Raw genomic sequence first — 113998 nt, forward strand, 5'->3', positions numbered from 1 at the left:
CGTCGAGCAGCGCTACCACCTTGGCCGGGATGCCGTCGGGCCAGCGCTTGAAGGCTTCGCGCAGGGTCAGCGTTTCCAGCCAGCTTTGGGGGGTATAGCCCGGCGGCACCGGTTCGTGCGGATATTCATACCTTAGGTCGTCGAGCTTGAACTGGATGCGGGCGAGGATATTGGCGCTTTCAACGATTGCCTGTGGGTGACCGCGGAACAGCAGCGCCATCTCCTCCGCCGATTTCAGCCGGGCCTCCGCATTGGCAACAAGGCGCCGGCCGGCCGCGGCCAACGTGCATTTTTCGCGAATGCAGGACAGTACGTCATGAAGTCGGCGCTGCTCGGCAGTGGCATAAAGCGGCGCATTGCTGGCCAGCAGCGGCGTGCCGGCGGAGGCTGCCATGCCGGCCAGCCGTGCCAGCCGACGCGCGTCGACCCCCAGCCGCAGCATGGTGGCGCCGAGCCAGACCCGCCCCGGCGCCAGCTGCGCCAGCTCGTGCAGGTGCGGCACCGGGCCTCGCGGTGGCGGCATGACGATCAGCAGCAGGTCCTCGAGATGGTCGCGCAGGTCGGCGAAATGGAGGATGCAATCGCCTTTTTCGGTGCGGCGGTTGCCCAGCGTCAGCAACCGGCACAGCCGCCCCCAGCCATAACGGGTGGTGGGATAGGCGACGATGTCGGGGGTGCCGTCGGCAAAGACCAGCCGCGCCCCGACGACCAGCTTGAACGGTATCGGGCCATGGTCCGCAACCGCATCGCGCAACGCCGCCCAGGCACGGACGACGCCGGCAACGGTGTTGCGGTCGGCTATCCCGATGCCGGCATGGCCGAGCGCGATCGCCTCCGCCACCATGTCCGACGGCGCCGAGGCGCCGCGCAGGAATGAATAGTTGGTCGCCGCTGCCAGTTCGGCAAAGCCGGTCATGCGAACAGCCCGTGGAGATACCAGCCCGGCATCGCCTTTTCAGTGCCGTAGAGCCCGTGCCGGAACAGCCAGAAGCGGCGGCCGTCACCATCCTCGACGCGGTAATAGTCGCGGGTCAGCCCGGCGCCATCGGCGCGGCGCCACCATTCGGCGGCGATGCGTTCCGGGCCTTCGTGGCGGGCGACCTCGTGCAGGCGGCGGCGCCAGCGAAACCGCCGCGGCGGACCATCCGGGACTTCGGCGATGACATCGATCGGCTGCGGCGGGTCGAACAGGTGGATCGGGCGTTCGGGTGGTTCGCCATCTGCAGGCGCTGGCCAAGGCGCGCCGCCGATATCGGCAAATGCCAGGTCGAACGCCGCCTGTTCGGGGATATGGCTGTCGCCGGGCACCAGTCGCCGCACCCGCGCACGGCCGAGCCGGGTCGCCAACCGATCGACCAGTGCGCCGATCTCGCCATCGGCTAGCGTACCGCCCTCGAGCATCAGCTGGGTATCGGCAAGGGGCGCCACCACCGGCACCTCGAGCCGTATCATGTCATAGCCGAACCCTGGATCGAGCGGATCGGCAAGCGACCCGATCCGTTCGCGCAGCAGCCGGATGAGAATCTTGGGGTCGCGTACAGGCGCCGCTGTATCGACCGCCAGTCGCGCAACATGGCCATCACTGCGGAACAGCGCGACCTCGAACCGCCGGCCGCCCTCGGCCCGCACTGCCAGTTCCATACCGGCGCGCACCGCCAGCGCCTCGATGACGGCCAGCGCCGCATCGGCCTGTGCCAGTGGTGCCGCAAAACGCTGGATTGCCGCCACCGTCGCCGCGCTGCGCCGAGGCGTGACATGAGCATCGATTTCACCCAGCAGTCGCGCCAGCAGCATCACCATGTCGGCGCCGAAGCGGGCGGCCAGTGCCGGGCGATGCTGGCGCGCCACATCGCCGATGCGTTTCAGACCGGCGCGGCGCAGCGCCAGATGCGTTGCTTCCGGCACCGCCAGCACCGTTACAGGGAGATCGTCGACATCGGACATCTGGTGCTGTGCCAGCGCCAGCGCCGCATCGGGCGTGTCGGCAATAGCCGGCAACGCCGTCAGCCCCAGCCGGACAATGCGTGTCAGCATGTCGTCGACCATTCCGGGTTCGCCACCGAAGGGGTGGGTGCAGCCGGTGATATCGATCACGATGCCCTGTGGCGGCACCGCCATTACCATCGGCGAATAGCGGTCGCAGCCGTCGGCAAGCCATTCGAGTAGCGCCAGATCTGCGGCAGGATCATCGTTGATCGCGACCAACTCAGGCAGCCGCGCGCGCGCATCGGCCAGCGCCAGCCCGGGCGCCAGCCCTTGCGCGATGGCACGGCTGTCCAGCGCTGCCAGCACCAAGCTGCCACGATCCTTGGCAATCAGCGCAAAGGGGGCCTCAGGCGGCGCGACGCCGCGCTGCCGGTACTCGCGGCGCACGCGCTCGCTCGGCAGCAACGGCAGGTGCAACGCCAGGTAGCGCCGTGCCAAAGGCTCTGCGATCACGATCCCACTCCAATCGGGTTGAAAATCCGGCGATGCCGCCACGGTGCCGCAACAGGGTCACATCGAATGCCGGCATGCCCGGCGTGTTGGCGGGCAACGCCGATGACAGTGCCGTCGCCACTTGCCAGCGGCTGCTGGCGGCCGAAGGCGGCGGGTCGCCGGTCCGCAGCAGCAATGTCGTAACCCCCGATCGCGCCGCCCCCAGCGCCAGCCGCCGCGTCGCGGTCAGATCGAGCGCTGTCGCCTTGCCCCAGGGCTCGATGATGACGGTCGCCACCGCGGCACAGGCCACCGCATCGGCGCCGGCGCGCAGCACCGCCAGCGTATCGGGTGCCTGCACCAGCAACAGCCGTGCCGGATCGAGGCCGAGATCGGCCAGCCCCAGGCCATAGGGCCGGCCGTTGATCCGGGCCTTGTCCTCGCGCAGCCAGATGACCGGGCCAGGCCGGGCGCTGCGCAGCGCCAGCAGCAGTGCAAAACCCGCAGCCGCCGGCTCATCGCCCTCTCTCGCTGCGAACACCTCGTGCAGCGCCGCCGGTGCCAGCCCACCGCCCAGCCGCGCATCGACATCGGCACAGCCGAAGCCGAAACGCAGCCCGGCGTCAGGCACAGGCTCGGCGAGCGTAGCCATCGCGACCAAGGCCGGGGCAAGAGAGGAAAAGCTGGTCATATGTTCTTGTTTCGTTCTTATTGTGGCCGCGCCTCGGCCAGAGTCAAGCTGAGGCTGCAAGCTGCTATGAAGCCAATGGAAACGGCCCGAATCGGGCCGAATGACTTTATCGGACAACCGGCGGAATTGCCGTCCAGCCGCCGCCCAACGCCTTGAAAACGGCGATCTGGCTGGTGGTCAGCGCGGCATCGCTCTCGGCGAGCTGGGCGTCGGCGACCGCAAGCGTCCGTTCGGCATCGAGCACGGCGAGGAAGTTTTCGGCACCCGCCGAATAGCGCAGGCGGACAATGCGCGCCGCCTCCCCGCTCTGGTCACGCGCGGCGCGCAGTGCCTTGTTGCGGTCGATCGTGCCGGCATAGTCGCTGAGCGCGGTTTCGGTTTCACGCAACGCTGCCAGCACGGTGCCGTCGAAGCTGGCCAGCGAGCCTTCGGCGCTGGCCTCGGCCTGGCGGATGCGGGCGCGGGCGGCAAAGATGTTGGGGAAGCTCCAGCTGATCAGCGGCCCCAGGCTGAAGCCGAAGCCCTGGTTGCTGAGCGCGGCGCCGGGGGTGACGCCCTGGCCGGTGACCGAGCCCCCAAGGCTGATCTGCGGATACAGCTCTGCAGTGGCGACGCCGATGCGCGCCGTGGCGGCAGCAAGGTTGCGGTCAGCCTCGCGGATGTCGGGCCGGCGCTTCAGCAGCGCCGCGCCGTCGCCCGCCGGCAGCGGCCGCGCCAGCAGTGGCGGTGCCACGCAGGCAGCGGCGCGCGGGTCGGCCTCGGTCGGCGGCTTGCCGGTCAGCACGGCGAGCCTGAACAATGCGCTGCGCCGGCTGGCAGCAAAGGCCGGCAGGCTGGCGCGGGTGGTTTCGAGCTGCGATCGCGCCCGTGCCGCATCGAGCGGCGAGTCGCGACCGGCGGCGACGCGGCGTTCGGTCAGGGCGAAGCTGTCGGTCTGGATCTTCAGGCTGCGTTCGGAGACGGCGAACTGGCGCGCCGCCGAACAGGCATTGGCATAGGCGCGTGCGGTCTCGGCGGCGACGCTGATCGCCACCGTGTCGCGCCGCGCCGCCTCCGCCGCAGCGTCGGCGCGTGCCGCCTGGATGCTGCGTCCCACCCGGCCGTATAGGTCGATTTCATAGCTGGCGTCGAAACCGAGCCGGTAGAATTCGCTTTCGAACGGCACCGGCCCGGCGACGGTCGCCACCGATTGCCGCGCCTCGACCGCGCTGCCACTGACGGTCGTTGTCGGCAAGCGCGCCGTGCGCGCTTCGGACAATATGGCACGGGCACGGCGCAGGTTGGCCGTTGCTACGCGCAGGTCGGTGTTGGCGGCAAAGGCCTGGGCAATCAGGTCATCGAGGACCGGATCGTCATAGAGCCGCCACCAGGCGTCGGGCGTCGCCGCACCGCTGGCGACCATCGGCGTCGCCGACTGGAAGCCTGCCACCACGGGCGTCGATGCCGGACGATAGTCGGGGCCGACCATGCAGGCCGACAGCAGCAGTGCCGCAAGCGGCGCGAATCCGGTGCGGCGCATCATTCGGCCGGCGCCGTCTGCGGCGGCAGCGTCCGGGGGGTCCGGTGGCGACTGCGCACTTTCTTGGCCTTTTCGGCGGCCCAGCTGGCGATGACATAGAACACCGGCGTGAACAGCAGGCCGAAGATCGTCACGCCGATCATGCCGAAGAACACCGCGGTGCCGAGCGCCTGGCGCATCTCGGCGCCCGGGCCGGAGGCGATGACCAGCGGCACCACGCCCAGAATGAACGCAAAGCTGGTCATCAGGATCGGCCGCAGGCGGGTGCGTGCGGCTTCCTCGGCGGCGGCATGGCGCTCGGCCCCGCGATCCTCCGCCTGCTTGGCGAATTCGACGATCAGGATGGCGTTCTTGGCTGCCAAGCCGACCAGCACCACCAGGCCGATCTGGGTCAGGATATTGTTGTCGAAGCCACGCAGGTTGACACCCAGGATGGCGGCCAGCAGGCACATCGGCACGATCATGATGACCGCCAGCGGCAGCACAAGCGATTCATATTGCGCGGCGAGCAGCAGGAACACGAAAACCACGGCAAGGACGAAAACGATGCCGGCGGTGTTGCCCTGCGTCTTCTCCTGATAGGCGAGTTCGGTCCATTCATAGGCAAAGCCCGCCGGCAGCAGCTTGTCGGCAAGCCCTTCCATGCTGCCGAGCGCCTGCCCCGACGAAAATCCGGGCAGCCGGTCGCCCTGCAGTTCGGCCGCCGGAAACAGATTGTGCCGGACGACGCGATACGGCCCGCTGATGTCCCGCAGCGTCGCCACCGATCCCAGGGGCACCATCATGCCGCTGCTCGACCGGACCTTCAGGTTGGTGATATCGGTCGGATCGTTCCGGAACGGCGCATCGGCCTGGGCAGTGACGCGGTAGGTGCGGCCGAAGAGATTGAAATCGTTGATATAGCTCGACCCGAGATAGACCTGCAGTGTGGAGAACACCGACGACGGCGATACCCCGAGCAGATCGGCCTTTTCCCGGTCGATATCGGCATAGACCCGCGGTGTCCCGGTGTTGAACAGCGTGAAAACCGAGGTCAGGCCCGGCGTCTGGTTGCCCGCCATCATCATGCCGAAGGTCGCGCCTTCGAGCGCCTGATAGCCTTTGCCGCCGCGATCCTGCACCATCATCTTGAAGCCGCCACCAGTGCCGACACCGCGGACCGGCGGCGGCGGTATGACCAGCACATTGGCGCTGGGGATGCCGCCGAGACGCTGGCGCAAGTCGTTCAGGATGGTTTCGCCGGTCTGGTTGTTCCTGGCGCGCACCGGGAACGGGTCCATCTGGATGAAGATGGTGCCGGCATTGGGGGCGTTGGAGAAGCTGGCGCCGTCGAGCCCGGCAAAGGCGACCGCCAGTTCGACGCCCTTGGTCGCAAGCGCGGTCTTGACCGCCGATTTGACGGCGGCATCGGTGCGTTCCAGCGACGATCCCGGCGGCAACTGGACAACGGCGATCAGATAGCCCTGGTCCTGCGCCGGGATGAAACCCGCCGGCGTCGCCGTGAAGCGCCACGCCGCCAGCGCCAGCAACCCGGCATAGACGACGAGGACGATCGCGATGGCCCGCACGGCCCGCGCCGTGATACGGCCGTAACGATCGGACAGCCATTCGAAACCGCGATTGAAGCGGTCGGCGAACAGTTGCGGGTAGCGGCGCCAGCCGGTGGCGACGTGATGGGGTTCATGGGGTTTCAGCAACAGCGCCGCGAGCGCCGGCGACAGCGTCAGCGAGACGATGCACGAGATCAGCGTCGCCGACGAGATGGTCAGCGCGAACTGTTTGTAGAACTGGCCCGAAATGCCGCTGATGAAGGCGGTGGGCACGAACACCGCGCACAGCGTCAGCGCGATGGCGATCAACGCACCGCCGACCTCATCCATGGTGCGATAGGCCGCCTCGCGGGGGCTATGGCCGGCCTTCAGCTCCCGTTCGACATTCTCGACGACGACGATCGCGTCGTCGACGACGATGCCGATGGCCAGGACGAGGCCGAACAGCGACAGGTTGTTGAGCGAATAACCGAAGCCCGCCATGACCGCGAAGGTGCCGATCAGCGAAACCGGGATGGCCAGCACCGGGATGATGGCGGCGCGCCAGCTTTGCAGGAAGATGAGGACGACCAGGACCACGAGCACGATGGCTTCGACCAACGTTTCCTGGACGCTTTCGATCGACGCGCGGACATATTCGGTGGGATTATACGGGATCGAATATTCCAGCCCGACCGGAAAATCCTTCCGCGCATCCTCCATCGTCGCGATGATCGCATCGGCGGTGGCGAGCGCGTTCGATCCCGGGCGCTGGGTGATGCCGATGCCGACCCCGGCAACGCCGTTGACATAGGCGTTGGTGCCGTAATCCTGGGCCCCGACCTCGACGCGGGCGATGTCATTGACCCTGACAACGCGCTGGCCATCGGCCTTGATGACGACATTGCCGAATTCCTCGGGTGTCGTCAGCCGACCCTGGGTCTGGACGTTGAGCTCGAAACCCGAGCCGCCGCGGCCGAACGGTGGCGCGCCGATGCTGCCGGCAGCAACCTGGACGTTCTGGGCGCGCAGCGCGGCGGCGATCTCGTCGGCATTCAGCCCACGCGAAGCAGCCTTTTCAGGATCGATCCAGATCCGCATGGCATAATCACGCACGCCGAAGACGTTGATGCCGCCGACGCCGTCGAGGCGTGCCAGCCGGTCCCTGAGCAGCAGCGTGGCATAGTTCGACACATAATCGGTGCCGTAGGTGCCGTTCTTGGAGCTGAGGAATACCACCAGCAGGATGTCGGGCGAGTTCTTGCGGGTGGTCACGCCCAATTGGCGGACGGTGTCGGGCAGCCGCGGTTCCGCCGAGGCGACGCGATTCTGGACAAGCACCTGGGCGTTGTCGAGGTCGGTCCCGAGCTTGAAGACGATGTTGAGCGTCATGCGGCCGTCGCCGGTCGACGACGAGGTCATGTAGATCATGTCCTCGACGCCGTTGATTTCCTGTTCCAGCGGCGCGGCGACGGTGTCGGCGAGGACTTCGGCCGAAGCGCCGGGATAGGATGCCGTTACGGAGATCGTCGGCGGCGCGATCTCGGGATATTGAGCGACCGGCAGCGACGGATAGGCGACGATCCCGATCAGCACGATCAGGATGGAGATGACGCTGGCAAAGATCGGCCGGTCGATGAAGAATCGCGAAAAGCGCATCGTTCAGCCTCGCGAGCCGGGCATCGGACGCGCGACGGACATCACTTCGCGACACTCCGGGCGTCGCTGGCCGATGTCGCCGGTGGCTCGATGATCGCCGGCGGTGTCGGGCCGGTACCGGGCGCCGGCGGCACCACCTTGCCGGGCTTGACGCTGACCTTGGTGCCGGGGCGGGCACGCTGGACCCCCTCGATGATGACCCGGTCGTCGGTCTTCAGCCCCGAACGCACGACACGCAGGCCGTCGACGAGCGGGCCGAGCTGCAGCACCCGCGGCGCGACGACGTTGTCGGGACCGACGATATAGGCGACCTTGCGCGTCTGGTCGGTGACGACGGCATCTTCAGGGATCAGCATGCCCGAATAGGCACCCGAACCGAGCAGGCGCATGTGGCCGAAGAGGCCGGGCGTCAGGAAGCCGGTGGGGTTGCGCACGACGGCGCGGCCGCGGATGGTGCCGCTGCCCAGGTCGATGGCGTTGTCGACAAAGTCCATCTTGCCGCGCCAGCGATATTCGGATTCGTCGCCCAGTCGGATTTCGACCGGATTCGGTGCCACACGCGATGACGGGCGCGTGCCGGCCTGGTTGGCGCGCTGATATTTGAGGTACACGGCCTCGGATCCGGTGAAGACGAAATGGATGGGATCGAGCGTCACCACCGTCGTCATCGGCGTCGTGCCGGCGGTGACAAAGGTGCCGACATCGACACGGCGATCCGACATGCGGCCCGAGATCGGTGCCGTGACCCGGGTGAAGTTCACGTCGAGCGCCCGGGCCTGGACCGTGGCTTCGGCCGACGCCAGCGCCGCCTGCGCCTGGGCCAGCGTCGCCTGGTCGGTATCGAATTCGAGACGACTTACGGCGTTTTCGGCCAACAGCCTTTCGGTGCGGGCAAAGGTGGCGCGGGCCAGCCCGGCGGTGGCGCGGGCGCGCTGCGCCTCGGCACGCGCCTGGTTCAAGGTCGCCTGGAACGGCCGCGGATCGATGACAAACAGCAGGTCGCCGGCGCGGGCGAATTCGCCATCGCGGAAATTGATGCTCTGGACATAGCCGGACACGCGCGGCCGTACCTCGACGCTCTGCTTGGCCTCGAAGCGGCCGATATAGTCGTCCCAATCGACGATCGGCTTGATCAGCGGGGTGGCGACGGTCACCAGCGGCGCCGGGCCGCCCGGGCCACCGGGACCGGCGGCTGCAGCACCGCCTTCCTTTTGGCCGCACGACGACAGCGCCATCGCCAACGCCAGCATGATCATTGTCGCCGCGCCCAGTTTCATCCGCACACCCTATTTGAGCCTTAATCAGCTTTACCGATATTGCGCTGCAGCGTCCATCGGAACACTGTGATTGTCATGTACTTGCAACAAGGGCTTTATCGTCCTGGCTCGAGACCCGTACGTATCGCATTCGACATGGACGACACGATGCTTGGCAATTGCGGTCGCGTCGGCCAAGCAGAACTGATGCGCCTTGCCATGCCCCGCCGCGAGTTCGCCGTGCTGTTCGCGGTGCTGCTGACCGTCGCCGCCGGCAACACGGCGCTGCAGACGGTTCTGCCGGCGATCGCGCGCGTCATCCGCATTCCCGACCTGCTCGTCGCCATCATCTTTTCGTTCTCGGCGTTGTTGTGGACGTTCAGCGCACCCTATTGGGCCCGCCAGTCCGATATCCGCGGGCGCCGCCGGCTGATGGAGGTGGGAGTCATCGGCTTCGGCGTGTCGATGCTCGGCTGCGGTATCGTGATCCTGGCTGGGCTGAAGGGCCTGCTGGTGCCGGTCGCGACCTTCGTGCTGTTCGCCTCGCTGCGGTCGCTGTTCGGCATCTTCGGATCGGCGTCGAACCCCGCTGCCCAGGCCTATGTCGCGGCGCGGACCAGCGAGGCGGAACGGACCAACGCGCTGTCGAGCCTGTCCTCGGCGTTCGGGCTGGGCACCATCATCGGCCCGGCGCTGGCGCCCCTGTTCATCATCGGCGCGGTCGGGCTGGCCGGGCCGCTGTTCGCCTTTGCCGTTATCGCCGTCGGCGTCCTGTTCGCCGTCCGGCGCTGGCTGCCCGACGATGATCCGACGCATTTTCCGGGGCTTATCGGGGCCCCCGCTGGCGCTGTGGTCGAGCCGGGGCGGATGCACGGTGCGCCTGCCAGCGAGCCGTCGGTATCGGGCGGCGCCACTGGCGGCAGCCTGCAGGCCGCCGCCGCCGGCCGCACGCCGCGGCTGTCGTGGCGCGACCCGCGTATCCTGCCCTTCATGATCTTCGGCTTCTGTTCAGGGTCGATCCAGGCGGCGACCAGTCAGGCGCTCGGCTTCCTGATCATCGACCGGCTTCACGGCAGCGCCATCGCCGCCCAGCAGGAAATCGCCATCGTGTTCATGGCCGGCGCTGGCGCAACGCTGCTGGCCCAATGGGGGCTGATCCCGCTATTCCGGATGACCCCGCCGCTGCTGATGCGCTGGGGCACCGCCGTCGCCGCGCTGGGCACCGCCGGCGTGGCGCTCAGCGGCAGTTTCCATGGGCTTGTCGTCGCCTATGCGCTGGCGTCGCTGGGTTATGGCTTTGCCCGGCCGGGGTTCACCGCCGGCGCCAGCCTCGCCGTCGGCCGTGACGAGCAGGGCGGCGTGGCCGGCGCGGTGACCTCGATCAACGGCTCCTGTTTCGTGCTGGCGCCGGCGATCGGCATCGGGCTGTACCAGGTCGGCCCGACCCTGCCCTATGCGCTGGGCGCCGTCGCGCTGGTCGCGCTGCTCGTCTATGCCGGTGCCAGCAAGGCGCTGCGGACCGAGCCGGTGCTTCACGACGAATAGCCGATTGCCGGCTCCATAACGCGCTATATAATGCGCTATGGAGGCAACATGATGCAGACCGACATAATGGCCGAGTTGGGCCCGCTATTCCTCGGCAGCCGGCTGAAACGCCTGGCCGAACGGTTGCAGGCGGGGGCCGCAAAGGCCTTTCGCGATGCCGGCCATGACGTCCAGCCGGGCCATATGCCGCTGCTTGCGGTGCTCGATCGCTATGGGCCGACGACGGTCAACGCCCTGGTCACGGCGATCGGCGTCAGCCAGCCGGCGGTGACGCGCAACCTAGCCGGGTTGGTATCGCTCGGCCTGGTCGCCAGCGGTGCCGCTGCCGCCGATCGCCGGCAGCGGACGATCACGCTGACGCCGGCGGGAAAGGCCTTGCTCGCCGACGTCAAGCAGACGGTCTGGCCGCGGACCCATGACGCTGTCGCAGCCATGTGCGCGCCGCTGTCGGGGCCGCTGCTCGACCAGGTGGCCGCACTGGAGGCGGCCCTGGCCGAACGACCGCTCGACGCGCGCATCGCCGCGCTGCCGGCGCCATTGCGGCTGGTGCCGTACAGCCCCGCCATCGCGGCGGAATTCGGGCGCATCAACAGCGAATGGATCGCCGAAATGTACACGCTGGAGCCGCACGACCGCGCCGTGCTCGGCGATCCTCAGGAGCATATCATCGACCGCGGCGGCGATATCCTGTTCGCGGACAGCGAAGGGCTGGGCATCGTCGGTGCCTGCGCGCTGATGCCGTCGGGCGGCGGTGCCTTCGAACTGACCAAGATGGGCGTGTCGGCAACGGCGCGCGGCCGCAAGGTCGGCGAATTCCTGCTCGCCGGCGTCATCGCCCGGGCCCGTGCAATGCACGCCGAAGGCCGTCTGGCCGAGCTTTACCTGCTGACCAACACCAAGTCGGCGGCGGCGATCCACCTGTATAAAAAGCTCGGTTTCGAGCACAGCGCCGAGATCATGGCGCGGTACGGTAGCCGCTATGCACGCTGCAACGTCGCCATGCGCTTCCCGCTCTAGCGTCGGTTCATGGCGGGCTCCCTGCGCGCGTGGCTCCTGCCAACGGCGGGGGGCAGCGGCGCCCCGTTCCCTGCCCCGATAACGCATGAAAAAGGGGCCGCCCGTTGCCGGACGGCCCCCTGTTGATTGGCCGAAAGCATCAGGCCTGGGGTGCAGGCTCTCCGAAGCCGCCGCGGCGACCGGTCTTGGGGATGGCCGAAACGCCGGTCGACGGACGCGCCGCGGGGGTTCCCGTGGTCGCCGAACGATCGATGGCTTCGCCTGCCAGCACCTTCTTGATCTCGTCGCCCGACAGGGTTTCGAGCTCGAGCAGGGCACCGGCCAGGGCATGGAGCTGGTCGATGTTCTCGGTCAGCACATGCTTGGCACGGTCATAACCCACCGTCACGATGGTGCGGACCTCGGCATCGATCAGCTGGGCGGTCTGCTCGCTGACGTTCTGCGTGCGCGTCACGCTGTGACCGAGGAAGACTTCTTCCTGGTTGTCGGCGTATTTCAGCGGGCCCAGCTTGTCGCTCATGCCCCACTGCGTGACCATCGAGCGGGCCAGGTCGGTGGCATAGCTGATGTCCGACGAGGCGCCGGAGCTGACCTTGTCGTGACCGAAGATGATCTCTTCGGCGACGCGGCCGCCCATCGAGACGGCCAGGTTGGCGTACATCTTGTCGCGATGATAGCTGTACTGGTCACGTTCCGGAAGGCGCATGACCATGCCGAGCGCGCGGCCGCGCGGGATGATCGTCGCCTTGTGGATCGGATCCGATGCGGCCTCGTGCATCGAGACGACGGCGTGGCCGGCCTCGTGGTAGGCGGTCATCTTCTTTTCGTCCTCGGTCATCACCATCGACTTGCGTTCGACACCCATCAGGACCTTGTCCTTGGCGTCTTCGAAGTCGCGCATCGACACCAGCCGCTTGGCGCGGCGGGCCGCGAGCAGCGCCGCCTCGTTGACGAGGTTGGCCAGATCGGCGCCCGAGAAGCCCGGCGTGCCGCGCGCGATGGTGCGCGCATTGACGTCGGGGGCCAGCGGCACCTTCTTCATGTGGACGGCGAGGATCTTTTCACGGCCCTCGATGTCGGGGCGACCGACGACGACCTGGCGATCGAAGCGGCCCGGGCGCAGCAGCGCGGGGTCGAGAACGTCGGGGCGGTTGGTCGCGGCGACGATGATGATGCCTTCATTGGCATCGAAACCGTCCATTTCGACGAGCAGCTGGTTCAGCGTCTGCTCGCGTTCGTCGTTGCCACCGCCAAGGCCGGCACCGCGCGAGCGGCCGACGGCGTCGATTTCATCGATGAAGATGATGCAGGGCGCCGACTTCTTGCCCTGTTCGAACATGTCGCGGACGCGGCTTGCACCGACGCCGACGAACATTTCGACGAAATCCGAGCCGGAAATGTTGAAGAACGGCACATTGGCTTCACCAGCGATGGCGCGGGCGAGCAGCGTTTTGCCGGTGCCCGGGGGGCCGACGAGCAGCGCGCCCTTGGGAATCTTGCCGCCGAGGCGATGGAAACGGCCCGGATCCTTTAGGAAGTCGACGATTTCCTGCAGCTCCTCGCGGGCTTCGTCGATGCCGGCGACGTCATCGAAGGTGACGCGGCCTTCCTTGGCGACGAGAAGCTTGGCGCGCGACTTGCCGAAACCCATGGCGCCACGGCCGGCGCCGTTCTGCATCTGGCGCATCACGAAGATCCAGATGCCGATCATCAGCACGAACGGGAGCATGTTGAAGAACAATTGGGCGAGGAGGCTACGGCTTTCCTCGGGCTTGGCGTCGAAACGGACGTTCTTGCCGCGCAGCCGGTCGACCAATTTGTCGTCGCCGGGGTTGAAGGTGCGGTAATCTTCGTCCGAAGCGGTCTTGCCGACGATCTCCGCGCCGCGAATTTCGGCGGATTTGATGGCGCCCTCGTCGACTTTGGTCAGGAAATCGGAATAGGCGAGCGTGTTGCCGGTGTCGGAGGAGCGCGACGGCCCCTGCATGACGTTGACGACGACCACCAGCCCGAACAGAATCACCAGCCACAAGCCGAGATTCTTCTTCCAGGGGCTTTGTGGCTGCTTGTTGTTATCGGCCATGAACACGGCTTTCCGCTGACGAGTCGCCAGTGACTCTGTTGCCAAGATAGGCAATGCGCGGCCGGTTGCAATCAGCCTGCGCGTTTCTGCCTCGTATCAGATACGGCCGCAGCACGATTATCGACAACAACCCTGGCTTTTCGGGGCGCTGCGCGGCTGAAAAGCCATATGTCGCCAGTGCTTTGCGCTCGCACTCCTGCCAGTGCGGCAGTACCCCCGGCAGCAAGACGGGCCAGCAGCCGCGACAGATCGGCACCGCGGAGGACCGTTTCGGGCTGAAATTGCTTGATCGCGCGCTCAAGCAATTTGCGCTGCAAAGCCCCCGGCAGGCCCCCGGCATCGATACGGATGGTATCGGCCGTGGCCAGGGCATTGCCGGCCCAGGCGCGATCGGCAGCCCAGTCGAGCGCCGCCGCGGCGTCGGCGAGGTGCGCCGCCGCCGCCGCCATGCGCCCGGCATCGAGCCAAGGCGTTTCGGCCAGCAACCGGCGCGCCGCGGTGCGGGCATAGCGCGGATCATGATTCGACGGGTCATCGACGACGGGCCCGGTGGCGGCGATGGCGGCGAGCGCGGCACGGCGCACGGCCAGCAGCGGCCGCACCAGCGTCACGCCCTGCCCCAGGTCGCGGACCGCCCGGATGCCCGCCAGCCCGGCGCCGCCGCTGCCGCGCCCCAGCCGCATCAGCAGGGTTTCGGCCTGGTCGTCGGCATGGTGGGCGGTCAGCAGCAGCCGATAGCCGCGGGCGGCGCACCACCCCGCCATCAGCGCATAACGGGCATCGCGGGCGGCGGCCGGCACGCCGGTGCCGGGTTTCGGCCCCTGCCAGTGCAACGTCGCGTGGGGGATGCCGTGGGCCGCGCACCAGCCGGAGACCATCGCCGCCTCATCGGCACTCGCGGGCCTGAGGCCGTGATCGACCGTCAGCGCCGCGATCCTCTCCGGAAACTCTGCCGCCGCCAGGTGCAGCAGCGCCATGCTGTCGGGCCCACCCGACACGGCGAGCGCCAGCCGCTCGCTATCGGCTAGCGGTCGCCCGAGCGCCGCCGCGAGGGGGGCGAGCAACCGCATATGCCGGTCATGCCGTGCATTTGGCCCGGGCACGCAGCGCCTTGGCCTCGGCCTGCTGCGCTGCCGTCAGCTTGGCCCCGTAGACCGAATCGAGTTCACCGAGCACGCGGCAGGCGTCCTTCGGCTTTTTCAGGCCGTTCATGGCGGTCGCCAGCCCGACGAGCGCATCGGGGGCGCGGGCGTCGCGCGGCGCGGTCTTGTAGAGTTCGAGATAGGCGCGTGCCGCCTCGGCATGCTGGGCGCGCTCGGCATGGCTGCGGCCGAGCCAATATTGCGCCTGGGCGATGCGAGTCGATTTGGGCCAGGCGGCGATGAAGTCGGTCATCGCCGCCTCGGTGCCCGGCCAGTCCTTGGCCAGCGCCTCGGCATAGGCGGCCTTCCACGCGGCATCCGCGGTGGCTGCGACCGGCGGCCTGGCCGGCGTGCGGACCGGCGCCCCGCCGATCGGCCCCGGCGGCAGGATGGCGGCACCGGCAGTTGCCCCCGGCGGCGGCGCGGCCCCCGGCACGGCACCCGGCACCGCCCCCTGGCCATTGCCTTCGAGCGCGTTCAGCCGGAATTCGACATCGCCGCGCAATTTCGCCTGCGCTTCCTCGAGCTGGCGCATCTTGAACTGGTTGGCCTCGACCTGGCCGGTCATGGTGCGCAATTGCGCCTCCAGTTGCCCGACACGCTCGGCAAGATCCACAAGCGGCTGCGAGGCCGGGGACCCGACAGCCTCGGGCGCGGCGGCGACCGGCGGCGCGATCTCGGGCTCGAAATAGCGCGGGTCGCCACCCGGGAAGACCTTGCGCTGCACGGCGCGCATCTCGGATTCGAGCTTGCCGACGCGTTTTTCGACGCGGACCGGATCGAGGTCCTGGGCGCCCGCAGCGGTGGGGGCGGCGATGGACAGCAGCGGCACGGCGAGCGCCGACAAAAGCAACAGGAAACGCATGGATTTCAGGCCCCGGGAATGGTGGCGATCGGTTTCGGCCCCGCCGGCGCGGCGGCCGCGCCCGCGGGCTGGCTGCGCGCGACGAGGTCGGCGGCGGCCAGGCTGAGGCCGCGGACGGTATCGACCGGGCCACCGAGCGGCGGGATCGGCTTGCCGCCGACGGTAACGGCGAGCGCGCCGGCCTTGCCGGTCCACAGCAGCAGGCCCGGCGGATTGGCGGGCACAGCATAGCTTTCGCCGGGCTGCAGCACGCCGATCTTGGCGGTGGTGCGCGTCGCATTGTCGTAGATCTTCACCCAGACCTCTTCCTTTGCGGTCAATACGACCGGCGCGCCCGCAACCCCCGCCGCGGCAACAACGGGGAGCGCGGCGGCCGGCGGCGAAACCGCGGCGGGATCGACGATCCCGTCGGCCGGCGCGGCGAGCGGTGCCGCCGATTCGGCCGGCGCGACCCCGGTGTTTGCCGCCAGCGCCGGGGCGGCGGGCGGCGCCGGATCGAAGGCACCCGACCCCCAGGCCGACAGCGCGGCGATGACCGCGATGACGATGGCGAGCGACGTCATCCACAGCGCCCGCGACGGCACCCGGCGTTCATCGAGCGGTTCCAGCGTCAGCGGCGCCGGCACATGCGGCGATTTGGAGGTTTCACTGCGGAAATGTGCCGCCACCGTTTCGGAATCGAGCCCGACGCTGCGGGCGAAAGCCTTGACGAAGCCGATGGCATAGGGGAGCGCCGGCAGGTCCTCGTGCCGGTCGGCCTCCAGCGCCTTCAGGTGGCGCAGCGGCACCCGGGTTTCGCGCGCGACATCGGTCAGTTCGAGCCCGGCCGCGGTGCGGGCGGCGGCGAGCATCGCTCCGGTGCGCTTGCCGCTGCCCGGGCCGCCACTGTCAACCAACTCCACGCCGGAATATCCCTCAAGCTTGCGAGGCTGCCTTCGTGCCGGGGGGGCAGGCGCAAGTCAATGCGCCGTCAGGGGCGAAACGGCCGGCGCCGATACCGCCCGGCGCCATCCGCCGCGCTTTTGTGGCGGCTCGGCGACGGCCCCTGGCGCGGCTGCGCGTCGGGCGGGCGAGCGCCCCACCTTGTTGCGGCGCATCAAAGCGGCTATGGGGCCGCGCTTACCGCTGCAGCATGACGCACCGCGCGGCGCCCCCGGGTCTGTCCCGGCGGCGCTTCCGGCATATCCCACAGGACCTCGATTTCAATGGCACTGCGTAATATCGCGATCATCGCGCACGTCGACCACGGCAAGACGACGCTCGTCGACCAGTTGTTCCGCCAGTCGGGGACGTTCCGCGACAACCAGCGCGTCGCCGAACGCGCCATGGACTCGAACGATCTCGAAAAAGAACGCGGCATCACCATCCTGGCCAAGTGCACGTCGATCGAATGGACCGACAAGACCAAGGACGAGACGACGCATATCAACATCGTCGACACACCGGGCCACGCCGATTTCGGCGGCGAGGTGGAGCGCATCCTGTCGATGGTCGACGGCGTCGTGCTGCTCGTCGATGCCGCCGAAGGCCCGATGCCCCAGACGAAGTTCGTCACCGGCAAGGCCCTGGCGCTGGGCCTGCGCCCGATCGTCGTCGTCAACAAGATCGATCGCCCCGATGCCCGCGCCCAGGAAGTGCTCGACGAGGTGTTCGACCTGTTCGTGACGCTGGAAGCCAATGACGAGCAGCTCGATTTCCCGGTGATCTTCGCGTCGGGCCGCAATGGCTATGCCGGGCGCGACAGCGAAGTCCGCTCGGGCGACCTGACGCCGCTGTTCGAAACCATCGTCGCGCATGTGCCGCCGCCGGCCGCAGACGTCGACGGCGAGTTCAAGATGCTGGTGTCGCTGCTCGACCGCGACAATTTCGTCGGCCGCATCCTCACCGGGCGCATCCTGTCGGGCACGCTGCGCCTCAACACCCAGATCCGCGCGCTCAACCCCGACGGCAAGGTCGTCGAGGAAGGCCGCGCATCGAAGATCTTCGCGTTCCGCGGCCTGGAGCGAGTGCCGGTCGACGAAGCCAAGGCCGGCGACATCATCGCGCTGGCGGGGTTCTCCAAGGCAACCGTCGCCGACACCATCGCCGACATCAGCGTCACCGAGCCGCTGCACGCCCAGCCGATCGATCCGCCGACGCTGAGCATGACCTTTGCCGTCAATGATTCGCCCTATGCCGGCCGTGATGGCTCCAAGGTCACCAGCCGCATGATCTCCGACCGGCTCCAGCGCGAGGCCGAGGGCAACGTCGCCGTCAAGGTCACCGAGAGTGCGTCGAAGGACGCCTTCGAGGTCGCCGGGCGTGGCGAATTGCAGCTTGGCGTGCTGATCGAGACGATGCGCCGCGAGGGCTTCGAGCTGTCGATTTCGCGTCCGCGCGTCATCTATGGCGTCGACGAGAACGGCAAGCGCACCGAGCCGTACGAGACCGTCGTCATCGACGTCGACGAGCAATATTCGGGCACGGTCGTCGAGAAGATGGCCGGCCGCAAGGCCGAGATGACCGACATGCGCCCGTCGGGCGGCGGCAAGACCCGGCTGACCTTCAGCGCCCCTGCCCGTGGCCTCATCGGCTATCACGGCGAGTTCCTGTCGGACACGCGCGGCACCGGCATCATGAACCGATTGTTCGAGAAATACGGCCCCTACAAGGGCAGCGTTTCGGGCCGCGGCAACGGCGTGCTGATCTCCACCGAGACCGGCGAGGCGGTCGGCTATGCGCTCGGTTACCTGCAGCCGCGCGGCACGCTGATGATCGAGCCGGGCGAGGCCGTCTACCAGGGCATGGTCATCGGCGAGAACGCGAGAGACGAGGACCTGGAGGTCAACCCGCTGAAATCCAAGGCGCTGACCAACTTCCGCGCCAGCGGCAAGGACGATGCCATCCAGCTGAGCCCGCCCAAGCGGCTGACGCTGGAACAGGCCATCGCCTATATCGACGAGGACGAACTGGTCGAGGTGACGCCGAACTTCATCCGGCTGCGCAAGATCCATCTCGACCCCAACGAGCGCAAGAAGGCGTCGCGGGCGAAGAACGCGGGCTGATCTTTGTGTTGCGTCACCCCGGCGCAGGCCGGGGTGACGCCTGCGCCGGGATCACTGACGGCACGCACGATTGCCCTCCCCCTGCGACACTTGCACGATTGCGCCGGTGGCCCACATTCGGGTGATAGGCGCAACGATCGCAAGGCCGCCGATCCGGGGAGTTGAGACGCATGGACGACGACGATTACGGCACGACGCCGGCCGCGCATATCGAGCCGATCCCGCAAGCCGAGGCCGAGGACGCCGTCCGCACGCTGATCCGCTGGGCGGGGGACGACCCCGACCGCGAGGGGCTGCTCGAAACCCCGGGCCGCGTCGCCCGCGCCTATCGCGAATATTTCCGCGGCTATCAGGAGGACCCCGGCGTCCACCTGTCGAAGACTTTCGGCGAGGTCGGCGGCTATGACGAGATCGTCATCCTGCGCGACATCCCGTTCCAGTCGCATTGCGAGCATCACATGGCGCCGATCATCGGCAAGGCGCACATCGCCTATCTGCCGAGGAAGCGCGTCGTCGGCATCTCCAAGCTGGCGCGGGTGCTGCAGGGCTATGCCAAGCGGCTGCAGGTCCAGGAACGGCTGACGGCCGAAGTCGCCGACTGCATCCAGCAAGCGCTCGACCCGGTCGGCGTCGCCGTCGTCATCGAGGCGACCCATGCCTGCATGTCGGCGCGCGGCGTGATGACATCGGGCGTCACCATGACGACCAGCCGGATGATGGGCGTGTTCCGCGAGGACGACCGCAGCCGCAAGGAGGTGCTGGCGCTGATGGGCAAAGGCTGAGCGTTACCGCTTAACACGACCGTTCATGTCGCCTATAGAGCAGACGGAAACAGGGGCTGAGACACATGGCGAACATACTGGGCAATCTCAATCGCGCGCTGCTGCTGGGGCTGACGCTGCTGATCCTCGTGGTCGCCGTCTTCCACCATGGTGCCATCGCGACCAGCGGCGGCAACTGGTTCAGCTGGTTCCTGCGCTTTGCCCATGTCGTCGCCGGCGTGCTGTGGATCGGACTGCTCTATTATTTCAACTTCGTGCAGATCCCGACGATGCCCAAGGTACCCGCCGAGCTGAAGCCCGCCGTGTCGAAGTACATCGCGCCCGAAGCGCTGTTCTGGTTCCGCTGGGCCGCCATCGCCACGCTGGTACTGGGCCTCGCCATCGCCGGCGCGCCGCCGCAGCTGTACATCGTCCAGGCGCTGACCTTCCAGCCGCCCTACACGCTCATCGGTCTCGGCATGTGGCTGGGCATCATCATGGCCGCCAACGTCTGGATGTTCATCTGGCCGGCGCAGAAGATCGCGCTCGGCATCGTCGAGGGCAGCCCTGAGGAAAAGGCCGCCGCCGCGAAAAAGGCGATGCTGTTCAGCCGTACCAATTTCGTGCTGAGCTTCCCGATGCTCTATTGCATGGTCACCTTCTACGGCCAGCTCGGCTGAAGCCCGTCGTCGGGCGTTCAAGCCGCCGGGGGGCGTTACCGGAGTTGATGAATGACACCCCCTGACGCTGCCCCCGCCTTTTTCGCGGTGGATTGGGGCACCACCAACCGCCGCTGGTTCCATGTCGCCGTCGATGGCAGCGTCATTGCCCGCAAGGGCGATGATCGCGGCATCCTGTCGGTGGACGATTTCCCGGCCGAGGTCGCGGCGCTGCGTGCCGATGCCGGGGACGCGCCGCTGCTGCTGTGCGGCATGGTCGGGTCCAACCGCGGCTGGATCGACGTGCCCTATGCCGACACGCCGGCCGACCTCGACGCCATCGTCGCCGGCATCGTCTGCCCCCAGCCCGGCATCGCCATCGTGCCCGGCGTCGTCCAGCGCGACGAGCTGCGCCCCGACATCATGCGCGGGGAGGAAGTGCAGATCCTGGGCGCGCTGGCGCTGAAGCAGATCGGCGACGGCCTCGTCTGCCACCCCGGCACCCACACCAAATGGATCGAGATCGAGAACGGCTGCATGATGCGGCTGCGCACGGTGATGACCGGCGACCTGCTGGCGGCGCTGAAGGCGCGATCCATCCTGTCGGACATCCTTGCCCATGAACCGGCCGCCGATGCGGTGTTCCTCGACGGTGTCGATCAGACGCTGGAGGGCGGCGACCTGACGGCGGAGCTGTTCGGCGCCCGCGCCCGTGTCGTCACCGGCCAGATGAGCGCCGCCGATGCCGCCAGCCGCATCTCGGGCCTGCTGATCGGCAGCGACATCCGCGCCGGGCTCGGCCGCGGCCGCTCCGACGTCGTCCCGCTGATCGGCGCGCGCCCGCTGTGCGAGCGATTTGCCCTGGCGCTGGAACGGGCCGGGCGCGAATCGGTTGTCATCGACGGGGAAACGGCGTTCGTCGCCGGCGCCCGGGCCATCATGGCCATGATGGGGACAGCATGACGATCGCCGAAGATTTCCAGCAGCATTTCGCCGCCTGCCCGCTGGTCGCCATCCTGCGCGGCGTCCGCCCCGACGAGGTCGAGGCCATCGGCACCGCGCTGATCGACGCCGGCATCCGCATCATCGAGGTGCCGCTGAATTCTCCCGAGCCCTATGAGTCCATCACGCGGCTGGCGGGGATCGCCGGCGACCGCGCCCTGGTCGGCGCCGGTACCGTGCTCGACACCGCCGCCGTCGGCCGTGTGGCGGCGGCCGGCGGCCAGCTGGCGGTATCGCCGAGCACCGACCCCGACGTCATCGCCGCGGCGGTCGCGGCCGGCCTCGTTTCGATGCCGGGGTTCTTCACGCCGAGCGAGGCCTTTGCCGCCATCCGCGCCGGCGCCCATGCGTTGAAGTTCTTTCCCGCCGAGGCGGGATCACCCGCGGTGCTGAAGGCGATGCGCGCCGTGCTGCCGCGCGACATGCCGCTGCTCGCGGTCGGCGGCATCACCCCCGACGGCATGGCGCCGTGGCTGGCGGCGGGCGCCGATGGTTTCGGGCTGGGATCGGCGCTGTATCATGCCGGCGCGACGGCGGAGACGGTGGGCGAAGCGGCGGCGCGGTTCGTGGCGGCGGTGCGGGTTTAGGCCGACTTACTGTCACCCCGGCGCAGGCCGGGGCCCACACACCGCGGCACAGGCGGACCCAGATCTCCAAACGTGTGGTTTATGGGCCCCGGCCTGCGCCGGGATGACAGTTAAAGATGTGCTTCACACCTTCAACGGTTTCGCCGCGACTCCCTCGCTCGGCAGGCAATCGGGCAGTTCCGCATAACGCGCCCGGCGGCCGTCGCGGCTGATCCAGATGCGCAGCGAGGCGAATTCGGGGCATGGCCGGTAGCGCCAGCGAAATTCCCAGCCATCGGCCCAGATTCGCGTCTCGCGCGGGGTGAAGTTGCGCAGTTGTTCGCCGCTGCCGCGCCGATATTGCACCAGCAGCCGCTCGGCGAGCCCGGTCGCGGTCTTGGCATCGATCTCGCGCTCGAAGACGCCAAGCCCGATGGCGATGGCCAGCGACGCGGCGATCCCGCCGAGGACCAGCCGCCGGACCGCCAGACGCGAAAGGGCAAAGCGCGACGGGGCCATTCAGCCGCGTTCCGCATAGGCGGCGAGCGGCAGCGGCGTGCCGGTCTGGCGCAGCAGCGCCTGGCGCCGGAAAAAGCGCAGCAGCCCCGATGCCCCCATCCGCGACGGCCCCAGCCCCGACAGGCCGAAGCTGCTTTTTTCGGCGTCGCCGATCATGCTGGTCAGCGCGCCGTCGTTGATCGAGACGGCGCCGGCGTCGAGCCGCACCGCCACCGCCTCCGCCTCCTCGACTGTCCCCGCCAGTACCGCCGCCGACAGGCCGAACTGGCTGCGGTTGGCCTCGGCAATCGCCGCGTCGATGCTGTCGAAGGGCGCGACCGGGATGACGGGGCCGAAGGTTTCCTCACGCATCAGCGCCATGTCGGGGGTGACGCCGGTGATGACCGTCGGGCGCAGCCACTTGCCGCCATGATCCTCGATGGTGCCGCCGGTCTGGATGGTGGCGCCTTTCGCCACCGCATCGGCGAGCTGGGCGGCGACGATATCGGCCTGGCGGCCGAGGATGAACGGCCCCAGGTCGCCGCTGGCGATATCCGGGTAATTGATGGTGACAGCGGCGGCCAGGCGCACCAGATGGTCGAGGAAGGCATCGTGGATGGGGCGGGCGACGAGCACGCGCTCGATCGACTGGCAGGCCTGGCCGGTGGCGACGACCGAGGCGCGCAGCGCCACGGCGGCGGCGCGTTCGGGATCGGTGCTGGCCAGCACCAGCATCGGGTCCTTGCCGCCGAGCTCGAGGCTGGCGGGGATGAAGGCGCGCGCCGCCGCCTCGCCGACCTTGCGGCCGGTGGCGACCGATCCGGTGAAGGCGATATAGTCGACATGATCGACCAGCGCCGCGCCGGTCGCGCCGTCGCCTTCGATGACCGCGAACACCGCGGCCAGCGCCGGCACCGATCGCACCGCGGCCATCAACGGCGCGATGAAACGCGGTGTCACCTCCGATGGCTTGACGATGACGGCGCAGCCGGCGGCGAGCGCCGGGATGGCGTCGATCATCGCCAGCGTAAGGGGAAAGTTCCACGGGCTGATGACGCCGACGAGCGGATAGGGCCGGAGCCGGGTGCCGGCGGTGATCGTCGGGATGGCGGTGGCGATGCGGGCCGATTCGATGCCGGCTATCAGCCCCGGCGCCTCGCGCATCCAGCGCGCCACCATGGCCTTGACGCCGTCGAGCTCGATGCCGCTGACGCTGCGCCGGCCGGTATCGACGGTCAGCGCCGCGGCGATCGCCGGTGCATGGTCGGTGAGCGCGGTGGCGAAGGCGCCGAGCGCCTCAAGCCGCGACGCCAGCGACAGCGCTGCCCAGGCCGGCTGGGCGGCCCTGAGCCGGGTCGCCAGCGCGGCGACGACGAGCGCGTCGAGCGGCTCGATATGATGATCGGCGACGCCGGTCCGCGGGTTGACCACGGGCAGGGTGCGAAAGAGCGGTTGCGACGCCATCATGGCCACGTTAGCCGGTGAATGATTCGCTGGCGAGCCGGCAGCCGGGCATATTTCGACGGCGTTGCGTCGCAGCTACGGCGAACTGATGTCGCGCGGCGCGTTGACAGGCGCGCCCTGTTGCCCTATCGCCCCGCCTTCGCATCGGCAGGGCCTTCGAGTCCCGCCGCTCAACTATTTGAAGCCAAGGTTTACGAACGATGTTCGCAGTTGTGCGCACCGGCGGCAAACAATATCGGGTCGCCACCGATGACAAGATCCTCGTCGAGAAGATCGACGGCGAAGCCGGTACCAGCGTGCAGCTGGAAACGCTGATGTTCGGCGATGCCGGCACCGTCACCACCGGTGGCTCGGTCACCGCCGAGATCGTCGCGCAGACGAAGGGTGACAAGGTCATCGTCTTCAAGAAGCGTCGTCGTCACAACTATCGTCGCAAGAACGGTCATCGCCAGCAGCTGACCGTGCTCAAGATCACTTCTGTCGGGTAAGAGACAATGGCACATAAGAAAGCAGGCGGTTCATCGCGCAACGGTCGTGATTCGGCCGGTCGTCGCCTTGGCGTGAAGCGCTTCGGTGGGCAGGAACTGCTCGCCGGTACCATCATCATCCGCCAGCGCGGCACCCGCGTTCACCCCGGCCGTAACGTCGGCTGCGGCGTCGATCACACGCTGTTCGCCACGTCGGACGGCGTCGTCGTGTTCCACGAGGGCAAGCTGGGTCGCAAGTACGTCAGCGTCGACCCGCGGCCGGAAGCAATCGCGGCCGAATAGGCCGACCGGCCTTCGCCTTTGAAATTTGAGAGGGGGAGCCGGGCAACTGGCTCCCCCTTTTCGCATTTGAATCGACCCGTCCCATGCAGTTCCTCGACCAGGCCAAGATCTTCCTTTCGTCGGGTGCCGGCGGCGATGGCTCGGTGTCGTTCCGGCGCGAGAAGTTCGTCGAATATGGGGGGCCCGATGGCGGCGACGGCGGCAAGGGCGGCGACATCATCTTCGAATGCGTCGAGGGGCTGAACACCCTCATCGATTTCCGCTATTCGCAGCATTTCAAGGCTGGCCGCGGCGCCCATGGCATGGGGCGCAACCGCACCGGGCCGGGCGCCGACGACAAGATCATCAAGGTGCCGGTCGGCACCCAGATCCTCGCCGATGATGACGAGCGCACGCTGATCGCCGACATGACGCGGCCCGGCCAGCGCGTCGCGCTGCTGCGCGGCGGCGACGGCGGCAAGGGCAATAGCCATTACAAGACCAGCACCAACCGCGCCCCGCGCCAGTTCCAGCCGGGCTTTCCGGGCGGCGAGATGTGGGTGTGGCTGCGGCTGAAGCTGCTGGCGGATGTCGGCCTGCTGGGCGCGCCGAACGCCGGCAAGTCGACGCTGCTCAACGCGGTGTCGAACGCCGCCGCCAAGGTCGGCGCCTATCCGTTCACGACGCTGAAGCCCCAGCTGGGCGTTGTCGCCCACAAGGGCCGCGAGCTGGTGATGGCGGACATTCCGGGCCTCATCGCCGGCGCGGCCGATGGCGTCGGCATCGGCGATCGTTTCCTCGGACATATCGAGCGCTGCCGCGTGCTGCTCCACCTGGTCGATGCCAGCGCGGCGGCGCCGGTCGCGGCGTGGCGGACGGTGCGCAACGAGCTGGCCGAATATGGCGGTGGGCTGACCGACAAGCCCGAGATCCTCGCGTTGACCAAGGCCGACCTGGTGACGCCGGCGGCGCTGGCGGCGAAGAAGCGCGCGCTCGAAAAGGCCAGCGGCGTGCCGGTATATGCCTTTTCGGCGGCGACGCGGCAGGGTGTCGACGAGGTCCTCGACCAGTTGATCGCCATCGCCGGTCGGACGGCGGGCGAGGCGGACGACGATGACAAGGCCAGGGTGTGGACGCCGCTCTAGGCGCCTCGGCACGCTTTGCGCCGGGGCCCTGTGCGCGGCTGGTCGTCAAGACCGGATCGTCGCTGCTCGTCGATGGCGCCGGCGCGGTGCGGCGGGACTGGCTGGCGAGTGTCGTTGCCGATGTGGCGGCGCGGCGTGCGTCCGGGCAACAGATCGTCATCGTGTCCTCGGGCGCCATTGCGCTGGGGGCGCGGCGGCTGGACCTCGAAAAGGGCGGCCGGGCCAGCCTGGAGGATGCCCAGGCCGCGGCAGCGGTCGGCCAGGTGGCATTGAGCGCGGTCTGGGAGGCGCTGCTCTCCGACGCCGGGCTGACGATGGCACAGGTGCTGCTGACATTGGGCGATCTCGAGGACCGGCGGCGCTACCTGAATGTTTCCGCCACCATCGAGCGGCTGCTGGCGCTGGGCGCGGTGCCGGTGCTCAACGAAAACGACACGGTGGCGACGAGCGAGATCCGCTTCGGCGACAATGACCGGTTGGCGGCGCGTGCGGCCCAGGCGGCGGGGGCGCAGGGCGTCGTGCTGCTGAGCGATGTCGATGGCCTGTACACCGCCAACCCGCAGCGCGATCCGGCGGCGACGCTGGTGGCCGAAGTGCTGACGCTGACGCCGGAAATCGAGGCGATGGCGGATGGCGGCAGCGGTTCGGGGCTGGGCTCGGGCGGCATGGCGGCCAAGCTGGCGGCGGCGCGCATCGCCGGCGCGGCGGGCATCCACCTTGCCATCGCCGACGGGCGGGTGGCGCATCCGCTGGCGCGCTTTGCGACGACGGGCCGTGGCACGGTATTCGTCGCGGGTGAAGGCGCGCGTGCGAAGAAGGCGTGGCTGGCCGGGCGGCTGACCGTCCATGGTACGCTGAGCGTCGATGCCGGGGCGGTGGCAGCGCTGCGGCGCGGCAAGAGCCTGCTGGCGGCGGGGGTGACCGGCGTCGAGGGCCGGTTTGTGCGCGGCGACGTGGTGGCCATTGCCGGGCCGGAGGGCATCGTGGCGCGCGGGTTGGCGGCCTATGACGCCGGCGACGCCGCCCGCATCAAGGGCCTGCGCAACGATGTCCAGGGCGCGGCGCTGGGCTATGCGCCGCGCGCCGCAGTCGTCCACGCCGATCATCTGGTGCTGGTGTGAGCGCCGGGGCGACCATCGACGCCATGGCGCGGGCGGCACGTGCGGCCGTGGCGGCGCTGGCGCAGGCCACCACCGCGCAGAAGGCGGCGGCGATTCGGAACGCGGCGACAGCGATCCGGGCGCGCGCCGATGAGGTGCTCGCCGCCAATGCCGCCGATGTCGCCGCAGCGCGCGACGCCGGCATTTCCGAGGCGCTGGTCGACCGGCTGGCGCTCGATGCCGGGCGGCTGACGGGGATCGCCGCCGGCCTCGACACAGTCGCCGCGCTGCCCGATCCGGTCGGGGAAGTCATCAAGCGCTGGTCGCAGCCGAACGGCCTCGATTTCGCGCGGGTGCGCGTGCCGCTGGGGGTCATCGGCATCATCTATGAAAGTCGGCCCGGCGTTACCGCCGATGCCGCGGCGCTGTGCCTGATGGCCGGCAATGCCTGCCTGTTGCGCGGCGGGTCGGAGGCGGCGCGGTCGAACGCCGTGCTGCTCGATTGCGTGGCGGCGGGACTGGCGGAGGCCGGGCTGCCCGCCGCCGCCGTGCAGCTGGTGCCCGCCGGCGACCGGGCGCTGGTCGGCGCGATGCTGGCGGCGCATGGCCTCATCGATGTCATCATCCCGCGCGGCGGCAAGGGGCTGGTGGAGCGCGTCCAGGCCGAGGCCAAGGTGCCGGTGCTCGCCCATCTCGACGGCATCAACCATGTCTATGTCGATGCCGCGGCGGACCCGGAAAAGGCAATGGCGATCGTCGTCAATTCCAAGCTGCGGCGGACGGCGGTGTGCGGCGCGATGGAGTCGCTGCTGATCGACCGCGCCGCCCCGTCGGCGCTGCAGCAGGCAGTGGTAGCAGCGCTGCTCGATGGCGGCTGCGCGGTGCGGGGCGATGCCGGCGTTCAGGCGCTCGACTCGCGGGTTGTTGCCGCTGCACCGCAGGATTTCGATACCGAATGGCTTGATGCCGTCGCGTCAGCGGCGCTGGTCGATGGTGTGGCCGGTGCCATCGCCCATATCGCCCGCCATGGTTCCTCGCACACCGACGCCATCGTCACCGAGGACGCAGGCACGGCGGAAGCCTTCCTCGCTGCCGTCGACAGCGCGATCGTGCTGTGGAACGCCTCCACCCAGTTCGCCGACGGCGGCGAATTCGGCTTCGGCGCCGAGATCGGCATCGCCACCGGCCGCCTCCACGCTCGCGGCCCGGTCGCACTGGAGGGGCTGACGACGTACAAGACGCGGGTGACGGGTACCGGACAGGTGCGGGCGTGACCGGTTGGCGGACGCCGCCCGAACCGCTATGTTGTCGTCATGGGTAATCGCGAGCCTTGGGCGCCGAACATCTTCCCGCCGGGTGCCGAGCCTGACTGGGTCGTGGGCTACGAGATCACCGAAGACGGCTGGAAGCCGATGGATGCGAAACGCGAAGCCGCCTTCATCCAGGAGGGTGTCGACTCGCTGGAATGCGATGGCGGCATCCCGCACAAACAGGTGATGGCCGAATTGCGGGCCCTTATTGCAGCAAAGCAGTCTGCCCCGGCCAAGTGACATCGGTCGTCTGGTCGGCGGCAGCCCGGCGACAGCTTTACCTGATAACGGCCTGGATCGCCCGACATGACGCCGGCGCGGCGAGCCGTCTTGCCGATGCAATCGACGATCGCATCGCGCTGTTGTGCGACTTCCCCGCGCTGGGAACGCCGATCGATCGCGGCCACCGCAAGCTTTCGCTCGGTCGTTTCCCGTATGTGCTCGTCTATGCCGTCAGCGGCGACGTGATCCAGATCCTTGCCATTCGGCACATGGCGCGGAGCGCGATTTGAAACGCGTCGGCCTGCTCGGTGGCTCGTTCAACCCGGCACACGCGGGGCATCGCCACATCAGCGTCGAGGCGATGCGGCTGCTGGGCCTCGATGAAATCTGGTGGCTGGTGTCCCCGCAGAACCCGCTCAAATCCGCCGCCGGCATGGCCAGTCTCGACGCCCGACTCGCCTCGGCACGCGCCGCCGCCCGCCATCCACGCGTCCGGCCGATGGCGATCGAGGCCCGGCTCGGCACGCGCTATGCCGTCGATACCGTCACGGCGCTGCGCCGGCGCCACCCCGAAATCGCCTTCATCTGGCTGATGGGCGCCGATATCCTGCCCGAATTGCACCGCTGGCACCGGTGGCGGGCCTTTGTGCGATCGCTGCCGATTGCCGTTTTGACGCGTCCGCGCTACATGGGGGCTGCTTTGGTGTCGCCCGCGATGGCCTGGGCACGGCGGTGGCGGCACCCCGCCGGCCACGCCCATGACTGGACGAGGTGGACGCTGCCGGCGATCATTGTCCTCGATATCCGCCCCACGGCGCTTTCGGCGACGGCGATTCGCGCCGCCGACCCGGATTGGGCCGACCGCCTCGATGATGGCCAGACGAGAACAGGACACAGGTTTTGACGACGAAGAAATCCATGGCGCCGACGACGCCAGCCGAACGCGCCACCGTGGATGCCCATATCGAGGCGTTGCACGCGATGGTCATGCAGCAGCTCGACGACGACCAGGCGGTCGATCCGGTGTCGATCCCTCTCGCCGGCAAGACCAGCATCGCCGATTACATGGTCATCGCCAGCGGCCGCTCGGGCCGCCAGGTCGCATCGATGGCGACCAAGATCGCCGAGCGGGTGAAGACCGAATTCGGCCGCCCGGCGCGCGTCCAGGGCCTGCCCACCGCCGACTGGGTGCTGATCGATGCCGGCGACGTCATCATCCACATCTTCCGCCCCGAAGTGCGCGAATTCTACAATCTCGAGCGCATGTGGGCGTTCGATTCGGAGCCCAACAAGGGCGAGCCGCGCATGGGCGAGCTGCGCGAGGCGCATGAAAGCCGCTCGGCACCGCTGCCCGAAGCCCGCGACCCCAGCCTCGGCGATCCGCGCAAGCTCGGCTGATGCGGCTGCACATCGTGGCGCGTGGCCGCATCGGCGCGTCGCCCGAGGCGGAGCTGGTCGAGCGTTACGTCAAGCGGCTGCGCGGCGACCTGGTCGTCACCGAGATCGGCGACATCGCGCCCTGGCCGCGTTTCGACGGCGGCCGCACGGTGGTGCTCGACGAGACCGGCAAGGACCTGGGCTCCGAGGCGCTGGCGGTGACACTGGCGCGCTGGCGCGACGATGGCGCGCGTGAAGTTCGCTTCCTGATCGGTGCCGCCGATGGCCATGACGCGGCCACCCGCGCCGGTGCCGACTTGCTGCTCGGGTTCGGCCGGGCGACCTGGCCGCACATGCTGGTGAGGGCGATGCTGGCGGAGCAGATCTACCGCGCCACCACGATCATCGCCGGCCACCCCTATCACCGGGCCGGATAGCGCCGCCACGCATCGGCCGGCGCCGCGACATAACGCGACCAGACATGGCGCCACGGGATGAACAGCGGGAACACCAGGACCAGCAGGCATTCGTACATGGTCATGGTCGTATCGGCGTCGATGGTGCCCGCCGTTGAGGCCGGCAGCGCGACGCGCAGCAGCCAGATGGTCTTCCACACCATTTCGAAGAACAGCAGCGGCAGCATGGCGACCGGCTGGCGCAGCCCGAGCAGGCCGAGCAGCGCCAGCGCCCCCAGCATGGCGACCGCGACGCTGCGCCCGAGCAGCCAGGTCGTTTCCGGGTCGAGGATCGCCGGCCAGGTCACCGGGCCGAGGCCGAGGACGAACAGCAGATAGGGCACGCGCAGCAGGTTGAGCCGCGATGGCGGCAGGTCGGTGGTCATATGTCGTCCTTGTTCTGGAGCAGGTCGCCGGGTTGGCAGTCGAGCGCGGTGCAGATCGCCTCCAGCGTCGAAAAGCGGATGGCGCGGGCCTTGCCGGTCTTCAGGATCGACAGATTGGCGAGGGTGATGTCGACGCGTTCCGAAAGCTCGGTCAGCGACATGCCACGCCGGGCGAGCATGGCGTCGAGATGGACGATGATCGGCATCAGATCGTGCCGGCGAGATCATCGCGCATCGCAGCGCCCACGGCGAACACTCGCGCCAGCACGAATATCATCAGCACCGCCATCCAGCCGACGATCGAGACATCGCCGCTGGGCGCCGCCGATCCCATGGCCGGAAAATTGCGCGCGATCAGCCAGCCCGGAATCTCGCACATCTGCAGCGCCAGCAGGCACCAGCCGATTTGCTGCAACCGCACGGCGTTGGCGGCGATGAAGGGGTCGACGACACTGGCGACGACGGCGGCAAGCACCGCCAGCAACCGGGCACTGACGATCGACATGACGATGCCGAGCCCCATCAGCAGCCGCACGCCGGTGGCCGCCGCGGCGATGTCGTTGCCGGGCAGCGCCCGGGCGACAATGCGGCAAAGGCCGCCGGAAAGACCAGCGACAGCAGCAAGGCTGCAGCGGCGGCTACGAGGAACAGCCAGTTGCCGAGTGTGGCGATCCGCACCGCGAGACGCGCTGCTCCGATAAGTCGATTGTCGATGGCCATGCTGGACTCCTTATCGATAAACAATAAGGCTCAAGCCAGGCCGCGTCAAAGAATTTATTGATAAACGATATGGCAATCGCGTGCGGTGCATGCCCCTGCGTCAGACGCCGGTGTGGACAGTCGCGACGCCGGCGCTAGGCTGGCGAAATGAAACTTGCGCCCCTCGCCGCCCTGATGCTCGGCACATCGATCGCCGCCGTGGCCCAGCCCGCCGCGACAGCGCGGGGGAAGGCCTGGTGGGCGGACATCACGGCGCTGGCATCCGACGCCACCGAGGGGCGCCAGCCGGGCAGCCCCGGTTATGACCTGGCGGCGGACCATGTCGTGAAGCGCTTCAAGGCGTTGGGCCTGGCGCCGGCGGGCGACGGCGGCGGCTGGCTGCAGCAGGTGGCGTTCGAGGAACAGTTCATCGACCATGCGGCGTCGACCGCGGCGCTGGTGGCCGCCGATGGCACCCGCACGCCGGTCGGCGTCGGCACGGACCTGCTGATCTCGCCCGGCGGCGCCGCGCGGCCGGCGACTGTCGCCGCGCCGCTGGTCTTCATCGGCTATGGGCTGAAGCTGCCCGGCCATGATGATTTCGCCGGCGTCGACCTGAAGGGCAAGATCGCCGTCGTCATCTCGGGCGGCCCGGCGGATGTGTCGGGGCCGGTGAAATCCGCCAACCGGTCGGACCGGGTGAAATTCCTGGCTGCCGCCGGCGCCGTCGGCCTGATCACGCTGACGACGCCGGCGCAGGTGGAGATCCCCTGGGTGCGGCAGAAGCTGCTGGCCTCGCAATCCGGCATGTATTTCGCCGATGCGACGCTGCGCGAGACGCCCGACGGCTTTTTCAGCGCGCGCCTCGACCCGGCGCAGAGCGAGGCCCTGTTCAAGGGCTCGGGGCGCAGCTTTGCCGAAATGGCGGCGCTCGCCGATGCGTCGGCACCGGTGCCGGGCGTGGCGCTGCCGCTGCGGCTGGAGGCGACGGTGGCCAGGCGGCTGCGCGCGCTGACCTCGCCCAATCTGGTGGCGCGGCTGGCGGGGTCCGATCCGGCGCTCAGGGCCGAGCATGTCGTCCTGTCCGCCCATCTCGATCACGTCGGGGTCGGCGAGGCGATCGCCGGCGACCGCATCTACAATGGCGCCATGGACGATGCCTCGGGCGTCGCCAGCGTGCTCGACATCGCCTCGCGGCTGAAGGCCGGCAAGCGACCGAAACGCTCGATCCTGTTCGTCATCGTCACGGCCGAGGAAAAGGGCCTGCTCGGCTCGCATTATTTCGCCAGGCGCCCGACGGTGCCCGCCGCCAGTATCGTCGCCGATCTCAATTTCGACATGCCGCTCCCGCTGTGGCCGTTGAAACTGGTGCTGGTGCAGGGCGACGGCGAATCGACGCTCGGTGCCGTCGCGCGCGCCGCCGCCGCCAGACAGGGCCTGGCGCTGACGCCCGATCCGCTGCCCGAGCGCAACAGCTTCACTCGCACCGACCAGTTCAGCTTCGTCAAGGCGGGCATCCCGGCGCTGGCGTTCAAGTTCGGCTTCACCAAGGACAGCCCGGAGTTCGTGATCGAGCGCGACTGGCGCGCCAATCGCTATCATTCCCCCAGCGACGATCTCGACCAGCCCGGCGTGCTGAAGGACGAGATCATCAAGCTCGATGACCTGGTCGCGGCGATCACCCGCGATGTCGCAAATGCGCCGGTGCGGCCCGAATGGCTGGCGACGAGCGTGTTCAAGCCGCGCTAGCCCGCGCGCGCCCCGCCTGCGCCCGGCGTGACGAAGCGTACACTGGCCAAGCGGCGCAACTGTGCCTATCTTCCATCCCTGTGTTGCCCAAAGGCTGGTATCCGATGTCGTCCCGCTGGAAGATCGCCCTGCCCTTCGCCGCCCTGGCGCTGATCCCCGGCGCCGCCGCCGTGCGTGCCGCGGCTGAAAGCGACACCTACAAGCAGCTCGACGCGCTGATGGACGTGTTCGAACGCGTGCGCGCCGATTATGTCGACAAGACCGACGATCAAAAGCTGATCGAGGGCGCCATCAACGGCATGCTGGCCAGCCTCGATCCGCATTCGTCCTACCTCGATGCCCGTGATTTCCAGAACATGCGGCAGACCACCGATGGCGAATATGGCGGCCTGGGCCTGACCGTCACCACCGAGGACGGCGCCGTGAAGGTGGTGTCGCCGACCGACGATACCCCCGCGGCGCGGGCCGGCATCAAGTCGGGCGACTATATCACCCATCTCGATGGCGAGCTGATCTACGGCTCCTCCCTGCAGGAGGCTGTCGACAAGATGCGCGGAGCCCCCGGCAGCGTCATCAAGATCACCGTCGTGCGTGAAGGCGCCAGCAAGCCGATCGACTATGCGCTGAAGCGCGAGGTGATTCGCATCAAGCCGGTGAAGTTCGAAACCCAGGGCAATATCGGCATCGTCCGCATCTCGACGTTCAACAAGCAGACCGGCGACGCCACCCGCGCCGCCATCGCCGGCATCGAGAAAAAGCTCGGGCCCGACATCACCGGCTATGTCGTCGACCTGCGCTCCAATCCCGGCGGCCTGCTCGACCAGGCCATCGAAGTCAGCGATGTCTTCCTCGACCGCGGCGAAATCGTGTCGCAGCGCGGCCGCACCAAGAACGACATCCAGCGCTATTATGCCCGCAGCGGCGACCTGACGGGCGGCAAGCCGATCGTCGTGCTGGTCGATGAGGGCTCAGCTTCGGCGGCGGAGATCGTCGCCGGCGCCCTGCAGGACCAGCGCCGCGCCATCGTTCTGGGCCAGCGCAGTTTCGGCAAGGGCAGCGTGCAGACGCTGATCCCGCTCGGCCAGGAAACCGCATTGCGGCTGACGACGGCGCGCTATTTCACGCCATCGGGCCGCAGCGTGCAGGAAAACGGCATCGAGCCCGATATCCAGGTGCCGCAGTTGAGCGACGCCACCCGCGGCGACCGCCCGCGCCTGCGCGAGGCCGACCTGCGCAAGCATCTGATCAACGAGATCAAGGACGGCACCGAAAAGCTGGTCGAAAACGACAACAAGCCCGACCCCCGCTTCATCGCCACGCCCGAGGAATTGAAGAAGAAGGGCGTCATCGATTTCCAGCTGGATTATGCGACGCGGCTGCTCGGCCGGCTCGGCCCCGCCGCGCCGGTGCAGACAGCCGCCGTCGCCCCGGCGGGCAAGGTCGCCCTCCAGAAGTGACGCCGGAATTGCGCAGCGCAGCATAGCCCCCTATTGGGGGCCGCGCCCCCTCGACAGGACTGGACAGCCCTTGCTTCGCCGCCTTTACGACTGGACCCTGGCACGCGCCGGCGGTCCCCAGGCCGAAAAATGGCTGATCGGCATCAGCTTCGCCGATTCGTCGTTCTTCCCGATCCCGCCCGATGTCATGCAGATTCCGATGTCGATCGCTCGGCCGGAAAAATCCTTCCGTTATGCCGCGGTCTCGACCGTCGCCTCGGTTGCCGGCGCACTGCTCGGCTATGCCATCGGCGCGCTGCTGTTCCAGGCGATCGGCGTGCCGCTGCTGCATCTCTATGGCTATGAGGAAAAGTTCGCGACCTTTGCCGCGTCGATCAAGGAACATGGCTTCCTGTGGATGCTGGCCTTTGCCTTCCTGCCCATCCCCTACAAGGTCGCGACGATTGCTGCGGGCAGCGTCGGCCTCGGCATCCCGGTACTGCTCGCCGCCTCGGTGCTGGGCCGCGGCGGGCGTTTCTTCCTCGTCGCGCTGGTGCTGCGCCGCTATGGCGCCGCCGCCCAGGTGATCATCGATAAATATTTCCACCAGCTGGCGATCGTCGCGATCGTGCTGTTCGTCGGCGGCTTCGTCGTCGTCAAATATGCGTTCTGAGGCGCTGACCAACGCGATGCTGCTGGTGGTGCCGGCGGCGTTGCTCGGCGGCGCGCTGGCGTTTCAGTATCTGGGTGGCCTGCAGCCCTGCGAGATGTGCCTGTGGCAGCGCTGGGCGCTGGTGGCGACGCTGGCGTTGGGGCTCATTGCCTGGGCCCTGCGCTCGCGCCCGGTGCTGGTGGCGCTGGCGGCGCTGGCGCTGCTCGTCGATGGCGCCATCGGCGTGTTTCACGCCGGGGTCGAGCAGCATTGGTGGCAGGGCATCACCCGCTGCACGGCACCGCTGACCAGCGGGTCCGACATGCTCGGCCAGATCCTGGCCCAGCCACTGGTGCGGTGCGACGCCATTCCCTGGTCCCTTTTCGGCGTGTCGATGGCAGGGTGGAACGGGATCATCGCGATCCTGATCGGAGGCTATGCGCTATGGCGACTGAAGACGGCGTGAGGCGGCTGCCCGGCAGCCCGAAAGTCGACACGCGGCCCATGGTCCGCGTCGACCAGGCCGGCGAATATGGCGCGGCGCGCATCTATGCCGGGCAGCTGGCGGTGATGGGCGACCGGGCGCGCGTGTCGGGCGAGATCCGCCACATGGCGGCGCAGGAGCAGCGCCACCTGCAGGCATTCGACGCGCTGATGACGCGGCGCTGTGTACGACCGACGCTGATGGGGCCGATCTGGCATGTCGCGGGCTATGCCCTGGGTGCCGCGACGGCGCTGCTGGGGCAGCGGGCGGCGATGGCGGCGACGGTCGCCGTCGAGACCGTCATCGACGAGCACTACGGCGCGCAGTCGGACGCGCTGGCCGACGGCAGCGACCCGGAATTGAAGGCGATGATCGACGATTTCCGCGCCGACGAGGTCGACCACCGCGATACGGCCGCGGGCCATGCCGGCGCCAACAGGTTTCCGTTGCTGCAGGCGGCGATCCGCGGCGGCGTGCGCGCGGCGATCGCGGTGGCAAAGCGGGTCTAGTTGCGGATTTCCGGCCGCAGCTTGTAGCGACCGTCCTCGAACCCCGAAAACATCTGCTGCACCGCCGGATGCTGCACCGGCTCGCCGTCGGCATCAAGCAGCAGGTTCTGCTGGCTGACATAGGCAACGTAAGCCGATTCGTCGTTTTCGGCGAGCAGATGGTAGAATGGTTGGTCCTTGCGCGGGCGCACGCCCTCCGGGATGGCATTCCACCATTCCTCGGTATTGTTGAACACCGGGTCGACATCGAAGATCACGCCACGGAACGGGAACATGCGGTGGCGCACCACGTCGCCGATGGTGAAGGTGGCAGGGCTCGCGGTTTCGATGGTCGCCGCTTCCATCGCCGGCACGCGGCGCCTCAATCTGTCAATCATCCGCCATAACCTTTTCATCGCACGGCATTCAGCCTCCTGCAGGGAAGCATATAGGAACGATTATGGTTCCGTGAAGTGCGACCCCGTGCCCATGATGCCGGCGCGGCTGCATCAAGGCTTGGCAAGTCCACCAAGGCTGGGTATAGCCGCGCCCTTCGACCGGTCGCGACAACGCGGCCTGCCCCAGAGGGGACGCCTCATGAGGAGAGGTGCCAGAGTGGTCGATTGGGACGGTCTCGAAAACCGTTGTGCCAGTGATGGTACCGTGGGTTCGAATCCCACCCTCTCCTCCATGGCGGCCTGCCGGTTTGCCCGCGGCTGACATCGCGGCCTCGACATTTCATGGCCATGATGGCTGAAGACCCGGCAGGGACCGACAGGGGCACGAGGCATGGCTGACGACGACAGGACGGCAAGCCCCGGCGGCGCGCGGCTGTTTCGCCACACGCTGGTCGTCATGGCCGGCGTCGCGGCCGGGTTGATCGCCTGGCAGTTGAGCCACCTGCTGCTGCTGCTGTTCGCCAGCATCCTTGCCGCGCTAATGTTCCATGATTTCGCGGCGGCGCTGCAACGCTGGCTGAAGCTGCCGTTCGCCGTCGCGCTGACATTGGCGGTGATCCTGCCCCTGGTCATCATCATCGTCATCTTCGGCCTGTTCGGCAATCTGATGGTCGACCAGTTCACCGCGCTGACGCAGCAGTTCCCCGCGGCCCTCGCATCGGCGCGGACCTGGTTGCGCACCACCGAGATCGGGCGCGAGGTCATCAGCGGCCTCGATGGCTATGCGCCCGAGGTCGGCACCGTCGTCGGCATCGTGCGCGCCACCCTGTCGAACCTCGGCACCGGCGTGTCGGAGCTGGCGATCGTGCTTGTCGGCGGCGTCTATCTGGGGGCGCAGCCGGGGCTGTACGCCAACGGCATCATCCATGCCGCCGAACGCGCCGGTTTTCCGCGCACCCGCCAGGTCGCCGACCGGCTGCACAATGCGCTGATCGCCTGGTTGAAGGGTCAGGCCGTGGGCATGGCGTTCGTCGCGATCGGCACCTCGATCGGCCTGTCGCTCGTCGGGCTGCCATCGGCGGTCGCCATCGGGCTGGTCGCCGGCCTGTGCGAATTCGTGCCCTATCTGGGTGTGATCCTGGTTAGCGTGCCGTCGGTGATCATCGGCTTCAGCCTCGGCATCAAGACCGGGGTGTTCACCATCATCGCGCTGGTCGTCGTCCAGCAGTTGCAGGGCAATGTCGTCACGCCGATGGCGCAGGGCAAGTTTGCCGACCTGCCGCCGGCGCTGACCATCTTCAGCCTGATCGCCTTTGCCGTGCTGCTCGGGCCGCTCGGCATCATCCTGGCGGTGCCGATGACCGTCGTCGGCATGGTGCTGGTGCGGGTCGCGCTTGAGCCGCGGGCGCCTAGCGAATCAGGCCCGCCTGCCGTAGGGCACCGTTGATCATCGCCTCCATGCCGGTTTCGGCGGGCGCGGCCGGCGCCGCGGGGGCAGCAGGCTTGGCCGCGCCGGCCGCCTGCACCGGGGCGATGCCCCAGAAGCCGGCGATGCGCCGCGTCGACGAGATCCCCGCCTCCAGCATATAGGGGCCGGGCGTGCCGCAGGCCTGGGGCCCCTGTGCCGCTATCGGCGTGCCATGGCCCAGGCCGGCGACGGTCACCGATTCGATCGCCACGCTGCCGTCCTTGGCGCGCCACGAGCGGCGAACGTGGCCGTCGACGCTGTCACGTGCCGGCATGTCGAGGCCCTGGAGCAGCGCCCAGCTGTGGGCGATCGCCTCGGCATTGGCGGGATCGACGGTCTTGTCGGCACTGCCCTGCCAGATCGACAGGCGCGGCCAGCGTACCGTGTCGGGCGATGCGTGGCGGATCTGCGCCGCCAGCGCCGCCGGCGCCGGCAGGCCGTGGCCACGCATGCGGTCGAACGCCTCCGGCACCGTCGCCGCGGCGCCATAGGGCACGCCGGCAATGATGGCCCCGCCGGCAAAAAGCGCGGGCCAGGTCGCTAGCATCGCCGCGGTCATCGCGCCGCCGGCCGACAGCCCGGTGATGAACACCCGCTGTGGATCGAGGCCATGGGTATCGATCATCGCGGCGATCATCTGGCGGATCGACAGCACCTCGCCGGCGTCGGCGCGGATATCGGCGGGAACGAACCAGTTGAAGCAAAGATTGGCATTGTTGCCGCGCACCTGTTCGGGGAACAGCAGCGCAAAGCCCTGTTCGGCGGCCAGCGTCGACCAGCCGGCACCGCGGTCGTAATCCGCCGCGGTCTGGGTGCAGCCGTGGAGAACCACGACAAGCGGGGCGCCGGGCGGCAGGTCGGCCGGCACGAACTGCCAGGCGGTGAGGCCGCCGGGATTGCTGCCCGGGGCAGTGAACGGGCGCAGCACGCCGGGATCGGCCGGCGCCAGGCCGGACATCGCCACCTTCATGGCGGAATTTGCCGCCGACTGGCGCGCCGCCAGCCGTCCGATCGTGTCATTCAGGCTACCCAATCGCCGGATCCTTGCTGGCCGCATCATCGTCATGCGGTATCAACGCCCAGGGTAGCAGCATCGATGCTGCGCTGCAGCAATTAATCCGCAGGACGCTCGCCCTTGCCGAACATGGCGCGGTATCGCACAAAGTTAAACACCGCGGCGGTGCCGGTGCCGATGACGAAAGCCAGCCATAGCGGCGCCCCGAGCCACAGTGCCGCCGAATAAAGCGCCAGGTTGAGCAGGGACCCCGCCAGCGTCACCAACACATATTGGCCGAATTCCTGCCAGCTGGGCGGCGCAGCGGTCGCGAAGGTCAGCCGCCGGTTCAGCCACCAGGTATAGACGATCGCCACCGCCACGCTGGCGATCCGCGACGCATAGCGCGAGCCGCCGAGGTGGATGCCGAGCGCTAGCACACCGAAGTCCACCGCCGCGGCCGACCCGCCGACAAGCAGGAACCGCAGGACCTGGCCCCTGATGCCATTCGAGGGCGTCCGCTCGGGAGCAGTCACCCGGTCAGCCGGCGATGCCGATTTCGGCCGCTGCTGCCCTGATCCTGCCCTGCGCGGCGGCATCGCCGGCAAAGGCCGCCAGCGCATCGTTGCGCGCCCGGGCCGCCGCCGGCGCGTCGCCGAGCACCGAGCGGGCGCGCATCAGGCGCAGCCAGCCGGCCTCGTCGCGCGGATTGGCGGCGAGCCTTTGGGCGAGACCGTCGACCATGCCGGCGATCATCGCCTGGCGGGCCTGGGGGCTCATCGCCGCGGCACCGGCGACCTGGTCGGCCGAGGGTCCGGGCATCACCCCGGCCGGCGGGCCGCCCACGCCGGTTGCCGCCGCGGCGGCCAGAGCCGGCATCGGCGGCGCGGCGACGGTGGCGCCGCCGCTGGCGGGTTGCTTGACGGCAGCAAGCCGCGCGCTGATGTCGATCTTGGCGGCGCGGGCGGCTTCCTCGATGACGCCGCGCAGCTGCGGCACCCAGGGTGCGTCGCTCGCCGATTCGCCGAGCAGCGTGATCCAGTCCTCGATGGCGCCCTTGTTGTCGCCCTGCTGGGCCTTGGCGAGGCCGAGGAAATAGCGGGCGCGAGCGTCGCCGCCGTCCTGCGCGCGCGCCGCGGTGAACGCCGCCACGGCCGCCGGGGTGACGTTGCCGTCGGCGGCCTGGACCAGCGCCTCGCCCCAGGCGGATTGATAGCCGACGCCGTCGGGCTTCAGCGCCACCGCCTTGCCATAGGCGGTCGCCGCCTCGGCAAAGCGCTGGGTCTGGAAATAGGACCAGCCGAGCAGGCGCCAGCCTTCAGGGTCGCTCGGATTGGCGGCCATCTTCTTTTCGAGGCCGGCGACGAGTTGCGCCACTTCGCCGGCGGCCTGGGCGTCGGGCACCGGCGCTGTCGGGGCTGCTGCCGTGACGGGTGCCGCGGTGCCGCCGACGAGCCCCGGCGTGCCGAGGCTCGAATAGAGCCCGCCGGCGGCCAGCGCGACCAGTGCGGCGAGGCCCACCGCTACAAAGGCCAGCGCCCGCGAGCCCAGCGGCCGCGCAGCATCATCGGGGATATGGCCCGCCGCCAGCATCCGGCGCTTGATCTCGACGCGCAGCCCCTCGGCATCGGCGGGCGGGATGGTGCCCGCCGCCAGCTGGACATCGACATCGGCGAGCTGGTCGCGCAGCACGCTGATCGTCGCGGTGCGGGCATCGGCGCGCGCCTCGTGGCGGCGCACCAGCGGGATGGTGAGCACGGCCGCCGCAATCGCGGCCATGAGCGTGAGAATGATCCAGAGGGTCATTGCGGCTTTCTAGCGAAACATTCGGGAAAGGACAGTCAGCCGAGCCGGTCGATCTCGGCGGCTTCGGCAGCAGTCAGCGGCGCCACCTCCGCCGGCCGGGCGCGCCGCGTCCAGGCGAGCAGGCCGATGGCGCCAAGGCCGAGCACCGCGAACGGCCCGATCCACAGCGGCAGCGTGTCGCCTTCGACCGGCGGCTTCAACAGCACGAACTGGCCATAGCGCTGGACGACATAGTCCATGATCTGGTCATCGCTCCGGCCGAGCGTCAGCTGCTCGCGCACGACGATGCGCAGGTCGCGGGCCAGCGGCGCGTCGCTGTCGTCGATCGACTGGTTCTGGCAGACGACGCAGCGCAGCTCCTTGGAGATTTCGCGCGCGCGGGCCTCGAGCGCGGGGTTGGGGAGCATTTCGTCGGGTTGGACGGCGAGGGTGGGGGCGGCGAGGAGAAGGACCACCAGCGCGATTGCAACCAGCTCGACGCTTGCACGCGGGCGACCAGACTTGTGGTTTATGAGCCCCGGCCTTCGCCGGGGTGACAGGGAGAGCCAGGTCACGTTTCCGCCCTCAGCTTCTGCATCAGCGGGCGGATCGTGCCTTCCCAGGTTTCCGGCGAGATCGGCCCGATCTGCTTGAAACGTACCCGGCCCTTCTTGTCGACGATGAAGGTTTCCGGGACCCCAGTGACACCCAGGTCGATGGCGGTACGGCCGGCCTCGTCGGCGGCGATCTGCTTGTACGGGTCGCCGAACCTTGCCAGCCAATCCCGCGAATCCTTTGGCTTGTCCTTCCAGGCGATGCCATAGACCGGATAGCCCTCCTGGGTGATCCGGGTCAGCACCGGATGTTCCTGCGGGCAGGCGGCGCACCAGCTGGCAAAGATGTTGAGCAGCGCCGGTTCGCCCTTGAGCGCGGCGCTGGCAAAGCCCGGGCCGCCGCCCGGCGCATCGGCGATGCCGGGCAGCGCGAATTCCGGCAGCGGCCGGTCGATGAGCTGCGACGGCAGTTCCTTTGGGTCCTGCGTCAGGCCGAAACCGAAGAACGCCACCATTGCCAGGAAGGCGACGACGGGCACGATGAACAACAGCCGCTGCATGGCGCTACTCAGCAGGAACCAGGCCGGGGCGCAACGGCATTGGTGCCGGCGCGCGTGTCGGCGCGCCGATGCGGAACCGGCGGTCGGCGAGGCTGGCGGCGCCGCCGAACGCCATCATCAGCGCACCGAACCAGATCCAGCCGACCAGCGGGTGATGATAGATGCGCACGACGATGCCCGGGCCCCTGGCATCGGTCTGCTGGTCGCCGATGGCGATATAGCTGTTGCCGAGCAGGCCGGTGCCGATGCCGGCCTCCGTCGTCTGGTTGCGGGTGTTGGGGTAGAAACGCTTCTCGCTCGACAGTGGCCGGCTGCTGCTGCCCTGCCGCACGGTGAATTGCGCGCGGATCGCCTGGAAATTGGGGCCCGGCACCTCCCCCACACGATCGAGCGTCACCGCCAGCCCGCCGACGCTTGCCGTATCGCCGATGCGCATCACGAGGATCTTCGATTCGGCAAAGCTGCTCATCGCCGTCACGCCGCAGACGGTGACGCCCAGCCCGGCATGAGCCAACGCCATGCCGATGACGGCGGCGGGCGTGGTGCGGACCAGCCGCGCCGAAAAGCCGCCGGCGCCCTGCCAGCGCCGGGCCAGCACCATGACCCCGCCGAGGATGAGCCAGAAGCCCAGGGCGAAGCCGAACGCCGCGCCGACCTTGGCAAAGCCGAGGGCGATCCCCAGCGCCGCGAACACGCCGGTGGCGAGCAGCGCCGGCCATTTGAGCTTGGCCGCCAACGCCGCCAGCCCGTCGCGCTTCCACGCCAGCATCGGGCCGACCGTGACCAACAGGAGCAGCGGCACCGACAGCGGCACGAAGACGAGGTTGTAATAGGGCGCGCCGACCGAGATCTTCTTGCCGACCGCCTCCATCATCAGCGGGTAGAAGGTGCCGAAGAACACCACCGACGTCACCGCCATCAGGAACAGGTTGTTGAGCGTAAGCCCGGCCTCGCGGCTGACGCCGGAGAACAGCGCGCCCGATTTCAGCTGCGGCGCCCGCCAGGCGAACAGGCCGAGCGCGCCGCCGGTGGCGCCGACGATCATCGCCAGGATGAAGACGCCGCGCGACGGATCGACGGCAAAGGCATGGACCGAGGTGAGGATGCCCGAGCGCACGACGAAGGTGCCGATCAGGCTGAGCGAGAATGCCAGGATGGCGAGCAGGATCGTCCAGCCGGCCAGCGCCTGGCGCTTTTCGGTGACGATCGCCGAATGCAGCAGCGCCGTGCCGAGCAGCCAGGGCATCAGCGAGGCATTCTCGACGGGGTCCCAGAACCACCAGCCGCCCCAGCCGAGTTCGTAATAGGCCCAGAAACTGCCGAGCGCGATGCCGCAGGTCAGCGGGATCCAGGCGGCGAGCACCCAGGGCCGCATCCAGCGCGCCCAGGCGGCATCGGCGCGGCCTTCGAGCAGGGCGGCGACCGCAAAGCTGAAGGTGACGGAGAAGCCGACATAGCCGAGGTAGAGCAACGGCGGATGGAAGATCAGCCCGGGATCCTGCAGCAGCGGATTGAGTTCCGACCCGTCGAGCGGCGCCGGCGACAGGCGCGCGAAAGGGTTGGAAGTCAGCAGCGAAAAGGCGAGGAAGGCGACGCTGATCATCGCCTGGACCGACAGCACCCGCGCCTGCAGGCTGGGCCGAAGATTGTCACCGTACAGCGCGATGCCGGCGCCATAGACGGCGAGGATCAGCACCCAGAGCAGCATCGAGCCTTCGTGATTGCCCCAGGTCGCAGATATCCGATAGGCGAGCGGCTGGGTCAGCGACGAGTGCTGCGAGACCAGCGCCACCGAGAAGTCGGCCTGGGCAAAGCACAGCATCAGCACCACGAACGAAATGAGGATCAGCAGCGCCTGCAGCGGCGCCGCCGTGCGCCCGAACGCCATCAGCGCCGCATCGCCGCGCACGGCGCCCAGCATCGGCAACACCGCCTGGGCCAGCGCGGTCATCAGCGCCAGGATGAGAGCGAACTGCCCGACTTCGGCCAACATGAACTATCCGTCCTCCTCGTCGTCCTCGCGACGGCACGTCCACACTAGCCCAACAGCCGCAAAATGTTAGAGTGGATTACAGTCGCAGGGGGGCGGCACCGGTGACTGAGCATTATCGCATCGCGATCATCGGATCGGGCCCCGCCGGGCTGAGCGCCGCGGCGCATGCGGCGAAACTGGGGCTGAGCCACGTTCTGCTCGAGAAAACCGACCATCTGTCGGACACGATCCACAAATATCAAAAGGGCAAGCATGTGATGGCGACGCCGTCACAACTGGTGCTGCGCGCCGACCTGGAATTCGAGGCCGGCAAGCGCGAGGCCGTGCTCGGCCGCTGGGGCAGCATGGCCGCCGCCGCCGGCATCAACGTCCGTCATCATGCCGAGGTGCGATCGATCACCGGCACTGGCGACCCCATCCCCGGCAGCATCCAGGCCATCACCAGCCGCAGGCGCGACGGCACCACGGAAGTTCGCGAGTTGCAGCGGCTGGCGCCGCCCTATCGCATCACGCTCGCCGGTGCCACCATCATCGCCGACACGATCGTCCTCGCCATCGGCACCCAGGGCAATCCGAACCTGATGACCTGCCCGGGCGGTGACCTGCCGCATGTCCAGTACCAGCTCGACGACCCCGCCGCGTACAACGACGAGCATGTCTTCGTCATCGGCGGCGGCGATGCCGGCATCGAGAATGCGCTGGGGCTGGCGGCCGACGCGGCGCAGGGCAATGTCGTCACGCTGGTCAACCGCTCCGCCGAATTCTCAACCGCCAAGGACGCCAATGTAAAGGCGCTCAACGCGGCGCGCGACGCCGGGCGGATCACGATCATGACCGGCACGACGACGCGGGTGATCGAGCCCGGCTGGATCACCCTCGACACCGCCGATGGCGAGGTTCGCGCCCGCTGCGACCGGGTCATCGCGCGCATGGGATCGGCACCGCCGCGCGGCTTTGTCGAGGCGTGCGGCGTCGAATTCGCCAGCCATGACCGGCTGGCCTTCCCGAAACTGTCGGCGACGTTCGAATCGACCGCCCCCGGCATCCATGTCGTCGGCGCGCTTGCCGGCTATCCGCTGATCAAGCACTGCATCAACCAGGGCCATGATGTCGTCGAGTTCATCAACGGCAACACCGCGCTGCTGCCCGCCGACGAGCCGATCCTGGCGGCCAGGTTCGCCGGCCTGCCCGGCAACCGCAGCGTCGCCGAATGGCTGGAATTCCTGCGCGCCAACGTGTCGATCCTCAATGACATGAGCCCGCTGCAGATGCGCGAGTTCATGCTCGACAGCGCCGCCCGCGTCTGGGCGCCGGGTGCCGTCATCTTCGAGCGCAATGCGCCGGGATCATCGCTGTTCGGCATCGCCGCGGGCAGTGTCCTCGTCGAGATCGACCCCGCCGACCCCTCGGTGACGGTTCCGCTGGCGGCGGGCACGATCTTCGGCGAGGTCGGGCTGATCTCCGGCCGGCGCCGCGGCGCCACGGTGCGCGCCGGCAGCGACTGCATCACTGTCGAGATCCCGCGCAGCGCCGCGTTGAAGCTGATGTCGGCGGTGCCGCCGGCCGCCCGCGAGATCACCCGCATCACCACCGAGCGCAGCCTGTTGCAGATCTTCAAATCGGGGCTGACCCCGGCCGACCTCGTCGATGTCATCGCCGCGGCCAAGATCGAGACGGTGCGCGCCGGCCAGGCGATCATTCGGGAAGGCGAGACCGGCGACGATATCTTCATCATCCAGTCGGGATCGATGGTCGTTGAGAAGACCATCGGCGGCAAGCCGGTGTTCCTCAGCTATGTCCCAGCCGGCTCGTACAGCGGCGAAATGGCGGTCATCGACGGCGGGCCGCGCAGCGCCACGGTGCGCGCCGCGGTGAAATCCGATGTCATCCGCCTGCCCGGCGCCCCGTTCCGCGCATTGCTGGCGGCAAAGCCCGACCTGCTGGCGCGTCTGCGCGACGACATGGCGAGCCGGACCCGGCTCAACAGCTTTATCGAATCGAAGAAGGACGGCTTCGGCGGTGTCGTCGAGATGTACACCGGCGTCGCCAACTTCCTGGTCGACAATGGCGTCGGCGAGGCGACCGACGTGCTGCTGATCGACGAGAAACTGTGCGTCGGCTGCGACAATTGCGAAAAAGCCTGTGCCGACAGCCATGACGGCCTGTCGCGGCTCGATCGCGAGGCCGGGCGCACCTATGCGCATCTGCACGTGCCGACCTCGTGCCGCCATTGCGAGCACCCGCATTGCATGGCCGATTGCCCGCCCAATGCCATCCATCGCGGCCCGACCGGCGAAGTCTATATCGACGAGACCTGCATCGGATGCGGCAATTGCCAGCGCAACTGCCCCTATGGTGTCATCCGCATGGACCAGGTGCCGCCGAAAAAGCCCTGGCTGCTGAACTGGCTGCTGTTCGGCCAGGGGCCGGGACCGGGCGAGCCCGACAAGAAATGGCGCTACAAACAGGCTGCCAAAGCCGTCGAAGCGCCGAAAAAGGCGATCAAATGCGACATGTGCACCGGCCAATCGGGCGGCCCGGCCTGCGTGCGCGCCTGCCCGACCGGCGCTGCCATCCGCGTCTCGCCCGAACAATTCCTGTCGGTGGCGCTGCTCGATCGCGGTGACGACTGATGGCGGCGCGCGCCCGCGGCACGGCCACCACCTCGGGTGCCCGCGACATCGCGCATTCGGGCTTTCTGGCGCATCGGGGCGGCCGCTGGCGCAAGGTGGCGCTGGCGCTGTCGGCGCTGGCCATCGCGGTCTATGCGCTGACCGATCCGCAGCCGCGCCCCAACGGCGGCACGGCGACGGGCTATCTGCTCGGCACCGTCGGCGCGCTGCTGATCTTGTGGCTCAGCCTCATCGGCCTTCGGAAGCGCATCATCACCACCCGGCCCTATTCGTTGAAGGGCTGGACCTCGGCGCATGTCTATCTCGGCCTGTCGCTGATCGTCATCGGCACGCTGCACACGGGCTTCCAGCTCGGGTTCAACGTCCATGGCCTCGCCTATGGGCTGATGCTGATCGTCGTGCTGTCGGGACTTTACGGCATCGCCGTCTATGCCGCGCTGCCGGCGCAACTGTCGGCGAACCGCAACGAGGCGACCCAGCCGCAGATGCTGGAGGCGTTGCGCGCGCTCGATCGCCAGCTCGATACCGCCGCCCAGCCGCTCGACAGGGACGAGGCGGAACTGGTGCGCCTCAGCCTCGAACAATGCGACGTCGGCGGCGGACTGGTCTCGCGACTGACCGGCCGCTACCCGCGCTGCGGCAATGCCCGGGCGCGGGCGGCGGTGCAGGCGATCGTCGACGCCCGCCTGCGCAGCGGCGCGCCCGATGCGCGGCTGGCGCAGATCCTGTTCCTCCTCGAACGGAAGGACGCGGCGCTGGCCCAGGCGAGGCGCCATATCGGCCTGAAGACCCGGCTGGAAATCTGGCTCTACATCCATGTGCCGGCGACCTTTGCGCTGCTCGCGGCGCTGCTGGCGCATGTGCTGAGCGTGTTCCTCTACTGGTGACGGCGTGACGGTCCCCCAATGACATTCATCGTCCGCCAGGTGGCGCGGCGTGCCGACGGCGGCGACATCGTCCGCACGCGCAGCCTCGACGCGGCCGAAATCACCGTCGGCCGCGGCACCGATTGCGATATCCAGCTCGCCGACCTCGGCATCATGCTGCGCCATGCCCGGCTGTCGCTGCTGTCCGACGGCCGTGTCGCCATCGAGGCGACGGGCGGCATCCCGTTCGAAATCGACGGCCGCTTCGTCAATCGCGCCGATCTCGATGTCGCGACGCGCCCGGCGATCGCCATGGCCAGCCATCGGCTGACGCTGGCGCCGGGCGAGGCTCCGGGCAGCGTCGCCGTCACCGCCGAACGCGTCATCGCCGCCAGCGAGGCCGCCGACGCCGGCGCCGAAACCGGCATCTTTTCGCTACAGGGCACGATGCCCGGCAAGCGCGCCATGGCCTGGGCGCTGGCTCTGCTGGTCCTGACGGTCGGTCTGGCGCTGCCCCTGTGGTCGATGATCGGCCGCGAGGCGCCGCCGAGGGCTGGCATTGTCGCTGCCGCCAGCCATCCCGCCACCGCTGTCGGCTGGCGGCCGGACACCGTCTGGTCGAGCGGGCCGCTGTCGACCGCCCATGCCGGGCTCGCCGACAATTGCGGCGCCTGCCACCAAAAGGCGTTCGTGTCGGTCACCGACGCCGCCTGCAGCGCCTGCCACAAACCGGCGACCCTGCCCGCCCATGCTGTGCCCGACCGGATGACGCGCGGGCGCCTGGCCGCCACCGGCGCCGCGACGGCGCTGCGCCAGGGGTTGAACCTGCCGGAGGGCCGCTGCGCGTCGTGCCACAAGGAGCATGAAGGCCCGCGTGGCGCGCTGCTGGTCGCGGCTGATTTCTGCACCGATTGCCATGCCGGGCTCTCGTTGCGCCTGCGCGATACCGCGGTCGCCGATGTGCCCGACTGGGCCGGGCATCCGCAGTTTCGCGCCACGCTGGTGCGGACACCATCGCCGACCAGCCCGCGCTTCGAACGCGTTTCGCTTGCCAAGCGGCCGCGCGAGAACAGCGGCCTCGTCTATCCGCACGATATCCACCTGTCGAAGACCAACAGCGTCGCCAACATGGTGCGCCGCCAGGGCCTGCCGGCCGCGGATGGCGCCCTTGGTTGCAGCTATTGCCATGCGCCCGACAGCGACGGCATCGGTTTCAAGCCGATCGCAATGGAGGCCAATTGCAGCGCCTGCCACGATCTCGCCTTTGCCCGCGACGGCGGTGTCGTCCGCACCCTGCCCCACGGCAAGCCGCAGCAGGTGGCCGGCATCATCCGCGATTTCTACCTGGCCCAGGCGTTCAGCCCGCGCGCCGGAGTGCAGCGCCTGGCATGGGAGCGGCGACTGCCGGGCCAGCGTGCCGAAGCCGTCACCGCCGACCTGCGCGTCACCGGCCCCGGCGAGGCCCGGCAACGCGCTGATGCCGCCATCACCGGCATCTTTTCGGCGGGCGGCGTCTGTGCCGACTGCCATGCCGTCATCGACACCGGCGCACCCGATGCGGCGCTGCGCCATGCCATCGCACCGGTCACGCTGACCGATCGCTACTTGCCCAAGGGCGCTTTCGTGCACAAAAAGCACCGCAGCTACGGCGACCGTACCGGCGATGCCGCCTGCACCAGCTGTCACCAAGGCACCGCGAGCTCGCGGGCGTCGGCCGACGTCCTGCTGCCGCCGGTGTCGCAATGCCGCGAATGCCATGGCGCCGCCACCGTGAAAACCAAGGTCGCGGCGACCTGCGCCACCTGCCACGCCTATCACCCCGGCGCCGATGGCCATGGCGGCCCCGGCGGGGCATCGCTTCCGGCACAGGTGGCGCTGCTGGCCCCCTCCTCCCGCTGACGCATCGGAACCGTGCCGCCGCTCGATGGTAGTTGTCGCGTGGCCGTGTTTCGCCGCCCCAGCCTTGCAGTCAGGGAGAGTATTCATGCGTACCATAACCGCGATGTTCGACAGCCGCGCCGACGCCGAAGCGGCCCGCGACCGTCTCGCCCGCGCCGGCATCAGCGATGCCGATGTCGCCATCCATGACAAGCGTTGCCTCGATGGCGGGCAATCCCGATCGACGGCCGACAGCCATGACGCAGACGGCGCCGAAGGGCGCACCGGCGGCTTTTCCGATGTCGAGCGGCCGGCCGGTGGCGTTTATGGCGCCGATTATCGCACGACGACCGACTATCCCGGCGACGTCGGGCTGCGGCAACGCGAGGCCTCGGCCGAAACCGACAGTGCGCCGATGCACCGTAATGCGCTTGGCGATTTCGTCGACAGTCGCACCGGCAAGAACGTTGCCGACAAGGAGGATGGCCTCCACCGCAACGCCATCGGTGACTTCGTCGATGATCGCACCGGCAAGAACGTCGCCGACAAGGAGGATGGCCTCCACCGCAATGCCATCGGCGACTTCGTCGATGACCAGGGCCATCGCGTTGGCGATGACGAAGACGCGCATCGCGACCATGACCACCGCGGCGCCTGGGACAAGATTGCCAGTTTCTTTACCGGCGACAGCCATGTCTATGAGGAAGGCATGCGGCGCGGCGGCCATCTGCTGACCGTCCATGTCGCCGACGGCGATGTCGATCGCGCTACGGAAATCCTCGATGAAGACGGCGTCGTCGACCTCGACGAACGCCAGGCGAGCTGGCGCAACCAGGGCTGGGGCGACGGTGTGAGCGACGTATCGGCCACCGGGCGGCCACGGGTGCGTTCTTACGATCGCGACTAGGCACAAATTATACTGTCACCCCGGCGCAGCCGGGGCCCATAAACCGCACATTCCGCCACCGTTGCGCAAATCTGGCCGCGTTTGTGGTCTATGGGCCCCGGCCTTCGCCGGGGTGACGTCGTAGGTCGGCCGTTCCCTTCGCGCATCAATCCCTGTAGGACAGTCCGGGCTTTCAACGGGGAATGGCTTTGCGCGCAGCTGACAGCGACGCCGTCATTATCGGCGGCGGCCATAACGGCCTGGTTTGCGCCGCCTATTTGGCCAAGGCCGGACGCAAGGTCACCGTTCTCGAGCGTCGCGGCGTCACCGGCGGCGCCGCGGTCACCGAGGAATTCCACCCCGGTTTTCGCAATTCCGTCGCGAGCTACACCGTCTCTCTGCTCAACCCGCGTGTGATCGCCGATCTCGATCTGCATCGCCATGGGCTTCGCATCGTCAACCGGCCGTTCGCCAATTTCCTGCCGACCGACGATAGCCGCTACCTCCTGACCGGCGGCGGCGGCTCGATCGCCGAGGTGGCGAAGTTTTCCGCAAAGGACGCTGCCGCGCTGCCCGCCTATGAGGCGCAGCTCGAAACCATCGCCGACCTGCTGCGCGACCTGGTGCTGGAAATCCCGCCCAATCTCACCGACGGCGGGTGGCGCGACGCCATTCCCGAACTGCTCGGCGCGGCGCGGCTCGGCAACCGGCTGCGGCGGCTGACGATGGACGAGCGGCGGGTGCTGCTCGAGCTGTTCGCCACCTCGGCCGGGGAGTTCCTCGACGGCTGGTTCGAAAGCGCGCCGCTGAAGGCGGTGCTCGGCTTCGACGGCATCGTCGGCAATTACGCGTCACCCTATGCGGCGGGGTCGGCGTACGTGCTGCTCCATCACGTCTTCGGCGAGGTGAACGGCGTCAAGGGTGCCTGGGGCCATGCCATCGGCGGCATGGGCGCCATCACCCAGGCGATGACCCGCGCCTGCGAGGCGCTGGGCGTCACTATCCGCACCGATTGCGAGGTCGCCGAAGTGGTGGTCGAGCGCGGCCGCGCCACCGGCGTCGTCACCGCCGCCGGCGACACCATCCGGGCCGGGCGCGTCGTGTCCAATGTCCATCCGCGCATCCTTTATGAACGCCTGGTCGATCCGCATCATCTGGCCGACGGCTTCCGCGCCCGCATCGCCCGATACAAGTCGGGGTCGGGCACCTTCCGCATGAATGTCGCCCTGTCGGAACTGCCGAGCTTTACCTGCAAGCCCGGGCCCGGCGACCATCTGTCGGCCGGGATCATCATGGCACCCAGCCTCGATTACATGGAAAAGGCGTGGATCGACGCGCGCCAAACCGGCTGGTCGAAGGCACCGATCGTCGAGATGTTGATTCCCTCCACCCTCGACGACAGCCTGGCGCCGGCCGGGCAGCATGTCGCCAGCCTGTTCTGCCAGCATGTTGCCCCCGAATTGCCGAACGGCATGCACTGGGACGACCATCGCGACACCGTCGCCGACCTGATGATCGCCACCGTCGACAAGGCGGCGCCGGGCTTTGCCGCCTCGGTGCTCGGCCGCCAGATCAAGTCGCCGCTCGATCTCGAACGCGACTTCGGACTGATCGGCGGCGATATCTTCCACGGCAAGCTGACGCTCGACCAATTGTTCTCGGCGCGGCCCATGCTCGGCCATGGCAATTACCGCGGGCCACTGCGCGGTCTCTATATGTGCGGCGCCGGCACCCACCCTGGCGGCGGCGTCACCGGCGCCCCGGGCCACAACGCCGCCCGCGCCATCCTCGCCGATGGCGCACGCTGATCGAACCTTGCGCCACCGCCATCGTTGCGTCAGGCTGTGGACGGGCGGCGGGGCTGTCGACCAGGGGGGACGCAATTCGGCCGATGCTGATCGCACAGGTCACCGATATCCACTTGGGATTCCAGCCGGACGACCCGGCGGAGCTGAACCGCAAGCGCTTCGACGATGTGCTGGCCAGCCTGCTGGCGCTCAACCCGCGGCCCGACCTGCTGATCGCCTCCGGAGATCTTGCCGAGCACGGCACCGTCGCGTCCTACCGCACGCTCAAGATCCTGTGCGACGGCCTGCCCTTTCCGGTTCTGCCGGCGCTCGGAAACCATGACGACCGGGCAAACTTTTGCAGCGTGTTCGGCGACGTGCCGCGCACCGACGACGGCTTTGTGCAATATTGCCACGACGCCGGGCCGCTGCGGCTGGTCATTCTCGACACGCTGGAGCACGGCCGCCACGGCGGCAGCTTCGATGAAGCCCGCGCCGCCTGGCTCGATGCGGCGCTGGCAGCTTCGTCCAAGCCAACGGTCATTGTTCTCCACCATCCACCGATCGAAACCGGCAACGGTTGGATGACGGAACATGTCGATGCGCCCTGGACCCGGATGCTCGGCGCGACGCTGGCGCCGCACCGCCATATTATCCGCCTGCTGACCGGGCACCTGCACCGTGCCATCGTCACCGGCTGGGGCGGCACGACCCTCGCCGTCTGCCCGTCATCGGCGCCGCAGGTTGCGCTGGATTTCCGCGCCCTCGATGCCGACCACCCCGACGGCCGCGACATGATCGTCGCCGAGGCACCCGGCTTTGCGCTGCACTATTGGACCGGGCGCGACCTCGTCACCCATTTCGGTACCGGCGGCGACCACCCCGTGCTGGCGCGCTACAACGCCCGCATGCAACCGACCGTGCGGCACATATTGTCGGAACTTTAGGCTTTATTCGGCACTCCCCGGCTCGGCGATGGCGCGGTGGCGTTCAGCCATCACCGACGCGGGAACGACCCGCGAGGCCAGCACCTGGGCCTTGTTCTGCCAGCCAGACACGACATTGCCCTCGCCCGCCATCAGGCCATCCCAGCCGTCGCGCGCGACCTTGCCGGGGTCGGCCTTTTCGTCATTGCCGACCTTGGTATCGAGCATGTCGGCACGGTCGAAGAATTCGGTTTCGGTGGGGCCGGGCATCAGCGTGGTGATGGTGACGCCCCTGCTGTCCTTCAATTCGTTGCGGAGCGCATCGGCAAAGCTGTCGATGAACGCCTTGCTGCCGTTGTAAACCGCCTGGAAGCTGCCCGGGATATAGCCGGCAATCGACCCGGTGATCAGCACCTTGCCGTCGTTGCGTGCCACCATCGGCGTCAGCACCTGCTTCAGCAGATAGACGGTGCCGGTGATATTGGTATCGATGACCCGCCGCCAGTCGTCGACCTCCTGGTCGAGAAAGCCATGGCCGAGGCCGCGACCGGCGTTGGCGCAGACCAGGTCGATCGGACGGCCACCGGCGCGGGCGATGACGGCGTCGACGCCCTCCAGCGTGGCGAGATCGGCCTCGACGGCATCGACCTCGACATTCTTGGTCCTGAGGTCGGCGGCGGCGTCCTCGATCAGCGCCTCGTCGGCGACGATCAGCAGATCATAACCATTGTCGGCGGCGATATGAGCGAGTTCGAAGCCGATGCCGGTCGAGGCGCCGGTGATGAGGGCGAGTTTGCGGGCCATGGTCTGTCTCCGGTTTGGAATGTGCTTCCCTAACCGGCAGACCGGATTCCCAGTTCCCTGCGCTGCGACCCTGCGCCGCGTTCAGACCCGCATCGGCATCAGCACGTACAGCGCCCGGCTGTCGTCGCTTTCGCGGATCAGCGTCGGCGCCGCAGCATCGGCGAGATGGACATCGACCTGATCGCTGCCGACCTGCCCCAGGATATCGAGCAGATAGCGGTAGTTGAAACCGACCTCGAATTCCGGCGAGGTGTATTCGGCCGGCACTTCCTCGGCGGCGGTGCCGTTTTCGGGGCTGGTGACCGACAGCGTGACCTTGTCGCGGCCCAGCGCCAGCTTCACGGCGCGGGTTTTCTCGGTGGTGGCGATGGCGGCGACGCGGTCGACCCCTTCCGACAGGCTGCGGGTGTCGATCTTGAGGATACGGTCGTTCGCCGTCGGGATGACCCGGCTGTAGTCGGGGAAGGTGCCGTCGATCAACTTCGACGTGAGCGTCGCCTCGGGGCTGAAGCGGAAGCGGATCTTCGACGTCGACAGCGAGATTTCGATAAGCGTGTCATCGGCATATTCGTCGAGCAGCTTCCTGACTTCACCGACGCATTTGCGCGGCACGATGACGCCCGGCATGTTGGCGGCGCCGTCGGGCAGGTCGAGCTCGATGCGCGCCAGGCGGTGGCCATCGGTGGCGACGGCGCGCAGCTTGGGCGTCGCCCCCTCGACGGCATGGATATAGATGCCGTTGAGATAATAGCGGGTTTCCTCGGTGGAAATCGCGAAGCGGGTGCTGTCGATCAGCTCGCGCAGTTCCTTGGCCGACAGGCTGAACACCGTCGGCAGCTCGGTTTCGGCGATGACCGGGAAATCGTCACGCTTCAGCGTGGCGAGGCTGAAGCGCGAGCGGTTGGCGACGACGGTCATCTTGTCACCGGCGACGGCGAGCTCGACCTGGCTGCCTTCCGACAGCTTGCGGACGATGTCGAACAGCGTGTGGGCGCTGACGGTGGTGGCGCCATTGATGTCGATGGCGGCCGGGATGGTTTCCACCACCTGCAGGTCAAGATCGGTCGCCATCAGCCGCAGCCCGTCCGACCGCGCCTCGATCAGCACGTTCGACAGGATGGGGATGGTATTGCGGCGCTCAACCACCGACTGGATGTGCGCCAGACATTTGAGCAGCGTCGCGCGTTCGACCGTCGCCTTCATTTACAGTCCTTGTTTGCCCGTAAGGGATGTATCGCGGGCGACTATAGCGAAGCGCGCGCATCGCGGTAGTGGCGAAGTGTGTCTCGACTGCTACAGATGCACCGATATGGATATCATCATCGCCCGCCACGCCGAAACCGTGTTCAACGCCGCCGCCCGCATGCAGGGGCACATGGCGCACACGCCGCTGACCCGCGCCGGCATCGCACAGGCCGAGGCGATGGGGGCCGCGCTGGCCGAGGTGCTGGGACCGAAACCGGATCGCGACCTGTGGGTGTCGCCGTCGGGCCGCACCCAGCAGACTGCGGCGATCGTCGGCGAACATCTCGGCCATCCGTTCTTCGACTGGCGGCAGGACGAGCGACTGCTGGAGATCGATGTCGGCGACTGGAAAGGGCGTTACTATGCCGACATCGTCGCGGAAATCGGGCCGATCGTCGATGTCGAGCGCCGTCTGTTCGCCGTGGAGCCGCCGAATGGTGAATGGTTTCCCGCCATCGCCGCGCGACTGCAAAGCTGGCTCGACGGCCTCGATCCGTCGCGGCCGGTGCTGGCGATCAGCCACGGCATCACGGCGCGGGTGCTGCGCGGGCTGCTGGTCGGCGGCGACGACTGGCACGGCGTGAAATGTGCCGACGATGCGCCGCAGGGCACGGTGTTCCGCATCGTCGACGGGGTGCAGAGCGTGCTGCTGACCGGGTCGGGCATCCAGGGCGTACGCGCCGCCTGACGCCCGACCCTGTCGGTCAGGCGGCGGCGATGATCGTGCCGACGTCGGCGACCGAATGCCCGGTCAGGTCCTTGGCGATCTCGCCGACCAGCACCGCGCTCAGTGCCTTGTGATAATGCTTGCGCAATTCGCCAAGCGTGCGCGGAGCGGCGACGATGATCAGATTGTCGATCTTGCCGTCGAGCACGCGCTTGTTGAGTTCGGACGCGATGCCGGCGGCAAAGCCGTCCTCGTTCTGCTGGCTGTCATCGGGATTGGCGCTGCTGCTTTGGTGACGGCTGCCCGAGCCCTTGTTGTCACTCGAGATATCGGCATCGGCGAGCGCCGTCAGATGCGGCGTAGCGGCATCGCCGGTGTTGCGGAACAGGTTGAGCTTTTCGCCGTCGGCGATGGCGACGATGGTGTTTTCGGGAATGTTCATGACAGGTCCTGTCGTTATGGTTGCGACAGGGAAACGCCCGGCTGGCGCGATCGGGCCCGCGCCCCGCCTCAGTCGCCGGTCCGCCCGCCGATGCGCCAGGGCGGAAAGCGCTGGTTGCGACCGGCGCGCTACAGGACGATGCGATTGACCGCCGGGTCGCGGGCTTCGGTACGGCGCCACAGTTAGTCCTGGTCCTCAGGCGGCGCGTCGAACACCATTCCGCGCGCCAGCGAGACGGCACGGTGCATCCGCATCGGGCCCTCGCTCTTTGATTCGGCGCCTGGCGGGCTTATGTGCCGCACCACAGCACAGCCAGAGGATTCCCAATGTCTCTCCCCGCCGATCCCGTCGTCATCACCGGTTTTGCCCGCACGCCGATGGGCGGTTTCCAGGGTGCGCTGGCCGGGGTGTCGGCGACGCAGCTCGGGTCGGTCGCGGTCAGGGCGGCGGTCGAGCGGTCGGGGGTCGACGCGGCCAGCATCGGCCAGATCTTCATGGGTTGCGTGCTGCCCGCCGGCCTCGGCCAGGCGCCGGCGCGACAGGCGGCCCTTGGCGCCGGGCTGCCGCTGTCGGTGGAGGCAACCACGGTCAACAAAATGTGCGGATCGGGCATGCAGGCGACGATCATGGCGCACGACGCACTGCTCGCCGGCACCGCCGAGTTCATCGTCGCCGGCGGCATGGAGAGCATGTCGAACGCGCCCTATCTGCTCGTCAAGCACCGCGCCGGCGCCCGCATCGGCCATGATGCGGTGAAGGATTCAATGTACCTCGACGGGCTGGAGGATGCCTATGACCCCGGCAAGCTGATGGGCGCCTTTGCCGAGGAATCGGCGCGCGATTACCAGTTCACCCGCGTCGCCCAGGACGAATATGCGATCGAGAGCCTGAACCGGGCGACTGCGGCGATCACATCGGGGGCGTTCGACGACGAGGTGACGCCGGTGACGGTACCGGGGCGTGGCGGCGACACGGTGGTGGCCGCCGACGAACAGCCCGGCAAGGCGCGGCCCGACAAGATCCCCGGCCTGAAGCCGGCCTTTGCCAAGGACGGCACCATCACCGCCGCCAATGCCTCGTCGATCTCGGACGGCGCCGCCGCGCTGGTGCTGAGCCTCGCCAGCACCGCGGCGCGCGACGGCCTGGCGGTGCGGGCGCGCATCGTCGCCCATGCCGCCCATGCCCATGAACCTGGCAAGTTTACCACGGCGCCGGTGCCGGCGATCGAAAAGGTGCTGAAAAAGGCCGGCTGGACGATCGGCGAGGTCGACCTGTTCGAAGTCAACGAGGCGTTCGCGGCGGTGGCAATGATCGCCATGCACGATCTGGGCATCCCGCGCGACAAGCTCAACATCCACGGCGGCGCGACGGCGCTCGGCCACCCGATCGGCGCGTCGGGCGCGCGCATCATCGCGACGCTGGTCGCGGCGCTGGAACGCACTGGCGGCAAGCGCGGCGTCGCGGCGCTGTGCATCGGCGGCGGCGAGGCGACGGCGATCGCGGTTGAACGGGACTGACCCACTGCTAACCCTCCCGCAAGCGGGGGCCGGCAATGTTATCCCCGATATCCCCGTTATCCACAGGGCAGATGCCCGATATTTCGCTTCCGCGACTCAGGCTTTGGTGAGACCATTCACTTGTAGCCGGGAATTGCCCGAGGCCGAAAAGCCAAGGAAAAAGAAGCGGTTATAGCTAGGCCGAAGCCGGCAACCAAGGCGCAAGCCGGAAATTGCAGCGCGGAAAGTCTGGCTGGGTCGACCGCCAAGGCGTGAAACCGGAGCCACCATGCAAATGGTCGCAAAGGGGACCCCCGAAAGCGAGAGGTCCAGTGGGTCGGAAAGGCAGCTTCGGCCGCCGGACTGCCTCGCGAAAGTGCCGTGACCAGGGAAGGCACGCCGCGCAGACGCCGTAAGGCAGACAGCAAGGTGACACCGCCCGGGTGGCACGACACAGTGGCGGCCGGTGGCAGCACCGGCCGCCATTTGTGCGTGGCGCCGCGAGCGCGCAGTGCGCAACACAGCGCGCCGACAGGCGCAAGCACGGCCGGCGGGGCGTCGCCGCCTCCTGCGACGAACCCGTACGACGCCCGCCGCGGCCTTCAGCGCCGCGTTAAGAGCCCTAAGGCGTCAGCGCCGAAGGCACCTGCCCCCGCAGCCCCGCCGACACCTTCTCCACACCCTCCATCACCCGCAGGATATTGCCCCCTGCCAGCTTCCGGCAGTCGGCATCGCTCCAGCCGCGGCGGAGAAGTTCGGCGATCAACGCCGGATAGGTCTCGACCCCTTCCAAACCGGTGGGCGTCGTGTCGATGCCATCGAGATCGCCGCCGATCCCGACATAGTCATGGCCCGCGACCTTGGCGATATGGTCGATATGGTCGGCGACCTCGGCCAGCGTCACCGCCGGCATGGGGTTGGCCTTGTCCCATTCCGCCAGCGCCACGGCGGCGCGTTCGGGCTGGCCGATGTACAGCCCCGAATAGGGCGGTGCATTGTAGGTCGCCTTGATGCCGGCGCGCGCCGCTTCCCACTCCATGCGCTTGCGCGACACATAGCCCGGGGCATAGTTGACCATGACGATGCCGCCGTTGGCCGCCACCAGTTTCAGCACCTCGTCCGACACGTTGCGCGGATGGTCGGTGACGGCGCGCGCCGACGAATGCGAGAACATCACCGGCGCCCTGGTCATCGCCAGCACCGCCTTCATCGTGCCTTCGGAGACATGGCTGAGGTCGACGATCATGCCGATGCGGTTCATTTCGCCGACAACCGCCTTGCCGAATGCGGTCAGCGGTTCCTGGCGCGGCGCCTCGTTGGCGCTGTCGGCCCAGTCGTTGTGGCGAACATGGGTCAGGGTTACGTAGCGAACGCCGAGATCGTAGAACATGCGCAGCGCCGGCAGGCTGTTGTCGATCTGGCTGCCGCCCTCGACCCCCATCATGCTGGCAACCTTGCCGGTCTTCTGGATGCGGCGGACATCGGCGGCGGTGCTCGCCAGCTCGAAGTCCTTGGGGTGGCGGGCGACGATGCCGCGAACGATGTCGATCTGTTCCAACGTTGCCTTCACCGCCGCCGCGCCCGTGGTGCCGGCCGGCACCCATACCGACCAGAATTGTCCGCCGACCATGCCGGCGTGGAGGCGCGGAATGTCGGTCTGCAACGGCTTTTCGAATTTGCGGCTGTCGGCGTTGAGGTCGACGCCCCACCATTTCTCCCCGAACTGGCCGCGCAGTTGTTCGGGCCAGTCGTTGTGGCCGTCGATGATCGGCTGCGCCTTCAGCACCGCGCGGGCCCGCGCCAGGCTGGGATCGTCGCCGCTCGCGGGGGCGGCCAGCAACGGGCTGGCGAGCATCAGGGCGGTGGTGATGGCAATAATGTTTCGCATCGGGCCGTTGTCGCACCACCTTGCCCTCTCTTGCAAGACAGGTGGCGCGGGTGCGAGACTTCAGGCTAACGTTTACGGCAACCAAGCCTTTGGAGACCCATGATGCTCGATGCCAGCGGACGCGAATGCTATAACGAGGACCATGCCGCGTTTCGCGACACCGTCCGCAAGCTCTTCGACCGCGAGCTGTACCCCAACATCGACCGCTTCGAGCATGAAGGCATCGTTTCGAAGGACTTCTGGCGCGCGTGCGGCGATAACGGTCTGCTCTGCCCGACGGTGCCGGAGGCGTATGGCGGCCTCGGCCTCGATTTCGGCTATAACGCCGTCGTCAACGAGGAGCTGGCCTATTCGGGCTGTTCCGCCGGCATCACGCTGCAGTCCGACATCGTCGCCGACTACATCGTCGCCTATGGGTCCGAAGAGCAGAAGCAGAAGTATCTGCCCAAGATGATCAGCGGCGAGCTGATCACCGCCATCGCGATGACCGAGCCCGGCGCCGGATCCGACCTGCAGGGCGTGCGCACCACCGCCAAGAAGGACGGCAACCATTATGTCATCAGCGGGTCCAAGACCTACATCACCAACGGCCAGAACGCCGACCTGATCATAGTCGTCGCCAAGACCGACCCCGACAAGGGCGCCAAGGGCACGTCGCTGATCCTCGTCGAGAGCGATCGCGAAGGCTTTGCCCGAGGCCGCAACCTCGACAAGATCGGCCAGCACAGCGCCGACACGTCTGAGCTGTTCTTCAACGAGGTCCGCGTGCCGATGACCAACTGCCTCGGCGAGGAGAACAAGGGCTTCATCTACCTGATGAGCCAGCTGCCGCAGGAACGGCTGGGCATCGCCATCGGCGCCCAGGCCGGCGCCCAGCGCGCCTTCGATGAAGCGGTGAAGTTCACCAAGGATCGCAAGGCATTCGGCAAGACGGTGTTCGATTTCCAGAACACGCGTTTCACCCTCGCCTCGCTGAAGACCCAGCTGCAGGTCGGCTGGGCCCACATTGACTGGGGGCTCAAGCGCCTGCTGGAAGGCAAGCTGACCGCGGCCGAAGCCAGCGCCGCCAAGCTGTGGCACACCGAGATGCAGGGTGACGTCGTCGATGCCGCGCTGCAGTTGCACGGCGGCGCCGGTTACATGAACGAATATCCGATCGCCCGCATGTGGCGCGATGCGCGGGTGCAGCGCATCTATGGCGGCACGTCGGAAATCATGCGCGAAGTCATCGCCCGGACGATCTGAGGTGGATTGCCTAAGGGCAGTCCCGCTTCAACGAAATCGACGCCAGGTGGGTTAACGACCTAGATGAGCCCGGCCAGCGTCGCCTTCATCGCCGCCTCGGTGCGGTTGGCAGCGCCGACCGTGGCGATCGCAACCGCGACATGGGTCTTCACCGTCGCCGGCGACAGCCCGAGGCGCTTGGCGATGGCCTTGTTCGACAGGCCTTGCGAAATCAGCAGCAGCACCTCGCGCTGGCGCGGCGTCGCGCTGACCGTGCGATTGTCGCCGCCGCGCCGTTCGGTGGCGATATGGGCGATCCGCGGCGGCAGATAGCGTCCGCCGGCAGCGACCAGCTCGATCGCGGCGAGCAACAGCGCCGAATCGCAGGCCTTGGGGACAAACCCGTCGACACCGCTTTCGATGAGGTCGAGCAGCAGGGCATCGTCCTGCGTGCCGGTAATTATGATGACACGTGCACCGGGCGCGGCGGCGCGGATCCCCGCCACCCCGGCTCGTTCGTCGGCGCCGGGCATGACGAGATCGACAAGGCAGATGTCGGGCCCGGCGGCCGCCAGGCTCCACGCCTCTGGAAAGCTTGCGGCATGGCGGATTTCGGCATCCGGCCAACGGCTGCCCACTAGCGCGGCCAGCGCATCGCGCACCATGGCATGGTCATCGCAGATCAGACAGCTCCGCATTCCGCCCTACCCCTTATCGCCGCCCCGCCGCGCTGTCACGCGCTCGCCTATCGGCCAATCGCAACGCGGCGGCATCACCCGACAGGTTCACCCAAATGGCCGATGCCGCACCCGCCAACGCCAGCTAAAGCCCTGAATTACGGGCCGCCCCATGGCAGGTGCCGTGAAACTGCTAACGTAAACGGGGGAATATCATGCGTTACTCGATCTGCCTGGCGGCATTGCTCGCCGGCACGGCCTTTGCAACCACCGCCAGCGCTGCCGAGAAAGGCGCCTACATCGGCCTGTCGGTGGGCGTGGCAAAGCTGGGCACCACCGATATCGGTTATTACGACGCCGGTGGCACCTTCGGCGGCAGCGGCGCCACCGACCGCGCCGACGGCCGTCTCAGCTTCAAGTCCGCTGCCGAATTCAAGGGCACCGTCGGCTATGATTTCGGCACCATCCGCGCCGATCTGGAAATCGCCTATGCGCGCAGCAGCACCAAGGCGCTGACCGTCGACAGCATCAACGGCAGCCCGGTCACGCTGAGCCCCGGCGACATCAGCGACATCTGCGACTATCTTGAGGCCAGCAACTGCGCGGGTGCCGGCAATGCCATCACCGTCGACGGCAGCCGGCTGCGCCAGCTGTCGGCACTCGGCAGCCTGTGGGTCGATCTGCCGATCGGCAAGTCGGTGACGCCCTATGTCGGCGCCGGCCTCGGCGTTTCGGGTTTCGAGGCCGATGGCGAAGGCAAGGCGCAATTTGCCTGGCAGCTCGGCGCCGGCGTCGCCTTCAATATCAGCGAGACGACGGCGATCACCATCGATTACCGCCATCGCGAGGCCAAGGGCACCAACATCGCCTATGATTCGGTGTCGGGCTTCGACATCGGCAAGCTGAAGACCGACAGCGTCAGCGCCGGCGTGCGTTTCACCTTCTGATCACTGGCCTGCGGGGCGGCAGCGTCTGCCCCGCAGGCCGTTATCAGGCAGCCGGCAGCTCCACCAGGAACGCTGTTCCGCGTTGCCACTGCGAGACCAGCCTGATGCTGCCGCCCATCATGGCCAGTTGCCGGCGGGCGGAGACAAGCCCCAGGCCGAGGCCGCGATGCAGGCTGGTGTTGCCCTTGGCGAAATCTTCGAACAGCCAGCGCTCGCTGTCGCTGGCGAGACCGCAGCCATCGTCGATCGCCCAGATTTCAACCGTTTCGCGGCGCCGGCGCGCGGCGAGCAATAGCCGGCGCCCGCCGGAATGGCGGATGGCATTGTGCACGATATTGCCGATCGCCCGCCCGACGAGTTGCGGATCGGCCATCACGGCATGGGCGCTGCCGACGATCCGGATGCGCATCCCGGTCGCCTCCGCTGCCACCCGATACTCGCGGGCGATGCCGTTTAGGAGATGTGCCGTCGGCAGCGACTGCGGCCGCACGGCGACAGCGCCGGAATCGAGCCGCAGATATTCGATCATCGTGTCGATGAGGCCCTGGGCGGATTGCAGCGCCACGGCGGCGCCGCGCACCGCCTCGTCGTGGCGCTCGCCGGCCGGCAGGGCCAGTGCCGCCTCGATCCCGAGCCGAGCCGCATAGACGGGCTGCTGCAGGTCGTGGCTGGCGGACGCGATAAAGCGCGCCTTGGCATCACGTTCGGTGGCGACGATTGCCAGTGCCTCGCGCGTCGCGGTGGCCGAGGCGGCGCTCACCTGTTCTGCCTCCAGTGCTGCCAGCACGGTGCGCTGCACCAGGCGTTGCAGGCCGAGCATCGACGCGCCGATCGCGACCAGCAGCAGCGCCAGCGCCAGCCCCAGCTCGACATCGCTGTAGATGGCGAAGCCGGCAACCGCGACCGTCAGCAGCAGGACCTCCCAGGCGGCAAGGCGCGCCGCCGGATTGGCGGATATGATGCTGACGCCGACGTACCAGACGTACATGAGGGTGGTGAAATACTGCAGCGCCACATCGGCGCCGCGCAGCAGCACCCAGGGGCTCAGCGCGATGCCGATGTTCAGCAGCTTGCGGGCGATGATGCCGAAGCGCGGCCAATGTTCCACCGTGTCGGCGTCGTCGGGCCGGCGCCGGTAAAAGCTGATGATCGCGACGAGCCAGAAGCCGACGACGGCGAACATGGCCGTCAGCCACAGGTCGAGCAGCCACGCCGGACGGACCAGCGGGCCGAAGCGCCATCTGATGAAAATCAGCACCAGCGTCATGATGATCATGCCGGGGATGCTGAACCGGGCCCCCGAGCGCACCGCCGCGGCACGCGCCGGCAGGCTCATCGCGTCGAAGGCGTCCAGCGGCGTTTCGTGCAACGGGATAGCCGATTGATTTAACATTTGCTCCACCGATGCAGCCGATTAGCGGGGTCGCATCGCACGATCAAGCGGCTGATATTGCGCACGGCCGGCTGGTGGCGCGGGCTCGCGGCGTGGTTCACCCCCGACAGAAAAGCCCGGGGGTTTCCCCCCGGGCTGATGTTCTGACCTGCCGGCTTCAGGCTGCCGGCTTGTTCGTCTCTGCCGCAGCCACCGGGGTGGCGACCGGTGCCGCCTCGGGGGCGATCGCCGCAACCGGCGGCGTCGCACCGGCGGGGGTGTCGCTGTGATAGGCACCCTTCAGCCCCGGATAGTCCTTCAGCATCGGGTAGCCGCCCAATGGCTTGTTCACGCCCTGGTGGCAGGTGGTGCAATAGACCTTCTTGGGATCGCCGGCCGGCCCCCGCCGGTTGGCGGGCCAGACGCTGCCCAGCGACGTGATGTAGTTGTCGTTGGTGTCGCGAACCATGCGGATGCCGTACCAGGCCGACACGCGCTGGGTGCGCGATTGCGACCAGTTCGCGAAGTTCTGGGTGTTGTGGCAGTAGGTGCAGTTGACACCCAGGCCCTGCGACATGTGCATCATCAGGCCATAGGTCTGTTCGGTCGACTGGATCGATGCCTTGTGAGCGGTCGGGAAGGCCGATGGCCCGCCGACGCGGATGTTGTTCTTGCCCTGCAGTAACGCCGTGAACGGATCGTTGGGCAGCGAGGCATAGGCAACTGTCGGTGCCGGCATGTTCTGGCCGCGGCGATTGCCGGCCAGCTTGTTCGGGCTGGGCAGGCCCTCGGACCAGACATATTTCGGAACGGCATTGCCGCGATGGCAGGTCCAGCAGGTGACGCCGGCGTTGGCACCGTTGGCGCTGGCCTGGAAATGCGGTTTCCAGGTGCTATTGATGCTGCGCGTCATCTGGATCATGCGCCGTGCGACGATCTTGGTGTACAGCTCGTCGGACGCCATGTTTGCCGGATTGTGGCAGTAATTGCAGCCGGCGTTGGGGCCATCGACCGGGGCGACCCAGTTGGAGATCGCCGCCATGGTGTAGTTGAACTCTTCGGTCGACAGGTCGCCGAGCACCTTGACGTTCTGATACGTCACATTGGCGCGCGGCCCCTCCAGCATGTCGGGCGTCAGCGGGTACGGCGGTTCCGGCACCGCCGCCACCTTGGTCATGCTGCTGCTGTCGTTGACCTGGTTCAGCCCGGTCCCGCGCGGACCGACCTGCGACACGGTTTTCTTTCCGAATTCGCAACCGGCAAGCAGCAGGGCCGGCAGTACGAAGACGAGGGTGGCGAGTTTGCGGGTCATTGCGGTGCCCCCGGAAGAGTGGCGGGATCGACAACACCGGTTGCCGGATATGCCAGCGCGAAATGATGCTCGACGGCCCAAAGGTACCAGTTGTCGACGACCGTGCCGGTCAGCAGGATGCCGATACCACCCGTAAGCGTCGTCAACACCGCGAACCACCACGCCCAGCGATGGACCGATTCCATCGACGCGTTGAAGCCCATTGTCCAGCGCCAGAACAGCGCAGCGCGTTCTGACGCAGTGCCGCGGTCGGTGATCTGTTCGATCTCGCGTTCACCGCCATAGCGGCCGACGGCCAGGATGGTGGCGCCGTGCATCGCGAACAGCAGTGCCGACCCATAAAGGAAGACGATCGAGAGCGCGTGGAACGGATTGTAGAACAAATTGCCGTAGCGGATGGAAAAGGCCGCCGTCCAGTCGAGGTGCGGGAAGATGCCGAACGGCACTGCTTCCGACCAGCTGCCCATCGCCAGCGGCCTGATGAAGCCGAGGACGAGGTAGAGCCAGATCGCCGAGGCAAAGGCCCAGGCGATGTGCGTGCCCATGCCGAGCTGTTTCGCCCGCACATAGGTCCGGGCCCACCAGAGCAGCACCGACAGGGTCAGGAAGAAGCCGGCGATCAGCCACCAGCCGCCTTCCTGCAGCGGCGGCAGGATCTTCAAGCCGTATTTGGCCGGCGGCGGTTCGAGCGCCAGCCAGAACAGCTGCCGCACGAACTGGATGGGGTCCCAATTGACCTGCGCCCAGAAGTTGAGACCGATGATGCAGAAGGCGAGCGTGCCGAACACCAGCGAAGCGAGGCCGAGCTTGCCGAGATAGACCGGCCCGATCTGGGTGCCGCCGAGCTTGCCCAGCCAATAGGTGTAGCCGAATGGCCCGTAGCGCGGGTCATTGTGCGGGCCGAGCGGCACCCCGGTCTCGTAATCGCCGCGAAGCTGGAGCTGGGTGAAAATATTCTGATATGCCATGGTCTTCGCTCCCCTTAGCGCCAGATCGGCAGGTTGAGCCACCACGTCCACCATTCGGGCCAGCCGCGTGACCAGAAGGGACCGGAGAGGATGATGCAGACAGCGCTCCAGAACACGGCGTTCAGCGCGAGCAGCAGCCCGACCCTGTGGATGCCGAGCGTACCGACCGAATAGCCGACGAGATCGCGGAAGAACGTGTCTTCATATTCGGGCGACTTGACGTCCTGACCCTCGGCCGGATTGACCGCCGACAGCACCAGCGCGCCGTGCATGGCGAGCGCCAGCGCCGTGGTGAAGAAGAAGCTCACCGCCAGCATGTGCGCCGGATTGTAGTGGAAGTGCAGGTATTGGTAGCCGGTGTTCGACACCCAGTCGAGGTGGCTGAAGATACCATAGGGAAAGCCCCAGCCCCAGGCGCCCATCAGCACCGGGCGGATGACCTCCAGGCTGAAATAGGCGAAGATCGCCATGCCGAAGGCCGCCGGGACATGATAGCCCATGCCGAGCTTGCGGCAGATCTCGACCTCGCGCAGCGCCCAGGAGCCGAAGGCGCCGAGCGCGCAGATGGTGATGATCTGCCAGAGCCCGCCCTCGCGCAGCGGCGCAAGCGACAGGCCGTATTTGATGTCGGGAGGAGCGATATTGATGAGCCACGGATTCCACGTCGGACCGATGGCGGCGCCGTACAGGATCAACGCGGTGCCCAGCGTTGCAAAGAAGATCGTCGTGACCCCGAAGAAGCCCACATAAAAGGGGCCGATCCAGAAGTCGAAGAGGTCACCGCCGACCAGCGTACCCCCGCGAACGCGATATTTCCGCTCGAAACTTAACAGCGCCATGGCGCACCTCCCCCTCTGCCCGTTACCCTTGTGGTACGGCGCGGGATTTCAACTGTTGGTGCGGGCGGGCAGGACCAGAAAACGCTGACCCCGCCCGTCTCGCCTTGATACAAACGCGACGCGATACTGTTGGCCGGATCAGGCCGATTCCGACCCCGTGGCGATCGACGCCGCGGTGGTGTTCGTGGAAGCGCCCGAAGCGCCGTCCAGCCAGTTGTACCGATCCGTCGACAGCAGGATGAAGTGAATGAGGATCGCCAGCGTAAACAGGAAGATCGCCAAAGCACTCAGGATGCGTTGCGGGTTGAAAGTCTGCCAAATTCTCCACATCGTAACGTCTCCTTAACCGCGGGTCGGCACGGCGCGTGTAGCGTCGGCCTGCTGAACGCTTTCGACCTGGGCGAAGGCCTTGGCCGGCCCGAGCCACGGACGCCACGACCACACCAGGAAGTGCGCGATGATCGCCACGAAAACGAAGAATGCCGTCGATGCGACGAAGAGCTTGTGCACTTCCTTCGCTTCGGCGTCGGTCAGGTAGGTGCCTGGCCCCAGCTTGTTGTCACTCATGTATTTTCCTCCAGTTTATCCGCCGCACGGGGCCGGGAATGGCCTCGCCCGACCGGCAGCTTTGCGGCGTTGGAATCCACCGCAAAGAGGTCGAGATCCAGGATTGGACCAAGGTATGAGCGCAGGTGGATCATGCCGCCTGTGCCTCGAAAAGTCGGGCGGCGGCATGGAGCCGTTCCCGGGTGACCTGTTTTTCGCCGGCATCGCGCGCGGCGCGTTCAGCGGCATCGCGCAGGCGCTTGGCGGCGGAAATCCGCACCAGCACCGGCTGCTTGTCGACGAGGATGTCGAGCTCCGACCGGGCTTCGTCCTCCCAGGCGACCTGCTCCAGCAGGCGCGACGGCGTCGCTTCGGCGCGGTCCATCTGGCTGGCCAGAGGCAGGATGAAGAACAGCGCGTCGAACAGCGCGTTGCAGACTTCCTGGACGAGATATGTCGCGCCGGAATAGCCCATGTACGGCGTACCCGTATGGCGGCGGATGGCGGCGCCCGGAAAGCTGGCCGGCACATAGATGGCGCGGCTGCCGACCTCGGCCATGTACATGCGCTCGTTATAACTGCCGAACATGATCAGCGGCGGATTGGTCTTGATGGCTTCCAGCACCGCGGCATTGTCGGGCTTGATGCCGGCCGACCGCATGAAGGTGAAGGTGCAGGGCAGCCCGATGTCGTCTTCGAGGAAGCTGCGCAGCCCGCGCGTGTAGGTCTCGGTCGCCACCACGGCGAAGCTGGCGGTGCCGAAGAAATCCTGGGTGACCGAGCGCCACAGGTCCCACAGCGGCTTGATGGTGGTGTGCTTTTCCTTCTCGATGAACGGCTCGGCATCGAGGCCGGTCAGCTCGGCGAGTTTCCGCAGGAACAGCGTCGTCGAATTCAGCCCGATCGGCGCCTGAAGGTACGGGCGCTCGAGCGCTTCGCAAAGCCCCCTGCCCCATTCGCGGTACATGCAGACATTGACCTCGGCATCGGCCAGCCGGCGGATGTCGGCGAGATGGGTGCCCAGCGGGAACACCATGTTGACCTCGGCACCGATGCCTTCGATCAGGCGACGGATCTCGGCGAGGTCGGACGGCATGTTGAAGGTGCCGTACATCGGCCCGATGATATTGACCTTGGGCCTGGCGCCTTCCTTGCGGGGGCGGAGCGGCGGCGTTTTCTTGGGGCCGAACTGCGTCCACAGCCAGGTCAGGGCGCGATCGCCGGCCTGCCACTGGTCTTCATCGATGGTGCGCGGCAGGAAACGCTGGATATTGGTGCCTTCGGGCGTCACGCCACCGCCGATCATTTCGGCGATCGAGCCGGTGACGACGACGGCGGGCAGCGACGGATCGAGCGTCTTCCACGCCCGCTTCATGGCGCCTTCGGTGCCGTCGCGGCCGAGTTCCTGTTCGCCGAGCCCGGTGACGACGATCGGCAGCTCGTGCGGCGGCAGGCCATCGGTATAGTGGAGGACCGAGGTGACCGGCAGGTTCTCGCAGCCGACCGGGCCATCGATGATGACCTGCAGGCCCTTGATGGCGGTGAACGCGTAGACCGCGCCCCAATAGCCGCCGGCCCGATCATGATCGAGGATCAGCGTCATGAGCCGATCGCCTCTTCGGCCTTGGCGGCGGCGAACATCTTGGCGGCGTATTTCGCCTTGAACTGCGGGCGGTCGGTCGGCGTGTCTTCCCAGATGCCGGCCGCATAGCCTTCGCCGACACCGGCGAAGAATTCGCGCATCGTGTCGAACCGCGCCTTGTTGCCGAGCGCACCGTTGATGACCTGGGCGAGGCTGCCGGCGCCGGCCGGACCCATCAGCGGGCGGGCGGAGATGAGGTTGGTGAAATACAGCGCCGGGATGGCTTGGCTCTTGGCGTGCTGGACAACCGGCGTGGTGCCGATGGCGAGATCGGGCTGGAAGGCGTCGACCGCGGCGATGTCCTGTTCGAGGCTGGCGCGATACTGGATATGGACGCCCTTGGCCTCCAGCCATTCACGATCGGGGTCGGACCAGCGGGTCTTGGGGCAGGCCGTGCCGACATAGCGGACATCGGCGCCGCTTTCGACGAGCAGCCGGGCAACCAGCAGCTCGGAGCCTTCATAGCCCGACACCGTGATGCGGCCCTTGATCGGCTTGGCGGCGAGCGCGCCGGCGATCGCGGGCAGGAACTTGTTCTGCGCTGCGGCAACCCGATCGGCGCTGATCCCGCAGGCGTCGCCGATGGCGGCGAGCCAGGCGGCGGTGCCGTCGCGGCCGACCGGCGCACTGCCGACGACGGTGCGGCCGGCCGCTTCGAATTCACGAACCGAGGCTGTGTAGAAGGGGTGGATGGCGGCGACCGCGGCGCAATCGAGCGCCGAATAGAGCTCGCGCCATTCGCGGGTCGGCACGACCGGCCCGGCGGCGAGGCCCATCGGCTCCAGCATCATCGAGATGCCGACCGGGTCGGCGGGGAACATTTCGCCCAAGAGCGTGATCGTCGGCTTGTCGGGGCGTTCGGCAGGCGCCGCGACCGGCCCGGCCATGGCTTCCTTGCGGGCATAGGACAGCATCGCGCCGGCGAGCACATCCTTCGCTTCGGCATGGGTCGGCACGCCGAAGCCCGGCACATCGATGCCGATGATGCGGACGCCGTTGATGACATCGGGCAGCAATTGCAGCGGCACGCCCGACGCCGTCGGCACGCAGAGATTGGTGATTACGATGGTATCGTAAAGATCGGGGTCGGCCATCTGGTGGACGGCGTCGCGAATGTCCTCGAACAGCTTGCCCGTCACCAGCGTTTCGGAGCTGAACGGCACGTAACCGACGGTGCGCCGGGCGCCATAGAAGTGACTGGTAAAGGTCAGGCCATAGACGCAGCAGGCCGAGCCCGACAGGATCGTCGCGGTGCGGCGCATGCGCAAGCCCACGCGGAGCGAGCCGAACGCCGGGCACATCGATTGCGGCTGGTCGTGCGGACCCTTCGGGTAATCGGCGGCATAGCGGTCGAGGATTTCGGACTTGCCGGCCTTCGCCGCGGCGTCACGCATGGTATCGCCGCCAGCATGGCAACCGTCGGCTGTTGCCGCGGGAATGGCAAGATCCACCGGATCAGACATGGTCGTAGACGACCTCCAGGGTGGGTTTGGTTTCGAAGACGCCGCCGCGCATGTCGGCCTGGCTGGCCGGCCGCAGCGTGAAGTTGCCGCCGGTATCCTCGGGCTTGAACAGCGCCAGCAGGCCGTCCTGGTCGAGCGGGGTCGGTCGCACCGGTGGTGCCGTCGCGACATTTTCGGCGAGCTGTTCGAACAACGGGCCCCACTGGCTCTCGCTGGTGCCGATGATCTGATAATTGGCGGATTTCTTGCGAATATCCTCGTGCGCCGGGATCGAAATCAGTTCCGGAATGCCGACCGCTTTCGCAAAGGCCTGGGCTTCACCCGAGCCATCGTCCTTGTTGATCAGGATGCCGGCGACGCCGACATTGCCGCCCATCTTGCGGAAATATTCGACCGCCTTGCAGACATTGTTGGCGACATAGAGCGACTGCAGGTCGTTCGACGCGACGACGATGACCTTCTGGCACATGTCGCGGGCGATCGGCAGGCCGAAGCCGCCGCAAACCACGTCGCCGAGGAAATCGAGCAGGACGTAATCGAAGCCCCAATCGTGGAAGCCGAGCTTTTCCAGCGTTTCGAAACCGTGGATGATGCCGCGCCCGCCGCAGCCGCGACCGACCTCGGGGCCACCCAGCTCCATCGCGAAGACGCCGTCACGCTGGAAGCAGACATCCTCGATGCTGATTTCCTCGCCGGCGAGTTTCTTGCGTGCGCTGGTCTCGATGATCGTCGGCGTCGCCTTGCCCCCGAACAGCAGCGACGTGGTGTCGGACTTGGGATCGCAACCGATGAGCAGCACGCGCTTGCCCTGCTGCGCCATCATGTAGCTGAGGTTGGCAAGCGCGAAGGACTTGCCGCTGCCACCCTTGCCATAGATGGCGATGATCTGGGTTTCCTTGGTGACTTCACCGGTGTGGACGGGATCGGGCTCGATATCGGCTTCCGCGCGCAGGGCAGCGACTTCGTCAAGAAACGCACTGACACTCATGCGATATTTCTCCAGTCGAAGACCATTTTCAGGCAGGCCGGGTCGGAAAAGGCCTGCGGATAGGCGCTTGCCGCCTCGCTGGCCGACACCCGGTTGGTGACGAGGCCATCGAGCGACAGCCGGCCGCTGCCGACCATGGCGATAACCGCCGCCAGGTCGTCAGGCAGGAATTCGGTGGCGATGCGGATGCGCGACTCGCGCCGGAACGCCGGGGCGAAGTTGAAGCTCAAGGGATCGCTGTAGAAGCCGGCGAGGACGATTTCGCCGCCATGGCCCATATGCGCGACCGCGGCGTCGAGGATCTTCGAGTCGCCACTGGCGTCATAGATGCTGCGATAATCGCGGCGATCGTCGCGATCCGGCGTTACCACCGTATAGCCTTCGCCGCCGGCCATGCGGTCGGCATTGATTTCCCAGACTGTCGGCGTGCGGCCCTCGGCAACTGCCATGCGGGCCAGCAGGCGGCCGAGCACGCCATGGCCGATGATGAGGTCGGGCAGCGCACCGCCGGCAAGCGCGTGGCGCGCCGTTGCCGCCAGCGACAGCAGCACGGCCGAATCGCCAAGGCCATCGGGAATGCCGAGCACGCGTGCCGAGCCGGTGACCAGCGTCTGCGCCGAGCCGCCAAACAACCCGCGCGCGCCGATGAATTTGGAAGATCCCGGAACGAAGACCGTTTCGCCGATGCGGCTGCGGCCATTCGCACCGGCGTCGACGACGCGGCCGACGGCTTCATATCCGGGAACCAACGGATAGCCCATGCCCGGAAAGGCTGGCATCGAGCCGTTGAACATCAGTTTTTCGGTGCCCATCGAGATGCCGCTGAAATCCACCGCCACGACCAGGTCGTCGGCGTCCGGCGGGGTCATGCCGAGGCGGCGCAGGGCGACCCGCCCAGGCTCCTCCACAACCACCGCCAATGTTTCCATGTCTGCTCCCCGCGGTGGACAACGAACTGCGCCGTCTTTCCGCTCTGAAGCCATCCTATCCCAACCAAAGCAGTTGTAAAGCGAACTTGACGCTTTTTGGCGTCAAAAAATTTTGACACCTTCTGAGGAACGGTCGTTTCGGCACCCGATCGAGCGCGCCAGGCGCCTGTCAGCGGGTGGCCACCAGCAGGCGCGTGACCATCGGCAGGCCGACCCGCACCTCGCGGACGCGGCCGAAACCCGCCGTGCGCAGCATAGCGGTATAGGTTTCGGCGGTGCGTGGCCGGCCCGAGCCCATCGCCCACAGGTACAGTCCGAAATAGGCGTCTCCCATCGCCTGCGCCCCAGGCGTTCCTGCCATCGGCTCGGCGATCAGCAGCGCCCCCCCGGCCGGCAGCGCCGCATGGACGGCGGCGAGCAGCGCCGCCACCACCGCGTCGTCATGATCGTGGAGGATGCGCACCAGGCTGACGAGGTCGGCGCCCGGTGGAATCGGATCGTCGCGAAAGCTGCCGCCATGAACGGTGACGTGCCCGAGGCCACGCCCGGCCAGCACCTGGCGCGCCATGTCGGCCACCGGCGGCAGGTCGAACAGCGACAGCGCCAGCCCCGGATGCCGCGCCGCGACCTGGGCGACAAAGGCGCCATGGCCGCCGCCGATGTCGAGCAGCCGGCGGTGGCGCCCGAAATCATAGGCATCGAGCACCTGTTCCGCGACCATCGGCTGCGACGCTGCCATCAGCGTCGAATAGGCCTCGGTCCCCGGGTCGGCGGCGCTGGCCCGTTCACCGCGGCCGGCGGCTTCGGCATAGGACCAGAATTGCGCCAGCGCGCCGCCGCCGCGGCCATTGCGGAACATCGCCATTGGGTCGGCAAGATCGGCATAGAACAGCTTGTGGTGCTCGATCATCGCCAGCGCGCCTGTGTTGCTCGACAGCGCCGCGCCGCGCTGGCCGAGCGTCCAGCGATCGCCGGGCAGCGCCTCCACCAGGTCGATCGACGCCGCCGCCGACAACAGCCGCTGCATCGCCGGCAGCTCGAGCCCGGCGCCTTCGGCAAGTTCGGCGGTGCTCGCCGGCGCTGCGGCCAATCGCGCCACCACCCCGGCGTCGACGACAGCGGTCAACGTCTTGGTATAGACGAAGCCAGTGATCACCCTGAACATCTCGTCGGCGTGATGCCGTGCCGTGCCGCGCAGCAGCGGCAGCCGCATCGACCAGCGTTGGAAGCGGGGGTTGGCGAGGATCGCGTTGCGCCGCAGCAGCCAGCGCTCGCGGAGTGTCACGGATTGTGGCGGGGTCATTGTGTCATGGACTCTGGACAGTCACGTTCGCGCGGTCAATCATAAGAGCCATTGGGGAGTCGAGCGTGACGCGGGCAGACGGCGTTGTCATCATCGGGGCGGGGATCGGCGGCCTGTGCGCAGCGGCGCAGCTGGCCGGTGCCGGCGTTCCCGTGACCGTCGTCGAGCGCATGGCCACCCCCGGCGGCAAGCTGCGCACTGTCGACGTCGATGGCGTCGCCGTCGACGCCGGCCCCACCGTCTTCACCGCGCGCTGGGTCTTCGACGCGCTGTTCGAAAGCCTGGGCGAACGACTTGACGACCATGTCACGCTGGTCGCCTCCGAACGACTGGCGCGCCATGCCTGGCAGGATGGCTCCCGCCTCGATCTCTGGACCGATCCGACCCGCAGCCGCGATGCCATCGGTGAATTCGCGGGCGCGGCCGAGGCGCGCGGCCATGACGGGTTCCGCGCCGAGGCGGCGCGCATCTGGACTGCGCTCGAACATCGCTACATGGAGGCGCCGGTGACGACGCCGGTCGGCCTGGCACTGCGTTTCGGCCTCGGCGGCATAGGCGAGATGCTGGCGATCAACCCGTTCGAGACGCTGTGGTCGGCGCTCGGCAAGCATTTCAAGGACCCGCGGCTGCGCCAGCTTTATGGCCGCTACGCCACCTATTGCGGTGCCTCCCCCTATCAGGCGACGGCAACCCTGATGCTGATCGCGCATCTGGAGGCGCGCGGCGTCTGGCTGGTCGAAGGCGGCATGCACAAGGTGGCCGACGCGATCGCCGCGCTCGCTGCGGCGCGCGGCGCGCAGTTCCGCTATGGCGCCGACGTGCGGGAGATCCGCGTCACCGGCGGCCGCGCCAGCGGCGTCGTGCTGGCCGATGGCGAGCACCTGCCGGCGCGCGACGTGCTCGCCAATTGCGATGCCAGCGCCATCGCCGACGGGCGGTTCGGCACGGCCGCCGCCGGCGCCGTCAAGGGCACGGCGCCGCGCGACCGCTCGCTGTCGGCGCTGGTGACAATGATGACGGCCGACGCGACCGGCTTTGATCTCGATCGCCATAATGTTTTCTTTTCCAACGACTATGCCCGCGAATTCGACGATATCTTCAAGCACGGGCGCTTGCCGGCGGCGCCATCCGTCTATCTTTGCGCCCAGGATCGCGGCCTGGGGCCACCACCCGACGGTCCCGAGCGTTTCCAGATCATCGTCAATGCGCCCGCCACCGGCGACGGGCATCCACCAGGCCCAGGAGAAATCGAAGCATGTCAGACGGCGACTTTCGCGGCCCTCGACCGCTGCGGGCTGACATTGCGGCCGCGATCGATGGTGCCGGTGGGGCCGGCGATGTTCGAGGCGCTTTTCCCTTCGACGGGTGGGGCCCTTTATGGTCGGGCCTCGCACGGGTGGCGGGCCAGCTTCCGCCGCCCGGGGAGCCGGTCTGGCCTCAGCGGCCTCTGGCTCGCCGGGGGGTCGGCACACCCGGGGGCGGGCGTGCCGATGGCGGCCTTGTCCGGCCGCTTGGCGAGCGCTGCGATCCTTTCGGCCCGCGCTTCGACCAGGACGTTCCTGCCAATGGCTACCGCTGGTGGTATCTCGACGCCGAAAGCGACGACGGCCGCTTCGGCCTGACCGTCATCGCCTTCATCGGCTCCGTCTTCTCGCCCTATTACAAGGCCAGCGGCCGCGCCGCGCCGGAAAACCATGTCTCGCTCAACGTCGCGCTCTACGGTCCGGGCGCCAGCCGCTGGGCGATGACGGAGCGCGGCCGCGGCGCGCTGTGGCGCGACCGCACGACACTCAAGATCGGCCCCAGCCAGGTCCATTGGGACGGCAATGTGCTGGTCATCGATGTCGACGAGGTCGGCGCCGTCTTCCCAATGAAGACCCGCGGCCGCATCCGGCTGACGCCCGAGGTGCTCGGCCAGCGGCGATTCCGGCTCGATCCGTCGGGCCGCCATGTCTGGGAACCGTTGGCGCCGCGCGCCCAGGTCGACGTCGCCTTTTCCCAGCCCGATGTATCGTGGAGCGGCAAGGGCTATCTCGACGCGAATCACGGCAGCGAACCGCTGGAGGACGGCTTTGCCGACTGGCAATGGTCGCGTGCTCATCTGAAGGGCGGCGAAACGGCGGTGATCTATGAAGGCAAGCTGCGGTCGGGCGACGATTTCGGCATGGCGCTGCGCATCGACAACGACGGCAATGCCGAAGTGATCGAGATGCCGGCGCCGGTCGTGCTGCCGCGTACCGGCTGGCAGGTCAACCGCCTGACTCGCGCCGACGCCGGCCACCAGGCCCGGCTGCGCGCGACCTGGGAGGATACGCCCTTTTATTCACGATCGGCACTGAGCAGCCGGATGTTCGGCGAAGACGTCGTCGCGGTGCACGAATCACTGTCGCTCGATCGATTCCGGTCACCGGTGGTGCAATGGATGCTGCCCTGGCGGATGCCGCGCCGGGTCTGATCCGGCAACGGCCGGACACCGGCACACCTCGCGCGGCTCAGTCCGGCTCCGACACCGGCGGCTTTGGCGCCTCATCGTCCTTGCTCGGCTTGTCGCGCACGGACCAGAGCTGCTGCACCGTAAACACCAGCACGATCCCGAAGGTCATGCCCATCTCGATCAGGCCATAGTATTTCGGATCGATCGACATTGCTGGATTTCTCTGTTTCGCTAGTTGTTATATGGTGACAATAAACTTTGCCAAAGCCAATAAACGTCTTCCCTTCCGACGCGCGGAAGTGATCGTAAATTATACAGGTCCCTCGTTCCCCTCGTATCGCACTGGTGGATGGCGGCGCAAAGACCAGGCCGTGTTGACAAAAGGAATTCCCAAGCTGGCAGCTACGGCAAGTGGAACTCGGTCTATGTCCGGTGCCGGCGCTGGGCCGAACAGGGCGTGTGGGACGCCTTGCTGCAAACACTGGTCGATCTGGGGCTCACCGACGACTGGCAGCCCATGATCGACAGCACCGCGGTTCGCGGCCACGTCTCGGCAGCGGGCGGAAAAGGGGGGCTGTGCGAACGCTTTTGGTCGATCACGCGGCGGCCTTACGAGCAAGGCCCACGCCCGGTCAGACAGTCAAGGACGCCCTCTCGGCTTCATCCTGACCGGGGGCGAGGCCTCGGATTACGCTGCAGCCGACGCGCTGATGACGATCCCCGTAGCGACGCCCAAGGCTCTCCTGGCCGACAAAGGCAGTTCGGTGGTTTCACTTCGCAGGCAGGGTGCTGATTGGTGCAGGTATCGCTTGTGCCCTGCGGCAGCGACCGCTTGACCGGCTGCCACGGCCTTCCCTGGCTGGTCGCCCCTGGCACTGGATCACGCGCCGCGGCCTCTACGGTCAGTATCTGACGGATCGGGTGACGGGCGTCATCGCGCTTGCCGCGGCGGCGATGCTCCCGATAGATGTCGCCCGCCACCTGTCGAGGACCAGTTTCATGAATTTCAACCGATTTCGATTTGCCGTCCTTGCCTTGGCCTCGACGCTCACCCTCGCTGCCGGCGCACAACCGGCGCCCTCCCCCGACAAGACAGCTGCGGCAGTTGCCGGCAATGCCGAAGATGCGCGCCTCACGACCTTTCTGGACGCCGAGTTCGCCGCGTGGGTGAAACTCAACCCCCAACTCGCCACCCGCCTTGGCATCAAGGACGGCGGTGACCGCTGGAACGATCTTTCCGATGCCGCCGCCGTGGCGCAGGTAAAATGGCGCCAGGACAGCGCCGCCCGGATGAAGGCAGCGTTCGACCGCGCCACGCTGTCCCCCGAAGCTCAGGTCAATTACGATATCTGGGCGCTCGAAGCCGAACGCGCGGCCCTTTCCGAAGCCGATCGCGTCTATCGCCCGCCCCTTTATTCGCGGCTGTATTCGGCACATAGCCAGTTGCCCAACTTCCTCGTCAACACCCATAATGTCGCTGATGCGCAGGACCTGAAGAACTACATCGCCCGCGTCCGCGGCGTCCCCGCAGTTCTCGATCTGGCGATCGCCCGCACCGAGGCGAGCGACAAGGCCGGGATCAAGGTACCCAGGTTCCAGATCGAATCCATCATTTCCGGCAGCGAGAGCCTTGTGCGCGGCGCCCCCTTCGACGCCGGACCCGATTCGGCGTTGTGGGCCGATGTGAAATCCAAGACCGAGGCACTGGTCACCGCCAGCAAGCTGCCGCGCGCTGAGGCAGACTCCCTGCTGGCTGAAGCCCGTACCGCCATCGCGGCGATGAAGCCTGCTTACGGCCGCGTGATTACCTGGGCCAAGGCCAAGCTGCCGACAGCGCCGAGCGGCAAGGTGGGTGCCATCACCCTGCCGGGCGGTGCGGCTTATTATGCCCATGAGTTGCAGCTCAACACCACGACCGACCTGACCGCCACGCAGATTCACGCCATCGGTCGAAACGAAGTGGCGCGCATCGAAGCCGAACAGGACGCCCTCGCCCGCACGGCCGGCTTCAAGGACCGCAGCGCCTATTATGCCGAGCGCGCCCGGCTGTTCCCGCCGCGGCCCTATGACGACGCGGCGCGGACGGCATATCTCACCACCGCCAATGCCTTCGTGAAACAGACGCGCACGCTGCTGCCAGGCTATTTCAACACGCTGCCGGCCTATGGCATCGAGGTCGTCCGCGAACCGGCGTTCAGCGAAGTCGCGGGCGGCGCCGCCCATGCATCGCCACCTAGCCCGGATGGCACGCGCCCGGCGCGCACGTTCGTCCACCTGCTGGGCAACACGCCCGACCCGGCCGCGCTCTACACGCTGATGTGCCATGAAGCGGTGCCCGGCCATAATACCCAGGGCGATATCCAGGTCCGCCAGAAGGGCGGGCCAAAGTTCCGCGCCGTGACCGGCTATGTCGCCTTTGGCGAGGGCTGGGGACTTTACGCCGAGAATCTCTGCGCCGAAATGGGCGCCTATCCCGATGTCGCCGCCGATTTCATGCGTCTCGATGCCGAGCTGTTCCGCGCCGCACGCCTTGTTGTCGATACCGGCATCCATGCTCTAGGCTGGACGGAGGAGCAGGCGGCGCGATACATGATGGATACCGGCCGGCAGCCCGAACAGCGCTCGCGCTCCGAAGTGCGGCGCTACATCACGCTTCCCGGCCAGGCCACCGGCTACAAGATCGGCATGCTGAAGATCATGGAGCAGCGGCAGAAAGCCAAAGCGGCGCTGGGGCCGAAGTTCGACATGAAGGGCTTCCACGACCTGCTGATCGCGTCGGGTTCGCAGCCGCTTTTCATTCTGGAGCGCCGCGTCGACGACTGGATCGAAGCGCGCAAATAACGCGCGTCAGGGATCGGAACGACAGCCTCGACCCGGCTGCGTCGTCCTTTCTGAGGGAACCCCGTCAGAACGGATAGACGAGCACCACGCGGCCTATCGTGGCGGTATTGTTGCGCGCGAGCGGCGTTTCCGATGCCTTATCGAATCGGAAGGAGCAGCGCGCCTACAGCGCAGGTTTCAAACATGTTCATCCGTCCGCCAGGAGCCCACGAGCGGTGATGTGCTCCCCGGTTCACGACCAGTCATAACGGGGGTCCGGGGTTTTAGTGGTGCCCGTGGGTGAAGGGCTGTGCGGTCAAACATTCGCGTTCGGACACGGGCGATGGAGATTTTTCTTCCAATGTTGTCTGCACAACAGACGCCACAGGCGTCTGCCGATAACCGTGACGCGCACCTGTTGTGCCGGTTCTATGACCGTCGTTGGGCTTCAGCCTCAATTGCCGCCTGGCGGCAGCATGCGGTTGCTCGCCCGGGACATCGACCTGTGCACCAGGCAAGAAGCACGCGCCGCCGTAGAACGGCGCTCTTAGGAGTCGAACTGGTGAACCACCTTGATCAGGCTCGTCTATCGACCGGGATCGAGGGCCTTGATCAAATACTAGGGGGTGGCCTCGTGCCTGGCTGCGCCTACATCGTCCAAGGGCCACCCGGGGCAGGCAAGACCATCCTCGCCAACCAGGTCTGCTTTCACGTCGCGCTCGAAGGCAAGCGATCGCTATACGTGTCCCTCCTGGCCGAGTCCCACGATCGGATGCTCGGTCATATGAGCACGCTGGACTTCTTCGACCGTGCCGCGGTGCCGGATGCGGTTACATACATCAGTGGCTACGCCACGCTGGCGTCGGAGCGGCTTGCTGGCCTGCTTCGCCTTATCCATGACGAAGTGCGGCGCCACAAGGCGAGCGTTCTCGTGCTCGACGGACTGTTCGTGGCGAGTGACTCGGCATCCAGCGAGCAGGAATTTCGTGCCTTCGTTCATGATCTCCAGGGCTCGGCAGCACTCTATGGATGCACCTTCCTCATCCTGACCAATCAAACCCGGGATCGGGGTGCTCCGGAGCACACGATGGTGGATGGCGGGATCGAACTTCTCGATGAAATGCACGGCGCGCGCTCGATCCGAACCGTGATCGTGAGGAAACAGCGTGGCACGGCGCATGTCCGCGGCCGACACCAGTATCGCATTACGGATTCGGGGCTACAGGTCTTTCCGCGCCTGGAAGCCGTGCTGAGCCGGATCCCTGCCGATGCCGAGACGACAACGCGCGTAACGACCGGCATCGACGCATTCGATACAATGATCGGCGGCGGCTATCCGGTCGGATCGTCGAGCGTGCTCGCCGGGCCCTCGGGGACGGGCAAGACGACAATGGGTCTCCAGTTTCTGTCGCGGTCAACGCCGGAAGAGCCGGGGCTGTTATTCGGCCTTTATGAAACGCCCGCTCGCCTGCGGACGAAGGCACGCAGCATCGGGATCGATATCGATGGCCTGGTAGCTTCGGGTGCACTGGAGATCATCTGGCAGCCACCGGCCGAAAACCTGTCCGACGAACTCGGCTACAAGCTGCTTGAGGCTGTCGAGCGGCGCCAGGTCAAGCGGGTTTTCTTTGATGGCATGGGACCACTTCGTCGCGCATTCGTCTTCCCCGAGCGGCTGCCACTTGCCATCAACGCGATCAACAACAGATTGCGTGAATTACACGCCACGGTGGTCTACTCGCTTGAACTGCCGAGTCTTTTCATGCCGGAGGAGGTTTCCAAGGACGAACTGTCCAGCATGGTCGAGAACGTTATTCTTACCTATTTCGTGAAACCCTCCAACGAGCGGGACGGAAGTGGGCGCGCCGGGGTCGTAAACAGGGAGCTCCTCGTCCTGAAAATCCGGGATAGCGCGTTCGATGCCTATCCAGAGATTTACCATATCACTTCGGAAGGCATGCGTTTCGGCGGCATCGTGAATAACGACCTTCGCCCGCATGCCGCAGTCGGTGATGGCGAAGCCGAATAGAATGGCAACCATCCTGATCGTCGAGGACGAAATGATCATTGCATTGGGAGCTTGCTTGATCCTTGAGGACCAAGGTTACAATGTTCTTCTTGCGCCTGACGGCCAGGCCGGATTGGCGCAGGCATTGGCAGAAAGCCCTAGCCTGATCGTGACCGACTACATGATGCCGCGCATGGACGGCCTCACAATGATCCGCGAACTCCGAGCACGTGGAGTGACTTGCCCGATCGTACTTGCGACGTCGGTGCCGGAAAGCAATATAACGACCGACCCTGGCAGTAGATATGACACCTACCTCTCGAAGCCGTATGGTGATGACGGACTGACAGAGATTGTTCAAAGACTCCTAAATAAGGGTTAAATAAATCCACTGTCATTATCGGTCTGGATAATGGCAGATTGCTTTTTGCCGAATTTGGGTCGTCACCCTCAAGCGTCCTAGCTAAATGAGTAGATTTAGTCGGTCTTGTGGTTTTACAGGAGAGACATGACCCAATCGATCTCCGTGCTGGCTGATGGAGTTGCACCTGCGACCCCTGTTGCGTCGCCGGCTGACCCGCTTGGACAGGCATTGCTGCTGGGCGGCGTGGCGTGCATCGTGTGGAGCGCCGACCACGAGATATCGTTCGCAACGCCAGCTCTCTGCGAGCTCCTCGGCTTGGCGAGCGATGATCTGAATCGTGACCGCTTTTTTTCCCTCGTGCATCCGGCAGATCGCCGACGCGTCGCCAATGCCCAGGCAGAGCTTCGAACCGCCGGCGGCAATTATGAATATCAGTTCCGCATTGTCCGGCCCGATGGGTCAGTTCGATGGATGCTGGCGCGTGGCGGTGCCATTACCGACGTCGATGGGCGCATCAAGGGGTTTGCCGGTGTCAAACTCGACATAACGGCTCAAAAGAATGCTGAACTTGCAGCCGTCGCGACGGATTTGGAACTCAAGCGCAAAGCTGAACAGCTCTGGGCAATTCTAGACACGATGCCCCAGATTGTCTGGTCGGCCCTCCCCGATGGCTTTCACGACTTCTACAATCAGCGCTGGTACGAATTTACCGGCGTGTCGCCAGGTACGGCCGACGGCGAGGGTTGGGGCGCGTTGTTTCACCCGGACGATCAGCACCGCGCGTGGACCGCGTGGCGTCACTCGCTGGGCACTGGTGAGCCCTACGAGGTCGAATACCGCCTTCGCCGCTGGGACGGGACCTACCACTGGACGCTGGGCCGCGCCCTGCCGATCCGAAATGGCTCCGGAGAGATCGAGCGGTGGTTCGGCACTTGCACCGACATCGAGCGCCTAAAGACGGCAGAGGAGCGGCTGTCGCTGATCGCCGGTGAACTATCGCACCGGATCAAGAGCGTCTTTGCCATTGTCGGTAGCCTGATGAGCATGGCGGCCCGGACGGATGCTGTAGCGCAGCCGTTCGTCAGCCGAATGCAGAAGCGTCTGGTTTCGCTTGCGATTGCGCATGACTATATTGGTGGCGCCCTGAACATGGCCCCAAGCCTGAAGGTGCTGCTAAACGATCTCGTCAAACCATACCAACAGGAGGCTGCACGCCGCGTTGTCGTTAGCGGTCACGACGTTGCCATTGGGCCGGGTACGGCTATGGCCCTGGCGCTCATCATTCATGAGTTTGCCACGAACAGCGTGAAATACGGCGCGCTGTCGGCAAACGACGGTTTCGTCACCGTGACCTGCACCGTTGATCAGATCTTCCGCGTTGAATGGGCTGAGCATGGGGGCCCGATCGTCGATGGTCCACCCACGCAGACGGGGTTCGGCACCGGGATGGCCGACCGCGTCGTCAAGGCCCAGCTCGGAGCCGAACTGAACTATCGATGGTTGCCGCAAGGCCTTGCGGTGAGCATTTCAGCGCCGCGAGAAAATCTCGCTCGCTAAGCTCGATGGACCGGTCAAACCCCCCCGAGTGGCTCGCAGGAATGGCGGCGACATCATGGGCTGTCGTCATAACCGACGCCACGCAGCCCGATAATCCCGTCGCCTATGTAAACGAGGCGTTCAGCATACTGACGGGCTACCGGCCCGATGAGATCATTGGTCGTAACTGCCGATTCTTGCAGGGCGCGGGTACCGATCGCCAAGTCCGCATGGAGCTGGGAACGGCAATCGCTTCCGGGGGCGCTGTCCGAAGAGAAATCCTGAACTACCGGAAGGATGGCACGCCATTCTGGAATGACTTGACGATCGATCCGATCCGCACGCCGGATGGCCGGCTTGCGGGCTTCATCGGCATTCAGCGGCAAGCAGACGAAACGCGCCGCGCCTTGCAGGACAAGCTTGAGGCAGAATCCCGCCTGGCCCGCATCGCGTCAAACATTTCCGGCTATATCTACCAGCGCATCATGCGGGTCGATGGCACGATCGAGGTTGCCTATGTCAGCCCGTCGCTGCGAACTTTGCTGGGAATTGCAGACGACGTGGAATCGCCGGATTTCTACGGCTTCGTGCATCCTGATGATCGGCCGGCGCTGCTCGCGGCCATTCGAAGTTCGGCAGCCAGGATGGCGATCTTCCGCGAGGAATTTCGGCTCATCACGTCGGGCGGGTCCGTACGTTGGCTGCGAAGCGAAGCGCCGCCGCGGCGGCTCGAGAATGGCGATGTTGTCTGGGACGGTCTCGCGATCGAGATTGCCGCCGAAGCGCGGTGGGAAAGTGAAATTGCCAGCCAAGCCCTGTCCGACCCATTGACAGGCCTGCTCACGCGCGCCGCCATGGGTCAAGCGCTGGCGCCCGCGCTCGAAGCGGCAGCGCTTGAAGGCAGGAAGTGCGGTCTGCTCTACATCGACTTGGCAGAGTTTCACGCGCTCAACGACCGCCATGGCCAGGCCTTTGGTGACGAGGCGCTGCGCCAGATAGCGCAGCGCCTCAAGACGATGGCATCGGGAGCCGGCGGCATCGCGGCCCGCCTTGGCGGCGACGAATTCACGGTCCTGGCGCCGGCCTGCGGCAGCGAAGCCGCCTTGCTGCTCCTGGCCGGCGCCGTTGCCGACAATATGGCCTCGCCAATGGCGGTCGCAGGTCTGCAGGTGTCGGTCCGATGCTGCATCGGGGGCGCGCTGAGTGCGGGTTCGGAACAAATCGCACGGGCGGGCGACGGCCTTGCCAGCGAGCTTCTAAGCCAAGCCGAAAAAGCGCTGCGCTGGGCAAAGCAGGCCGGGCCTGGTGCCCATATGCTCTATTCGCCCGATCGTGACGACGAGTTGCGCAATCAGGGCATTCTGGCGCGTTCGCTCGCGCAGGCCGTCGCCGACGAGGAACTCGATCTTCACTATCAGCCTCTGGTCGATCTCTCATCTGGACGGATCGTTTCCGCAGAAGCCTTGGTGCGCTGGGATCATCCGACTTTGGGAATGCAGATGCCCGACGCCTTCATTCCCTTGGCCGAGAAGCAGGGCATGATCGCGGCGATCGGGCGCTGGGTCATTAAACGAGCGTTCCGGCAAAGCCGGCAATGGCGCGACGCCGGACTGTGTCCGCCGCCGATCGCCATCAATATTTCGGGCATTCAACTGACCGAGCCCGGATTTGTGACTGAGGTCTCACAGGCGCTGCAGGCGACCGGGAACGAAGCCCGCGACTTTGAACTGGAGCTCACCGAAGGCGTGTTGATCGAACCGTCGCAACAGGTGCTGACGTCGCTCAAGGCGCTGCGTGCCATGGGCTTTGCGCTCGTCATCGATGATTTCGGCAGCGGTCATGCCAGCTTTCGCTACCTGCGCGATTTTCCTGTCGACAAGCTCAAGATCGACCAGACGTTTGTGCGAAAGCTGGTCGTCAACTCTACCGACGCACTGATCATCAAGGCAGTCATCTCATTGGCGCGCAGCATGGACATTGCCTTTGTCGCCGAGGGCATAGAGACCGAGATGCAGCGCGATTTCCTCGAGCAGGAGGGTTGCAGCACCGGTCAAGGCTATCTGTTCAGCATGCCGTTGATCGCGGAGGAATTCGGCCGGATGCTTGCTCACGATGTCCGCCTGCCACGGCACGCCACCCGTCCACCCCCTTCTGCCCATGCGCGACACCGGGCCTTACCACCCGTCCAAGGATTGCCGTGACCACCAGTGCCGGTTTACCCGCACTGGCTTTGGCGCCTTCGCCCCGTGCCCATGGCATCGCGACGATCATTGCTAGTGTCGTCGCGATCGTAAAGCTTCAAAGGCGGCCGGAAGAGTCGCCGGGCAATTCCTGAGCGAAAGGTCCAATGGATTGAACGGAATGCAGTTTAGCCGATCACCTGCTGTCAGGCCCACTCTCGCTAACCGGCTCTGCCACGCTCCGCGCGAGATCCGCTTGCTTGAACGGCTTGCCGACGCAATGCAGGCCCTGATCTTGCGATTCCACCATGTTGGCGAACCCGGTGACCAGCAGAGCCGGCAAGCCGGACCTCAGCTTGCGGGCCTCGGTGACCAGTTCGACCCCGAACCAATTCCTCATCATCGACCACAGGCACGTCCAGCGACCGGGCTCGCGGACCTGCATATTCGGTCGCAACCGCAATAAGGGCAACCTCAGCACCGTCCGCTGCGACAGGAATATATCGACAACGGTCCCGACGCCGACGTTGCTTGCCGTTTGACGGGAGGCCACAACTGCTGAGCCCAACCGCCCCTTTCCTGACCGAACACATCGATGAACGATCGTCAGCTTCTGGACGCCGACTGAACTGACATTGGATCGATACCGTCGACGCGCAACGGCGAATCCCGCAGATCGGCTGTTCGGCGGTTTTACTGCTTGGTCAGGCTTTCGCGCCGGTCGCGCAATCGCTAGGCTCGGCGAAAATTCGGGGGGCACGATGCGGCATTGGTGGATCTTGGGCGCGGTGGTCTGGCCGGCCGCGTTGCTGGCACAGAGCGCACAGAGCGCACAGGGCGATGTGCAGGTTACGATCTACACGAACGGGATTTCGCTGGTGCAGGACGCACGGACGCTGACCCTGCCGCAGGGACGCAGCCGCCAGGAATTTCCCGAGGTGTCGGCGCAGATACGACCCGAAACGGTGACCCTGAGCGGCCCTGGCGTCGGTATCGTCGAGCAGAATTTCGACTATGACCTGCTGTCGCCCGACAAGCTGATGGAAAAGGCGGTCGGCCAGGTCATCACCATCGTGCGGACCAACCCGGCGACCGGCGCCGAGACGCGCGAACAGGCGCGCGTGCTGGCGGCGAATGGCGGCATCGTGCTGCAGATCGGCAACCGCATCGAGGTATTGCGCGACGACGGGCTGCCGGTGCGCGTCGTGTTCGACAAGGTGCCCGAAAATCTGCGCGCGCGTCCGACATTGTCGGTGACTGTCGAGGCCGCGCGTGCCGGAACGGTATCGACGCGGCTGTCCTACCTGACGCCGGGGCTGCGATGGACCAGCGACTATGTTGCGCTGTTCGATGAAAAGGCAGGATCGATCGACGTCCAGGGCTGGGTGACGCTGAACAACAACACCGGCACGACCTTCACCAATGCCGATACGCTGCTGGTGGCAGGCAATGTCGGCGGCACGGCCACCCGCTTCGCTTCGCTCGGCAACGACGAAGCGATCGAGCAGGCCGGCACTGAAGCGGGCACGCGCCAGCGGCTGGGCGACTTTTACCTCTATCCCCTGGCGGAGCGGACGACGATCGCCAATGCGCAGCAGAAGCAGGTCAGCTTCCTCGACGTGAAGGCGGCGACGGCGCGCAAGGCGTATGAATTCAACAATGGCTGGCTCGGCGGCAACGATGTGCCGCGCAGCGTTGCGACCGCGATCAAATTCTCGACGTCGCGCGCTGGCGGATTGGGGGACCAGCTGCCCGCCGGCACGGTGCGCGTCTATATGCGCGACACACGCGGCGATCCGCAGTTCATCGGCGAGAACCGCATCCCGCACACCCCCATGGGCTCGTCGATGTCGATCCGCACCGGAGAGGCGTTCGACGTCAAGGTGAAGGCTGTCGTCACCGAGCGAACCCGCTTGTCCAGCCGTCGCTGGCGGACCCGGATGGCCTACACAATCACCAACGCGCGCGACGTCCCCGTCACGGTCGACTTGGCGCAGGACGGGCTGTGGGGCGATGTCAGGATCACCGAACAAAGTCTCAACGGTGAACGCGTCTCGGCCGACCGGGTGGAATGGAAGGTGCCGGTCGCGGCGAATGGTACGACCGACCTGACGGCGACGTTCGACTCGCGGTACTGATTGCAGTGCGCTGGATCTGGCTTCTGCTGGCGTTGGTCATGCCGTCATCGGCCCGGACGGAACCGCAGGTCGTGGTCTCGCGCGAAGTGTCCGATGTCGCGGTGACGGTCTATCGCGACCCGTACCGCATCGGGGCGATCAGCGCGAGCTGGCCGGGCGGTTATGCCCTGATCACCGAAACACGAACGATCACCGTGCCGCGTGGTGACAGCCAGATCCGTTTCGAGAATGTCGCCGATGGCCTGCTGCCGGAAACCGCCATCATCACCGGCCTGCCCAGCGGCGTGCGCGAAAAGAACCGCGATGCGCGGCTGATATCGCCCGCCGGGTTGCTCGACGCCCATCTCAAGCGGCGGGTGCTGTTGCGGCGCACCGATCCGGCAACCGGCAAGGTTCGCGAGCAAACCGCCATCGTCCAGGCGGGTCCCGATGGCGGCGTCATTCTGCAGACCGCGGCCGGCGTGGAGGCGCTGCGCTGTTCGGGCCTGCCCGAGCGGCTATTGTACGACGGCGTCCCCGAAACGTTGACAGCACGGCCGACGCTGTCGATCCTCACCCGCGCCGACCGGCCGGTGACGGCAACCGTCCAGTTGACCTACATGGCGCAGGGGTTCGACTGGTCGGCGAACTATGTCGGCCGGCTGGCGCCCGATGGCGACCGGATCGGGCTGTTCGCCTGGTTGACGATGGCCAATGGCGGCCAGCAGGGTTTCCGCGACGCGCGGCTGCAGGTCATCGCCGGCAAGCCGAACAAGCGCGAGAACGAGCCGCCGCCACCGCCACCATCGGCATGGCTGGATCTGCAGTGCTGGCCCGCCGATGTGACAAGCACGCACGCTAAAAAGGTGTTCACGCCCCTGCCGTTGCCCGCAGGTCCCGACCTTGCGGTGTTCAACACCGTCGGCCGCAACGCGCCCGGCAGTTTCGAGACACGCAAGCAGCGCCGCGCGCGTGAAAAGGCAGAGCGCGAGGCCGCGCTGTTTGGCGATGACGAGAGCGCGAGCATCGTGGTGACCGGCTCCCGGGCCGGCGCGATGGCCCGGCGGCCGGAGGGGCTGCGGCTCGCAGCGATGTCGCTGCCGCCGCCGCCGCCACCCGCACCTGCACCCCCGCCGGCGATGGAGATGGCTGTGGCCGTCGCGGACGGCGCGCAGGCGAAGGTCGAGGCGCTGGGCGACCTCAAGCTTTACCGGGTGCCGATGCGGGTGACCGTCGCGGCGAAGGCGCAGAAACAGGTGGCCATGCTGGTGCAGCCTGCCGCCGCCTTTGAAAGGATCTACGTCCTCGATGTGACGGGCGGGCGCGCGGGGCCGCGCGCTGCGCCGTTCGAATTGCGCGCGCCGAACATCGTCAAGCAGGGGCTGGGCGTGCCGTTGCCCGCCGGAACCGTAGCGCTGTTCGCACGCGACGCCGGGCGTGATCTGCTGGCGGGCGAGGTGCCGATCGACGACCTGGCGGTCGGCGAGAACGTCGTGCTGCGTTTCGGCGACAGTCCCGATGTGAACTGGACGCTGACCCGGGTCTCCAACGCCGGGAACAGGCAGCATTGGCGCGTCGACATCAGCAATGCGCGCACTGCACTGGTCAGGGCAGAGGTGACACTGCCTTTCGGGCTGGAGGAAAAGCCTGCCAATGCCAAACGAGGCGAGCGAGGCTGGGTGCTGCCGGTCGAGATCATGCCCAACGAAGCCGCCAGCGTCAGCTACACGATCAAGCAATAGGCGGTCAGAGCCGCACGGCTGATGAACGGGCGCCATTTTTGCCGGCCAGGAGTCCCGACGCCATCTTTCCTGCCCTGGACGAACAGCTTGTTGCGACGCTCAAGCCAAGTTAGCTTGTCGACGGGACGATTTGAATTTGGGTCGCCGGTTCCTTGTCTCCCGGGTACCAAAACTGGGCATAAAGCAGCACTGCCCACATGGCGATGAGTGCCAGGCAGATCGAGTAGGATGGCCATCGGCCGCGCGACGAGGTCTGGCTGTTCGAAAAAGGCTGCGGGAAGAACTCGTCCAGGCCGTTCTTCGTCCAGCAAAGCTTCAAATATTGTCGCTGAACCTGGGAGGCAACGATACCGCGCAGCGTCGCGTAGGCGATCACGCCCGATGCGACGGCGATCAGCGTTTCAAGCGTCACCTTGGCAGGGGTTGCGCCGTTGGAGGAGGCGACCAGCGCATAGCCGGCGATCGTGAAGCCCTGGAAGGTCAGGTTCCACATCATGCGGGTGCCGGCGAGGCCCTGTTCGACCTCGATCTGCTTGGCGATCATCTCGGCGTAGCGCACTTGCCCGGCGGACGGCTTGAGGTTCGCCGCCGTTATTCGGAATCGATAAAGTCGGGAGCGTTGAACCCGAGCAACCAGCACCATGGTCGCTTGGTTTGAGCTTCAGCCGCGCGACAAAGCCGCGGGTCTTCTGGTCCGCAGGCATATTGCCGAGCGCGGGGGTTCCCGATGTCACGGCGGTCCTGGCAGTCATGTTGTCATCGCCCCCAGCCTGACATCGCCCCCAGCCTGACATCGCCCCCAGCCTGACATTGCCCTGTCCGACGCAGGCCATGAACGAACTCTTACGGTTCTGCGCAGCTTCGGCAAGCACGACCTGCGCGATCTGCCACAGCCCGCACGCTTCAGATTCATGGTCGATCGCGGTCAAGCGTTACCGGCGGCGCCCATCGCGCGATGAACGATAGCCGGCCCCCACCTCTGGATGGCCTGCTTAACCGAAGCGCTGGCCGAAGCGGATGCCGAAAAATTGCGGCCGGATGGTGAAGGTGCGGGCCGAATTGGCGCAGAAGTCGATCGAGCAGAAGGTGTTGCGGGTCAGCTCGCCGCGCTTGTCGAAGGCGTTGTTGATGAACACGTCGATGCTCCAGCTGTCCTTGCGAACGCCGGCCGACAAGTCGAACGAGACGAAGCCGCGCGTGTCGCCGTAGAGCGCGGCGTTGGTTTCGTTGAGATCCTGGGTGGCGCCGGTCTGGTACAGCGCCGCCGCCTGGAAATAGGTGGCATAACCGCTGAAATCGGTGTCGTAGCGCACCGAGCTGGTGCCCTTGAAGCGCGGCTGGCGCGGCAGGCGGGTGCCGCCAACGGCGGCGACCTGCGGCGTGTTGGTGTTGGTGCCCGGGATCGGCTGGTCACGCACGCAGGTCGACAGCTGGGATATGGTCAGTGTCGTGGTGTCGACGGCGAAGTTGCAGAAATCGCCCTTCAGCTTGGCATCGTTGAAGGCACCCGACGAGGCGATGGTGAATTCGCCGAACTTCAGCGTCGCATCATATTCGATGCCCTTGACCTCGGCATTGCCGGCGTTGCCGGTGAAGCCCGCGCCCTGGGCGCCGGCGACGACGACGCCGTACTGGATGTCGTTCCATTTCTCGAAATAGATCGCCGCGTTGAAACGGAAGATGTCGTTCCAGATCGACTTCACGCCGATTTCATAGTTGGTCAGCGTTTCCGACTCATAGGCCGGCGCTGCGGCGGTGCCGACGTTGCGGATGCGCAGCGGGCGGTTGAAGCCGCCGGGGCGGAAGCCGGTCGAATAGTTGAGGTAGATCAGCTTCTGGTCGGCGACCTGCCAGTCGAGCGCGACCTTGTGGGTTTCGCCCTGTTCCTTGTACCGCCCGACCTGGTCCTTCGCCAGCGGGTTGATGTTGCGGCATTGCAGGCGTTCGGCCGGAAAGGGGACGGCGCAGCCGATGGCGCCGGTCGGAATGAAGGTCGCGGCGGTGCCGGCGGCGGATCCGGCAACACCGGCGAAGCCCGTCCGCGCCGATTCGGTCCAGAAATAGCGGATGCCACCGGTGATCTTCAGCGTGTCGACGATATTGTAATGACCCTCGGCAAAGACGGCGTAATCCTTGAAATCGGTGTCCTGCTCGGTGAGGTAGAAGGCATCGTTCTTCACCGCCGGTGAGCCCAGGACCATCGTGCCGCCCTGGGCGACCGGCACGCCGAAGGTATTGGCAAAATCGGGGTCGTCGCCGCCGCCGGCACCGGTATAGCCGACGATGCTGCTGAGGCCGTGGATGCCGTAATTGTCGTTGGTCTCGTTGTGCTGCGACTGGAAAAAGCCGCCGACGGTGACGTCGAACGGCCAGGACGACGGCGTCTTGATGCGCAGTTCCTGGGTGAATTTACGCTGGTTGCGGACGTTGCTGTAGAACTGCGTCGGGTTGAGCAGCGTGCTGCATTTCAGCGTCGCGCCCGATCCGGTGCAGCCGCTCTGGTCGAAGAACTGCAGGTAGCTTTCATAACCGGCGCCGAAGCCATCGTAGGTGACGGTGTAATAGCTGTAGTCGTTGAGCAGCTTGGTCTGGCGCTGGTGATAGCCGGTCGCCGACACCACATCCCAGTCGCCGATATGGCCGTGGATGGTCAGCGAGGCCTGGTACCACTTGTCGTCCTGGCGGGTGGTATCGTAATCATGGACCTGCAGGTCGCCGACGCGCGGATCGAACCCGAAATAGCCGTCGGCGATCTGGCGCTGGGCCATGACCGACGGGGTGATGTCCCAGCCGTCGGCGGGTTCCCAGCGCAGCGACAGTCGGCCGCCATAGGTTTCGACGGGGTTGTAATTGTCCCGGGCGATGTCGCCATTGTCGAGCGTGAAGCTGGTGGCGGGATTGTTGTCGCCGAGTGTCAGGACCGCCGGGCTGCCGTCGGCGAGCCTGCCGTTGTTGGGCGTGTTGTCGATATAGCCGCCTTCCTTGCGGTAAAAGCCCATGACGCGGGCCGCGATCGTCGAGGAGATCGGGATGTTGACGAAGGCTTCGGCGCCGCCGCCGTAATTGCCCTTGCCGAACTTGTTGCCTTCGACGTTGTAGCCGGCAGAAAAGCTGCCGATCCTGGGCTTGTTGGTGATGAAGCGCACCGTGCCGGCGAGCGAACTGGCGCCGAACAGCGTGCCCTGCGGGCCGGACAGTGCCTCGATTCGCTCGAGATCGAAGACATGGATGTCGGGAAAGCCCGAGGCGGTGTCGGTGATCGGGATATCGTCGAGATAATAGCCGGTCGCCGAATAGACACCGCCGGCCGGCACGATGCCGCGGAAAAAGATGTCGTTGCGGCCCGGCCCGATGCCGGCGAACGACACCGACGGCAGCAGCGCGGCGAAATCGGACAGGCCCTTGACCTGGCGCTGGCTGAGCACGTCGCCGCTGAGCACCTGGATCGAGATCGGTACCTTCTGGACATTTTCGGCGCTGCGGGTCGCCGTGACGATGATCTCCTCGAACCCGGGCGCCGCGACCGCTGCCGCGGCCGCCTCTGCCTCGGCGGCGAGGGCGTGGGCCGGCGCCGCGATGCCCGACAGGATCGTCGTCAGCTTCAGCAGCTTGACGATGCGGGACGACTGGCGGGACTGGTGGCGAGAAATCGTCGACATGGCTGGAGACCCCCTGTTCGGTGAGTGCTCCTCCCCAGCGCGCCGCGACACGCGCAATCTGCAACCGGCCGAAGGCGCCGATTATGGCGTCTCTTCGCCGGGTAATCCGCCGTGATCCTGCGCTGCACCTGATGCTGCACGCAGTTTCCGGCGCCGACCTGGCAACACCCCGCCACGTCTTACTGGACGGTTGTACGGGATCGATAATGGTGCGACAAAATGTTTAGTCAATCCCTTTTTCTCGCCGGCCGTTCGGGGCAGGAAAGAGGGCGTCGCGGATCGACCCGCGTCGCAGAACCGAAAAAACGGGGGGCCGATGGACGCTGCACGCGGTGACCCTACGACAGCCCGGCGCGGCGGATCCGACGCCGCGCTGGCGGCGGCGACAACGCTGCTGGCGGACAGCCCCGCGGCGGCGCTCGACGCGGCCGAGGCGATATTGGCGGCGGTGCCCGGGTTGCCGCCGGCGGAACTGATCGCCGGCCAGGCGCTGCGGCGGCTGGGCCGCGCCGATGCGGCGCTGGTCCGGCTGGCGGCGCTGGCGCGCAGCCAGCCGCGCGTGCCGGCGGTGACCTGGGAGCTGGCGCAGGCGGCGAGCGACGCCGGCGAGACGGGCGCCGCCATCGCGGCGCTGGAGCGGCTTACGGGGCAATTGCCGGCGGTGGCGGGCGGCTGGTTCCTGCTGGGCAAGGAACTGCGCAAGGCCGGGCGCGCGAATGCGGCGTGGCGGGCCGAGCTGCAGGGTGTGCAGGCGGCGGCGCGGGACCCGAAGTTGCTGGAAGCAGCGGCGGCGATGAACGAGGGCCGGCTCGAGGCGGCGGCGACGATGCTCGATACGCGGCTGGCGACGGCGCCCGAGGATGCGCCGGCGTGCCGGCTGCGCGGGGAGGTTGCCTGGCGTCAGGGCGACATGACCGCGGCGCTCGACCTGGTCGGCCGGGCGGTGGCGGCGGCGCCGGGCTTCGACATGGCGCGCGAGTTCCTGGTGCGGCTGCTGCTGCAGACCAACCGGCTCGCAGAAGCGCTCGACCATGCCCGGGTGCTCGGCGGCTCGCCGGCCGCCAATCCGGGCCATGAACTGGTGATGGCATCGGTGCTGGTGCGGCTCGGCGACCAGCAGGGCGCCGGCGCGATCTATGAACGGCTGCTCGCGCTGCGTCCCGACCAGCCGCAGGTCTGGCAGAACCTCGGCCATGTACAAAAGACGCTGGGCCGGCAGGACGATGCCGTCCGCGCCTATCGCGAGGCGGTGACGCAGGCACCGACGATGGGGGAGGCGTGGTGGAGCCTCGCCAACCTGAAGACGGTGCGGCTGGGCACCGACGATATCGCCGCGATGCGGCACGCGCTGGCGGATGGCGGCGCGGCGCGCGAGGAGGATGTCTTCCACCTGCATTTCGCGCTCGGCAAGGCGCTCGAGGATGCCGGGGACCATGCCGCGTCGTTCGACCATTACGACCGCGGCAATCGCCTGCGTCGGGCGATGATCCGCCACGATGCGACGGCCTTTTCGGCCGAGGTCGCGGCGGCGGCGCAGCTGTTCACCGCGGCCTTCATCGCCGGGCGCGGTGCCGGCGGCTGCCCGGCACCCGACCCGATCTTCATCGTCGGGCTGCCGCGATCGGGCTCGACATTGGTCGAACAGATATTGTCGAGCCACAGCCAGGTCGAAGGCACGATGGAACTGCCCGACATGATGATGATCGCCAGCCGGTTGCAGGGTCGCGTCGACGATGGCGAATTCGCCGATTTTGCCGCGATGGTGACATCGCTGACCGCCGCCGACCGGACGCGGCTGGGCGAGGAGTATATCGAGCGCACCCGGGTCCACCGACAGAGCGACCGGCCGCTGTTCATCGACAAGATGCCCAACAACTGGCAGCACGTCGGCCTGATCCGGCTGATCCTGCCGAACGCGCGGATCATCGATGCGCGGCGCCACCCGATGTCGTGCTGCTTTTCGGGCTGGAAGCAGCATTTCGCGCGCGGCCAGGCCTTCACCTATGACCTTGCGGACATCGGCCGCTATTATCGCGACTATGTCGGGCTGATGGCGGCCTTTGACGCGGCGGCGCCGGGGGCGGTGCACCGTGTCATCTACGAGGACATGGTCGCCCATACCGAGCGCGAGATCCGCCGACTGCTCGACCATCTCGGCCTGGATTTCGAGCCGGCGTGCCTCGAATTCCACCGCAACGACCGCGCGGTGCGCACCGCCAGTTCCGAACAGGTGCGCCGGCCGATCTTTACCGACGGCATCGAGCAGTGGAAGCATTATGCGCCCTGGCTGGACCCGCTGGTCGCGGCGCTGGGCCCGGTGCTGCCCGCCTATCCGGGGGTGCCCGCCCTGTAATCAGGCCCAGCCCAGCTGCCGCAGCGCCCAGGCGTCGTTCCACACCTTGATCATGTCACGGACGCGGCCGTGGCGATGCTGTCCATGATTTTCCCCCTGTTTGATCGTGCCCCTGGCCACGGGTCGCTCGCGCAGTTCGGCATTCTGGCTCCCGCCGACTTGCCGCCGGCGCGCACAAGCATCACGTCTGCGTCAATCGCGGGAACTGGCCCCGGGCCGTACGACACGCTAAGCCGCTGGCATGAATGTTCATTCGTCAACGCCCGCAGCTGTCAGGCCGGGCATCTATCCGCGCGGTGCCGAGACCGTCGACCTGATCCTGAAGGCGGCGCTCGACGTCTTGATCGACGAGGGGGCGGCCGCCTTCACCTTGCGCCGCATCGCCGCCCGCTGCGGCATGAAGGTGGGCAACCTGTCCTATCATTTCCCGAAAAAGGAGCTGCTGATCCAGCTGCTGCTCGAAGAGATGCTCGAATTCTACGAATCGCTGCTCGACGACACCGCGCGCCGGCCGGGGTTGAGTCCCGAGGAGCAGCTGACCATCATCATCGGCCTGTGCATCGACGACATCGGCAGCAAGCGGACCACCCATCTGTTCACCGAGCTGTGGGCGCTGGCCAACCATAATCCGGTCGTCGCCGAGCGCGTCGCCGCCTTTTACCGGGTGGCGCATGTCCAGATCGCCCAGGCCGTCGCACCGCTCAACCCGGCGCTGTCGCCCGACGAGGTCGAGGCGGTGGCGCGCTTCATCAGCGCGGCGATGGAGGGGACGACGATCTTCGTCGGCCATGGCAAGGCCTGGGCCGACCAGCGCGCCTGGATGAAGGCGATCTCCACGACGGCGCTGGTGCAGCTTGCCAAGACGGTAACGCCGGGCGATATTCGCCGCTTCGACTGAACAGGCGCGACCAGGTCGTTCGTCAGCAACGCCCGATCGCCGTGGGGAGGATCATCCGGAAAGGCAGGGGCCATGCCCCGCCTTGGCCAGGGGGATCCGTTGCGCGGCACACGAAACAGCAGCGATATCGGCCACACCGGGTTCGGGCGTCACGCGCTGGTGGCGGCGATCGCGTTGCTGCAGCCCGGCATCGACCCGGTGTTCCTGATGCTGCTGTCCCATCACAACGGCCTGGCGCTGGCCGACCATGGCCTGGTCGTCGGCGCCAGCCAGACCGGCATGGCGGCCGGGGCGCTGCTGTTCGCGGCGACACCGCGGCTGTGGGGGCGCGGCTTTCGCTGGGCGGCGCTGGGCGCGACGCTGGCCGGGCTGGCGACAGTGACGGTGACCGGGCTGGCCGGGCTGGTGCTGGTGCGGGCGCTGTTCGGGCTGTGTAGCGGGCTGTTGTACGCCTCGGCGCTGTCGGCGGCGACCCGGCGCGATCCTGCCCGGGCGATGGGCGCGGTGCTGCTGATCCAGTTGCTGCTGGCGACGGTGGTGGCGCTGCTGCTGCCGCAGGTGGCGACGCACATCGGCGCGGGGGCCGCGCTGGCGCTGCTCGCCGGGATCTCGCTGGCGGCCGCGGGGTTCGCCCGTCGCGAGCGGCCCGCCGCCAGCGAACCGGCGCCCCGGCCGGGCGCGGCGGTGCTGCCGGGCGGCGGCGCCGCGGTGGCGGTGTTCCTGTTCGTCTGCGGCAGCATGATGGTGTGGAGTTATGCCGGCGCCGGCGCGGCGATCGCGGGGCTGTCGGACGCGGCGATCGGCGCGGCGGTGGCGCTGGGCTCGCTGGCGGGTGGCGCCGCGGCGCTGCTGGTGATGCTGGCCGCCCGGCGGCAGTGGCCGGCGATGCCGCTGGCGGCGGCGGCGGTGCTGGCGGCGCTGGCCATGCTGGCGCCGTTCGTCGTGCCGGGCGGCGCCGTCGGTTTCGCCGCGGGAATGATACTGTTCAACCTGGGCGCAACCTATGCCGTCGCGCGGCTGTCGGCGCACGCCGTCGCCAAGACGCGCAATGGGGAACGGATCGTGCCGGCGCTGCAGACCGGCGCGATGGTGGTCGGGCCGCTGGCGGCGGCGGCGGCGGTGCACGGGGGCGGCTTTGCGGCGCTGGCGGGCGCGGCGGCGGCGGCGCTGGGACTGGCCGTGCTGGCGCTGGCGTTCGATGATCGGCAGCGGGGCGATGCGCCGGCGGCCGGAAACGGCGCGGATGGAGTTGAAGAGGCCTTGACGCAATCTTGACGCCCGTCCAGTCTGTGGGCAGCGCTTGAGGCCAGGGGGACAGACGCGACCATGACCATCCCGCATTCACGCAGTCACCCGGCCGCATCGGCCCTGTTACTGGCACGTCTCGGCGGCGCCCTGCTGGCGGCGCCGGCCCTGGCGCAGACGCCGGCCGCAGTGCCGCCGGTGCTCGAATCGGAAGAAGCGTTCGTCCACAAGCTGCCGGCGCCGAGCCCGCACTGGTCGTTCATCCGTGGCGGCTTCGATTCGGGTGGCACCCGCATCTTCAACGGCGATACCGGAAAGATGCTGGGCATGATCAACACCAGCAAATGGTCCGATCTCGGCCTCGATCCGACGGCCAAGTTCCATTATGTCTCGGAAACCATCTGGACCAAGGTGCTGCGCGGCACCCGGCAGGACCTGGTCGCGGTCTATGATCCGGTGACGCTGGACCTCGTCGCCGAGATCCCGATGCCGGGGCGGCTGTTGATCGGCGCCCGGATCAACAACTTCGTCATCAGCGACGACGGCAAGACGGGCTATGTCTATAATCTCAGCCCGGCATCGTCGGTCAATGTCATCGATCTCGCCCGTCGCAAGTTCGTGCAGACGGTGGAGCTGCCCGGTTGCGCCAGCCTGCTGCCCAACCCCGGCGTAGGCTTTTCGGCGCTGTGCGGCGACGGCACGCTGGCGACGGTGACACTGGCCGGCAAGACGCCGTCGATCAGCCATACGGCGCCGTTCTTTTCGGCCACCAACGATCCGATCTTCGACAATTTCGCCTATGCCCGCGGCACGTCTGAGGCGACGTTCGTCAGCTATTCGGGCCTGATCTACCAGGCGAAGATCGCCGCCACCCCGGTGGTCGCCGCGCCCTGGTCGATCCAGGCGGCCGCCGGGCTGCGTCCGGGCGATACCAAGCCGCTCGACATCAACTGGCTGCCGGGCGGCCGTCAGCCGATGGCGCTGCACCGTGCCACCGGCCGGCTGTACGTGCTGATGCACAAGGGCGAATATTGGAGCCACAAGGACCCGGGCACCGAGATCTGGGTCGTCGACCTTGCCGCGAAAAAAGTCGTGCGCCGCGTGCCGCTGAAGAAACCGGCCGAGAACATCGAGGTCACTCAGGACGACAAGCCGCTGCTGTTCATCAACGGCGACGAAGATGCCACCCGCGTGCTCGACGCCACCAGCTATGAGCAGAAATTCGACATGGAACACGCCGGCGGCGGCATCATCGCCGTGCCCGGCGCCCGCTGACCTCCGTTGGCGGGGTCGCTCCTCCCGATCGCCGGCCTCGCCGCCAGCGTCTTTGTCGGCCTGGTCTTCCTGGTCGCCGGCATCGAAAAGCTGCGGCACCGGGCGCTGCTGCCCGGTGTCATCGCCAACTACCGGCTGCTGCCGGCGGTGCTGGTGACGCCGGCGGCGCTGCTGCTGCCGCCGGTCGAACTGGTGCTGGCCGTGGCGCTGCTGGCCGGCGAGCGCACGGTGGCGCCGTTGGCGGCGATCGCGCTGCTGCTGGCGTTCGCCGCCGCGATGGCGATCAACATCGGCCGCGGCCGACGGCACATCGATTGCGGTTGCGGCCATGCCGGGCTGCGCCAGTCGCTCGGCTGGGGGCTGGTGGCGCGCAACCTGGCGATGGCGGCGGCGCTGTTGCCGCGGCTGGTCGCGGCGCCTGGCCTGGCCCTTGTCGACATGGCGGTCGCCGCGCTTGCCGGCGTCGCCGTCTTCCTGCTGGTGCAGATGACCAACGCCATCAACGCGCTGCCGGCGCGACCGACGGGGAACAGGGCATGACGACCGCGCTGATCATTTCGGAAATCCTGCAATGGGTGGTGCTCATCGGCCTGGGCATTGCCGGGCTGGCGCTGGCGCGGCAGGTCGGTGTGCTGCACGTCCGCGTGGCGCCGGCCGGCGCGCTCGATGCCGGCAAGGGCCCGGCGGTGGGGGAGGCGGCGCCGCACATCCATGTCACCAGCCTCGACGGCACCGCCATGACGATCGGCGGCACGCTGCCGGCGGCGTCGCTGCGGCTGCTGATGTTCGTTTCGGCGCAATGCCCGCTGTGCAAGTCGCTGATCCCGGTGGCGAAGTCCTTTGCCCGGGCGGAACGCGTCGACCTCGTGTTCATCGGCGACGACGATCCGGCGGCGCAGCGCGCGATGATCGCGCAGCACGACATGGGCGCCTATCCGTTCGTCAACGGCGCCGAGGTCGGGCGCGCCTTTGAAGTCGACAAGCTGCCGCATGCGGTGCTGCTCGATGCAACGGGGAAGGTGCTCGCCAAGGGCCTCGTCAACAGCCGCGAACATCTCGAAAGCCTGATCGTCAGCCATGAAATGGGCGTGCCGCACGTCCAGGACTATATCGCCAGCCGCCCAGCCGACGGTACGGCGGCCAGCCGCCCAGCCGAAGGTACGGCGGCCAGCCGCCCAGCCGCCGGCACGGCGCACGCGGCATGATGCCAACCCGTCGCAGCAAGGGGCACCGACCATGACAGGTTTCGATTTCGACGGTTTCAGCGAAAGGCTGTTGCGCAAGTTCGCCGGCCGCACCTCGCGCCGGTCGATGCTGACCCGGCTGGGCGCCACCATCGTCGCGGCGCCGGTGTTCCCGCTGCTGCCGGTCAGCCGCGCCAATGCCGCCAAGCCCGAGCGATCGGCGGAGGCCAAGACCGGCTTTGCCCGCAACGCCCAGACCAAGGACGATACCAAGTGCGATTACTGGCGCTATTGCGCCATCGATGGCTTCCTGTGTTCCTGCTGCGGCGGCGGCGTCAGCTCCTGCCCGCCGGGCGCGGAGCCGTCACCGGTGTCATGGGTGGGCACCTGCATCAACCCCGACGACGGCAAGGCCTATCTGATCGCCTATCGCGACTGCTGCGGCAAGCCGAGCTGCGGCCAGTGCAATTGCGACAACACCGACCGCGAGACTCAGCTGTACGTGCCGCAGCTCAACAACGACGTGATCTGGTGCTTCGGCACCAAGAGCATGGAATATCACTGCTCGACCGGCGTGCTGGTCGGCAAGGCGCAATAGCACCATGCGGCGCGGCGCGGCCATGCTGCTGGCGGCGGCAGGGGTCGCGCTGGCCTTCGACGCTGCCACGCTGGCGCAGGGGGCCGCCACCACCGCACCGCCGCCCTATCCGCGCGAGATGAACCTGGCGCAGTCCAACTATGTCGAACATTGCGGCGGCTGTCATGGCATCCAGGGCGATGCCGCGCCGGCCGACCTGCCGTCGCTGCGCGGCCGCGTCGGCTGGTTCATGTGCACCCCCGAGGGCCGCAGCTATCTGCAGCGCCTGCCCAATGTCGCGCGGTCGCGCATCACCGACAACGACGACCTTGCCGACCTGCTCAACTTCATGGTCTTCGGCCTTGGCGGCGCGAGCACGCCACGGGACGCGAGGCCGTTCACCGGTGCCGAGGTCGCGCGCGAGCGGGCTATCCCGCTCACCTCGGTTTCCCTGGTCAAGACGCGCGCGGCGCTGGTCGCCACGCTGACACGAAAATGCGGGGCGCCGGCTTCCCTCCGCCTGATGTACCCCGGCCAGCCTGCGACCCGGGGTGGTGGCTGAACGGCAGCAGTTCGAACACGGTCGAGCTGTTCCGACCGCATGTGGCGCGCTTTTTCAAAGATAATGCTGTTGCCGCTGCGCTGGCGGACACCCGCACCCTCGATCGCCTGATCTGGCAGCTCGCTTCGCCGAAACGAGCGTTTGACGACGCCGGCGGCGATCACGCCGCGGGCGCGTTCTGCTACCGGCCCAGGATGGCGGCTCTGCCGACGCGCAAGGCTCGCCAGTTCGCGCTGCGGCGCTTTCGCGACCAGATCAGCAAGCCGGTGATGATCACGGCGCACAACGCCATGCCGGATGCCGCGACAAGAAGCCGGCCCGGCCACCCGAACGCTGCGCCGCTGTGCAGGGGGAATAGCCAGGCGGTGAACATGTCCCCGGCGCTGCCCGTCGCAACATGCCGGTCGGCAAGCACAGCGCCGTCCGAATAGCGGACGAGGATCCAGCGTCCGGGGCCTGCGCCGATGTCGCGGGCGTCGGCAAGACGCAGCCAATAGGCGCCGCGATCGGGGTGCAACGACACGGCGACAACCGGCGCGCCGCCGGCGCGCGCGCGGGCCACCGCGATTGCCTGGTCGAGCGAGGTCGCCGGCACGAAGTCGCGTTTTGCCAGCAGCGGCAGCGTCTCGGGCGGCATCTTCATGGTCGGCGAGACAACGCTGACGGCGGCGTCGAAATCCTCGTGCCAGGTCAAGGAAAGCCCGCTGATCGCCAGCACCAGCGTGACGGGAAACAGCCACAGCCCGATGGCACGATGCAGGTCGAAGGTGCGCCGATGGCCCCGTGCCGCCCAGCGGATGTGCAGGCTTTCGCGCCAGCGCCGCAAGTTCGGAAACGCCAGGATCGCCGCGGCGATATGGTCGAACGTCCACAGCAGCGCGAGCAGCCCGGCGAGCCAGGTCGCCGTGGCGCCGAGCATGAGGTCGATGTGCAGCTGGTAGATGAATGACACGATACGGCGCCGGTCGAGCCCCATTTCGCCGAACACGCGCCGGCCGAGCAGGCGGCCGTCGTGCGGGTCGAGATAGGTCTGGCGGAAGACATGGCCGGTGACACCGGCGTCGCGCGGCGCGGCAAAGGCGAGCGCGCTGTCGCCGGGGTGCACCGGCAACATCAGGTAGTCGAGCGCGCTGCCGGGCTCGGCAGCTTCGGCGGCACGCTTCAGCGTCTCGGCCGACGCCATGGGCCCGCCGATGGCAACGCTGCGCAGGTCGGGATTGAGGGCGCGGTCGAGTTCGTCCTGGAAGACGATGATCGTCCCGGTCAGCGCCAGGACGAGCAGCCACAGCGCCGCCGCCAGGCCGAACCAGCGGTGCCAGAGGACCAGCGCCCTGCGCACGCTCAGCCGCCGGTCACAGGTCGGCGGCCAGCGTCAGGCGCAGGGTCCGCGGCGCCCCGGGCTGCGCCGTGAAATCGGTCGACTGGAAATAGCTCTTGTTGAACAGGTTGCTGACATTGGCGCGGATGGTCAGCGGCATGGTGCCGGCGTCGAAGCGATAGCGCGCGCCCAGGTCGACGACGGCGAAGGACGGGATCGAACGCGCGTTGCCGGCGTCGTAGAACTGCCGGCTCGAATAGCGCATGTTGGCCAACAGCGCCGCGCCGGGCAGCCCCGGCACATCGGCGTCGAGCCCCAGAACCAGCACATGCGCCGGCACCGACACCGGCCGGTTGCCGTTCAGTGCCGGATCGGCATTGTCGCGCAGCCGGGCGTCGAGATACGCATAGCTGGCGAGCAGCCGCAGCCCTGCGACCGGCGTGCCGAACACATCGAGTTCAACGCCGCGATGCCGCTGGCGGCCGTAGATGTCGTAGATGAACGTCGCCGGATCGATGTACGCGCTCGGCCGCTCGATATCGAAGATTGCCGCGGTGGCGCCGAAATCGCCGAAATCGGCCTTGATGCCGGCTTCATACTGCCGCGACACGCCGGGCGGGATGACCTGGCCGCGATTGGCGGCTTCGGGCGGTGCGATCGATCCGGCCTCCACTGCCTTCAGATAATTGCCGTAGACCGAAACATTGCGCGCCACCTTGACCAGCGCGGCAAAGGCCGGCGACCAGCTGTCGGACCGATAGCTGCTGATCGGCCCGTCGGGGGACGGCGCGCCATAGTTGAAGCTGTCGATGGCGAGGCGGGTATAGCGCACGCCGACGGTCAGCCGCAGCCGGTCCCCGAACAGCGCCAGCTCGTCGGCAATCACGCCGCCCTCGGTGCGGTTGTCGAAATTGGGGAAGAAAGTGCCGCCGATGGTGCGCGGCGTGGTGCCTTCATAGCTGGCGGGGTCGTAGATGTTGAAGACCGGCTGCACATAGGCCGGATCGATCGCCAGGTCGGAATATTCGCCCTTCGACTTGATGTAGCCATAGGAGGCGGTGATCGCATGAGCGATCGGCCCGGTGATGAAGCGGCCGCGGACGCCGACATCGATGTTGTAGCCATCGCCCCAGTCGACCTCCCCTTCCTGGGCAAAGACAAAGCTGTCCGAGGTGCCGCCGGCAGCGGTCACCGCAGCGATGAGCCCGACATAGCGTTCCTGGCTGCGCACCAGGCCGCCGACGGCAAAAGCGCTCCAGCCCGGCGCCAGCTGGACGTCGACGGCGCCACGCAGGAACTGGTCGTGCTGCATGCGCCGGTCCCAGTCGGGGCCGCTGACCTTGTCGCCGCGCGGCGCCGGGCCGATCGGCACCCCGGCATTGTAGAAATAGCCGCCGGTGCCGCCGCGCGTCAGCGAATACATGTTGCCATATTGCAGGTCGATATTGACCGGGCCCGACCGCCAGTTGGTGGCAATGTGGATGACGTTGCTCTTTTCCGAAATGTCGTCGATGGCGCTGTCGCCGTCGCGCAGCGAGACATTGGCGCGCACGCCGAACTGCCCGTCGGCGCCGAAGCGGCGGCTCACATCGGCCATCCCGCCAAAGGTTGCATTGGTGGCAAACAGGCCGGTCACCCGCGTCAGCGCCGTATCGAGCGGCTTTTTCGAGACATAGTTGATCGTGCCGCCGACGCCGCCGACGATGCCGGTGAACACCGCCGTCGGGCCCTTCAATATGTCGACGCGCTCGATCATCTCCAGCGGGTAGCGCCGCGTCGCAACCGTCGCGAAACCGTCATAGCTCGATTCGAACGGCTCCATGCGAAAACCACGCAGCCGGCCGGCGCCGGCACCATTGATCGTCGTGGCGTTGGTCGTGGCAAAGGACGCGTCACGCGCGACGATGTCGTTCGACGTCAGCGCGATCTGGTCGGCGATATAGGCCGAGGTGAAGGATTTCGTGCTGACCGGCGTGTCGAACATGTCGCGATCGCCAAAGGCACCGAGGGTCGGGCCGCGCGATACCTGACCGCCGGTAATCGGCGCGATCCGCTGGCCAGTGACGATGATCGTGGCATCGCCAGCGGCCACGCCATCCCCGCCCGAAAGGACAGTGCCGGCCACCGCCTCCGATGCCGACGCCGTGGCGCTACCGATGCTGGCGACAGGCGCGGCAGACAGTAGCAGCCAACCCCAGACCTTCAAGACGCGCCCCCTTTGATGCGAACGGTTCGCATTTAGAGGGCCTCTTAATGCGAGTCAATCGCATTTGAAGCGCCTACAGGCGTCGCCGACACCCAGCGGGCCTTGCCCGGCAAGGACGACCCGTGCACGCCCGGCGACATCGCCGCTGCTGCATATCCAGCGTCAGGAGACCTGGGTTGCGGTGCCTGCAACGACATACCAGGTCACCAGCAGTCCGCACAGCAGACCGCCGGGCACGGCGCTGCCGGTTCGCGACCAGGTGAAGGTGCCGATCGCGGCGATGGTGGCGAGTATCGGGACGAACTGGATGGCGATGACGGTGGTCAACGGATCGAACGCCGTCGGCAATCGACCGATGCCGACAAGGACGCCATAGTCCACGACGAGCAACAGCAGGAAACCGGCCGTCAGCGCCAGCTTTGCAGCGCCGTAGCGCCACAGCCGGCCATCGGTTGCCACCGCCAGCCTGGCGAGCGCCCCCAGCGTCACGACCTGGGCAAGGGTGATCGGCACCACATAGACCAGCGCGATCCGCAACCGGTCGAGGCCGAGCGGCTTCAGCGCCACCACCCAGAACCGCAAGTCGACCGTGAACCATGCCGCCATCGCCAGCAGCGCCAGATAGCCGATGGCGGCGGTCGCCAGCGCCAGCAAGGCGGCGCGAAGCCAGTGTGGCGTCGCACGCGGGGACGACGGCGGCCCGAAGCGGGCCATCAGCAGCGTCAGCCCGGCGTTGACCAAGGCCCAGACCGTCACTTGCGTCGTGACCGTCTGCGGCAGCAGCGCCGATGGCGGTAGCATCAGCGTCACCGCAATAAATGCCGGGAAGAAGGTGACGGCCGGCATCAGCGCCGTCAGCGCGAACTGCCGCCACCAGCGGCGGTCGCGGCGCGGCAGCCCTGGCGGCGGCGCGCGGCGCAGCGCGGCAAAGACCGGCAGCGCCAGCAACAGGTCGAAACTGCCGACGAGCAGGCCGACGAAGCCGACGAGAGCAATGCCCGTCGCGACTTCCTTGCCGAACCAGATCTGGTCACCGGCGGGGAGCGGCGTGCCGCCCTCCAGCGTGCGGCCGAACCAGTCCAGGGCATCGCCGATCGCGGCATGGCTGATGTGGTCGCCAGGATGGATCGCGATCGGCTGCGTAAGCCGCCGGGCCGTGCCGGCGGCGATGCTGCCGTAGATCCGGCCCGGCTCGATCGCGGTGGTGCCGAACAGCGCCTGCAGTTTCGCGCTGCCGGCAACATCCTGCGCGCGGTCGACGTCCCACATCAGCTTCGAAAATTCGTCATGGCTGCTGAACACCAGCGCCAGGTTGCGTGGCCAGGCCGGCGTGCCATCGGCGGCGAACGGCTTGCCGGTCGATGACCCTTCCAGCACCACCGCGCGATAGGCATCGGGCATGGCGGCGGCAGCGGCGAGGACGGTCCAGCCGCCCATGCTATGCCCTTCGAGGCCGATGTTGGCCTTGTCGACCATCGGCAGCCCGCGCAGCCAGGCCAGCCCGGCCGGGCCGCCAAACCCCTCGGAAAAGGCCGCGCCGCCCGAATAGCCATGGCCGGTCTGGTCGAGCGCCAGCACGACATAGCCGCGACGGGCGAATTCGATGGCGAAACCGTCCTGCGTCTCGCGACTGTTGATGTAGCCGTGGACGGCAAGGATGCCCGGCGCCGGCGTCGCCGTCGTGGCATTCGGCGGCACATAGAGCAGCGCGCTCATCACCGTGCCTGCCGGCGAGCGAAAGCGGACGTCACGCACGTCGATACCGCCCGCGGTCTGGATGCGGCCGGCTTGCCAGGATCCGCCCACGACCAGTGCCAGCCCGAACAGAAACAGCCACCAGCCCCTGCGCATCGTCGCTAATCCCCCGCTCGCCTCCTGCCTTAGGCGCTGGGTGCCGGCACGCAAGATGATTGCGTCGAGCGGGCGGCTGTCTGCATGCCGCCACGACTATAAGAGCAATCCCCGCGTCGACGGTCGGTGCGCTACGCGTCCGCCATGAAGCGGTACCCCACGCCGAGCTCGTTGACGATCAGCCGCGGACTGGCGGGATCGAGCTCGATCTTCTGGCGCAGGTTGCGGACGACGATACGCAGATATTCGACATGACCGTCCTGGTCGGTCGGCCAGGCCGCAGCCAGGATGCGCTGGTGGGTCACCACGCGACCCGGTGCCATCACCAGTTGCGACAGGACGTCGAACTCCTTTCTGGTTAGCTTGATCGGCGCGCCGTCGCGGCTGATGTCCCGGTTGGCAAGATCGATCCGCAGCGTGCCGGCGGTGATGACCGCGTCCGCGCCCTGCTCGTTGACCCGGTGGCGGAGCGAGGCGCGCAGGCGGGCGAGCAGCTCTTCGGTGTCGAAGGGCTTGGTGACATAGTCGTCGGCACCGAGGTCGAGCGCCGCGACCTTGTCATCGGTGGCTTCGCGCGCCGAAATGACGATGACCGCCATGCGGCCGCGCTTTTTCAGCAACGGCACCAGTTCGAGGCCGTCGCGGTCGGGCAGGCCAAGGTCGAGCAGCGCCGCATCGGGCGTTTCGGCGTCGGCAATCCGCATCGCATCGCGCGCGGATGCGGCCTCGAGCACGGCATAGCCGGCGCGCGCCAGCGTGTTGCCGAGCAGGCGGCGGATGTGAAGCTCGTCGTCGACGACCAGGATGCGTTGCTGGCTCATTCGTCACCTTCTGCAGCGCGCTCGCGCACCAGCAGCCGCTCGGGGAATGCGAGGCTGAAGTCCGCGCCCTGTCGGTCCGGGCGGTTGCCGGCGCGGACCGACAGCCCCATGCCCTCCGCAAAACCCTTGACGATTGCCAGGCCGAGCCCGGTGCCGGTGGTCGTGCGATCGGAACCGTCGAGACGGTGAAAAGTCTCGAAGACGGCGCTTTCGCTGCCCGGCGGCAGGCCAGGGCCCTCGTCGCGCACGCTGAGGGTCAGGCCATCGCGGTAGCGTTCGGCGCTGACGGTGATCGGCGTGCCGGGATCGGCATAGCGGCCGGCATTGTCGAGCAGGTTGAGCAGGCAGTGGTGGAACAGTTGCGGATCGACCAGAACCAGCGGCAGGCTGGGCGATACATCGAGCTTGATGGCATGGCCCTCCAGCGTCGTCCGCACATCGTGGACGGCGCCCGCAACCGCATCGGTCAGGTCGACAGGCTCGACGCGCAGCTTCAGGGCGCCGGCCTCGACCCGCGCCATGTCGAGCAGGTTGGATACGAAGCGGTTGAGCCGCAGGGCCTCGCTCTCGATCGTGTCGATGAGCGCCGGCGTGCTGCCGTGGCGCAGTTGCCGGGCCGCCGTCAGGACAGAGGTCAGCGGCGTGCGCAGGTCATGGCTGACCGATGACAGCAGGGCGGCGCGCAGGCGGTCGCGCGTGCGCACGCTTTCGACGTCGCGCATGTCGGTTTCGAGCCGCAGTCGCTCGAGCGCCAGCGCCGCCTGGTCGAGCAGATTGGTCAGCAGCGGCAGCTGGTCGGAGCGCAGCGGATCGCTGCCGTCTTCGCGGGCGACACCGAGGATGGCCAGCGCGCGACCGCCGGCGGCGATGGGCAGGAACAGCCAGTCGGAAGCCGCCAGCGTGCCCGATCCGCGGCCGGCGGACTTGCCGGTATCCTGCACCCAGCGCGCAGCGGCGAGTTCCATCGCCTCGAGGCGGGTGTCGGGCGTCGTCGAGGCCGTCACGACGAGGCCGGCGCTGCCATCGTCGATCAGCACGACGCGCAGGTCGAAGATGCGGCCGATCTCGCTGCAGATCGTCCGCGCCACCTCGGTCCGGTCGCCCAGCGACGTCAGCTGGCGCAGGAAGCCGGCCAGCGCCGCGTTGGAACGCGCCCCGGCTGCAGCAAGATCAGCCTGGGCCCGGACCCGCGACGTCAGCTGGCTGGTCACCACGGCCACACCGAGCAGCACGATGATCGAAACGATGTTCTCGGGATTGCTGATGGTCAGCGTGCCGGTCGGGGGCAGGAAGAAGAAGTTGTAGGCGAGCGATGAGGCCAGACCGGCGAACAGTCCGGTCCGCAACCCGAACAGGCTCGCCGCCGCCATGACCGGCAGCATGTAGAGAAGCGCGACGTTTCCGAGATCGAGGATGTTGAACAAGGCCAGCCCGACGGCAGTGACGCCTGCCACCATCGCTGCCGACCAGCCGTACCCCGACAGCCTGCCCCAGTCGGCCGGCGGCCGGATGCGCATTGCCGCCGACCCGGCCGTGGCTTCCAGCGGCAGCACATGGACGGCAACGCCGGGCGTTTCGCGCACGAGGCGATCGACGACCGAGCCGTGGCGCAGTTCAAACCAGCGCGACCGTGCCGATTTGCCGACGACGATCTGCGTCGCGCGGGCTTCTTCGGCAAAGCCCTTCAAGCCGTCGACGGTGTCCGACGCCGGCACCATGGCGACGGCGCCGCCCAGCTGGGTGGCGAGATTGAGCGTTGCCGCGATGCGGCGATGTTCGTCGGGACCGAGCTGCCGGCTGCGCGACGTTTCGACGTAGACCGCCGTCCAGGGGGCATGGAGCGCGTCGGCGATGCGTTTTGTGGCGCGGACAAGGCCCTCGGCACCGGGCTGCTCGCTCAGTCCGACGACGATGCGCTCGCTTCCCGCCCAGGTGCCGCCCAGCGCATGGGCGCGGACGTGATCGAGCATCTGGCTGTCGACCGCCTGCGCCGCGCGGCGCAGCGCCAGTTCGCGAAGGGCCGACAGGTTGGATTTGGAAAAGAAATGCGCCAGCGCCCGCGTCGCTTCCTGCGGCAGGTAGACCTTGCCTTCCTTCAGCCGTTCGATGAGCTCGTCGGGCGGAATGTCGACGACCTGGAGTTCGGCGGCTTCGAGGATCGAATCCGGGACGGTCTCGCGCACGCGCACGCGGGTGAAGGAGGCGATGACGTCGTTGAGGCTTTCGACGTGCTGGATGTTGAGCGTCGAATAGACATCGATGCCGGCGGCGAGCAGTTCCTCGACATCCTGATAGCGTTTGAGGTGGCGGCTGCCGGGTGCGTTGGTGTGAGCCAGTTCATCGACGAGGACGAGACCGGGCCGGCGTGCGAGAATGGCGTCGATGTCCATCTCGTCGAGGGTACGACCCTCGTACGCAACGGCGCGGCGCGGCACGATCTCCTGCCCCCGGGTCAGCGCCTCGGTTTCGGCGCGGCCATGGGTTTCGACGACCCCGACGACGACATCGGTCCCGGAGCGCCGCCGCGCGGCGCCCTCCGACAGCATTTCATAGGTCTTGCCGACGCCCGGTGCGGCGCCGAGAAAGATCTTCAGACGCCCGAGGTCTTCCCGCGCGGCGGCGCGCAGGAAGGCCTCGGGCGGCGGACGATCCCGTTCGCTCAACTGGCGCCGAGCCGGTCCAGCGCGCGGTTGAGCGCCAGGACGTTGACGCGCGGCTCGCCGAGGATGCCGGCCACGGGTGCCTCGATGCTGCGTTCGACCAGCGCGCGCACCGCCGATGGCGGCAGGTTTCGCACACCGGCAATGCGCGGCACCTGGACGATCGCCGCGGCGGGCGACAGGTCGGGATCGAGCCCCGAGCCCGAGGCGGTGACAAGGTCGGCGGGGATCGCGTCGACCCCTTCCGCCCGACGGCGTTCGACATCGGGGCCGACGCGATCGACGAGCGCCTGCGACGCCGGGCCGAGGTTGGAGCCGGATGACGACAGGCCGTCATAGCCCTTGCCGGCGGCGGATGGCCGGGTCTGGAAGTAGCGATCGGAAACAAAGGCCTGGCCGACGACGGTCGAGCCGATGACCTTGCCGTTTTCGGTGACAAGGCTGCCGTTGGCGGCGCCCGGGAACAGCAGCTGGCCGATGCCTGTCATGGCGAGGGGATAGCCGATGCCGAGCAGCAAGGCGAACAATAGTGTCAGGACGAGCGCGGGGCGCAGCGCGGCGGAGAGGTCGGTTTTCATCGGGCGGGTTCCTATGCGAGGCCGAGGCCGTTGACGGCCAGATCGATGACCTTGATGCCGACAAACGGCGCGATGAGGCCGCCGAGCCCGTAGACGGCGAGGTTGCGGGCGAGCAGCGGGCCCGCGCCCATCGGGCGATAGGCGACGCCTTTCAGCGCCAGCGGCACCAGCGCCGGAATAATGAGGGCGTTAAAGATGATCGCCGACAATGTGGCGCTTTCGGGTGTTGCCAGCCCCATGACATTGAGCACGCCGAGCCCGGGATAGAGGACCACGAACATCGCCGGGATGATGGCGAAATATTTGGCGACATCGTTGGCGACCGAAAACGTCGTCAACGCGCCGCGGGTCATGAGGAGTTGCTTGCCGAGGCCGACGACCTCGATGAGCTTGGTCGGGTCGCTGTCGAGATCGACCATGTTGCCGGCCTCGCGTGCCGCCTGGGTGCCGGTGTTCATCGCCACGCCGACATCGGCCTGCGCCAGCGCCGGTGCGTCGTTGGTGCCGTCACCGCACATCGCCACCAGGCGGCCGCCTTCCTGCTCGCGGCGGATGAAGGCGAGCTTGTCCTCGGGGGTGGCTTGCGCCAGGAAGTCGTCGACCCCGGCCTCGGCGGCGATCGCGGCGGCGGTCAGCGGATTGTCGCCGGTGATCATCACGGTGCGGATGCCCATGGCGCGGAGCTCGCCGAACCGCTCGCGGATGCCGGCCTTGACGATGTCCTTGAGGAAGATCGCGCCGAGCAGCCGGCCGTCCTTTGCCACGGCGAGCGGCGTGCCACCGGCGCGGGCGATCTCGTCGGTGACCCGCCGCAGTTCGGTCGACGCGGCGCTCTCGGCGGCTTCGGGGGTAGCCTTCAGCACCGAATCGACGGCGCCCTTGCGGATCAGCGACGTACCGATGCGCACGCCGGAGATGCGGGTCTGGGCGGTGAACGGGATGATCTCGGCTTCGGCGGGCAGCGCGGTGGTCGCGATGCGGAACGTGTCGCGCGCCAGCACGACGATCGAGCGGCCTTCCGGCGTTTCGTCGGCGAGGCTGGCGAGCAGCGCGGCTTCGCCCAGTTCCGCAGGGCTTGTGCCACCGACGGTGCGGAACTCGGTGGCCTGGCGGTCGCCGATGGTGATGGTGCCGGTCTTGTCGAGCAGCAATATGTCGATGTCGCCGGCGGCCTCCACCGCGCGACCCGACTTGGCGAGGACGTTGAAGCGGACCAGCCGGTCCATGCCGGCAATGCCGATCGCCGACAGCAGCGCCGCGATCGTCGTCGGGATCAGGGTGATGAGCAGCGCCGCCAGCACGGTGACCGGGATGCTGCCGCCGGCGAAGCTGGCAAAGCTCGGGATCGTCGCGACGGCGATCAGGAAGATGATGGTCAGGCCGACGAGGAGGATGGTGAGCGCGATCTCGTTGGGAGTCTTCTGCCGCTCGGCGCCTTCGACCAGCGCGATCATCCGGTCGAGAAAGCCCTGCCCCGGATTGACGGTGACGCGGACGCGGATCGCGTCGGAGATGACACGGGTACCGGCGGTGACGGCGGAGCGGTCGCCGCCCGCCTCGCGGATGACAGGCGCGCTTTCGCCGGTGATCGCGGCTTCGTTGACGGAGGCAACGCCGGCGACGACTTCGCCATCGGCGGGGATCAGGTCGCCGGTTTCGACGAGCACGAGGTCGTCGATGCGCAACTGGCTGGCCGGCACCTGGGACCAGGCGTGGTCGAGGCCGGTGTCGAGGCCGGCGCCGCTGCCGGCGAGACGCTTTGCCGTCAGCTCGGCCTTGGCATTGCGCAGCGACGCGGCCTGGGCCTTGCCGCGCCCTTCGGCGATGGCTTCGGCGAAGGTGCCGAACAGCACCGTCAGCCACAGCCAGACGACGAGCTGCAGCCTGAAGCCGAGGGCGAGGCCATCGCCGCCGACGAACAGCAGCACCGTCAGCAGGGCCGCGACGACGGCGGTGACGAACATCACCGGGTTGCGCACCAGCTGGCGCGGGTCGAGCTTTCTGAAGGCGTCGCCGATCGCCGGGGCGATCAGGTCGGCAGTGAACAGGGACGGGGTGGAACGAGCCATGGCGGCGCTTTCGATCAGGAGAGTTTGCCGCCGGTCATCATCAGATGATCGGCGATGGGGCCAAGCGCGAGGCCGGGCAGGAAGGTCAGGCCACCAAGGATCAGGATGATCCCGACGAGCAGGCCGACCCACAGCGGCCCGGTGGTCGGGAACGAGCCGGCGCTAACCGGCGTGACCTTCTTGGCAGCCAGGCTGCCGGCGATGGCGAGCATCGGCACGATGACGAAGAACCGGCCCAGCCACATCGCGATGCCCAGCATGGCGTTGTAGAAGGGCGTGTTCGCCGTCAGCCCGGCAAAGGCCGAGCCATTGTTGCCGACCGCGCTGGTGAAGGCATAAAGGATTTCCGAAAAGCCATGCGGCCCCTTGTTGAGCGGTCCTGCCAGGCCGGGTTCGACGACGGCTGCCACCGCGGTCATGCCCAATATCGTCAGCGGCAGGATGGCGATGGCGAGTACGGCGAGCTTGACCTCGCGCGCCTCGATCTTCTTGCCGACATATTCCGGCGTGCGGCCGACCATCAGCCCGGCAACGAACACGGCGAGAATGGCGAACAGCAGGAAGCCGTAGATGCCGGCGCCGACACCGCCGACGACGACCTCGCCGAGCTGGATGTTGAACAGCGGGATCATGCCGCCCAGCGCCGTGAAGCTGTCGTGCATGGCATTGACCGCGCCGCACGACGCCGCGGTGGTGACGACGGCGAACAGCGACGAGGCGGCGATGCCGAAGCGCACCTCCTTGCCCTCCATGTTGCCGCCGGCGACGCCTAGGCCATGGAGGACGGGGTTGCCCGCGGCCTCCTGGGCGTAAGTGACGCCGACGCCGACGAGGAACAGCACCAGCATCGCCGACAGGATGGCCCAGCCCTGGCGCTGGTTGCCGACTGCCTTGCCGAAGGTCCAGGTGAGGCCGAAGCCGATGACGAAGATCGACAGCATCTGGACGAAGTTCGTAACCGCCGTAGGATTCTCGAACGGATGCGCCGAGTTGGCGTTGAAGAAGCCGCCACCGTTGGTGCCGAGCATCTTGATGGCTTCCTGGCTGGCCACCGGGCCGAGCGCCAGCGTCTGCCTGGCACCTTCGAGCGTGGCGATGTCGACCGATCCTGCCAGCGTCTGCGGCACGCCGCTGGCGACCAGGAACAGGGCGTAGGCGATGCAGAGCGGCAGCAGCAGGTACACCGTCACCCGGGTCAGATCGGCCCAGAAATTGCCGATGCCGGCCGCGCTCCGCCGCGCGAAACCGCGGAACAGCGCAAAGGCCAGCGCGATGCCCGTCGCCGCCGACAGGAAGTTGTGGATGGTCAGGCCGAGCATCTGCGCGAGGTTCGACATCGTCGCCTCGCCGCCATAGCTCTGCCAGTTGGTATTGGTGGTGAAGCTGATGGCGGTGTTGAACGCCAGATGCTCGCTGGCGCCCGGAAAGCCCATCGGGTTGATCGGCAGCACCCCCTGCAGGCGCAGCACCGCATAGGTCAGCAGCAACAACGCGACATTGAACGCCAGCATGGCGACGGCATAGCCGCGCCAGCCCATCTCCGCGTCCGGATCGACGCCGGCCAGCCGATAGAAGCCGCGCTCGACGGGGCCGAGGACGGCGTGGAGCGGTGTGCGACGGCCCTCGTAAAGCGCGTGCAGCCACAGGCCGACAGGCTTGGTCAGCGCCAGCAGGATGCCGACGAACAGCAGGATAAGGGCCCAGCCCTGAATGGTCATTGGAAATTCCCGCCTAGAAGCGTTCGGGCCTGACCAGCACGGCCAGGAGATAAAGCAGCAGCGCCAGCGCCGTGACGGCGGCCAGCCAGAGATCGATGGTCATCGGGGTGTCCTTCGCTCAGGCCTTGTCGAGCAGCCGGACATAGGCGAGCGTTGCCGCCAGCAGCCCGACGATCGCGCCGATCCAGAGAATGTCCTGCATGGGTTGGGTTCCTTGTGGTCAAAAGGCGCCGGTGATCGAGAACACGACCTTCCCGTTGGAGATCGGGTCGCCGCCGGGGATCTGGAACTTTGAAAAGTTCGGCTGCAGGCGGAGATAGTCGAAGCTGGTGTCGCTGATGTCGGTGTCGACATAGGCGACGCCGAGCGTGAC

Annotated in this window: 102 protein-coding genes, 1 tRNA gene and 1 pseudogene (1 of these 104 only partly in view); 52 read left to right on the forward strand and 52 right to left on the reverse strand. The window is 67.4% G+C overall.

Annotated elements, in window-relative coordinates:
* From ACP7AI_RS16865 to ACP7AI_RS16890, 6 genes are all read right to left on the reverse strand, one after another.
* A protein-coding gene (locus tag ACP7AI_RS16865; RefSeq protein ID WP_426169885.1) for an error-prone DNA polymerase crosses the window boundary here: on the reverse strand, positions 1–916 show its beginning. 2315 nt of this gene lie to the left of the window's left edge; the window shows 916 of its 3231 coding nt (coding positions 1–916); it begins with the start codon at positions 914–916; its stop codon lies beyond the left edge, outside the window.
* Positions 913–2439: a Y-family DNA polymerase gene (locus tag ACP7AI_RS16870; RefSeq protein WP_426169888.1), complete on the reverse strand. Its 1527-nt coding sequence runs from the start codon at positions 2437–2439 to the stop codon at positions 913–915. The genes ACP7AI_RS16865 and ACP7AI_RS16870 overlap by 4 nt, the downstream gene beginning before the upstream one ends.
* Positions 2333–3109, reverse strand: a complete 777-nt coding sequence (locus ACP7AI_RS16875) for an ImuA family protein (RefSeq protein WP_426169890.1) — start codon at positions 3107–3109, stop codon at positions 2333–2335. Before ACP7AI_RS16875 ends, ACP7AI_RS16870 begins: the two co-directional genes overlap by 107 nt.
* A gap of 106 nt (positions 3110–3215) precedes the next feature.
* Positions 3216–4631 (reverse strand): efflux transporter outer membrane subunit, encoded by a 1416-nt coding sequence (locus ACP7AI_RS16880; RefSeq protein ID WP_426169893.1) that lies wholly within the window; start codon positions 4629–4631, stop codon positions 3216–3218.
* The gene (locus tag ACP7AI_RS16885) at positions 4628–7816 is read right to left on the reverse strand and encodes an efflux RND transporter permease subunit (RefSeq protein WP_426169895.1); all 3189 of its coding nucleotides are present in this window, start codon (positions 7814–7816) and stop codon (positions 4628–4630) included. Before ACP7AI_RS16885 ends, ACP7AI_RS16880 begins: the two co-directional genes overlap by 4 nt.
* A gap of 41 nt (positions 7817–7857) precedes the next feature.
* Positions 7858–9093 carry an efflux RND transporter periplasmic adaptor subunit gene (locus ACP7AI_RS16890; protein WP_426169898.1) on the reverse strand — a complete coding sequence of 412 codons (1236 nt, stop codon included), beginning with the start codon at positions 9091–9093 and terminating at the stop codon, positions 7858–7860.
* 186 nt (positions 9094–9279) lie between these two features.
* Between ACP7AI_RS16890 and ACP7AI_RS16895 the strand changes: the two genes are divergently transcribed.
* Together ACP7AI_RS16895 and ACP7AI_RS16900 are read left to right on the forward strand one after the other, a co-directional pair.
* On the forward strand, positions 9280–10617 hold the full coding sequence (locus ACP7AI_RS16895) for an MFS transporter (protein ID WP_426169901.1): 1338 nt from the start codon (positions 9280–9282) through the stop codon (positions 10615–10617).
* 48 nt (positions 10618–10665) lie between these two features.
* Positions 10666–11634: a bifunctional helix-turn-helix transcriptional regulator/GNAT family N-acetyltransferase gene (locus ACP7AI_RS16900; RefSeq protein WP_426169903.1), complete on the forward strand. Its 969-nt coding sequence runs from the start codon at positions 10666–10668 to the stop codon at positions 11632–11634.
* A 139-nt stretch (positions 11635–11773) separates the two neighbouring features.
* Here the strand turns inward: ACP7AI_RS16900 and ftsH are convergent, their stop codons facing one another.
* The 4 genes from ftsH to ACP7AI_RS16920 form a co-directional block, all read right to left on the reverse strand.
* Positions 11774–13717, reverse strand: coding sequence for an ATP-dependent zinc metalloprotease FtsH (gene ftsH / locus ACP7AI_RS16905; protein WP_426169906.1), 1944 nt, complete (start codon positions 13715–13717; stop codon positions 11774–11776).
* 71 nt (positions 13718–13788) lie between these two features.
* Complete coding sequence (gene tilS, locus ACP7AI_RS16910) at positions 13789–14787, reverse strand: tRNA lysidine(34) synthetase TilS (RefSeq protein ID WP_426169909.1); 999 nt, start codon at positions 14785–14787, stop codon at positions 13789–13791.
* A gap of 7 nt (positions 14788–14794) precedes the next feature.
* Positions 14795–15724, reverse strand: coding sequence for a YbgF trimerization domain-containing protein (locus ACP7AI_RS16915; protein ID WP_426169912.1), 930 nt, complete (start codon positions 15722–15724; stop codon positions 14795–14797).
* Between the two features lie 5 nt (positions 15725–15729).
* A complete protein-coding gene (locus ACP7AI_RS16920) occupies positions 15730–16626 on the reverse strand; it encodes a helix-turn-helix domain-containing protein (protein WP_426169915.1) in 897 nt (298 codons plus the stop codon).
* 303 nt (positions 16627–16929) lie between these two features.
* On the opposite strand from ACP7AI_RS16920, the gene typA reads away from it, so the two are divergent.
* The 5 genes from typA to ACP7AI_RS16945 all read left to right on the forward strand — a co-directional run bounded on the left by typA (position 16930) and on the right by ACP7AI_RS16945 (position 21777).
* Positions 16930–18768 (forward strand): translational GTPase TypA, encoded by a 1839-nt coding sequence (gene typA, locus ACP7AI_RS16925; RefSeq protein ID WP_426169918.1) that lies wholly within the window; start codon positions 16930–16932, stop codon positions 18766–18768.
* Positions 18769–18938: 170 nt separating this feature from the next.
* Positions 18939–19550 carry a GTP cyclohydrolase I FolE gene (gene folE, locus ACP7AI_RS16930; protein ID WP_426169921.1) on the forward strand — a complete coding sequence of 204 codons (612 nt, stop codon included), beginning with the start codon at positions 18939–18941 and terminating at the stop codon, positions 19548–19550.
* 65 nt (positions 19551–19615) lie between these two features.
* On the forward strand, positions 19616–20209 hold the full coding sequence (locus ACP7AI_RS16935) for a urate hydroxylase PuuD (protein ID WP_426169924.1): 594 nt from the start codon (positions 19616–19618) through the stop codon (positions 20207–20209).
* A gap of 51 nt (positions 20210–20260) precedes the next feature.
* Positions 20261–21151: a 2-dehydro-3-deoxygalactonokinase gene (locus ACP7AI_RS16940; RefSeq protein ID WP_426169927.1), complete on the forward strand. Its 891-nt coding sequence runs from the start codon at positions 20261–20263 to the stop codon at positions 21149–21151.
* Positions 21148–21777, forward strand: coding sequence for a 2-dehydro-3-deoxy-6-phosphogalactonate aldolase (locus tag ACP7AI_RS16945; RefSeq protein ID WP_426169930.1), 630 nt, complete (start codon positions 21148–21150; stop codon positions 21775–21777). The genes ACP7AI_RS16940 and ACP7AI_RS16945 overlap by 4 nt, the downstream gene beginning before the upstream one ends.
* 123 nt (positions 21778–21900) lie before the next feature.
* On the opposite strand, the gene ACP7AI_RS16950 is transcribed toward ACP7AI_RS16945, so the two are convergent.
* Together ACP7AI_RS16950 and ACP7AI_RS16955 are read right to left on the reverse strand one after the other, a co-directional pair.
* Positions 21901–22275: a hypothetical protein gene (locus tag ACP7AI_RS16950; RefSeq protein ID WP_426169932.1), complete on the reverse strand. Its 375-nt coding sequence runs from the start codon at positions 22273–22275 to the stop codon at positions 21901–21903.
* A complete protein-coding gene (locus ACP7AI_RS16955) occupies positions 22276–23718 on the reverse strand; it encodes an aldehyde dehydrogenase family protein (RefSeq protein ID WP_426169935.1) in 1443 nt (480 codons plus the stop codon). It abuts the gene before it with no gap.
* A gap of 200 nt (positions 23719–23918) precedes the next feature.
* On the opposite strand from ACP7AI_RS16955, the gene rplU reads away from it, so the two are divergent.
* The 10 genes from rplU (at position 23919) to ACP7AI_RS17005 (ending at position 30058) form a co-directional block, all read left to right on the forward strand.
* The gene (gene rplU / locus ACP7AI_RS16960) at positions 23919–24206 is read left to right on the forward strand and encodes a 50S ribosomal protein L21 (protein WP_426169937.1); all 288 of its coding nucleotides are present in this window, start codon (positions 23919–23921) and stop codon (positions 24204–24206) included.
* Positions 24207–24212: 6 nt separating this feature from the next.
* Complete coding sequence (rpmA, locus tag ACP7AI_RS16965) at positions 24213–24488, forward strand: 50S ribosomal protein L27 (RefSeq protein ID WP_426169940.1); 276 nt, start codon at positions 24213–24215, stop codon at positions 24486–24488.
* Between the two features lie 83 nt (positions 24489–24571).
* On the forward strand, positions 24572–25612 hold the full coding sequence (obgE, locus tag ACP7AI_RS16970; protein ID WP_426169943.1) for a GTPase ObgE: 1041 nt from the start codon (positions 24572–24574) through the stop codon (positions 25610–25612).
* Complete coding sequence (gene proB, locus ACP7AI_RS16975; RefSeq protein WP_426169945.1) at positions 25597–26733, forward strand: glutamate 5-kinase; 1137 nt, start codon at positions 25597–25599, stop codon at positions 26731–26733. Before obgE ends, proB begins: the two co-directional genes overlap by 16 nt.
* Positions 26730–27986 (forward strand): glutamate-5-semialdehyde dehydrogenase, encoded by a 1257-nt coding sequence (locus ACP7AI_RS16980; protein ID WP_426169948.1) that lies wholly within the window; start codon positions 26730–26732, stop codon positions 27984–27986. Before proB ends, ACP7AI_RS16980 begins: the two co-directional genes overlap by 4 nt.
* A gap of 39 nt (positions 27987–28025) precedes the next feature.
* Complete coding sequence (locus tag ACP7AI_RS16985; RefSeq protein WP_426169950.1) at positions 28026–28262, forward strand: hypothetical protein; 237 nt, start codon at positions 28026–28028, stop codon at positions 28260–28262.
* On the forward strand, positions 28259–28534 hold the full coding sequence (locus ACP7AI_RS16990) for a type II toxin-antitoxin system RelE/ParE family toxin (RefSeq protein ID WP_426169952.1): 276 nt from the start codon (positions 28259–28261) through the stop codon (positions 28532–28534). The genes ACP7AI_RS16985 and ACP7AI_RS16990 overlap by 4 nt, the downstream gene beginning before the upstream one ends.
* The gene (locus tag ACP7AI_RS16995) at positions 28531–29148 is read left to right on the forward strand and encodes a nicotinate-nucleotide adenylyltransferase (protein WP_426169955.1); all 618 of its coding nucleotides are present in this window, start codon (positions 28531–28533) and stop codon (positions 29146–29148) included. Before ACP7AI_RS16990 ends, ACP7AI_RS16995 begins: the two co-directional genes overlap by 4 nt.
* A 14-nt stretch (positions 29149–29162) precedes the next feature.
* On the forward strand, positions 29163–29642 hold the full coding sequence (gene rsfS / locus ACP7AI_RS17000) for a ribosome silencing factor (protein ID WP_426170171.1): 480 nt from the start codon (positions 29163–29165) through the stop codon (positions 29640–29642).
* Positions 29642–30058, forward strand: a complete 417-nt coding sequence (locus tag ACP7AI_RS17005; protein ID WP_426169958.1) for a 23S rRNA (pseudouridine(1915)-N(3))-methyltransferase RlmH — start codon at positions 29642–29644, stop codon at positions 30056–30058. The genes rsfS and ACP7AI_RS17005 overlap by 1 nt, the downstream gene beginning before the upstream one ends.
* On the opposite strand, the gene ACP7AI_RS17010 is transcribed toward ACP7AI_RS17005, so the two are convergent.
* Genes ACP7AI_RS17010 through ACP7AI_RS17025 form a run of 4 tightly spaced genes read right to left on the reverse strand, consistent with a single transcriptional unit; the run spans position 30043 to position 31182 of the window.
* Positions 30043–30462, reverse strand: coding sequence for a hypothetical protein (locus tag ACP7AI_RS17010; RefSeq protein WP_426169960.1), 420 nt, complete (start codon positions 30460–30462; stop codon positions 30043–30045). The genes ACP7AI_RS17005 and ACP7AI_RS17010 overlap by 16 nt on opposite strands.
* Complete coding sequence (locus ACP7AI_RS17015; RefSeq protein WP_426169963.1) at positions 30459–30668, reverse strand: helix-turn-helix domain-containing protein; 210 nt, start codon at positions 30666–30668, stop codon at positions 30459–30461. The genes ACP7AI_RS17010 and ACP7AI_RS17015 overlap by 4 nt, the downstream gene beginning before the upstream one ends.
* Positions 30668–30997, reverse strand: coding sequence for a DUF2975 domain-containing protein (locus tag ACP7AI_RS17020; RefSeq protein WP_426169965.1), 330 nt, complete (start codon positions 30995–30997; stop codon positions 30668–30670). Before ACP7AI_RS17020 ends, ACP7AI_RS17015 begins: the two co-directional genes overlap by 1 nt.
* On the reverse strand, positions 30985–31182 hold the full coding sequence (locus ACP7AI_RS17025) for a hypothetical protein (RefSeq protein ID WP_426169968.1): 198 nt from the start codon (positions 31180–31182) through the stop codon (positions 30985–30987). Before ACP7AI_RS17025 ends, ACP7AI_RS17020 begins: the two co-directional genes overlap by 13 nt.
* Before the next feature lie 147 nt (positions 31183–31329).
* Between ACP7AI_RS17025 and ACP7AI_RS17030 the strand changes: the two genes are divergently transcribed.
* The 5 genes from ACP7AI_RS17030 (at position 31330) to ACP7AI_RS17050 (ending at position 35991) form a co-directional block, all read left to right on the forward strand.
* Entirely contained in the window at positions 31330–32910 is a 1581-nt protein-coding gene (locus ACP7AI_RS17030; RefSeq protein WP_426169970.1) for a M28 family metallopeptidase, read from the forward strand.
* Positions 32911–33014: 104 nt separating this feature from the next.
* Positions 33015–34367, forward strand: a complete 1353-nt coding sequence (locus tag ACP7AI_RS17035; RefSeq protein WP_426169972.1) for a S41 family peptidase — start codon at positions 33015–33017, stop codon at positions 34365–34367.
* A 70-nt stretch (positions 34368–34437) separates the two neighbouring features.
* A complete protein-coding gene (locus tag ACP7AI_RS17040) occupies positions 34438–35019 on the forward strand; it encodes a YqaA family protein (RefSeq protein WP_426169975.1) in 582 nt (193 codons plus the stop codon).
* On the forward strand, positions 35009–35464 hold the full coding sequence (locus ACP7AI_RS17045; protein ID WP_426169978.1) for a disulfide bond formation protein B: 456 nt from the start codon (positions 35009–35011) through the stop codon (positions 35462–35464). The genes ACP7AI_RS17040 and ACP7AI_RS17045 overlap by 11 nt, the downstream gene beginning before the upstream one ends.
* Entirely contained in the window at positions 35443–35991 is a 549-nt protein-coding gene (locus ACP7AI_RS17050; protein WP_426169981.1) for a demethoxyubiquinone hydroxylase family protein, read from the forward strand. Before ACP7AI_RS17045 ends, ACP7AI_RS17050 begins: the two co-directional genes overlap by 22 nt.
* Here the strand turns inward: ACP7AI_RS17050 and hspQ are convergent.
* The gene (gene hspQ / locus ACP7AI_RS17055; protein WP_426170174.1) at positions 35988–36335 is read right to left on the reverse strand and encodes a heat shock protein HspQ; all 348 of its coding nucleotides are present in this window, start codon (positions 36333–36335) and stop codon (positions 35988–35990) included. The two genes, ACP7AI_RS17050 and hspQ, sit on opposite strands and share 4 nt — an antisense overlap.
* A gap of 236 nt (positions 36336–36571) precedes the next feature.
* On the opposite strand from hspQ, the gene ACP7AI_RS17060 reads away from it, so the two are divergent.
* Both ACP7AI_RS17060 and ACP7AI_RS17065 read left to right on the forward strand, forming a co-directional pair.
* Positions 36572–36661 (forward strand) — tRNA-Ser (locus tag ACP7AI_RS17060).
* 98 nt (positions 36662–36759) lie between these two features.
* Entirely contained in the window at positions 36760–37815 is a 1056-nt protein-coding gene (locus ACP7AI_RS17065; RefSeq protein ID WP_426169983.1) for an AI-2E family transporter, read from the forward strand.
* Here ACP7AI_RS17065 and ACP7AI_RS17070 read toward each other — a convergent pair.
* From ACP7AI_RS17070 to ACP7AI_RS17095, 6 genes are all read right to left on the reverse strand, one after another.
* A complete protein-coding gene (locus ACP7AI_RS17070; protein ID WP_426169986.1) occupies positions 37778–38869 on the reverse strand; it encodes an extracellular catalytic domain type 1 short-chain-length polyhydroxyalkanoate depolymerase in 1092 nt (363 codons plus the stop codon). The genes ACP7AI_RS17065 and ACP7AI_RS17070 overlap by 38 nt on opposite strands.
* An 80-nt stretch (positions 38870–38949) precedes the next feature.
* On the reverse strand, positions 38950–39366 hold the full coding sequence (locus ACP7AI_RS17075) for a GtrA family protein (protein WP_426169989.1): 417 nt from the start codon (positions 39364–39366) through the stop codon (positions 38950–38952).
* Positions 39367–39370: 4 nt separating this feature from the next.
* Positions 39371–40636 (reverse strand): c-type cytochrome biogenesis protein CcmI, encoded by a 1266-nt coding sequence (gene ccmI, locus ACP7AI_RS17080; protein WP_426169992.1) that lies wholly within the window; start codon positions 40634–40636, stop codon positions 39371–39373.
* Between the two features lie 35 nt (positions 40637–40671).
* Positions 40672–41091, reverse strand: coding sequence for a cytochrome c-type biogenesis protein (locus ACP7AI_RS17085; RefSeq protein WP_426169995.1), 420 nt, complete (start codon positions 41089–41091; stop codon positions 40672–40674).
* A gap of 95 nt (positions 41092–41186) precedes the next feature.
* Positions 41187–41729, reverse strand: coding sequence for a DsbE family thiol:disulfide interchange protein (locus tag ACP7AI_RS17090; protein WP_426169998.1), 543 nt, complete (start codon positions 41727–41729; stop codon positions 41187–41189).
* Between the two features lie 4 nt (positions 41730–41733).
* Entirely contained in the window at positions 41734–43722 is a 1989-nt protein-coding gene (locus tag ACP7AI_RS17095; protein WP_426170000.1) for a heme lyase CcmF/NrfE family subunit, read from the reverse strand.
* A 101-nt stretch (positions 43723–43823) separates the two neighbouring features.
* On the opposite strand from ACP7AI_RS17095, the gene ACP7AI_RS17100 reads away from it, so the two are divergent.
* From ACP7AI_RS17100 to ACP7AI_RS17125, 6 genes are all read left to right on the forward strand, one after another.
* Entirely contained in the window at positions 43824–46355 is a 2532-nt protein-coding gene (locus ACP7AI_RS17100; protein WP_426170176.1) for a cyclic nucleotide-binding domain-containing protein, read from the forward strand.
* The gene (locus ACP7AI_RS17105; RefSeq protein WP_426170002.1) at positions 46355–47242 is read left to right on the forward strand and encodes a hypothetical protein; all 888 of its coding nucleotides are present in this window, start codon (positions 46355–46357) and stop codon (positions 47240–47242) included. The genes ACP7AI_RS17100 and ACP7AI_RS17105 overlap by 1 nt, the downstream gene beginning before the upstream one ends.
* An 18-nt stretch (positions 47243–47260) precedes the next feature.
* Positions 47261–49120, forward strand: coding sequence for a cytochrome c3 family protein (locus ACP7AI_RS17110; protein WP_426170005.1), 1860 nt, complete (start codon positions 47261–47263; stop codon positions 49118–49120).
* Positions 49121–49205: 85 nt separating this feature from the next.
* On the forward strand, positions 49206–50006 hold the full coding sequence (locus tag ACP7AI_RS17115) for a hypothetical protein (protein WP_426170007.1): 801 nt from the start codon (positions 49206–49208) through the stop codon (positions 50004–50006).
* 182 nt (positions 50007–50188) lie between these two features.
* A complete protein-coding gene (locus ACP7AI_RS17120) occupies positions 50189–51793 on the forward strand; it encodes a phytoene desaturase family protein (RefSeq protein WP_426170009.1) in 1605 nt (534 codons plus the stop codon).
* Between the two features lie 83 nt (positions 51794–51876).
* Positions 51877–52719: a metallophosphoesterase gene (locus tag ACP7AI_RS17125; RefSeq protein ID WP_426170011.1), complete on the forward strand. Its 843-nt coding sequence runs from the start codon at positions 51877–51879 to the stop codon at positions 52717–52719.
* Between the two features lie 3 nt (positions 52720–52722).
* Here ACP7AI_RS17125 and ACP7AI_RS17130 read toward each other — a convergent pair whose 3' ends face one another.
* Both ACP7AI_RS17130 and dnaN read right to left on the reverse strand, forming a co-directional pair.
* Positions 52723–53502, reverse strand: coding sequence for an SDR family NAD(P)-dependent oxidoreductase (locus tag ACP7AI_RS17130; protein WP_426170014.1), 780 nt, complete (start codon positions 53500–53502; stop codon positions 52723–52725).
* A gap of 81 nt (positions 53503–53583) precedes the next feature.
* Positions 53584–54705: a DNA polymerase III subunit beta gene (dnaN, locus tag ACP7AI_RS17135; RefSeq protein ID WP_426170016.1), complete on the reverse strand. Its 1122-nt coding sequence runs from the start codon at positions 54703–54705 to the stop codon at positions 53584–53586.
* A 106-nt stretch (positions 54706–54811) separates the two neighbouring features.
* On the opposite strand from dnaN, the gene ACP7AI_RS17140 reads away from it, so the two are divergent.
* On the forward strand, positions 54812–55435 hold the full coding sequence (locus ACP7AI_RS17140) for a histidine phosphatase family protein (RefSeq protein ID WP_426170019.1): 624 nt from the start codon (positions 54812–54814) through the stop codon (positions 55433–55435).
* Between the two features lie 16 nt (positions 55436–55451).
* Here ACP7AI_RS17140 and ACP7AI_RS17145 read toward each other — a convergent pair whose 3' ends face one another.
* Positions 55452–55856, reverse strand: coding sequence for a host attachment family protein (locus ACP7AI_RS17145; protein ID WP_426170021.1), 405 nt, complete (start codon positions 55854–55856; stop codon positions 55452–55454).
* 326 nt (positions 55857–56182) lie between these two features.
* Here ACP7AI_RS17145 and ACP7AI_RS17150 point away from each other — a divergent pair, with 326 nt between their 5' ends.
* The gene (locus ACP7AI_RS17150) at positions 56183–57373 is read left to right on the forward strand and encodes an acetyl-CoA C-acyltransferase (protein WP_426170023.1); all 1191 of its coding nucleotides are present in this window, start codon (positions 56183–56185) and stop codon (positions 57371–57373) included.
* A gap of 601 nt (positions 57374–57974) precedes the next feature.
* Here the strand turns inward: ACP7AI_RS17150 and ACP7AI_RS17155 are convergent.
* Positions 57975–59240, reverse strand: a complete 1266-nt coding sequence (locus ACP7AI_RS17155; protein WP_426170025.1) for a dipeptidase — start codon at positions 59238–59240, stop codon at positions 57975–57977.
* A gap of 102 nt (positions 59241–59342) precedes the next feature.
* Here ACP7AI_RS17155 and ACP7AI_RS17160 point away from each other — a divergent pair, with 102 nt between their 5' ends.
* Entirely contained in the window at positions 59343–60485 is a 1143-nt protein-coding gene (locus ACP7AI_RS17160; protein WP_426170179.1) for an acyl-CoA dehydrogenase family protein, read from the forward strand.
* Between the two features lie 59 nt (positions 60486–60544).
* Here ACP7AI_RS17160 and ACP7AI_RS17165 read toward each other — a convergent pair whose 3' ends face one another.
* The gene (locus ACP7AI_RS17165; protein ID WP_426170028.1) at positions 60545–61162 is read right to left on the reverse strand and encodes a response regulator; all 618 of its coding nucleotides are present in this window, start codon (positions 61160–61162) and stop codon (positions 60545–60547) included.
* A 194-nt stretch (positions 61163–61356) separates the two neighbouring features.
* Here ACP7AI_RS17165 and ACP7AI_RS17170 point away from each other — a divergent pair, with 194 nt between their 5' ends.
* A complete protein-coding gene (locus ACP7AI_RS17170) occupies positions 61357–62088 on the forward strand; it encodes an outer membrane protein (RefSeq protein WP_426170030.1) in 732 nt (243 codons plus the stop codon).
* Between the two features lie 43 nt (positions 62089–62131).
* Here the strand turns inward: ACP7AI_RS17170 and ACP7AI_RS17175 are convergent, their stop codons facing one another.
* The 11 genes from ACP7AI_RS17175 to ACP7AI_RS17225 form a co-directional block, all read right to left on the reverse strand.
* Positions 62132–63457, reverse strand: coding sequence for a sensor histidine kinase (locus ACP7AI_RS17175; protein WP_426170033.1), 1326 nt, complete (start codon positions 63455–63457; stop codon positions 62132–62134).
* Between the two features lie 181 nt (positions 63458–63638).
* Positions 63639–64772, reverse strand: a complete 1134-nt coding sequence (gene pufC / locus ACP7AI_RS17180; protein WP_426170035.1) for a photosynthetic reaction center cytochrome PufC — start codon at positions 64770–64772, stop codon at positions 63639–63641.
* A complete protein-coding gene (pufM, locus tag ACP7AI_RS17185; RefSeq protein WP_426170037.1) occupies positions 64769–65740 on the reverse strand; it encodes a photosynthetic reaction center subunit M in 972 nt (323 codons plus the stop codon). Before pufM ends, pufC begins: the two co-directional genes overlap by 4 nt.
* 14 nt (positions 65741–65754) lie before the next feature.
* The gene (gene pufL, locus ACP7AI_RS17190; RefSeq protein ID WP_426170039.1) at positions 65755–66579 is read right to left on the reverse strand and encodes a photosynthetic reaction center subunit L; all 825 of its coding nucleotides are present in this window, start codon (positions 66577–66579) and stop codon (positions 65755–65757) included.
* A gap of 138 nt (positions 66580–66717) precedes the next feature.
* Entirely contained in the window at positions 66718–66909 is a 192-nt protein-coding gene (gene pufA, locus ACP7AI_RS17195; protein ID WP_426170042.1) for a light-harvesting antenna LH1, alpha subunit, read from the reverse strand.
* A 12-nt stretch (positions 66910–66921) separates the two neighbouring features.
* The gene (gene pufB / locus ACP7AI_RS17200; protein ID WP_426170044.1) at positions 66922–67146 is read right to left on the reverse strand and encodes a light-harvesting antenna LH1, beta subunit; all 225 of its coding nucleotides are present in this window, start codon (positions 67144–67146) and stop codon (positions 66922–66924) included.
* 130 nt (positions 67147–67276) lie between these two features.
* Positions 67277–68728, reverse strand: coding sequence for a chlorophyllide a reductase subunit Z (gene bchZ / locus ACP7AI_RS17205; RefSeq protein ID WP_426170047.1), 1452 nt, complete (start codon positions 68726–68728; stop codon positions 67277–67279).
* A complete protein-coding gene (gene bchY / locus ACP7AI_RS17210; RefSeq protein ID WP_426170049.1) occupies positions 68725–70161 on the reverse strand; it encodes a chlorophyllide a reductase subunit Y in 1437 nt (478 codons plus the stop codon). Before bchY ends, bchZ begins: the two co-directional genes overlap by 4 nt.
* 61 nt (positions 70162–70222) lie before the next feature.
* Positions 70223–71218, reverse strand: a complete 996-nt coding sequence (locus tag ACP7AI_RS17215; RefSeq protein WP_426170052.1) for a chlorophyllide a reductase iron protein subunit X — start codon at positions 71216–71218, stop codon at positions 70223–70225.
* On the reverse strand, positions 71215–72147 hold the full coding sequence (gene bchC / locus ACP7AI_RS17220) for a chlorophyll synthesis pathway protein BchC (RefSeq protein ID WP_426170055.1): 933 nt from the start codon (positions 72145–72147) through the stop codon (positions 71215–71217). Before bchC ends, ACP7AI_RS17215 begins: the two co-directional genes overlap by 4 nt.
* Before the next feature lie 169 nt (positions 72148–72316).
* The gene (locus ACP7AI_RS17225; RefSeq protein WP_426170058.1) at positions 72317–73432 is read right to left on the reverse strand and encodes a methyltransferase; all 1116 of its coding nucleotides are present in this window, start codon (positions 73430–73432) and stop codon (positions 72317–72319) included.
* A gap of 83 nt (positions 73433–73515) precedes the next feature.
* Here ACP7AI_RS17225 and crtD point away from each other — a divergent pair, with 83 nt between their 5' ends.
* Positions 73516–75072 carry a 1-hydroxycarotenoid 3,4-desaturase CrtD gene (gene crtD / locus ACP7AI_RS17230; RefSeq protein ID WP_426170061.1) on the forward strand — a complete coding sequence of 519 codons (1557 nt, stop codon included), beginning with the start codon at positions 73516–73518 and terminating at the stop codon, positions 75070–75072.
* A 122-nt stretch (positions 75073–75194) separates the two neighbouring features.
* Positions 75195–75905 carry a hydratase gene (locus ACP7AI_RS17235; RefSeq protein ID WP_426170064.1) on the forward strand — a complete coding sequence of 237 codons (711 nt, stop codon included), beginning with the start codon at positions 75195–75197 and terminating at the stop codon, positions 75903–75905.
* Positions 75906–75942: 37 nt separating this feature from the next.
* On the opposite strand, the gene ACP7AI_RS17240 is transcribed toward ACP7AI_RS17235, so the two are convergent.
* Positions 75943–76095 carry a hypothetical protein gene (locus ACP7AI_RS17240; protein WP_426170066.1) on the reverse strand — a complete coding sequence of 51 codons (153 nt, stop codon included), beginning with the start codon at positions 76093–76095 and terminating at the stop codon, positions 75943–75945.
* Positions 76096–76287: 192 nt separating this feature from the next.
* On the opposite strand from ACP7AI_RS17240, the pseudogene ACP7AI_RS17245 reads away from it, so the two are divergent.
* The 6 genes and pseudogenes from ACP7AI_RS17245 to ACP7AI_RS17270 form a co-directional block, all read left to right on the forward strand.
* Positions 76288–76669: pseudogene (locus tag ACP7AI_RS17245) on the forward strand (IS5 family transposase); the annotation flags it as partial.
* Positions 76670–76883: 214 nt separating this feature from the next.
* Positions 76884–78725: a DUF885 domain-containing protein gene (locus ACP7AI_RS17250; RefSeq protein ID WP_426170068.1), complete on the forward strand. Its 1842-nt coding sequence runs from the start codon at positions 76884–76886 to the stop codon at positions 78723–78725.
* A gap of 541 nt (positions 78726–79266) precedes the next feature.
* Entirely contained in the window at positions 79267–80733 is a 1467-nt protein-coding gene (locus ACP7AI_RS17255) for an RAD55 family ATPase (RefSeq protein ID WP_426170070.1), read from the forward strand.
* Between the two features lies 1 nt (position 80734).
* A complete protein-coding gene (locus ACP7AI_RS17260) occupies positions 80735–81094 on the forward strand; it encodes a response regulator transcription factor (protein WP_426170072.1) in 360 nt (119 codons plus the stop codon).
* Positions 81095–81220: 126 nt separating this feature from the next.
* Positions 81221–82633 carry a sensor histidine kinase gene (locus ACP7AI_RS17265; RefSeq protein ID WP_426170074.1) on the forward strand — a complete coding sequence of 471 codons (1413 nt, stop codon included), beginning with the start codon at positions 81221–81223 and terminating at the stop codon, positions 82631–82633.
* 41 nt (positions 82634–82674) lie between these two features.
* Positions 82675–84813: a putative bifunctional diguanylate cyclase/phosphodiesterase gene (locus ACP7AI_RS17270; protein ID WP_426170076.1), complete on the forward strand. Its 2139-nt coding sequence runs from the start codon at positions 82675–82677 to the stop codon at positions 84811–84813.
* Positions 84814–84988: 175 nt separating this feature from the next.
* Here ACP7AI_RS17270 and ACP7AI_RS17275 read toward each other — a convergent pair whose 3' ends face one another.
* On the reverse strand, positions 84989–85360 hold the full coding sequence (locus ACP7AI_RS17275) for a hypothetical protein (protein WP_426170078.1): 372 nt from the start codon (positions 85358–85360) through the stop codon (positions 84989–84991).
* A gap of 193 nt (positions 85361–85553) precedes the next feature.
* Here ACP7AI_RS17275 and ACP7AI_RS17280 point away from each other — a divergent pair, with 193 nt between their 5' ends.
* A complete protein-coding gene (locus ACP7AI_RS17280; protein ID WP_426170080.1) occupies positions 85554–86930 on the forward strand; it encodes a DUF4139 domain-containing protein in 1377 nt (458 codons plus the stop codon).
* Positions 86864–88651, forward strand: coding sequence for a DUF4139 domain-containing protein (locus ACP7AI_RS17285; RefSeq protein WP_426170082.1), 1788 nt, complete (start codon positions 86864–86866; stop codon positions 88649–88651). The genes ACP7AI_RS17280 and ACP7AI_RS17285 overlap by 67 nt, the downstream gene beginning before the upstream one ends.
* A 109-nt stretch (positions 88652–88760) precedes the next feature.
* Here the strand turns inward: ACP7AI_RS17285 and ACP7AI_RS17290 are convergent, their stop codons facing one another.
* Together ACP7AI_RS17290 and ACP7AI_RS17295 are read right to left on the reverse strand one after the other, a co-directional pair.
* Positions 88761–89294 (reverse strand): hypothetical protein, encoded by a 534-nt coding sequence (locus tag ACP7AI_RS17290; protein ID WP_426170084.1) that lies wholly within the window; start codon positions 89292–89294, stop codon positions 88761–88763.
* A gap of 349 nt (positions 89295–89643) precedes the next feature.
* Complete coding sequence (locus ACP7AI_RS17295) at positions 89644–92310, reverse strand: TonB-dependent receptor (RefSeq protein WP_426170086.1); 2667 nt, start codon at positions 92308–92310, stop codon at positions 89644–89646.
* Between the two features lie 316 nt (positions 92311–92626).
* On the opposite strand from ACP7AI_RS17295, the gene ACP7AI_RS17300 reads away from it, so the two are divergent.
* The 8 genes from ACP7AI_RS17300 (at position 92627) to ACP7AI_RS17335 (ending at position 100404) form a co-directional block, all read left to right on the forward strand.
* Positions 92627–94663 carry a tetratricopeptide repeat-containing sulfotransferase family protein gene (locus ACP7AI_RS17300; RefSeq protein WP_426170089.1) on the forward strand — a complete coding sequence of 679 codons (2037 nt, stop codon included), beginning with the start codon at positions 92627–92629 and terminating at the stop codon, positions 94661–94663.
* Between the two features lie 241 nt (positions 94664–94904).
* Positions 94905–95561: a TetR/AcrR family transcriptional regulator gene (locus tag ACP7AI_RS17305; protein ID WP_426170091.1), complete on the forward strand. Its 657-nt coding sequence runs from the start codon at positions 94905–94907 to the stop codon at positions 95559–95561.
* A gap of 72 nt (positions 95562–95633) precedes the next feature.
* Positions 95634–96836 carry a hypothetical protein gene (locus tag ACP7AI_RS17310; protein WP_426170093.1) on the forward strand — a complete coding sequence of 401 codons (1203 nt, stop codon included), beginning with the start codon at positions 95634–95636 and terminating at the stop codon, positions 96834–96836.
* A gap of 51 nt (positions 96837–96887) precedes the next feature.
* Positions 96888–98081, forward strand: a complete 1194-nt coding sequence (locus ACP7AI_RS17315; RefSeq protein WP_426170095.1) for an amine dehydrogenase large subunit — start codon at positions 96888–96890, stop codon at positions 98079–98081.
* Positions 98082–98087: 6 nt separating this feature from the next.
* Positions 98088–98621, forward strand: a complete 534-nt coding sequence (locus ACP7AI_RS17320) for a MauE/DoxX family redox-associated membrane protein (protein WP_426170097.1) — start codon at positions 98088–98090, stop codon at positions 98619–98621.
* A complete protein-coding gene (locus tag ACP7AI_RS17325; protein WP_426170099.1) occupies positions 98618–99286 on the forward strand; it encodes a thioredoxin-like domain-containing protein in 669 nt (222 codons plus the stop codon). The genes ACP7AI_RS17320 and ACP7AI_RS17325 overlap by 4 nt, the downstream gene beginning before the upstream one ends.
* Positions 99287–99317: 31 nt before the next feature.
* Positions 99318–99863, forward strand: coding sequence for a methylamine dehydrogenase (amicyanin) small subunit (mauA, locus tag ACP7AI_RS17330; protein ID WP_426170101.1), 546 nt, complete (start codon positions 99318–99320; stop codon positions 99861–99863).
* Between the two features lie 4 nt (positions 99864–99867).
* Positions 99868–100404 carry a c-type cytochrome gene (locus ACP7AI_RS17335; protein ID WP_426170104.1) on the forward strand — a complete coding sequence of 179 codons (537 nt, stop codon included), beginning with the start codon at positions 99868–99870 and terminating at the stop codon, positions 100402–100404.
* A gap of 181 nt (positions 100405–100585) precedes the next feature.
* Here ACP7AI_RS17335 and ACP7AI_RS17340 read toward each other — a convergent pair whose 3' ends face one another.
* From ACP7AI_RS17340 to ACP7AI_RS17380, 9 genes are all read right to left on the reverse strand, one after another.
* Positions 100586–101743: a PepSY-associated TM helix domain-containing protein gene (locus tag ACP7AI_RS17340; protein WP_426170107.1), complete on the reverse strand. Its 1158-nt coding sequence runs from the start codon at positions 101741–101743 to the stop codon at positions 100586–100588.
* A gap of 13 nt (positions 101744–101756) precedes the next feature.
* Positions 101757–103928, reverse strand: coding sequence for a TonB-dependent receptor (locus tag ACP7AI_RS17345; RefSeq protein ID WP_426170110.1), 2172 nt, complete (start codon positions 103926–103928; stop codon positions 101757–101759).
* Positions 103929–104090: 162 nt separating this feature from the next.
* Positions 104091–105779, reverse strand: a complete 1689-nt coding sequence (locus ACP7AI_RS17350) for an alpha/beta hydrolase family protein (protein ID WP_426170112.1) — start codon at positions 105777–105779, stop codon at positions 104091–104093.
* Between the two features lie 131 nt (positions 105780–105910).
* On the reverse strand, positions 105911–106600 hold the full coding sequence (locus tag ACP7AI_RS17355; RefSeq protein WP_426170114.1) for a response regulator: 690 nt from the start codon (positions 106598–106600) through the stop codon (positions 105911–105913).
* A complete protein-coding gene (locus ACP7AI_RS17360; RefSeq protein ID WP_426170117.1) occupies positions 106597–109263 on the reverse strand; it encodes a DUF4118 domain-containing protein in 2667 nt (888 codons plus the stop codon). The genes ACP7AI_RS17355 and ACP7AI_RS17360 overlap by 4 nt, the downstream gene beginning before the upstream one ends.
* Positions 109260–109838, reverse strand: a complete 579-nt coding sequence (gene kdpC / locus ACP7AI_RS17365) for a potassium-transporting ATPase subunit KdpC (RefSeq protein WP_426170120.1) — start codon at positions 109836–109838, stop codon at positions 109260–109262. The genes ACP7AI_RS17360 and kdpC overlap by 4 nt, the downstream gene beginning before the upstream one ends.
* 11 nt (positions 109839–109849) lie before the next feature.
* Positions 109850–111907: a potassium-transporting ATPase subunit KdpB gene (gene kdpB / locus ACP7AI_RS17370; RefSeq protein ID WP_426170123.1), complete on the reverse strand. Its 2058-nt coding sequence runs from the start codon at positions 111905–111907 to the stop codon at positions 109850–109852.
* Positions 111908–111921: 14 nt separating this feature from the next.
* A complete protein-coding gene (kdpA, locus tag ACP7AI_RS17375; RefSeq protein ID WP_426170125.1) occupies positions 111922–113625 on the reverse strand; it encodes a potassium-transporting ATPase subunit KdpA in 1704 nt (567 codons plus the stop codon).
* Positions 113626–113638: 13 nt separating this feature from the next.
* On the reverse strand, positions 113639–113728 hold the full coding sequence (locus tag ACP7AI_RS17380) for a potassium-transporting ATPase subunit F (protein WP_426170128.1): 90 nt from the start codon (positions 113726–113728) through the stop codon (positions 113639–113641).
* Positions 113729–113998 lie beyond the last annotated feature (270 nt).

It is taken from the genome of Sandarakinorhabdus sp. DWP1-3-1, assembly GCF_049896705.1.
Lineage (GTDB): Bacteria > Pseudomonadota > Alphaproteobacteria > Sphingomonadales > Sphingomonadaceae > Sandarakinorhabdus.

What these genes read in the sequence shown, in the direction of transcription:
- ACP7AI_RS16950 (WP_426169932.1), bottom strand. Translation starts at nt 22,275, where the DNA reads ATGGCCCCGTCGCGCTTTGCCCTTTCGCGTCTGGCGGTCCGGCGGCTG.
- tilS (WP_426169909.1), bottom strand. Translation starts at nt 14,787, where the DNA reads ATGCGGTTGCTCGCCCCCCTCGCGGCGGCGCTCGGGCGACCGCTAGCC.
- ACP7AI_RS17050 (WP_426169981.1), top strand. Translation starts at nt 35,443, where the DNA reads ATGGCGACTGAAGACGGCGTGAGGCGGCTGCCCGGCAGCCCGAAAGTC.
- kdpC (WP_426170120.1), bottom strand. Translation starts at nt 109,838, where the DNA reads ATGAAAACCGACCTCTCCGCCGCGCTGCGCCCCGCGCTCGTCCTGACA.
- ACP7AI_RS17035 (WP_426169972.1), top strand. Translation starts at nt 33,015, where the DNA reads ATGTCGTCCCGCTGGAAGATCGCCCTGCCCTTCGCCGCCCTGGCGCTG.
- rsfS (WP_426170171.1), top strand. Translation starts at nt 29,163, where the DNA reads ATGGCGCCGACGACGCCAGCCGAACGCGCCACCGTGGATGCCCATATC.
- ACP7AI_RS16890 (WP_426169898.1), bottom strand. Translation starts at nt 9,093, where the DNA reads ATGAAACTGGGCGCGGCGACAATGATCATGCTGGCGTTGGCGATGGCG.
- ACP7AI_RS16940 (WP_426169927.1), top strand. Translation starts at nt 20,261, where the DNA reads ATGACACCCCCTGACGCTGCCCCCGCCTTTTTCGCGGTGGATTGGGGC.
- ACP7AI_RS17165 (WP_426170028.1), bottom strand. Translation starts at nt 61,162, where the DNA reads ATGCGGAGCTGTCTGATCTGCGATGACCATGCCATGGTGCGCGATGCG.
- ACP7AI_RS17300 (WP_426170089.1), top strand. Translation starts at nt 92,627, where the DNA reads ATGGACGCTGCACGCGGTGACCCTACGACAGCCCGGCGCGGCGGATCC.
- ACP7AI_RS17335 (WP_426170104.1), top strand. Translation starts at nt 99,868, where the DNA reads ATGCGGCGCGGCGCGGCCATGCTGCTGGCGGCGGCAGGGGTCGCGCTG.
- ACP7AI_RS17285 (WP_426170082.1), top strand. Translation starts at nt 86,864, where the DNA reads ATGGAAGGTGCCGGTCGCGGCGAATGGTACGACCGACCTGACGGCGAC.
- ACP7AI_RS17240 (WP_426170066.1), bottom strand. Translation starts at nt 76,095, where the DNA reads ATGTCGATCGATCCGAAATACTATGGCCTGATCGAGATGGGCATGACC.
- ACP7AI_RS17250 (WP_426170068.1), top strand. Translation starts at nt 76,884, where the DNA reads ATGAATTTCAACCGATTTCGATTTGCCGTCCTTGCCTTGGCCTCGACG.
- ACP7AI_RS17065 (WP_426169983.1), top strand. Translation starts at nt 36,760, where the DNA reads ATGGCTGACGACGACAGGACGGCAAGCCCCGGCGGCGCGCGGCTGTTT.
- ACP7AI_RS17270 (WP_426170076.1), top strand. Translation starts at nt 82,675, where the DNA reads ATGGCGGCGACATCATGGGCTGTCGTCATAACCGACGCCACGCAGCCC.
- ACP7AI_RS16985 (WP_426169950.1), top strand. Translation starts at nt 28,026, where the DNA reads ATGGGTAATCGCGAGCCTTGGGCGCCGAACATCTTCCCGCCGGGTGCC.
- ccmI (WP_426169992.1), bottom strand. Translation starts at nt 40,636, where the DNA reads ATGACCCTCTGGATCATTCTCACGCTCATGGCCGCGATTGCGGCGGCC.
- ACP7AI_RS16880 (WP_426169893.1), bottom strand. Translation starts at nt 4,631, where the DNA reads ATGATGCGCCGCACCGGATTCGCGCCGCTTGCGGCACTGCTGCTGTCG.
- ACP7AI_RS17305 (WP_426170091.1), top strand. Translation starts at nt 94,905, where the DNA reads ATGAATGTTCATTCGTCAACGCCCGCAGCTGTCAGGCCGGGCATCTAT.
- ACP7AI_RS17310 (WP_426170093.1), top strand. Translation starts at nt 95,634, where the DNA reads ATGCCCCGCCTTGGCCAGGGGGATCCGTTGCGCGGCACACGAAACAGC.
- ACP7AI_RS17115 (WP_426170007.1), top strand. Translation starts at nt 49,206, where the DNA reads ATGCGTACCATAACCGCGATGTTCGACAGCCGCGCCGACGCCGAAGCG.
- ACP7AI_RS17045 (WP_426169978.1), top strand. Translation starts at nt 35,009, where the DNA reads ATGCGTTCTGAGGCGCTGACCAACGCGATGCTGCTGGTGGTGCCGGCG.
- pufA (WP_426170042.1), bottom strand. Translation starts at nt 66,909, where the DNA reads ATGTGGAGAATTTGGCAGACTTTCAACCCGCAACGCATCCTGAGTGCT.
- rpmA (WP_426169940.1), top strand. Translation starts at nt 24,213, where the DNA reads ATGGCACATAAGAAAGCAGGCGGTTCATCGCGCAACGGTCGTGATTCG.
- folE (WP_426169921.1), top strand. Translation starts at nt 18,939, where the DNA reads ATGGACGACGACGATTACGGCACGACGCCGGCCGCGCATATCGAGCCG.
- ACP7AI_RS16900 (WP_426169903.1), top strand. Translation starts at nt 10,666, where the DNA reads ATGATGCAGACCGACATAATGGCCGAGTTGGGCCCGCTATTCCTCGGC.
- ACP7AI_RS17315 (WP_426170095.1), top strand. Translation starts at nt 96,888, where the DNA reads ATGACCATCCCGCATTCACGCAGTCACCCGGCCGCATCGGCCCTGTTA.
- ACP7AI_RS16875 (WP_426169890.1), bottom strand. Translation starts at nt 3,109, where the DNA reads ATGACCAGCTTTTCCTCTCTTGCCCCGGCCTTGGTCGCGATGGCTACG.
- kdpA (WP_426170125.1), bottom strand. Translation starts at nt 113,625, where the DNA reads ATGACCATTCAGGGCTGGGCCCTTATCCTGCTGTTCGTCGGCATCCTG.
- ACP7AI_RS17095 (WP_426170000.1), bottom strand. Translation starts at nt 43,722, where the DNA reads ATGTTGGCCGAAGTCGGGCAGTTCGCTCTCATCCTGGCGCTGATGACC.
- ACP7AI_RS17010 (WP_426169960.1), bottom strand. Translation starts at nt 30,462, where the DNA reads ATGACCACCGACCTGCCGCCATCGCGGCTCAACCTGCTGCGCGTGCCC.
- ACP7AI_RS17105 (WP_426170002.1), top strand. Translation starts at nt 46,355, where the DNA reads ATGGCGGCGCGCGCCCGCGGCACGGCCACCACCTCGGGTGCCCGCGAC.
- ftsH (WP_426169906.1), bottom strand. Translation starts at nt 13,717, where the DNA reads ATGGCCGATAACAACAAGCAGCCACAAAGCCCCTGGAAGAAGAATCTC.
- ACP7AI_RS16935 (WP_426169924.1), top strand. Translation starts at nt 19,616, where the DNA reads ATGGCGAACATACTGGGCAATCTCAATCGCGCGCTGCTGCTGGGGCTG.
- ACP7AI_RS17265 (WP_426170074.1), top strand. Translation starts at nt 81,221, where the DNA reads ATGACCCAATCGATCTCCGTGCTGGCTGATGGAGTTGCACCTGCGACC.
- ACP7AI_RS17120 (WP_426170009.1), top strand. Translation starts at nt 50,189, where the DNA reads ATGGCTTTGCGCGCAGCTGACAGCGACGCCGTCATTATCGGCGGCGGC.
- obgE (WP_426169943.1), top strand. Translation starts at nt 24,572, where the DNA reads ATGCAGTTCCTCGACCAGGCCAAGATCTTCCTTTCGTCGGGTGCCGGC.
- pufM (WP_426170037.1), bottom strand. Translation starts at nt 65,740, where the DNA reads ATGGCATATCAGAATATTTTCACCCAGCTCCAGCTTCGCGGCGATTAC.
- ACP7AI_RS17030 (WP_426169970.1), top strand. Translation starts at nt 31,330, where the DNA reads ATGAAACTTGCGCCCCTCGCCGCCCTGATGCTCGGCACATCGATCGCC.
- ACP7AI_RS17325 (WP_426170099.1), top strand. Translation starts at nt 98,618, where the DNA reads ATGACGACCGCGCTGATCATTTCGGAAATCCTGCAATGGGTGGTGCTC.
- ACP7AI_RS16885 (WP_426169895.1), bottom strand. Translation starts at nt 7,816, where the DNA reads ATGCGCTTTTCGCGATTCTTCATCGACCGGCCGATCTTTGCCAGCGTC.
- bchC (WP_426170055.1), bottom strand. Translation starts at nt 72,147, where the DNA reads ATGGAAACATTGGCGGTGGTTGTGGAGGAGCCTGGGCGGGTCGCCCTG.
- ACP7AI_RS17160 (WP_426170179.1), top strand. Translation starts at nt 59,343, where the DNA reads ATGCTCGATGCCAGCGGACGCGAATGCTATAACGAGGACCATGCCGCG.
- ACP7AI_RS17215 (WP_426170052.1), bottom strand. Translation starts at nt 71,218, where the DNA reads ATGAGTGTCAGTGCGTTTCTTGACGAAGTCGCTGCCCTGCGCGCGGAA.
- ACP7AI_RS17235 (WP_426170064.1), top strand. Translation starts at nt 75,195, where the DNA reads ATGACGGAGCGCGGCCGCGGCGCGCTGTGGCGCGACCGCACGACACTC.
- ACP7AI_RS17110 (WP_426170005.1), top strand. Translation starts at nt 47,261, where the DNA reads ATGACATTCATCGTCCGCCAGGTGGCGCGGCGTGCCGACGGCGGCGAC.
- ACP7AI_RS17025 (WP_426169968.1), bottom strand. Translation starts at nt 31,182, where the DNA reads ATGGCCATCGACAATCGACTTATCGGAGCAGCGCGTCTCGCGGTGCGG.
- hspQ (WP_426170174.1), bottom strand. Translation starts at nt 36,335, where the DNA reads ATGGAAGCGGCGACCATCGAAACCGCGAGCCCTGCCACCTTCACCATC.
- ACP7AI_RS17350 (WP_426170112.1), bottom strand. Translation starts at nt 105,779, where the DNA reads ATGCGCAGGGGCTGGTGGCTGTTTCTGTTCGGGCTGGCACTGGTCGTG.
- bchZ (WP_426170047.1), bottom strand. Translation starts at nt 68,728, where the DNA reads ATGACGCTGATCCTCGATCATGATCGGGCCGGCGGCTATTGGGGCGCG.
- kdpB (WP_426170123.1), bottom strand. Translation starts at nt 111,907, where the DNA reads ATGGCTCGTTCCACCCCGTCCCTGTTCACTGCCGACCTGATCGCCCCG.
- ACP7AI_RS16955 (WP_426169935.1), bottom strand. Translation starts at nt 23,718, where the DNA reads ATGGCGTCGCAACCGCTCTTTCGCACCCTGCCCGTGGTCAACCCGCGG.
- ACP7AI_RS17295 (WP_426170086.1), bottom strand. Translation starts at nt 92,310, where the DNA reads ATGTCGACGATTTCTCGCCACCAGTCCCGCCAGTCGTCCCGCATCGTC.
- ACP7AI_RS17380 (WP_426170128.1), bottom strand. Translation starts at nt 113,728, where the DNA reads ATGACCATCGATCTCTGGCTGGCCGCCGTCACGGCGCTGGCGCTGCTG.
- ACP7AI_RS17125 (WP_426170011.1), top strand. Translation starts at nt 51,877, where the DNA reads ATGCTGATCGCACAGGTCACCGATATCCACTTGGGATTCCAGCCGGAC.
- bchY (WP_426170049.1), bottom strand. Translation starts at nt 70,161, where the DNA reads ATGCGTGACGCCGCGGCGAAGGCCGGCAAGTCCGAAATCCTCGACCGC.
- ACP7AI_RS17280 (WP_426170080.1), top strand. Translation starts at nt 85,554, where the DNA reads ATGCGGCATTGGTGGATCTTGGGCGCGGTGGTCTGGCCGGCCGCGTTG.
- ACP7AI_RS17260 (WP_426170072.1), top strand. Translation starts at nt 80,735, where the DNA reads ATGGCAACCATCCTGATCGTCGAGGACGAAATGATCATTGCATTGGGA.
- typA (WP_426169918.1), top strand. Translation starts at nt 16,930, where the DNA reads ATGGCACTGCGTAATATCGCGATCATCGCGCACGTCGACCACGGCAAG.
- ACP7AI_RS17290 (WP_426170084.1), bottom strand. Translation starts at nt 89,294, where the DNA reads ATGGTGCTGGTTGCTCGGGTTCAACGCTCCCGACTTTATCGATTCCGA.
- pufC (WP_426170035.1), bottom strand. Translation starts at nt 64,772, where the DNA reads ATGACCCGCAAACTCGCCACCCTCGTCTTCGTACTGCCGGCCCTGCTG.
- rplU (WP_426169937.1), top strand. Translation starts at nt 23,919, where the DNA reads ATGTTCGCAGTTGTGCGCACCGGCGGCAAACAATATCGGGTCGCCACC.
- ACP7AI_RS17145 (WP_426170021.1), bottom strand. Translation starts at nt 55,856, where the DNA reads ATGAACATTCCCGAAAACACCATCGTCGCCATCGCCGACGGCGAAAAG.
- ACP7AI_RS17355 (WP_426170114.1), bottom strand. Translation starts at nt 106,600, where the DNA reads ATGAGCCAGCAACGCATCCTGGTCGTCGACGACGAGCTTCACATCCGC.
- mauA (WP_426170101.1), top strand. Translation starts at nt 99,318, where the DNA reads ATGACAGGTTTCGATTTCGACGGTTTCAGCGAAAGGCTGTTGCGCAAG.
- ACP7AI_RS17170 (WP_426170030.1), top strand. Translation starts at nt 61,357, where the DNA reads ATGCGTTACTCGATCTGCCTGGCGGCATTGCTCGCCGGCACGGCCTTT.
- ACP7AI_RS17005 (WP_426169958.1), top strand. Translation starts at nt 29,642, where the DNA reads ATGCGGCTGCACATCGTGGCGCGTGGCCGCATCGGCGCGTCGCCCGAG.
- ACP7AI_RS17130 (WP_426170014.1), bottom strand. Translation starts at nt 53,502, where the DNA reads ATGGCCCGCAAACTCGCCCTCATCACCGGCGCCTCGACCGGCATCGGC.
- pufL (WP_426170039.1), bottom strand. Translation starts at nt 66,579, where the DNA reads ATGGCGCTGTTAAGTTTCGAGCGGAAATATCGCGTTCGCGGGGGTACG.
- ACP7AI_RS17155 (WP_426170025.1), bottom strand. Translation starts at nt 59,240, where the DNA reads ATGCGAAACATTATTGCCATCACCACCGCCCTGATGCTCGCCAGCCCG.
- ACP7AI_RS17150 (WP_426170023.1), top strand. Translation starts at nt 56,183, where the DNA reads ATGTCTCTCCCCGCCGATCCCGTCGTCATCACCGGTTTTGCCCGCACG.
- ACP7AI_RS16945 (WP_426169930.1), top strand. Translation starts at nt 21,148, where the DNA reads ATGACGATCGCCGAAGATTTCCAGCAGCATTTCGCCGCCTGCCCGCTG.
- ACP7AI_RS16915 (WP_426169912.1), bottom strand. Translation starts at nt 15,724, where the DNA reads ATGCGTTTCCTGTTGCTTTTGTCGGCGCTCGCCGTGCCGCTGCTGTCC.
- ACP7AI_RS17140 (WP_426170019.1), top strand. Translation starts at nt 54,812, where the DNA reads ATGGATATCATCATCGCCCGCCACGCCGAAACCGTGTTCAACGCCGCC.
- dnaN (WP_426170016.1), bottom strand. Translation starts at nt 54,705, where the DNA reads ATGAAGGCGACGGTCGAACGCGCGACGCTGCTCAAATGTCTGGCGCAC.
- ACP7AI_RS17090 (WP_426169998.1), bottom strand. Translation starts at nt 41,729, where the DNA reads ATGCAGCGGCTGTTGTTCATCGTGCCCGTCGTCGCCTTCCTGGCAATG.
- ACP7AI_RS16895 (WP_426169901.1), top strand. Translation starts at nt 9,280, where the DNA reads ATGCGCCTTGCCATGCCCCGCCGCGAGTTCGCCGTGCTGTTCGCGGTG.
- ACP7AI_RS17015 (WP_426169963.1), bottom strand. Translation starts at nt 30,668, where the DNA reads ATGCCGATCATCGTCCATCTCGACGCCATGCTCGCCCGGCGTGGCATG.
- pufB (WP_426170044.1), bottom strand. Translation starts at nt 67,146, where the DNA reads ATGAGTGACAACAAGCTGGGGCCAGGCACCTACCTGACCGACGCCGAA.